The organism is Paenibacillus sp. JCM 9796 (genome assembly GCF_055379675.1).
The window spans coordinates 345,486-458,007 of the sequence record NZ_AP043723.1; the positions used below are offsets into that span (position 1 = coordinate 345,486).

Sequence of the window (112,522 nt, forward strand, 5' to 3'; positions counted from 1 at the left end):
CCGACAATGCGTTCTGCATATCCAGAATCATCGCCAGCGTATAAGGCTCCTCGCCGGTCGAGCAGGCGGCGCTCCAGCATTTCAGCCTGCGCGTTTTCTTCAGCATCTCCGGCAAGAAGCGCTGCTCGAGCACTTCCCAGCGGTTCGGATTGCGCCAAAACTCCGACACGTTGATCGTCATCCGATCCAAAAACTCGTAAAACAACGCCTTGTCCTTCGTCATAGCATCGAAGAAAGCCGCGAACGTAGGGTAGCCCTTTTTCATCCGCAGGGTAGTGAGACGGCGCTTCATCTGGGCTTCCTTATACTGCGCCAAGTCGATGGATGTATAATCCTTCACTTTTTTGATGAATAAAAGGAAATCTTGGTCTTCCATCCCGTCAACTCCACCTCGTGTTTAAATCCACTTCTGAACGGCTTTCGTATAAGCTACGATTTCATCCGGGCGGAAGAAGTTGCCGATCTCGCGCTCCGCGCTTTCCGGAGAGTCCGAGCCATGAATTAAGTTTAATCGCGTATGTACGGAATAATCGGCGCGAATCGTGCCCGGCGCCGCTTCCAGCGCATCGGTTTTGCCGATCAGGCTGCGGGACAACGCGATCGCGCGGTCGCCCTGCCATACCATCGCAAACACCGGCCCGGACGTGATGAATTGAATTAACGGTTCGTAAAAGTCTTTCCCGCGATGCTCCGCGTAATGCGTCGCCGCTTGCTCCGGGCTCACCTGCAGCAGCTTCGCGGCTATCAGTTGAAGCCCTTTTTGCTCAAAGCGCTTCACAATTTCCCCAATCAATCCGCGCTCGATTCCGTCCGGCTTGATCATCAAAAACGTTCTCTCCATCCTAACCCTCTCCTCTCGATTGTTAAGCTGCGTCCTACCTGAGCTTCGCCCTTCCTTCGGTCCTTTGCTTCAATAGGTGCGGTTTCCTACGAAATGCGCAATGCCGACTAAATCCTTCTTCGCCTGAATGTCGGGCAATTCCTGCAAAACCCCGATCGCTTTATCGATATATTTCGAAGCGAGCGCTTCCGCGCGTGAAATGCCTTCGCTCTGCCGAATCATATCGAGAAAACGGCTGACATCCGTCTGACCGTCGCAAGCTTGAATTCTCGCCAACTCCTGCAGAAGATCAGGCCGGAGCTCCGGATTTTGCAGCGCGAAAATGACCGGGATCGTAATGTTGCCCTGCTTAATGTCGCTGCCCGGCGGCTTGCCGAGTTCTTTCTCGGTGCCGCACAAATCGAGCAGATCGTCGCGCACCTGGTAGGCCATGCCGGTGAAATAGCCGAACTTGTACAACAGTTTCGCCGTACGATCGGGCGCTTCCGCAGCCATCGCGCCAAGCTGGCAGCTGATCGCCAGCAATAAGGCCGTCTTCCGCTTGATGCGCAGCAAATAGTCGCGTACCGTCTGCTCGGTGTGATAGAAAAAACGGATTTGTTCCATTTCGCCGATGCTCATCTCGACAAGCGCCTTGGACATAATCTGATGGATAGCCGGATTGGCCAGCTTCGTCACGATGCTGAGCGCTTTGGCGAATATATAGTCGCCGGTGTACATTGCAATCCGGTTGTCCCATTTGGAACGAACGGTCAATTGACCGCGCCGCGTGCTGGCGTCGTCGATCACATCGTCATGGACGAGCGAAGCCATATGAATCAGCTCAAGCGGGACTGCGACTTGCTTGATCCGTTCCAGATCGTACGTGCCGAACTTGCCGCCGAGAAGCACGAAGACGGGCCGTATCCGCTTTCCGCCCGCTTTGAGCAAGTGCAGCGAAGCGTCGCGCAGCAGCGGATGATCGACGTCGATACTTCGTTCCAGCTCTTTTTCGATAACGTTGATATCTTTTTTTAATTTAGCGTATAAATCCAACAGTTTCATTCCGTCACCCGTGCTACCGAAGTATCTTCCCATAATTGCAGCGGAACTTCGTGATCCAGAAATCCGAGCTCCGCCGCATATTGAAAGTAAAGCTGCAGCCCGGCCCACTGCTTGGGTCCGAACTCATAACTAAGATTGGAGAAATAGTGATGCCAGTACTCGGAAGTGCCCCCGATCGCAAGCTGGGCTTCCCGAACGAGCGGAGTTAAGTCGGCGAGCGACTTGCGCTTGCTTTCCAGGAATGCTTCATAGATGGAGCGCACCAGTTCCGGCTGTTCTTCCACCGTCTTCTTACGGATGGCACACACGGCGAACGACATCCATTGTCCCGTAAGGCGAGTCCACTCGGCTCCCAGGTCGGTCACGTAATAGCCGCAGTCTTCCCAACTCGAACGAATCGCATGATCCCCGATCAAGAGGCCCGCGTCGGCCAGTTTCATCATCGTTTCCAAGATCGGAGCCTCATACACGTACACGGGTTCCACTTGATAAAACTTCTTAAGGATGATTTTCAACAAATTCACCGAAGAAGCCGAGGTTGTGGGCAGCGCAACGGTCACGCCGTCCAGCTGTTCGAGCGGCTTGCGGTGGAACAGCAGGATCGAATGCACGTGGCTGTACGCGCTGACCGACATGTCCGGAAACAGCAAACAATCGGCTGCCTGCTGGCCGTAGGCGAACGACGAAATCGGGCCGATGTCGATCTCCCCTCTAGCCATCGCCTGGTTCAGCTGCGTCGGCACCTGCTGCATCACTTCCACTTGATTCCCGAAAGCGTCCAAAGGAAAATAATGAAATAACGGCCAAACGTTCGTGAAATCAATTCGGCCGATCCGGATCGGCCTGCGGTTTATCGTCATGTGGCATACCCCATCTTTTGTACAATTGATGTTCGATCTCCATGCCGTCCAGCACTTTGCCTACAATAAAGTCGACCATATCGTCCATGCTCTGAGGGCCCTGATAAAAAGCGGGCATCGCCGGCAATATGCGTACCCCGAGGCGGGCCAGCTTCAGCATATTTTCCAAGTGAATGGCATGCAGCGGCGTTTCGCGAGGAACCAGAATCAGCTTTCGCCCTTCTTTCAGCATGACGTCTGCCGTCCGTTCCAGCAGGTTGTCCGATGCTCCGCTTGCAATCCCTGCCAAGGTGCCCATCGAGCAGGGGACGACCACCATCCCTTTCGTCAGGAAGGAACCGCTGGCCGTCTTCCCGCCGATATCCTGGTTGGGCGCATATTCAAGCGTTCCGGGCAGCTCCGCGAATTGCCGGTTCAGCGTGTCCAGCCGTTTCGAAGCATCCCAGCCGAGTTCTTCCTTCAATACCCGCCAACCGGCATCGGTTACTATCAAATGCACCGTTTCCCCTTGCGAAAGCAGAAAACGGCATAACCGTACGCCGTAAATCGCACCGCTGGCGCCCGTGATGCCGATAACCCAAGGCTTGCTCATGCCGTATGCACCACCAAATCAATGAACGTAAAGGCGAACATAACCATGCTTAAAGCGCTGTTCATCGTGAAGAATGCCGTGTTCACGCGGGTTAAATCGTTCGGTTTGACAATGAAATGTTCATAGAACAATAACCCGAACGAAACCACGACGCCGAGTAAATAAACCCATGTCAGCTCGGTTAAGAAAAACAGGCTTAACAAGCCTACGGCGGTAATGACATGGAACAAGCGCGCCAAAACCAATGCTTTCGGTATGCCGAACCGGCTCGGAATCGAATGAAGTCCTTCTTTCCGGTCGAACTCCGTGTCCTGGCAAGCGTAGATCACGTCAAATCCGGCCAGCCAAAACATGATGGCGATGTAGAAGACGATAGCCGTCAGCGTGATCTCACCGGTGACCGCCACCCAGCCCCCGAGCGGCGCCAGCGCAATCGCCATGCCCAGAAACAAGTGACAAGCCCACGTAAAGCGCTTCGTATACGAATAAAACACCAGGAAGAATACGGCAATCGGAAGCAGCTTCATACAAATCGGGTTTAACTGTGCGGCCGCTATGAACAACAGGACGAACGAGAGAATAATAAAAATGATGGCTTCTTTCGAAGAGATCAGTCCTGCCGGAATGGCCCGCATGGCCGTACGCGGGTTGCGTGCGTCAAACACTTTGTCGATCACTCGGTTTAATCCCATCGCAGCGCTTCGCGCTCCGACCATCGCCAGCAAAATCCAGCCGATTTGGCCCCACGACGGAAGCTGCTGAAATTTCACGACCGAGCCGAGCAGCGCGCCCATGAATGCAAAGGGCAGTGCGAACAGCGTATGCTCGATCTTGATCATATCCATAAATATTCGGGTCTTTCTCCACATGTTGTTCAATCTCCCTCGGATCGTGCTGCCCCCTGCGGTTTCAGGCCGATATGCAGAGCCGCAATTCCCCCCGTAAGGGGATAGGCTTGAACGTCGGTTAACCCGGTTGAGCGGAAAATTTCCGCGAGCCGCTTATGATCCGGAAAGTGGATAAGCGATTCGGGCAGCCACTTGTATTGGTCGTAACGCTTGGCAATCAGCTTGCCGAGCAGGGGGAGAACCTGCTGAAAGTAAAAATAATAAATCGATTTAAACGGTTGCCATGTCGGCTTGGACAGCTCCAAAGAAACGACCATACCGCCCGGCTTGACGACCCGCTGCATCTCCTCGATCACTTTCACCAGATCAGGTACGTTGCGCAGCGCAAAGCCGATCGTCGCATAATCGAACGTATTGTCCTTGAAAGGCAGCTCCATGGCATTGCCCCGAACCAAGCGAATTTGCTTGTCCAAACCGATCCGCTTGATCTTGTCCGCGCCGACGTCGAGCATATTTTGACTGAAGTCGAGTCCGACTATCGAGCCGGTACCGCTCGCTTCCGCCAGACTGATCGTCCAGTCGCATGTCCCGCAGCATAAGTCGATCGCCGTGCTTCCCGGCTTTACGTTCATCTTGCGCATCGTAAAATTCCGCCAAGCCTTATGCCGGCGAAAGCTTAAGATGTCGTTCATCAAATCGTACTTGGGCGCAATGCTTTCAAATACGGAATGAACGAATTGTTCTTTCGTTTTGCCTTCCATCCTTGTCACCTCAAACTTCTTGTGTCGCCCTAGGCGCGTTCAAGAACGAACGGAATGTCTCGCCGATCGCTTGCAATTCCTTGCCCCACTTGTCGGTTTCTACCGTTTGCAGTTTGTCCTGCAGCTCCTTCATACAGCCTTCCAGCAGTTGATAGAGCTGTGGCGTCACCTTGTATTTGATCCAAATCGATCGCAGCTTCGCGGGATCCGGCTCGTCCGTCTGCAGCAATTTCTTCTCTTCCTTCGTCCCCCATTGCAGCACATGCCAAAAACCCCAGCTCTCCCGGTATTGCTGGGATGATTCGGAACGAATAATTTCCTGAAGCAGCACTTCGCAGCGCGTAAACAATCGCAGCAGATCGGCCCACATCGGATAGACGCCTTCGGCAAATAAAGCCTTGAACGATAAGAACAACTGGGTCTTCACATCGACCGATTGCTCGATGTAATCGTCGGCCGACAATTTAAACTGCTTCATAAGCAGGTAGGAATTCATCTTTAACCGGTTCGCTTCGCAGATCGCGCGCGAGATGATGCCGATTAAATCAATATGCCCCGCGTGAGAAAGCAAGTAATAAAAACGGCTGCTGAAATAGTCGCCGGCCAGCACCTTCAATTGACGCGACCTGGCCGACTTTATTTCTTTGTCGTCGTTGGTGATACTGACCGTATCGTGAGTGTCCAAGCCTAGCTGCACGAGACTTGTCACTAGCGTATAGAGCTCGCTGTAACCGGCAAGCGAGCTATGATTGTTCAAGAATGCGTACAACAGCCGCGCGCGCAATTCCGGAAAAACCGGCAAATCCGTATGCTGCCGGATCATGTCGTGCTCGATGTATGGTTTGGCGATTTCCGGTATCCGGTATGAATTCATATGTAAGCCTCCGAACCTTGCGTTAAATCCAGTTCCTTTAATCCAAATTATTATAGCATAAACGGAATCGTTTCGCATATTCACAACCGGCCGAAAAAATGACGGCTTCAGCTCTTCTGAAAAACGCGTTCCTGCCACTTCGGCGTATAGGTCATCCGGTAATGCGAATCGAGATAAGACTGAATCTCCTCGGCTCCCCTCGGGACGATTCTCGGCTCGCCTGCCAGCCATTTATCGCGGCGCGCGTCCGTGGCGACCAGCAGCTGCGGACTTCCCTGCGTTATCGATCCGTCGAGGACGCGGACAAGCACCTGATTGACGTTGTTCGAAGCCGAGAACATTGTTCTTGGAATTTCATATAAATCCTGCATCAAATCGGCGGAAGCCGTCGACTTCACGGCGAGCAGATCGATCGATACGATGCTGTGGCTCACTTCAACACGCCGAATACGCAAGTGCAGCGGCATCTTGGCGACGACATCTACGATATTCGACTCCGAGACGTTCACCGGTTTCTCCGTACGAAATACGCCAGCGCTTTCGTCCAGCTTCATGACGTATGATAAACCGACGGCAACAGCTGCAGCAACGATAGTCATCATAACAAAACGGGGGATCCATTTCATCACGGCTCGTTCCTCCTTAGGAAGGTAGACGACCGGCTGACGCTGCGCGCCTATAGGACGCTTGCAACGGAGTCCAGCTGCCGCTTGACCCATGGCCTGTCTGTTATCATTGTACAACGAAAAAAAGCAGGCTATGCCTGCGCCTTCGAAGAAAAATTATTCCTGCGTGTCGATCGTGCCGTATTTCGTGAGAACGACCGCCTTGCCGCGGATCTTGACGGCTGACGTATGATCGGTAAATTGGGCGATCATCACCTCGCCTTTGTCCAGCTTTTCCGTATGATGAAACCGGGTATCCTGCCCGCGTGTCAACCCGATCACCTGCACACCGTTCTCTTTCGCTTTCACGATGAAATAGTCGTTTTGGTTCGTTTCCATCCCGCACGCTCCTTCAGCCCCACTATAGATAAGTTTAATCATGCAAAAAAAAAGCGGCGCTGTCAACCGCCGTTGTCCGCGGCCCGCTATGAGAACCGCCCGATCAGGCGGCTGCGGACTCGCTCACGTACGCTTTGGCTTTACGGTTGTAAGATCGCTTGATTCGCTCCGGCACGAGCTTAATCGCGAGCTTGATGAAGAAGTCGGCCAGCTTCACGGTGCCGTAAGCAAACGCCATCCCGGCGAGAACGTCAAGCACCCAATGAATTTGCAGGTACATCGTCGAGAAGATGATGGCGGAGCAGTACGTCACCATCATATATTTGAAGATGCGATCCTTCTCCCGAAGCGCAAGCAGGAGCATCGCAAACGAGATCGATGTGTGCATGCTCGGAAAGCAGTTCATAACATTGACCAGCAGATCGTTTTCGGTTGCGAACTGGCGGCCCAGCAAATCCGGTTGTCCCTTCACCCACCATACCTCGCGAAGCAAGATCAGGTTGTAGAACGGCAGGATCAGCGGGAACTGCAGCAGATGGCCCGATAATGCGTACGACATCATCTTCTTCACGCTCTTGGTCCAGTAGCTGCGAACGATGCAGATCCATAGCGACAGCACAAACCCGTAATTATAAACCCATACCATCGCCCGATCCAACAACGGATGGGTGAACGTGCGGGCCCAGCCTCCGCTGTTCAGCGGTATCGCGTTCATCTCGTCGTCCCAATTCCAGGGATGACGGTTATTCTCGAACATCCAGTTGGCGATTTTCCACCACAATCCGTTTCCGGAGCCGTAAAAGTAATATAAGATGCCAAGCAGCGGAATGCCGATCACGAAAAATCGTTTCCAATCGACATCGATTTGGTCTTTGCGCACCCCCATCAAACAAATGAGAAGCAGGATCCAGCATTCCGTGGTCCAATTGCCGACGACACCGATCCGCCAGACAAGAAAGATGGAAGCTAATATCCCGTACATCGTCCAATCGTTGGACCGGAGCCATCTTGTCCATAGATTCGTCTCTTTCAACTCTATAACCCCTTTTCCGTGAACAAATCCAGATCAGTATAGCAAATCTGCTGCGGGAATGCGTCATCAAATTATTGCATCATAAAAAACAGTTAAAGAAGACCGCCAGCCCCGGCGTATGCGCTCATACGTCAAAGCTGGCGGTCTTCTTTCGCTTGCTTTATCGGAGTAGCGGGATTCGAACCCACGGCCTCACCCACCCCAAGGGTGCGCGCTACCAGGCTGCGCCATACCCCGTTCTACACACAGCACGCACGTTCCACTCGTGCATCACGATTATACTATGACCATAGCCATTCTTGCAACACTTTACCATCGATTCAGGCGGTCCCGTTATTCGCCGATTTTCAGCAAAAAGGCGCTCGAATCGATTCGATTCAAACGCCTCGGGCATTGTGTTACGATGATGACTGAGGGTCGTCTTATGTAGAAGACGCAAGCTTTCGTCCGGAACTCTTATTGAATACCGTCACGAAGCGCCTTGCCTGGCTTGAATGCCGGGATTTTGCTCGAAGGAATATCGATTTCTTCACCGGTTTGCGGGTTGCGGCCTTTACGGGCGGAACGCTCACGAACTTCGAAGTTGCCGAAACCTACGAGTTGTACTTTGTCACCGTTTTGCAGCGCTTCGGAGATAGCTTCGAATACCGCTTCAACAGCTTTGGTAGCGTCCTTCTTGGACAACTCGCTGGATTCAGACACTTTATTGATCAAATCGGATTTATTCATGCGATTCACCTCCCCCCAAAAATAAGCGATCATCCTTTATTTCCTTTGTTAACCGTTTACCCGAAAAATATACATCAGATGTTAGTTTCTCCCTAACAAATCAACCTTATAGTAATACAGGAGTAGCGCTTTTTCAAGTAAAATTGCAAAAAATGCACCGTGAGGGTGCATTTTCGCTAGTTTTTTATGCGTTTTCGTTACAAAATGATGGCGATCAAGCCGCCGGAACCTTCATTGATGATGCGCCCAAGCGTTTCTTGCAGCTTGTAGCGGGCATTATCCGGCATCATCGCCAATTTGCCCTGAATTCCTTCGCGTACGATGGAATGCAGCGAACGACCGAAGATGTCCGACTCCCAAATTTTAAGCGGATTGTCTTCGAAATCCTGCATCAAATAACGAACAAGCTCCTCGCTTTGCTTCTCCGTGCCGATAATCGGGGAGAACTCGGACTCCACGTCGACCCGAATCATATGAATCGAAGGCGCCGTCGCTTTCAGGCGAACGCCGAAGCGCGAGCCTTGACGGATCAGCTCTGGCTCGTCGAGCGCCATCTCGGCTAGCGTCGGCGGCGCTATACCGTATCCGGTCGTCTTGACCATCTCAAGCGCTTCGGCAAAGTGATCGTACTCGCGTTTCGCATGCGTGAACTCCTGCATCAGCTGCAGCAGGTGGTCTTTGCCGCGAATTTCGACGCCAACCACCTCCTGCAAAATTCGATCGTACAGCTCATCCGGCGCATAGAGATCGATCTCCGCCACGCCCTGACCCATATTCATGCCGGCTAACGCCGCTTTATCGATAAATTCGTACGCTTCGAAGTGCCCGACTACCCGGTCGACATCGCGTAATCGGCGTATGTCCTGCACCGTGTCGCGAACGGAATTTTCGAAGTTGGAACGGAGCCAGTGATTTTCCTCCAGCACCATGACCCAGCTCGGCAGATTCACGTTCACCTCATGAACCGGGAACTCGTATAACACCTCGCGCAGCACGGATGTAAAGTCGTCCTCTTGCATACTTGCGACGCTGACCGTTACGACGGGAACGTCGTGCTTGGCCTGCAGATCGCTGCGGAGCTGCAAAGCGCTGTCGCTTTGCGGTTTCGTCGAGTTTACAATGACGATGAACGGCTTGCCGACTTCCTTCAGTTCGTTGATGATGCGGTCTTCCGCGTCGATGTACGACGAGCGCGGTATTTCCGCGATTGTACCGTCGGTGGTAATCACTACGCCTAACGTGGCGTGCTCTTGGATAACTTTGCGCGTACCGATTTCCGCAGCTTCCTGGAACGGAATCGCTTCATCGAACCAAGGCGTGTTGATCATGCGCGGTCCGCTCTCATCCTCATACCCTTTGGCGCCCTCAACGACATATCCGACGCAGTCAACCAAGCGCACGTTGACGTTCAGCCCCTCCGCGACGTGAAGCTGCACCGCATTATTCGGTACGAATTTCGGCTCCGTCGTCATAATGGTACGTCCCGCTGCGCTTTGCGGCAGCTCGTCGGTCGCCCGAATACGGTCGGCTTCGTTCTGTATGTTCGGAAGCACGATCGATTCCATAAAGCGTTTAATGAACGTTGATTTTCCCGTACGGACCGCTCCAACGACCCCCAGGTAAATATCCCCGCCAGTACGCTCTGCAATGTCCTTAAAGATATCCACTTTTTCCAATGAGAATCCCTCCTACAGGTTGTTTAAGACGAAACTCGTACACGATTCGGACTAGTACAACTATATGTTTGGCAGCTAAAAATATGATGACAGGCTCTATAAAATATTTCGATCACTCCCTGCTGTCCTTTAAATTCGCCCGCATATGCGGCTTATGGTTCATCCCTGACAAATATATGTTCAGTTTCAGACCGTTATTCTAGCTCCGCGAAAAAGAAAAACCCCTATCACCCGAATGTCAGGTTAATAGAGGTTTGCGATTTACGGCGCCGTAATCGGCGTCGGTTGTCCGTTTATCCAGCGGTAGGCGAGCGATCGTGCCGGCACGAAGTAAGATTCCTGAACGAGCAGGGCCCTGAGGTCTTCCTCCTTGGTCAGCTTCGTCTGCAGCTGCTTTTTGTCGATCAGACGCATGATTTCCGGGGCATAGTCGATCGTCACCGTACCGGAATCGTGCAGCAAGTACGAAAGTCGCACATTCGGCGAATAGACGCTGTGCACATCGGCAGGCTTACGATTCAACTTAGCGAAATCGATCGAATGGAAGCCCGGGGCCACCGCATCGCCAAGAGGCAGTTCGCCCCCGTTTTTCGCTTTGTAATCGTCGACAGCCTTTTGCAGCTCGACCGTTTGCTGGAACGATATCAAGTCCATCATTTTCACAGTAGGTTTCGTTTCCACATCGACGAGCACGTACAAGGCGGTCCCCCCGTTCTCGAACGCATTCGCCGGAACCGAGCTTAAGTACGGACCTTTCAGCTTCTTGAAGTCGATCGGATATTTCTCATACAGCGGCGTCGTTTCTTCGCTGTTTTTGATCGGAAGCACGCCGGTCTTCGCTTTATATTGATCGATGGCATTTTGCACGACGAGCACGTACTCCCCGCTGGCCAATTGATTTTCTTTCCGCAATTCGTTCGGGTACATACAGCCGCTGATCCATAGCAGCAAGAACAGCAAGCCGCCGGCCCGCATCCAACCTTTCATCACCAGTCCTCCTCTTGTTGCTGATCCAGCAGCTTGCGGACCGCACTCTTCAACGGATCTTCCGGCACGGTCACGATCACCGGCGCTTGTCCATTCGCTTTCGCTTGGCAGGCGAGGCGGTATCCTTGCTCCTGAAGGCCGCCGAGTTTGTTGCGCTCGTTCGCATTCATCGGCTGCAGCCCGGTTTGCGCATCCGGATCAATGCAGACCTTGCACATCAAACAGGCCGCTTTGCCTGCGCAGCGTGTCCGTATGTGGACTTTCGCTCGCCGGGCCGCTTCGAGCAGCGTTGTGCCGGCCCTGGCAGGCGTCGACTTGCCGTCCGGCATAAACTTGATTTCAACGCTCACGGGTCCAGCCTCCTTCCCACTATCAAGATTCAAGCAGCGCAAATAGACGCCGGCGAAGCCGCTCGTCGAACCGATTGCGGTTCATCAAATCCGCCAACCCTGCAAGCTGCGCCTCGCGGCCCTCCCTGCGGCATGCCGCCGCAATCGCTTCATAGCGATCCGGACGTTCGCGGAGCACGTTGAATATAAGTTCGTGCACGAGGGGCATTAACCGCACGATGCGTCCGTTCCCAAGCGTATAGGTCCGTTCGAAGCGAGACGCCAAGTATTGCGCCTCGACCCGGTATTCGCTATCGTACGCGCGCACTTCAAACCCGCCGACAAGCTCGACATGAACGCCGTCCATGTCGTAGTGACTTAAGACGGAACGATAGATCGCCGTTTCGCTTTCTGCCTGCTCGTCCTTCGCATAAGCCGTCAACGCGCTGTGAACACCGCACACGTCGTTGCGGTCGACGTATATGTCGAGGTCGCGCGGTTGCGCCGAGAGCGCAACACCCTGCAGCAGCAGCCCTGTACTGCCTCCAACGAGCCAAAGCGCGTCAAGCGGCCGAAGCGCGGCTTCCAGCGCTTCCAGCGCCGGTATCAACGGCCTGGCCATTACTTTCGGTTGTTCCCCATTTGATTTCAACGTCTCATCATCTTCCTGCTTAAAAATAAGGTTTGTGCGTGACGACAACCGTTCCGGCCTGCTTCAACTTTGCCTGGCAGCCGAGCCGGTACCCTTCCTCGAACTCCTCTGGCTCGAGATTATCAAGTTCTTCATCTGTCGGTGCGTTCAGCTGGTCCAGCCCCTCGCTTACGAGACAACGGCAGCGCGAGCATGTTCCGCGCACGCAAGAGAAGCCCCAATCGACTTCGTGCTTCAGGGCCATATCCAGTATCGTATAGCCAAGCTCAGGCTCAACCGTTTTTTTCACGCGACGTCCGTTCAGCGTAATCATCCCGTTCTCCTCCTATAACATCGATGCCATCATATAAACGAGGATCGGAATAAACAGCAAAAAGGAGATTACGGAAAGGATCACCCGCAATGCCCCGGTCGTTCGGGTGCGCGCATACGTAATCAGCAGCGAAGCGACGATCATCAACCCGATGGCGATGAAAGAAGCCCACATTTTGTCCAAAGAAGACATAACGTCAATTCTACCTCCAACCCAACAGCAGTAATATAGTTTCATCATATCATAAAAAAGGCACGAGCGCTCCGCATTCGCCGCTCATGCCATGAATCTGTAAAATATTCCGCTATTTTTTCATGATCATTTTCATCAGCTGTTCCATGTTGCTCTCGTTCATTTTGCTGCTTTTGATCGCCTGGATCAATTCATTCATCGTTTGTTCGGACACCGGCACGTTCACCAAATTGGAAACTTGCTGGATCAACTGCTTCAGCTGGGCATCGCTTTGCATCGTAGACGGCTTCACGCCGCTTGCCAGCTTGTAAATATCTTTCTCCGAAACGTTTTTGCCGGTTTTTTTCTTCACAACGCCGAGCACTTCTTTCGACATGTTTTTATTGGCCACGGTACAACCTCCTCAGACTGGAATAACGCCTTAGCCCTTATACACGCTAAAGAGAAAGTCTGAGTTATTATATGTTGGCGCGCTTCGGTCGGTGTAGGCGGAAGTCCTACCTGAACCAGGGCGTTTGCGAAGAATCGGCCACTTCTTCGATTTCGTGCGTCCGTCCGCGCCCCATCAAATCCTCGACGGCGGCACGCGGTTCCTTGCCGTCGAACAATACGTGATGCAGCTCCGTCGTGATCGGCATCGCAATGCCAAACCGCTCCGACAATCGGTAAGCCGCCTGTGTCGTCTTGACGCCTTCCACGACCATCCCCATGCTCTGCAGCACTTCGTCCAGGCTTAAGCCCTGAGCGAGCAGCGAGCCGGCGCGCCAGTTGCGGCTGTGCTTGCTGGTGCAGGTTACGACCAGGTCGCCGATGCCGGCAAGCCCTGCGAACGTAAGCGGATTCGCTCCCATAGCGGTGCCAAGCCGGGCAATTTCCGCAAGACCGCGTGTCATCAGCGCAGCCTTGGCGTTGTCGCCGAAGCCGAGACCGTCGGACAACCCGGCCCCGAGAGCGATAATGTTTTTTAGAGCGCCGCCAACTTCGACTCCGACAACATCCGGATTCGTATAGACGCGGAAATAAGAATTAATGAGAACGTCCTGCGCCTGTTCCGCCGCTTCCTTATCGATCGATGCGACAACCACCGTCGTCGGACATTGCTTGATGACTTCTTCGGCATGGCTCGGGCCGGACAAGACTACGATCCGGTTCGCATCGTAGTGCGGAAGCTCGTCGGCGAGTACCTCGCTCATCCGCTTCAACGAGCCGGCTTCGAACCCTTTCGTCGCATGGACGAGCAGCGTATCCGGTTGGAGAAACGGATTCAACTGCTTGGCGATTTCTCTCATCGCCGACGAGGGCGAAACGATGATAACCGCTTCCGTACCGGTCACCGCCTCTTCCATGGATTCGGTTGCGCAAATGTTCGGCGACAAAGCCGCATCGCTCAGAAAGCGGCGGTTCCGATGGTTCGTATTGATCTCGCGCACTTGTTCCGTGTTCCGAGACCATAACACGACGTCACGTCCGTTCTCCGCCAGTACGGAAGCGATTGCGGTTCCCCAGCTGCCGGCTACCAGAACGGCCGTTTTCGATGCTTGAGCCATCATTTATGCACCTCCGGTGTTGAGATTAGAGCTGTCTTCGGCCGCCGAGCTTGTTTTCTTGACCTTTTAACAGCTTCACAATATTGCTGCGGTGCCGGAACCAAGCAAATGCAAATAACAGCAGACTGAGCGCCAAAATTTCAACCGGTTTTCCCATCACGGCTAATAAAATCGGTAATAGTGCGGTAAACAGAAGCGAACCGAGTGAAACGTAACGTGTGATTGCGATAGCCGCTATCGCGGCAATGCCGGCGTACAGCGACGGCAGGAACGCAAGCGTTGCCATAACGCCGATCGTCGTTGCAATTCCTTTGCCGCCGCGGAAGCCGAAAAATACCGGCCAATTGTGACCGACGATGACGCTCATACCCGCAAGCACTTGCACAAGCGGATCTCCGCCGCCAAGCGCGTATCCGATCCAAACGGCGGCGATTCCCTTCAGCATATCGAGCAGCAGCACCGCGATGCCCGGACCTTTGCCGAGAACCCGCAGCGTATTCGTCGCCCCGGCGTTCCCGCTGCCGTGCTGCCGGATATCGATGCCCTTCAACCATTTGCCTGCCAAGAAGCTAAAGCTGATCGACCCGAGCAAATAACCGATCACTATCGAAACCCATCCCCACACTGGAGTCACTCCCGTCAATCCTCCTCTGACTTGCGTCTGCTGAAGATGCGCAGAGGCGTGCCCTCAAAGCCGAACGCGGCACGGATCTTATTCTCCAGGTAACGCTCGTAAGAGAAATGCATCAGCTCCGGATCGTTGACGAACAAAATGATTGTCGGAGGCTTGACGGACACCTGCGTCGCATAGTTGATGCGCAAACGTCTGCCCTTATCCGTCGGAGGCGAGTTGATGGCCACCGCATCCGATATAACGTCGTTTAACACATGGGTCGGGATGCGCAGAGCGTGCTGCTCGGCGACCTGATCAACGACCGGAAGCAGCTTGTGCAGCTTTTGCTTCGTTTTGGCGGACAAATAAACGACCGGCGCATAGGTCATAAAGAGGAAATGATCGCGAATTTTTTGCGTGAATTGGTGCATCGTCTTATCGTCCTTCTCCACGACATCCCATTTGTTCACGACGAAAATCGCCGCTTTGCCCGCTTCATGCGCATAACCGGCAATATGCTTATCCTGTTCGATAATTCCTTCTTCGCCATTGAACACGACAAGCACGACATCGGCTCTTTCGATCGCCTTCATCGCCCGCATGACGCTGTATTTCTCCGTCGTTTCGTACACCTTGCCGCGCTTGCGCATACCGGCCGTGTCGATAATGACGTACTTTTGACCGTCTTTCTCGAACGGGGTGTCGATCGCGTCACGGGTCGTGCCGGCGACATCGCTGACGATAACCCGTTCTTCGCCAAGAATCGCATTCACGAGCGACGATTTACCGACATTCGGGCGGCCGATCAGCGCAACCTTAATAACGTCTTCCCCGTATTCCTCGTCTTGCGAATCCGGAAAGTGTTTGGTCACAGCCTCCAGCAAGTCGCCGATCCCGGTGCCGTGAGAGCCGGAGATCCCGATGATTTCACCGAAGCCGAGGCTGTAAAACTCATAAATATCGTCGACGCGCTGCAAATTGTCCACTTTGTTGACGGCGACGACAACGGGTTTCTTCGCCCGGTACAACAGTTCGGCCACCTCGCTGTCAGCCGCTGTCATACCCGTTTTGGCGTCTACCATAAAGACGATGACGTCCGCTTCCTCGATCGCCAGCTCCGCTTGCATCCGGACGGACCGCAGAATCTCGTCCTCGCCTTCGATCTCGATCCCCCCGGTATCAATGATGCTGAACTCTTTATCTAACCATTCCCCGCGTCCGTACAAACGGTCGCGTGTGACACCCGGCTTATCTTCTACGATAGCTATTTTGTCTCCGATAATCCGATTGAAGATCGTCGATTTGCCGACATTCGGTCGGCCGACGATCGCAACGACTGGCCTTGCCATGAACTTCATTCCCTTCGTAACCACACACTGAATATGTCTAAAGCGATGCAAATCTGCCGTTTTCGCGCACGCAATTGAGCATTTTGGGCTTTGATATTATATCAAAATATAGGATACAAGTAAAACATGGAAAGGACGGGCTATTCCTTCCCTCCGCTATGCTTGACGATAATCATCGTGCCGTTCTGTAGATCGTGCGCCGATGCATCCAATATTTTTTCCAGCTTAAATGCCGTTTGCTGCTGATCCTGTTCATTCTCGGCTACGAAAATCGGAGCGCCCCCGCCGACTTTCTCCTTATGCAGCGTGACAACCGCCATGATTTGCCCCATCACACCCCCGCCTTTCCGTTATGTTCCTGCACATCCGCTTCGCTCGGCATGCGAACCGCGCTTTCCAGAATCGGAGAGCGCAATGCGACGCGGCGGGCTTTCTCGGCATCTTGCTCCTGCGGCAATATGAGCACCGCCAGCCTGCCGTCCTTCATGTCCAGCTTGGCGAGAGGTACCAAAGAAGGTTCGCCTTCGTCTCGATATACGCCCATAATCGTGGAGACGTCATGCAATATCGCCTGCCTTTGCCCCGGATTGGCGAGCGTCACTCGCGCATTTTTGTTTTTCGGCGTAAATACGAGTCCAAGCGCGCGTTCGCGTATGACGTTCTGGGTGTCTTGGAGCCCAACGTTCATGATGTAGATGTCGTCGACGAATAAATTCGGGCCGTCCAAACGCACATGACCTAGCGACACATCCGCGATGTGTGCAAGATTTTTACCCGTCTTGAAATATTGGGTGATCGTCATGGCGGCTGCACCCGCGACAAATCCCCAATACCAGGGCACGATGATGCTGAAGAACGCGGTCGTAAACGCCGTGAAGATCACTAAATAGTTGCGCCCCTCGAACACCATTGCGATCCCTTCAATATAAGTGGATCCGCGGGGGACAAGCTCCATGCTGTCGATTTTGCTGAGGGTTTGCCGTTCCATGTTGCGGACGTCGCGGAATTGCTGTGCCGCCATGGCCAGGAACGTGATGGCCGTGTAGTTTTTTTCAAGCAGCGAGGGAACGGCCACAGCTCCCAGCCCGGCGGCAATGACGCCAAGCGAGAGGTGAATGATTTTGCCGTGCGGGTAAGTCGGATATTGCCGGTAATCGGTTCGCAGCATCGTCAACCGGGCCGCTATGCCGAATACCACCCCCATCACGATCCCCACCGTAAACTTCTGGTCTGCAATCCATGTCCACATGTCGCTGCCTCCTGCGCTCTAGCGATGATGTTGGTGTCGGCTCCCCCGTCTCAAGGCCGTCTGTCATTCCCGGCTAAGGCTTGCGGGTTCGCAACGTATCCGTGACGAGCCGCAACGTTTTTTTGCCTGCGGCGAGCAGCGACTCCAGGCCCAGGGAATAACCGCGGGCCGCAAACGCCGTTAACCACCAAAAGTCTAACAATGACGGCGTTCCGAACACCAGCTCTCCCTGATCCCGATGTGCGTACAAGTACATGCCTTCGCCGATCAGCAGCGCGGCTGCGAGCGCCGCCAGCTGCAAGGCCGCCGACCGAAGCAAAACCGCGTCGATGATCCCGATGAACAGCGCCATCGTCGCCTGGACGTTCCAGACAATCAGCGAAGGCATTAAGTGAAGCGTCTCCCTAAGAAAAAAGTAAACGGAGCCCATCAGCAGGGCCACCGAAAACACGTGGAGCTTCAGCATCATTCCCTTCGTACGCAGCACCGTCACCACCCCTGTCAAGATCAGGACGCCGATCGCGCCATTCACGGTGACAGGGCCCCAAGCGAAGCTTACCCTGGAAGCCAGGATCCATGAAACAAAAAAAAGAAGTAGACTCGTAGGAGTAATACCTCTTAATATGATGTCCTTCCACCCACTGGCGAATAAAATCAAAGAAACGACAACGAGCAATAAGGACAAATAACCCGCATTCATTCGCGTTCACCCGCAGAAAAAGCTTATTCCTCTCTTTTTCCTTAGTATGGCTGGTTGTATGAAATTTTATCAATGCTGGAAGTAGCCTTGCCGTGAAGCGTACTGGCGAATATCGATGTCTCTCGCTTGACACCATACGGCGTTTTCGCCCGTTATGACGACCGGCACGCGATGCAGCGCCGTTACAGTTCCGGCCCCAAGCGCCGTCATCAATAACCGCAGGTCGTCATGAAGCGTCTCGATGTGTCGGATCAAGGCTTCGGTGCCCTGCGTACGAAGCGTCCTGAGCAGAGCACCCGCCATCCCTACGCCGGAAGCCCCCAATACAAGCGCTTTGCAGACGTCAAGCGCGTTAGAGATGCCTCCGGTTGCGATCACATCCACGCGGTCTGTCCCTGTTCGGCGCGCCGCCTCCAGCACTTCTAGAAGGGCTATGCTCGTTTTCATACCCCAGTCGTTCAGCCAGTCAAGTGCCGAATCCCGCCGGGCGTTCTCAATCGCAGCAAAATTTGTGCCGCCCGTTCCTCCAATGTCAATCATCTGAACGCCGGCTGCGATTAACGCTTCCGCACTTTCCCGTGCCATGCCAAAGCCGACTTCCTTCACCATAACGGGAACGCCGACTTCGCTCACGATCCGACTGATCCGCTCCAGCATACCGGTAAATACGCGGTCCCCCTCCGGCATAATCAGCTCCTGCATGACATTCAGATGAATTTGCAGCCCATCCGCCCGCAGCATGTCGACCGCCTGCAGCGCTTGCTCGAGCGTCGCCTCGCTGCCCAAATTGCCAAACACGATACCATTGGGGTTCATCTCTCGTACAATGCGGTAACTGGCAGCGACCTCCGGGTTTTTGATCGCTGCCATTTGCGAGCCGACGGCCATGGCAAGTCCCTGTTCCCTGGCCGCAATAGCGAGCTCGCGGTTGATTTCTTCCGTTTCCCGTGCTCCACCGGTCATCGCATTAATAATAATCGGCGAACTCAAGGAGAGTTCGCCGATCCGTGTTTGCAATGCGATGCGTTCAAGCGAAGTATCCGGGAGACAATTGTGGATCAGCTTGATGTCGTCAAAGCCGTTCAATCCGCTTTGACCAAGCTGCAAAGCATGATGGACATGCTCCATTTTCCGCGGTATGCGCACCCTAGACTCCTCTTTTCCATCAATCGCTAGCTTATTTAAATTTGCTCAGTTTGTCGCCGAAACGCTCGCCGAGCGTCAAGTTCAAACCGTTCATTTCTTCATGGGAGACCGATTCTCTTTCGCGTTTCGGTCCGCGCTCGCCGCGTTCGCGCTCCGGTTTCGCCTCACGGGCCGGCGCCTCTTCCGTTTCCTTGATGCTTAAGGAGATGCGCTTATCGTCCGGGTTCATGTCAAGCACCTTAACCTGAACCTGCTGGCCTTCTTTCAATACTTCATGAGGAGTCCCGATATGACGGTGCGAGATTTGAGAAATGTGAACCAAACCTTCAACGCCTGGTGCCACTTCGATGAATGCGCCGAATTGTACGAGTCGTTTCACGGTACCGGTCACGATGTCGCCGATCTTGATGGTGTTCTTCACTTGCTGCCAAGGGCCAGGCTGCGTGGCCTTGATACTGAGGGAAATCCGCTCGTTCTCAGGATCGACCTTCAGCACCTGTACTTTGACCTGATCGCCTTCTTTCACAACTTCGGAAGGTGTCTCGACGTGATGCCAAGCCATTTCGGAAATATGAACCAGGCCGTCAACGCCGCCGATATCCACGAATGCGCCAAACTGCGTCAAGCGTTGTACGGTTCCGTTCAATTCTTGTCCGACCGTAAGCTTAGACAGCGTTTCTTTCTTCACCGCTTCGAATTCTTCATCCAACACGTCTTTTTGCGAAAGGATGACCTTGTTTTTCTCACGGTCCATCTCTTTGACGCGCAGGCGCAAAGAACGTCCTTTGTAGTCGCTGAAGTCTTCGACGAAGTTGCGCTCCACCATGGATGCCGGTACGAAGCCGCGCAAACCGACGTCTACGACCAGACCGCCCTTGACCACTTCCGCGACCTTCGCTTCAAGGATCGTTTTGTTCTCCATGTCGGCAGCAAGCTTCTCCCAAGCTTTCTCCCCTTCGATCGCGCGTTTGGACAGCACAAGCGTTTCCTTATTATCGTTAATCGTGATGACTTTCAATTCAATTTCCTGACCCACTTCAACGACTTGCGTCGCGTCGTCCACTTGTACGGACGACAATTCGCGTACGGGAACGATGCCGTCGTACTTATAGCCGACATCTACAACCGCTTGCTCGGAATCGACTTTAATGACTTTGCCTGTGACGATATCGCCCTTCTTCAGAATGTTGACGTTCGCCATCGATTCCTCTTGGGATACCTCGGCAGCTTGCACTTCTTGATCAACTTTGGTTTCTTCAGACATGATCAAATACCCTCCTTAACAACCTAACGACATGTAATGGTTTATTTTTAGAAAAAATTACTTCTTTTATCATTTCTTAAGTATGCCACGAATTCTCATTTCGATTCGTGACGACGAACCATCTCGCGAATGACCGTCATAATTTTGTCGGTTGCTTGCTCCAAACCTTCGGAACCCGCATCCGCAAACTCATTGATATCGACCGCTGGGCCGTACACCACTTTCATCGGACGAAATAACGAATAATTGCCGATAATGGCCGCCGGAATAACGGTAGCGCCCGATTTAAGCGCCAGGCTTGCCGCTCCCTTCTTGCCCATGCCTCCCGCATTGCTTCGAGTCCCTTCCGGGAATACGCCGATAATCTCGCCATTCTTCAACAATTGCAGCGACAATCGGATCGAATCCTTACTGACTCCGCCACGCTTAACCGGAAACGCTCCGATGCGCGGCAGCACCTGCTTGAGCACGGGAAGCTCGAACAGTTCGGCTTTCGCCATGTAGTGCACCTTACGTTCAAGCAGGCTCCCAAGAACGGGGGGGTCCCAATTGCTCGTATGATTGGCGCACAATACGACGGCGCCTTCCTTCGGAATGTTCTCTCTCCCTTCCGCCTTCAAACGGAACATGACCGAGAACATCAAGCGAAACACACCGCGTAAAAAACGATACAGCATCCTACTTCCCTCCACCGATACGGCTCTTGCACAGCTCCAAAATGCGATCCACCACTTCCGGAATCGTCATCTCGGTAGTATCGATCAACACGGCATCCGGCGCCCTCTTCAAGGGCGAAACTTCGCGCTGCTCGTCCATTCGATCCCTTTCGGCAATATCCTGCATCAGCTGCTCCAGCGAAACGTCCGGCTGCGTATCGGCGATTTCTCTCAATCGACGCTCCGCTCGAATCCGCACGCTTGCCGTCAAAAACACTTTTACTTCCGCATTCGGCAGTACATGGCTTCCGATGTCCCGGCCGTCCATGACGACTCCCTTGCCCGCCGCCATTTCCTTCTGCTTACGTGTCAGCACCTCTCGGATTTCCCCAATGGAGGAAACTCTCGAAACATTGCCCGTCACTTCTGCGGATCGAATGAGGCCCGTTACATCCCGTCCGTCTACAAAGACGGTCTGGCCGTTCTCACCCGGAGTCAAGCGGATATCGGTTCGCTTCGTAAGGGCGATCATCTCCGCCGTTTGTTCGTCACCCAGGCCTTCATCTAGAATCTTCCATGTCACAGCGCGGTACATCGCACCGGTATCGACATAAACAAAACCTAGGTTACCCGCCACCAGCCTTGCAATGGTGCTTTTGCCAGCGCCGGCCGGACCGTCGATTGCGATGTTAAACTTCTCCAAGTTGCGGCCTCCTAACCCGTTAAAGCGGACGAGCGATCTGAAAAAAAAACAGGCCGAAGCCTCGAACGTAGAAAATTATACCATAGTTTTCTTCAGAAATGCAAAACAGGGCCTCCATGCCTACCCCTTATCGAATTATTTCGTCCGGGAAGATACGTACGGATTCCCCTCCAGCCGTTCCACTTTCACGAGCAAATGCCGAAAGTACGGGATTTGCAGAATGGCCTGAGCACATATGGTAGCGGAGAGCAGCACGATCAGCACGATCGCCAAAACTCTCTCCACCCGTTTTGAGAACAACAAGAAAAGGTCTTCGTACCTACGGCTTGCAAGTTTATCATGCTTTCGGCTCATTCGAATCACTCCGCCTCTGGGATGCGGCTAGTTTCCCCGGCGTTTGGAAAATTATGCATTTATTTTTTGCGGCAATCGAGCTGCCGCTCAAAGCAATAACGAATGACTTTCTGACGATCGCGGTCCGAAATCTCCGAGTATCGCATCATGACTTGCTGCCTGCCGGTTTCGAGCTTTTTCACGCGAACAATCTCGCTTTTGAATGGGACGTGTTCAGTTTGACCGTTCTTGAACGGCACCAGCAGCCAGCAGCTCACCATCTGTCCCGACCCGACCGGAATATAACCGTCGCACAAGAATGAAATCCCGCCGCCGCCGACATCGTCCGTCATCGAGACGAATTGAAACTGATCGGAGTACTTAACAGCGATCTCAAGCTCGGCCGGCACGCGCAGAAAGTTGCGGCGCTGCACCTTCGTGATCGATTCCGGCTCGGGCTTCTTAATGTGCACAAGACGTATGACGTCATCGGAGAAACCGAGCACCGATGAGTTGAAATAATTTTTCACCCCGCCGTCCGTCAAGTAATAAATCGACATCTCGTCTCCTGAATACAACCGCTTCAACCGTCCTGACTGCTCGCTGATCGGCACTTCCATGCTAATATAGGCGTCCGTGATGTCGGCGATTCTGGATTTATATTCCTGCTTCGCCTCTTCTTCGTCGATGGAATTGACTTGTATATGTAAAATCTGATTGACTTTCGGAAGCAACGTTGCACACCTCCTGAAGGATGATTGGCGGTTCTTTGGAACTAGTACCACCTTACTATTATATCACGCCAGGAAAATATGGGAAGCATGAATATCCAGGGACTTGTACCCTGGCGGCAGCGCTCGTGGCGCTTGGCTTGCATAAAGAAAACCCGGATTGGATTCCGGGTTTTCTTCCCTGTTATTGCCGGGCTACCTGCGCTTCTTCAGCGCGAATTTGATCGATCTTCTCTTCGACGCCCGAGTCCGCATTTATGTAGATCCGGTATAAGCCTCCGTTGACCCGACCGATGAATTGGTAGCATAGCACTTCTTCGTCGAGCTCGTTACGAATGAGCGCCTGGCGGACGCTTTCCGCCTTAAAGCTCGGACTTAACGTCTTCCTCGCTTCCTCTGGAGTCAGTTTCGGGGCGGCGAGCTGGCGTTCTTTCTTGCCAAACACGTAATCGGTCGCCTCAAGTCCCGTCACATCTCCATTGTCGAGCGCCACTTTAACGGCAACCTTCTCCAGATAATTGATAACGTCACCGTTGCGCGAAGCGAAGGTGATGTTGGCCAGATTGCCGTACTCGTCATAACTGACCGCGGTCATATTCCCATAGCCGTGCTCGTCCAGAAATTGCGCCGCGATATCGCGGGCTTGCCGAAGGTCCAGGCTCTTGGTCGCCACGTCGCGCGAAGCGTTATACCATAGCAGCTGCCCTCCGATTTTGGAATAGTCCATGTGTACGCCGTCGTTTGTGCCCGGCTTGGCTACAGAGGCGCTGAACGATTCGTATTCGGTTCCTGTCCCGTTCTCCACCACCTGAACGGCGTTCGGGTCCTGCACGCCCACAAATTGTGCAGCCTTCCGTTTGATATCTTCAGCCGTCACGACCGAACCGGACAACATCTTCATATCCCGCTTCTGATACATGCTCATGACGGCGGGACTCCAATTGATCTCCGGGTACTCGCTCACTTTTTTGTCCATGGTGGCGAAACCGTCGATAATCGCATTATCTTGCGGTTCTTTCTCCGAGGCCAGCGCCAGCTCAACATCCATCCAGCGCAGGTTTTTCGCCATAACGGTCGACTGCACCTCGCGAAGATCCTTGGAGATTTGCGTCGCATGCTCGTAGAGCGTATTCAGCGTTTTCAGCTCGTCATCCGTCAAAGGCTGCTTGCTTAAGTCGCGAACCGCCGCACGATAGGAGAAATTGGACATCTTAGCCAGAAAATCCTCGGTTTTGTTGAAAGGAAGCAGGGTAAGCGGCAGCTGGCTGATCTCGTTTTGCGCCTGGCTCGTAATGCGCCATACGTTGATCAACCCTTTTTTATACGCGTCCTGAGAGGTGGAATTAACGGCCAACGTATTGCCGATCTCCGTATGCAGCTTATCCACATGGAACGAAAGATCGTGAAACGCACGCTGATATTGATTTTCCGCCTTGATCAGGACGGAGTTTTTCTCCTGATGCTCCAAGTACCCCCAGAAACCCGTTCCGATAAGAGCCACGAGCAAAATCGGAAACATCACGATGCTTAGCCTTTTGTACATGTGCGAACAATCTCCCTTCTTCAGCCAAACTTGGGCTTAGTTTTCGCCTGAAGGCAGTTGCTTTATGCAAGATGCGGTGCATGCAAAAAAACCGGCCATCGCGGCCGGCTTTTTCTACCGATTAAAAATCGTTCATTTCGATTTCGAAATCATGATCGTTGCTGCAAATGCACTGTTTGAAACCCGTATCGATTTTCCCTTTTTCTTTACGGCCTCTCAAAATAAATTTCTCGCCGCACAAATTGCAGCGAATAATGACTTTAACACGCGAATTTAGGGCGTTCATGGGGCGTCCTCCGGGTCTCTTTATATAATAGGCTACTACCTATTATTGACAATCGACCTAAATTTTAACCCGCTCCTCACGCGTCGCCATCCGCAGCGGCGATTTGGCGTTGGCTCGTTTCACCTTCAACAAGCTGCGCAGCCATAAGAACGTCATTAACGGGATCATGAACCAGACCCAGTAATTTTTGGAGACGAATAACGTATAGTCAAACACGCCGTGCCAGAAGAACGGCAGCCATAATGCCATCGCCAAATGCCTGCTCGTTCGGTCGGAAGAAAATTTGGCTCTGCCGAAATGATACCCCATCATCACGCCGAACATGGCGTGTCCCGATACCGGCAGGAAGGCGCGCATCAGAAGCGCCGTGAAGTCGTAATCATTCAAAAAAGCGTACAATACGTTCTCCAAGGTGGCAAACCCTAAAGATACGGCGACCGCATACACGATACCGTCATACGGCTCATCGAAATTCGTATGTTTATAAATAATAAAATAGACGATAAACCACTTGAAAAATTCCTCAGGCAGCGATGAGGTAAGGAACGAAAACACGAACGGATGATCGCCTAAGCCTTGCACCAGGGTGCGCTGCAGCACCATAACCGGAAAGACGAGCAGCACGCCGAAGAAAAACAGCTTCAGCACGAACGAGATCGGCTCCGGATCGTACCGGTCCTTCAAATAAAAATAGGACAGCAGGGCGACACCCGGCGCAACGGCTGCAATCAGAAGTGACAGTATGCTCAGGTGCGATCCCTCCTATCCTCGGTTTCCTTCATGAGTTCATTATAGTCATTTTCGTTGTATAATGCCATCACCTCTTAGCGGATCGAAAGCCTTTACGCACCCTCCGGTGCGACGGGGCCAGCCTTACCGGCCTCCGTTACGGCTTCAAACCTCGCCTCTCGCTGGTTAAAGCGAAGCGGTACCCGGGCAAGCGGGCCGTTGCGATGCTTAAGCAGCTCCAGCGCGCAATTTACGACGCAGCCGTCCGTTTCTTCCGGCTCGCCGTGCTTCAAGCCGAGGATGACATCCGCAGATGCTTCTACGCCTTCCGGCAGCTTCTCGGAGCCCAGGTTGGACGGAATCGCGGCCAGCACCGGCCCTCCCCACTCCCTGGACCATTGCTTCAGCACATAGGCCAGCATCGTTTGATGCTCCGCGACCGATTGCGGCTGCCGCTGCAAGCCGGTCGTAGGCACGCGGTTCAAGTGGTCGATGAAGACGACAGGCGTCCGGCCGGCGATGCTTGCGATCCTCTCGATCGTAGCGAACACCCGGTCCATCGATGTTTCCAGCGAACACTCGATCGTCCACATCCATTTGCTGATGAATGCGTACTTCTTGTTCGCACGGCTCACTTCGTCCGGCGAAGCTTTGCCGCTCAGCACGCGATGCGGCTCTGTACCGATAATCCGGGCGATGCTGCGGGCCCACAGCTCGAACGCAGTCATGTCCCATGACACGTACACGACAGGGATTTGCGAGAAAGCGATCTCGTCGGCAATTTGCTTCATCAGCATCGTTTTGCCGGAAGACGCCCCTCCTGCGATAAAATACAGCCCGGCACGAAGTCCGCCGATCAAGGCTTCATCCAGATTCGCGATTCCCGTCGTAATACCGGACACTTGGCCGCGGTAACGTTTCATATATTCTTCCGTATAGGCGGTAATGTTCTTCACATCGGGCGCAATCGGCAGCAGCAGCGCTTCCTCCATCGTTTCGTTCAGCAACTGCATGAAGGTGTCGAGCGGATTTTGCACCCGTACAAAGAAATCGTTCACATCCCGAATGGACTCGGGCAAATTGACGATAAACGTTTGCTTGCTGATCCCTTGCAGCTGACCTTCGATTTTCGCGCTTTCCCTTCGCCCCAGCTCGTCGTTGCCCAAGCAAATAAAAACCCGCTTATCCCGCAGCTTCTCCAGATGAGCATCCTTGAAGCTCATCCATGCCGAAGCGCAGACGGCCGGCAGTCGGGACTGCGCCAAGCTCAGCACATCGAAGATGCCACCGCATAATATGACATCTTCCGCCTGCTCGAGCACCGGTTCATTAAACAAATAATCTTCGATCCCGAGCAGCGTCTTATATTTGGGTTCGCGGTTATCGATCGTACGTCCGATCAAATCGACGGGAACGCCTTCTTTATTCACGATCGGGATAATGATCCGATTCTCAAAGTAATCGCCCAGTTTCCCGGATTGGACGTAAAATCCGATCTTGCCCGGCTCGAAGCCGATTCGGTACTGCTCGACGGTTTCATTCTCGATGCCTCTGCGCCGCAAATAATGGTTCGCATCATCGCGAAGCTGTTTTTGATAATGGGACACCAGCTCTTCCAAGTCGAAAGTTGGCTTCGCCGCGCTCATGTTCGTTCCGCTCACCTGTCTAGTTCCTCCCCGCAAAAAAAGCATTCCTCAAAAACAGATCGTTTTTGCGAATGCTTTACCATGTATCTTATGCATGGAAACGGTAATTCCCGATAAAGCTTTATTGAAATTTAGCGCAAAGCGTTCCGACGGCGTCCTCGGCGATAACCGTCTTGCCGTATTCTTCCAGCACCGCTTGCGTAACTGAAGTCGCTTCCCCGTATTCCGACAACACGGCCACGACGGACTGCAGCTTCTTCTCGTCCATCGGTTCTGCATCAAGCAGCAGGATCCACTTGTTCTTGTAAGCGTACAACGTTCCTCCGTCAGTCAGCATCGGTCCGATGACTTTGGCGAGCCTCAACAAATCTTCGAAGTCATGAAACGCATACGTTACTTGATCCGTCTCATCCAACGTTAATTCCAGCTCGTACACTTCTTCTTCAAGTTCGTCTTCCAGCGTATCGTCAGATGAATTGAAGTTCATTTTCCCCCGCGTTACGATGACCATCATTCCTTGCGCCGGCATAGCGAGAACTTCCACGGCAAGCGGCCCGGTTGCGTCAAATCCTAGCTCCATATAAGCTTGATCCATCATTTCGCTGAACAGCTCATGAACCTTCGGGATTTCTCGCCACATGTCATCCTTCTGAATGCCGCGCTCCGTTAAGTCATCGAATGTGAGGAATATCCGTATCTTGTCCTGACTTAAACGCTCCATTTTCATACTGGATTCCTCCCTTGCCGACTTTAATAACAGCTTATGAAGTTTAGTTTATAAAGGTGTGCCGTGGGTCGTACGACAACCGCATCTGAATTAGGGCAGGCCCGATTTCTGCGGTCCTTGGACATGGATAAGAAAAGCTTGTATTCCATGCTACGACTATTATATCACAAACCCGCAAGAAAAGAACGGTTACCCTCTGAAAAATAGGCAAAAACATAAAAAGACACGGAGCACGTCCCGCTTGGGAACGACTCCGCGTCGATTGCAATCGAAAATGTGTGAGTGATTACCGTATTAGTGCGCGCGCTGCTCGCTTTTCTGCGAATTGCCCGCCATAATTTCGTCTACCGCCGCTCTCAGCTTCGGATCCTGGTTGACGATATCTCCGACCTTGTTCAGGCCGTCGGCCTTGAACAAATCTTCATCGATCGCCGTCTCTTTTTTATTCGATTTTTCCGCACTCGCGGTAGTCGTCGAAGCTTGTTTGAAAGAAGGCTGCGCTTCTGCCGTATTCTTCTTGGAGTTGCCCGATTGATTGCCGGTCGCGTTCAAGAAGCTGCTGGCCAAATCGCTGCCAGTCCATGCCGACCACGCAAAAGGTTTCGTCTTGTTCGCCACATAAATCGCCGCAGCAGCCCCAACGAGCCCGCCGAACAAAAATGCTCCCAGTCTCATAGCCATCCCTCCATTGTTGTGGTGTACGATTATATTTTCCGCTAGGAGCAGGGTAACCATGCATGATAAAATCAGGAAGTCAGTTAACTATTACGAAGACGGGAGTTTGAAAACGACAATGACTCACAAGATCCGGTTCACCTTCTCAGCAGCGGTCGCGCTGAGCGCCCTGCTCGTCGTGTCCTGCTCGAATTCGCAGCCGGCAGCGGCGCCTGTGCAAACTCCAGCCCCGGCGGCTACGGACTCTAAGCGGAACGCTGATTTGACCGCGCCGACAACCCCGGCCGCTTCCGACACACCGAACGTCCCGGGCGGCAGCCGCTCCGGGGAGACTGCCGCAACGAGCAACCTCGACAAGCCGGACCCTGCCGCCCCTCAGCCCGCGGCTAAAACTTACAGAATGAACCCGAAAACGTACGATATCGTTCCGATAGACGCGGCCGCGCACACGAAACAAGTCGTGCTTCTTACGTTCGATGACGGGCCCAAAGATTTGGAGCTTAACCGCTCGCTGCTGGATACGCTCGACAAGCATAAAGCGAAAGCGATTTTTTTCCTGAACGGGTACCGGATTAAACAGCATCCGGATATTGTCAAGCTCCTTGACGAGCGCGGACAAACGATAGGCAATCACTCTTGGGATCATATCGACCTGAAGAAGGAAAGCAAAGAGAAGGTCGATCGGCAAATCGGAGATGTGCAGCAAGCGGTAAAAGCGATTACGGGGAAAGCCCCGGCTTTCTTCCGTCCGCCGTTCGGCTCGGGAAGCGAGGAAGTCAGGGCTAAAGCCAAAGAGGAGGGGCTGCTGTACATGACGTGGTCCAACGGCTCCAAGGACTGGGAAATGACGGTAAAAAATAACAGTCCCGAGCAGGTTGTCGCAAACGTTCTCGAGCAGCTTCGACCCGGCAGCAATATTTTGATGCACGAGCTGCCCTGGACCGCGGAAGCGCTGGATACGCTATTAACCCGCTTGGAAGAACGCGGATACGCATTCGTCGATCCGCAGTCCATCGATACGGCTATGCATTGATCCGCTGCCAGCCCCACACCAGCAGTCCGGCGACAAGCAGTACAAAAATCCAGAGCAGCGACCGATAAAAGAAACGCAGCCATTTTTCTTTCTCTGTCGGATGGACCACTTTGCGCGGCGGCAAATAATGATCCTCGGGAACATCGGACCCCGCCCTTGTTCCCGATTCCGGCTGTGTATGAGGCCGGTCGGCTAGGATGCGTTTGACGCTCATTTATGACTCTCTCCTGTACCTTAGAATGCACCCCATCGTGAAATCGATGAGAAAATGGGCGACGATCGGCGTCCAAAGCGATCCGGTTTGGATATAAATCCAGCCAAGTCCGTAACTGATGCTGAAGACGAGACCCGTCATCAGCCAGTGCTGCAAGTATCGGACGTGTATGGCCGCGAACAGAATGCTTGTCCAGTAAGGACCCCAGGAAGCCTGAATGGCGCCGCGAAACAGCAGTTCTTCACAAAGCGATACGACGAGCGATATGAGGGCGATGTGCCACAACGGCCGGTTGCGGAACAGCATCTCGTTAATGCCCCCGTCGTCCGTAACTTCCGGCGGCACCCATTGTGACACGAACAAATCGACGGCGAGCACGGCCAAGGCGAATAACACGCCCCACACGGCGATGCTCACCCCCGGAGCGGTGGAGAACATCGATAGCAGGTCCGGCTTCTGAAAAAACATGACGATAGCCGCGATCAGCAAAACGATCAATTGGGTAATATACAAATTGATCAGCAGCAGACGGTCGTTCATCTCCTGGATGTTGACCCGGTGAAACTTTAGTTGCTTAAAGTTGAATTTTTTCATGATGATTCCCTTTTTCGACAAATTATCCTATACTATTCAGCAGAGGAAAAGATTAGAGGTGCATATGATATGGAAAAACGGTTGAACCGAACGGACTACTTATTCGCCATCACCTTCATCTTTATGCTGGTCGTGGCTCTCGGGGCGTTTTTTTACGGGATGAAAATGGGACAAGATCGCGCCACGACCCAATATGAACAATTCATCGCGAAGCAAAATGAAGAAAAAAACGGATTCACCGCGTACCATCAGCAATACTTGGTGTCCTTCTATCATACCATTTATCAGCCTTACAGGGAATTTCATAAAACGTGGTTTGAAAAAATGGATGATTTGCAGACCAATCAATCCGCGGACGCTTCGCTGATCCTTAAAGATTTAGCTAAACAAGCGCAAGCCGCCTACGACGGGCTCGGCTCCAAGTCGTCGCCGGACTCCTCTCCTCTGCTGAAGGAAGCGCATACCGATTACATGAAAAGCTTGAAGCTGTTCAGTGAAGCGCTGCGCAATTATACGTCCAAGGCCAACGCCGTGTCCGGGCCGGACCTGGTCGCCCAGCTGCAGGCCGACGCCTACCTCGGCGAAGCGAAAAACTTCGCGCTTAAAGCCGAGAAGGAATATTACGACGCGATCGTCAAGTGGAACGAAACCGTGAACCCGCAGTTTAAAGCGATTGACGTGACGAAGCCGTTGAACGTCAAAGAATGGGGGGCGTTATCGCTCAATGTGAAGAACGATTATTTGGCCGGCTTCATGATGAGCGGCAAACAATTTCGTGCGTTTACGCCTCAAGATTTGAGCGCAAGAATCGACGATATGATCGCTTCCGGGCAAGCCAATAAAATGAACTTGACTGAAGTCTCCCAAATCGTCGACATGCTGCTTGCCACAGACGCCGTTCGGGCCGGCGACTACCTACGCTTACGCAACAAATATTACGGAAATGAAACGCTGCCGCAGCTTCCGTTCTTTACAACAAATTAAACGTGTCCGAACCATAAACAACCTGCTGCAAGCTTATGAGCAGGTTGTTTTTTTGTCGTATTCAATCGTATTGAAACCCTTTCAATGCAGCGAGCGCAGCCATTCCGCCTTCCACATTGATCATATGCTCGAATCCCCGCTCGCTCAAATAATGACAAACGTTCGCACTGCGCACGCCATGCGCGCAAACGACGTAAATCGGACGATCCTTCGGCAAACTTTCCACCTGCTCCGGGATCGACATCATCGGCATCAATTGCAGCTCATCCCAATGATAAAACTCCCATTCCATCGGCTCGCGGACATCGATGGCAAGCGCACCTTCCAGCTCACCGCGCTCCAGCTTCCGTTTAAACGCGTCCGGACCAATTCTATCGAACGACATGTCAGCGCTCCTCCTCTGCTCTTTTGCTTAGGTACAGCTAACATTTTACTTCGGAATACGGATCGCGGCAACCGCAGCCCAGTTGCCGGCAATGGATGTGGACAACAATTTTTTCACAAAATTTTCGAAATTACAAATCGGTCTCCCTCCTATTGACAAGGCTAAAAATGACATGGTAAGGTAGGATTAACTTTAAGAGACATATTTCAACAAACGATGACGGAGCCAAGCATAAAGCGGAACGTACAGAGAGCCGGTGGTCGGTGCAAACCGGACGTTAACGATATGCGGAGCACTCCTGAGTTGCTGCCTCGAACGATCAGTAGTTGCAGCCGGTTAGAAGCCGTTACCATTCTCGGTCTGTTGCATGATAGACCTATGAAGGTCGCGCGTGTGAACGTGCGGCGAAATAGGGTGGTACCACGAGAATCAGCTCCTCGTCCCTTGTATACGCTAGACGTATCGGGATGAGGAGTTTTTGGTTTTTACAGAAAAGGAAAAACGGAGGGAAATGTAATGTTTAAAGTATTAGTCATGGATGGAATCAGCGACATGGGGATTCAACTGCTGTACGATGCGCCGGATGTGGAAGTAGATAAGAAGGTCGGGCTGTCCGAGGACGAGCTTGTCGCCATTATCCCGGATTACGATGCGATTCTCGTGCGCAGCGCCACGAAGGTGACCGAACGCATCATGAACGCAAGCAGCCGGTTGAAAGTCGTCGGCCGTGCCGGCGTCGGCGTCGACAACATCGACCTCGAAGCCGCTACGAAACGCGGGATTGTCGTCATCAACGCACCGGACGGCAACACGATCGCCACTTGCGAACTCACCTTCGCCATGATGATGTCGGTCGCCCGTTCCATTCCGCAAGCGTACAAGAAAACCGTCAGCGGCGAATGGGACCGCAAAACGTTCGTCGGCGTCGAGCTTCGCAATAAAGTGCTGGGCGTGCTCGGTATGGGCCGAATCGGAAGCGAAGTAGCGAAACGCGCGAAAGCATTCGGAATGGAAGTGCTCGGCTACGACCCGTTCCTGACCGAAGAGCGCGCGGAGAAAATCGGCGTGAAGCTCGGTTCGGTCAACGACATTTGCGCCAAAGCCGACTTCATCACGGTACACACGCCGTTGACGAACGAAACCCGCCACATGATCAGCCGCCCGCAATTTGAAATTATGAAAAAAGGCGCGCGCATCATCAACTGCGCACGCGGCGGCATCATCGACGAAATGGCGCTTATCGAAGCGATCGAGACCGGCATCGTAGCCGGCGCCGCCTTCGACGTATTCGAATCGGAGCCGCCAGCCGCCGATCACCCGTTCCTGAATAATCCGAAAGTCATCGTAACTCCGCACCTTGGTGCCTCCACTGTAGAAGCACAAGAGAACGTGGCGATCGACGTATCCGAAGAAGTGCTGCACATCCTGCGTGACGAGCCGTTCAAAAACGCGGTGAACATGCCGCCGGTACCGGCAAACGTGCTGAACGCCCTGCAGCCTTACTTCAATCTGGGCGAGAAGCTCGGCGTGTTCCTCGGTCAGACGATCGACGGAGCCGTCAGCGAAATTACGGTCAACTTCGCGGGCGATTTAACGGACGTCGATACGTCCCCGCTCACCCGCTATATTGTAAAAGGCGTGCTCCAGAACCAGCTGGAAGGCGTCAATATCGTCAATGCGATGCATTTGGCCAAGACGCGCGACATCAGCATCGTCGTTCAAAAATCGTCCTCGTCCAAAACGTTTACGAATCTCTTGTCCGTCACGTTAAAAACGAAAAACGAACAACGCACGGTGGCCGGTACGCTCCTGTCCGGTTACGGCGAACGGATCGTGCAAATCGGCCAATATCCGGTCGATATCGCGCCGGAAGGCAACCTGCTGTTGATCTACCATAACGACAAGCCGGGAATTATCGGTAAAGTCGGTACGCTGCTCGGCAACAACGACGTGAATATCGCTACCATGCAGGTCGGCCGTAAAGTGATCGGCGGATCGGCGATCATGGTCTTGACGACGGATAAGCAAACACCGCCGGACGTACTCGAACAGCTGGCGAAGCTGCCGGAATTAACCCATATTCACGAGCTTTCCCTGTAAGTCCCGATTGTTCCACGAACAACAAGAATATGTACGGTTTTTCAACAATAACAAAAACCCCTCCGGAAGCGAACCGGAGGGGTTTTTGTTATGTTTTACCGCTTTTGCAAGGTAAGATGATAGAAAATGTCGTTCCCTGGCCTGGCTGACTCTTCGCTTGTACCGTGCCCTGATGGGCTTCTACGATGTTTTTGACGATCGACAAGCCCAGACCCGTTCCGCCCGATGCGCCGCGTGTACGGGCTTTGTCCGCCTTGTAGAAGCGTTCGAAAATAAAAGGCAGATCCTCGGCCGGAATGCCGATGCCCTGGTCGGATACCTCGATGAGCACCGCTTCTTCCCCGCGCAGCTGTGTCTCCGAAGCGCGGATTTGAATCTCCGCCCGGGATGGCGTATGGCGCAGCGCGTTGTCGAGCAAGTTCGTCAGCACCTGCTCCAGGCGATCCTCGTCGGCTTGTGCCAGGGTCAGCGGCCGCTCGGGCAGCGCATACGTCATGGAGACGCCCTTTTCTTTGGACAAAGCGGCAAATTTGCGATGCACCCGCTTGATGAAGGCATGCACATCGAGCTCCCGGAGATGCAGCTCCATGTTGCCGGTTTCCATCTTCGCCAAGTCGAGCAAATCGCGTACGAGCCGACCCATCCGGAGCGATTCGTCATAGATCACCTGAGCGAGCTCCTGACGCTCCTCCGGCGTGGCCGCGATGTCGTCAAGCAGCGCTTCGCTGTAGCCCTGCAGCATCGACAACGGCGTCCGCAGCTCATGCGACACGTTGGCCACGAAGTCCTTGCGCAGCTTGTCGAGCCGGTGCTCCTCCGTGACGTCGCGCATGACGGCCACGACGCCGCGCACGAGATCCTGCGAATACAGCGGCGCCATGACGACCGACCACACTTCGCTCTTCACGAGCAGCTTCGAAGTCATCTCACCAGGCTGCGCGATGACCCGCTTGAACAGCGGCTGCATCGGGCCCGGGATCCGGTTCCATTCGCCGCGGGGATACGACTGGGCTCCCGAGGTTTCCCCGCCGTCATCCAGCCAATCGATCTCGTTCCACTCCCGGATGATCCTCTCTCCCTGCGGATTCGTCAGGATGACGCGTCCCTCCGCATCGAAGGTGACGACGGCGTCGGCCATACTGCGCAGAACGCTTGCCAGATGCTCCTTCTCGTGGCTCAACGCTTTGATCGTATCCTGAAGCTGCTCGCCCATATGGTTGAAGGTCTTGCCCAGTTCGCCGATCTCGTCGGACGACGTGATCGGGACCCGGCTGCCGTATTCGCCCTCGGAGATCAGGTCGGCCGCTTTCTTCAAATTCAAGAGCGGCCGCGTAATGCGCGTCAGAAGGAAGAAAGCGAAGAACGTCGTCATGAGAAAACCGGCGACCCCGACCACGACGAACAGCCTCTTCACATAGGCCTGGGTTTCTTCGGAAGACTGTGTCAGCTGGTACATGATCAGCGCGCCGGCCACGTTCGTTTGCGATTCATCCATGAACGGAACGGCGACCGCCGTATACGTGCTGCTCAGCGGAGTACGGGCCGCCACGTTTGATTTCCGGTTGTCGACCACTTCGCCGGCAAACACTTTTTGCAAATCGCTTTTGGTGAAAAAGTCGTCATACCGAACCAGCCTGTTGTTCGGCTGGCCGACCGGCGTCTCTTCCTGCACAAAATCTTTGGACACGACCAGCACGCTGGCCTCCTGCGCGTTCAGCAGCTCGTTCACGACTTGCAAATAGCGGCGTTCCTCTTTATGCAGCGATATTTCGCTCGCCACTTTAACGGCCAGCCGGTTTAACGTCTCCACCTGATCCTTCGACTTCGGGAACGACGTTTCAATAAATTTGAACAAAAAGACGCTGAGCGTCAACAGCACGACGACAACGAGTCCGATGATGGTCAACCACAGTTTGCCGACAACGCTTTTGAATATAAACACGTTACTTCGGCACCTCGAGCTTGTAGCCTACGCCCCAAACGGTCGTAATCATGGAGGCGGCCTCCGGCGACACTTTGTTCAGCTTCTCGCGAAGCCGCTTCACATGGGTATCGACCGTGCGCAAATCGCCGAAAAACTCGTAATTCCATACGTCCTTCAGCAATTCCTCGCGCGAGAACACTTTATCCGGCGAGACGGCGAGGTAATGAAGCAGCTCGTATTCCTTAGGCGTCAACGCCACCTCCTGCCCGCCTGCAGTAACCCGGTGCGCATCGTGCTCGATCACCAAATTCGGGAATACGATGTTGTTGCTGGAATTGACTTCCTTCGATAAATAGGCCGTTACCGACGAGCGCCGCAAAATGGCCTTCACCCGGTAAATGACCTCCCGCGGACTGAACGGCTTGACGACGTAATCGTCCGCGCCCGATTCGAACCCCTGGACGCGGTTCGTCTCTTCGCCCTTCGCGGTTAACATAATGACCGGCGTCGATTTGACCTGCCGGAGACGGGCGCATACTTCGTTGCCGTCCATGCCGGGGAGCATCACGTCCAGCAGAATGAGATCGTAGTCGGATTCAACCGCTTTGCGCAGTGCCGTCTCCCCGTCCTCCGCCTCGTCGATGCGGTAGTTTTCTTTTTCCAAGTACATCCGCAGCAGCCGCCGAATCCGTTCTTCATCGTCAACGACCAGGATGTGCGTTTTCATATCCGTCATGGCCTATCTCCTCTTCAACTGGAATTAAAGGCAAACCCGTTTAAACGCCGGAATAGGAATGTAAACCGGCAATGACCAGATTGACGCCGATCAACGTAAACATGACGACGAGGAATCCGATCACCGAGAGCCAGGCCGAACGTTTCCCCTGCCAGCCTCGGGATAGCCGGAAGTGCAGGTAGGCTGCGTAGAACAGCCAGACGATGAGCGCCCACACTTCTTTCGGGTCCCAGCCCCAAAAGCGCCCCCATGCCTCATGCGCCCAAATCATGGCGAATATCAAGGCGCCCAGCGTAAAGATCGGATAACCGATGGCAATCGAGCGGTAGCCGATTTCATCGATATCGTCCGCATCGATCCCTTTCATCATCGGATGAAGCGCGGCGCCCAGCGGCTTACGAGCGATAAGCCGGAGCAGCCCGTACAGAATCGCTCCGCTTAGCAGCGACCAGATCACCGTGTTCAGCTTCCTGCCTGCGTTCGCGCCCTTCATCCAGGACGGCGCTTCGAACAGCGGCTCCGACATCCCGAAGAACGGTGTCATCTGCACCGTTTCGGCTTGATGAGGTCCGACCAGCGGCGGCAGCACGTACGTCGTTTCCTGTTTCACGGTTTGTTCCACGTTGTTTACGTCCGTCACGATGACGTTGCTGGAGAACACCGCCTTGTAGCCGGAGCCGTTAAAGCTGAAGATAGCCGCGACGAAGGCGATGACTACCACCAAGATGAACAGCGTGAATTCCACACCGCGCTGCTCACGCCTGTCCTTTCGCTCCGAGCTGCTGAAATTGACGTTCTGGACCAGATACATCAGTCCGGCGGCAAAACCGACGGCGAAGAACGCTTCGCCCAGCGCCGCCGTCGTCACGTGGATTTTCAGCCAGTAGCTTTGCAGCGCCGGAATAAGCGGCTGCACCTCGTGCGGAAATACCGACGCATAGGCGATGATTATGATGGCAACCGGCAGGGCGAACACGCCGAGTACCGTAGTCCGATAAATCAGGAATACGACGATGAACGCCAGTACGACCATCATGCCTAGAAACGTCATAAACTCATACATGTTGCTCGTCGGAATATGTCCGGCCTCGGCCCAACGGGTAAAGAAAAACGTGGCATGACACAGAAAACCGACGATTGTAAGCGTCAGTCCGATGCTGCCCCATTTCTTGACGTACGTTTCCGGGTCCGTCACTTGAACCGATTTTTTACCTGTAATGCCGATGACGAATCCCAGCAATGCAAGCGAATACACTATGAAAGCTATCAGCAATGATGCGCTGCTCACGCTTGTTCCACCCTTCTTTCGAGCGCATTCGGATCGACCTCGATCCCCGTTTTGGCGAGGACCTGCGAAACTTCCTTGCGCAACCCGTACCAGTTTTTATTCGTATGCGCGCCGAGCGCCAGCTTGCCGTCGTCAATGCGCAGCCAAACCCGGCGATGATTCCAATAAAAGCCCATAATCAAACCAATCATCGAAATGGCGGTGCCGATCCAAATGTACGGCATCGCCCGGTCAACCCGGATATTCAAGTAGCTGATGTACTCGGATATTTTAACGTTCTCCATCGAACCGACCGCAAGCTCCAGCTTCGCGCCGAGCGCTCCGTTAATTTCATCCTGCCGGAAATTGACTTTGTCGACTTGACGCGGGAAGTACATGTAAGGCTCCCCTTGCGGCTGCAGTCCAGGACCTGTTATCGTGAAGACGAAAGCCGGCATCAGCGGGTCTTTCGATTTCGTTATCGGCATGCCTTTGCTATCCAGCGCGAATTCCGGAAAATACGCTTTGAGCTTTAATTCGTACGGGCCGACCTTGTACTGTTCCTTCGGATTGTCCATCGAGAGTTCAAAGCTGCCATACGTTTCGCCGGTTTCTTTATTCTTCAACGATGGCTTGACCGAGATCAGCATCGGCGATGGCTTGAAGTCGAATTGATAAGCGAGCAGACCTTGATACTCAAGCGGCTTGTTCACGATGATGTCTTGCTTATGCACTTCCTTGAGCACCGGTTCCTTCGTCGGATCGTCGCAATCCGCCAGACAGGCGTATAACGTCGCTTTCGTTTCGTATACTTTCGGGACATCGAGTCCCTTGGAACGAAACTCGGCTGACATTTCCTCCGGCTTGTAATACTCCAGAGTAAACTTCTCGTTCTTCAAATAATAATTCGTCTCGGGAATTTTCACCAGCTTGCCTTCGGGAAACCCGATGTGCTGATCCATATGCCAGCCTGGAATGCTTCGCATCAGCACCGCACCAAGAAAGATAATAAGTCCGATATGATTGATGTAGGGCCCCCACCGGCTGAACCGGTATTTCTCCGCAAGCAGCGCCGTACCGTCGGTATACACGCGGTAACGGGCTTTCCGAAGCGCCTTGGCGGCCGTTTCCGTCCATACCTGCTCCGGCGCTGCTTCAGGCTGTCCGCCCGGTACCGCGCCAACAGGAATCGAGCCGGAATACGTCAATTTCTGACGGGTAATGAAGCTCAGATGCTTGCGGATTTGCTGCTTGCTTAACGCGCGATACAGCGGCAGCACACGGTCGAGGCTGCACACGATAAGCGACGTGCCAATCATGAGAAGCAATGTGATGAACCACCACGACTCGAACGTATGCGATAACCCGAGTAAATAATAAATGTAGCCCAATGTCCCGTAGGTTTGCTCGTAATAAACGGACGGGTCGATGTTGAGGAACGTGTTTTCCTGCGGATAAATGGTACCGAGCGCAGAGCCCAGCAGCGTGATGACAATTAAATAAATGGCGATTTTAACCGAGGAAAAAAAGTTCCATACCCGGTCCAACAGCCCGGGATTCGCCCGCTGCGAGCGTCTGGCCATGCCGTCGTATTTCATCTCGAGCGGCTCGGCCCCTCCTTCGTCCTCCAGCGGCTTGCCGCACGATTCGCATAGCAGCGTGGCGACGGGATTTTGGTGTCCGCATTCGCATTTGGTGTTGTGAATCATGTGTCCTCCTCGATTTATTGGAATGGGAGGCCGCTGCGGTTAGGATGGGCCTGCGGATTTTGTTGAAATCGATGTTCTTGGAATCATCAACCCAAGCAGGGTAGAACGTCGATTTCAAAGGCAGCACGTAAACTCTCCGGCCTCACCCTAACCTTCGCTAAACCCGTTCAAATAAATCGCTCGTTATGAATAGTAAAAATAATCGTGCTTGCTTCGCTCCGGATCCGGTTAGCGGTGTAGCCTTACCTAAGACGGAAGCAAGGAAGAGATCGTTTGATCGATAAAGGCTTCGTCCATTTGCCCAACCCGGATGACTCCGATTTTGCCGTCGGGCTTAATGAAGAACGTCGTCGGATATTGCGATACGCCGTAACGCTTTCGTGTTTCTTCATTTTTGTCGAGCAAGATCGGGAAGGTCACCTTATATTGGTTAACAAAGTTCTCGACGGCCACCCGCGGCTCATTCAGGTTCAGGCCGAGAATTTCCACATTTTTTCCGGCCCATTTCTCCTTCTGACGTTCAAGCGCCGGCATTTCGTCCCGGCACGGCTCGCAGAACGTCCCCCAAAAATTAACGACTACGACTTTTCCCTTGAGCTCCGCAAGCTCCTTCGTATTCCCGTCCAGGCCGACCAGCTTAAAGTTCGGGGCCGATGCGCCTTCCGTCGGCTTCTTGTCGCTGAAGAACAAATTGTTCGTCAACGTCCAACCGCCCACGAGAATGACAACGGCAAAAATGGCAATTTGTATCCAAGTTCTATGTTTCCCCATCATCCCACACCTTCAAACCCGACTGTTTGTCCGTTCCTAACTTTATTATAGCGAAAATTGTCAAGCGTCGGATTCACCTTTTTGAATATTATGTGACTTGCCTTTCCCCATTTCGAGCGCTGCGGTGCGCAATTCGTCCACTTCGTGCGGCGTTAAGCTCCGCGACTTGCCCCGGGGCACGCCGGTAAGCTGAAGCGGTCCGAACTGCACCCGTTTCAGCTTGACGACCGGATGATGAATGGCCTCGAACATGCGCCGCACCTGGCGGTTGCGGCCCTCGTAAATCGTAATCTTGACGACCGTTTCATTCTTCTCCGGATTCACGTCCTGATATTCCAGTTCGGCCGGAGAAGTCATCCCGTCCTCTAACTTGATGCCGTCCCTCAGCTTGTCCAGCAATGAACCGTGCGGCACCCCTTTGACCGTCGCCAAGTACGTGCGGGGCACGTGATGCTTGGGGTGGGTCAACAGATGCGCAAACTCTCCGTCGTTCGTCAGCAAGAGCAATCCCTCGGTGTCGTAATCGAGCCGTCCGATCGGGTAAATCCGCTCCTTCAAATGTTTAAAGAAATCCGTCACCGTCTTCCGGCCTTCCGGATCCTCGGCACTCGTGATAACGCCCTTCGGTTTGTTGAACATCACGTAAACCTTGGACTGCTTGCGGATCGGCCTTCCGTCTACTTTAATCAAGTCTTGGCTCGCATCCACTTTGACCCCCAAGGTTGTTACCACTTGATCGTTCACCTGCACCCGGCCGGCGGTTATTAATTCCTCACATTTTCTTCTCGATGCAATGCCGGCTTCGGCAAGCACTTTTTGCAAACGTTCCATTTCTCTAGTCACCTCAAGCTAATGATACCTATCCTCGGGTGAAATCACAAGCTGAGACCAAGGAAAAGCAGCTCCGGGGCACGAGACGGAGTGCGGAAAGAGATCTTTCGGCCCAAAACCGTACGTTTCGGATAAACGCAAAACAAGCTTGTTCAGCACAAACCATTGCTCTTTCTCTTCGGGCGTCCGGATGCTGCGCGGTTCCGTATAGTCGCCTTCCAAGCAAATATGAATGTACAGCGGGTCCGTTTGGGCGGAAGAAGGGATGATGACGCCGTTCCTGGCGATAAACAGGTCATACCCTTTTCCGTTAATGGCGGGACAAGCGGAATGATGAATGATAATGCCGTAATACACCATACAGGTCACCTCTTCCGGGATCGCTAACCTTAGTATATGTACGGACAAAGGAGGGGGTGAAACGAAGGAAGCCATTACGCGGTAAACACCAAATAACAAATGACGATCGAGGCGATAAAGCCGACGGCGTCGGAGATCAGGCCGACCTTCAGGGCGTATCCCGCTTTACGGATGCCGATCGCGCCGAAATATACGGTAATGACGTACAGCGTCGTATCCGTACTGCCTTGAATCGTGGAGGCGATGCGCCCGACCATCGAATCCGGCCCGAACTGCGAGATGAGATCGGTCGTGAAAGCGAGCGATCCTGCGCCGGTAATCGGACGCAAGAAAGCAAGCGGGATGATTTCGCTCGGCACCCCGAATCGTTCACAAATCGGCTTCAGCCAGCCGATGAATAAATCCATCGCGCCGGACGCGCGAAATACGCTGATCGCCACCATCATGCCGACGAGGTGAGGAATGATGCGGATCGCCGTATCGAAGCCGTCTTTCGCCCCGTCCACGAACGATTCGTAGACGGGGATTTTCCGGTAAGCGGCATATAAAGGGATAAACACGATGATAACGGGAATCGCCCAGGCGGATATTAAGTTGACCCATTCATACACGGCGCCTCATCCTTTCCTCAAATCGATCGGCGAATTTCGACTTCTGTACCATCGGTCGACCACGATCGCCGCCAGCGTCGAAATGAAGGTGGCCATTAAGGTCGTGCCGACGATTTCCGCGGGATTGGCCGAGTTGTAGCTCATGCGAATGGCGATCAGCGTCGTCGGGATCAAGGTAATGCTCGCCGTGTTCAGCGCAAGCAAGGTACACATGGCGGGACTTGCGATTTCCTTGTGCGGATTCAGCTTCTGCAGCTCCTGCATCGCTTTGATGCCCATCGGCGTAGCCGCATTCCCGAGTCCGAAAATGTTCGCGCTCATGTTCGACATGATGTATCCGAGCGCCGGATGATCCTTCGGGACACCGGGAAACAGCATGCGGACGACGGGGCTGAGCAGTCTGGCCATCGTTCGCAGCAGGCCTGCATCCTCGGCGATCCGCATCATCCCGAGCCAGAACACCATGATGCTGATCAGGCCGAAACAAACGGTGACGCCGCTTTTCGCGCCTTCAAAAACGGCCTCGGTCACCAAATCGATTCTTCCCTGAAATGCGGCGACGATGAATCCGGCAACGATAAAGAACAACCAAATAAAGTTGACCATAACTAGTTGCTCCTGAAAAAGTCCAATTTTAAAAATGGTCTCGGGGAGCCGAGTGGTTTTGTGGATGTCGGTTCCCCCGGATTTCTATTTCTACCTTAGTTTTGAAGCATTTTTGCTGCTCTTTGCAGATTGTGGGTCAGGATTCCGAAGCCGACCCAGCATTTTGAGCCAGCAAAGCCCCGGTACCTGCTGCGGTTCAAACCGTACTTGCGCTTGAGAAGACTAATCTTCGCTTCTCCGGCTGCACGGTAACGCTGCAAGTCCTTAAACCATTTTTCGTTTTCGTACTCCGTGCGGGCAATGCCTTTCTTGCCCTTTCGCGGCAAGCTGGCTCGCTTTACACCAAGTTCAGTAATGGCTGCTTCATTCTTCTTGCTTGAGAAGCCGCGGTCGGTGGCTACGGCCTGCGGTGCTTTGCCGAACTGCTTGATATGTGCTTCTATGGCGGGAACAAGCAATTCGTCATCAGAGGGATTTCCCTCATAGACGGCGTAACCGGTGACGAAGCCGCTTTCCGTCTCGTCGATTCGCACCTTGTATCCGAACTCCGTGCCTTTGGCTAGCTTGCCCTTCTTGATCGGCCTGGCTTCGGGGTCAAAGAAGCTGACGATACGATCGGCGATGATACGATTGCCGGAGACGACCTGTCTGGCTTGTTCCAGCAGTTTCCCGGTAAGCTCGACCGCCGCCGACAGTTTTGCTTTGCTTTGCTGAACGGCCGTTTTGCCCTTGTCTTGCAGTTTTTCTACGACGCTTTGTGCACCCTTTACGACGCTGTCGGTTACTTCGATTACGCTTTGCGTAATCTTGTCAACTTCTTCCCACGATTCCCGTGTGCGACGCCGCAGTACTTTGGCGATGGACAGAATCTTTTCTTTAACTTCAGCCGTACGATCTTCAAAGCCTTGAACGGCGTGGGAAGCGACCTTGCGGATTTTCTGAATCATTCGCGTGATGACCTTCACACCATCCTGCAATAGCGTAGCATCTGTCGGGTGATGAATGTCGGATTCCACGACAGTCGTGTCTGTACGGAATTTACGGGTTTTCAGAATCGCTTTTTCTTCACACTGTTTGATAAGCGCAGCGTTGATGTCCTGGGCGATTTTATCGCCGTAGCGTTTGCGGGCATAGATGAGCGTGGACGGATCCGGCATCTTCTCATCGATGGCAATACGGCAGAACATTCGCCAGGTGATGCTGTCGCCAACTTCCTTCACGAGCGACTCGTAGCCCAAATTATATTTGTGTTTCAAGACCATAAGACGGATGTACTTCTCGATCGCCAGCGTAGGGCGACCGCTCTTCTTGCCTTTCGGATGCAGCTTCGCGAATGGTTGAAGAAATTTTTCGTCGTCCAGCAAGCGATCGATGATGGCAAGTTCGGCCGGCAGCGTTCTAACAGCTTCCGGAAGAATCGCATCCCACATCGTTATTTGCTCGTCACGAAGTTTCAACATTTTCATCACCTCAAGGAAGGATTCCCGAGGCTCTGCGTTGAACTCCTTAAACAAAGGAATTCTTCCCTCGGGGATGGATGGATTGTTATCTGGACAATAACAATTTCCATTTTGAGGTGCCGAATTCCTTTTTATTTTGTCAAAATAGCCCGACTTTTTCAGGGGTAACTAACTAGGCATGCCCCTTCCCTCCCATGATCGGACTGGAACCCTTGTCGTACGATTAATCGGTTTGGCCTGTGAACATCACCCGGGTAAATGCGCTTAAAATGTATAACCATCTATCCGAAAGCCGCCAACCGTCCGCATCCGACTCGGAGAATGCGAACGTTGACCGGTCCGTTGCGGAAAGCCGGGGACTATCCTTGGCTACAAGCGGTACGTTACCGATGGATCTGCCGTTCAACGTAAACTCGATCCGTCCCTTCAAGCCCAGCTTGTAATCAGTGGAAGTGACGTCGTTCAATATCAGCTTGCGCTCGAATTTTCCGTTCTCCGCCTGCTCGGCCGGATATCGGAAAGGTGCCCCAGCCACGAATTCCGTGCCTTCAACCGGCTCCGCTTTGCCGATCAGCGTCGTGAGCGGGTAGTGCTCGAAGCCGTAATCGAGCAGCTGCGTATGATCGATCCAGTCATTCGGATCGTTCAGCGTGACAACGGCTAATTGTTGTCCGCCCCGCGTCGCGGAAGAGACCAGGCAGCGCTTGGCCAGCTTCGTGTACCCGGTCTTCACGCCGTCCGCCCCGTCGTACAGCGACAGCATTTTATTTTTATTGACCCAAGAGTAATCCCAGGATTCATTCGGATTCGGCACTTTTTTGACTTTCGTTTTGACGATTTCCTGGAAGACCGGGTTTTTCAATGCATAAGCAGTCAGTTTGGCCATATCGCTCGCCGTAGAGTAATGGCCTTCTTCATCCAAGCCGGACGGGTTTTTGAAGCTGGAGCGCGTCATTCCGATCATTCTCGCCTTCTCATTCATCATATAGGCGAAGCCCTCGACGCTGCCCCCCACATGCTCCGCTATCGTGGTTGCGGCGTCGTTGCCGGAACGAAGCATAAGTCCGTACAGCAAGTCTTTCAAATTCATCTCTTCATTCAGCTTTAAATAAATCGAGGAGCCTTCTTTGCCGAAGGCGTTCTTGCTGACTTTCGCCAAATCCGTCAGCTTGCCGTTCTCGATGGCCACGATCGCCGTCATGATCTTCGTCAAGCTGGCGATACGCATCTGTTTGTCCCCTTTGACGCTGTACAGCAGCCTGCCTGAGGTGACGTCGATCAGCGCCGCGCCTTCCGCGCTGGTGCTTATTCCCGGAGCCGCCTGCGCGGTCGGAATACCGCCGAAGCCGGCGGCGACAAGCCATAAGGCCAACAACAGAAACCATAGTCTTCTCATCATGATCCTCCCACCAAAACGTTCCTGTATCACCGGCGGACGAATTGCCCCGACACAAACAAACGATCGAAGGACAAGTTCGGCCTACTTGTACATGTATATGCGAATCGGGCCTGGTTATGTATGCATGCGGACGGTACACAAAAAACCGGCAAGGCGCAAATTCACCTTGACGGTCTTCGTTCTTGCAAGCTTTTAGGCTAATGGCCGGATGCAGTCCGGCTCGTCATAGGCAACGCGCCCGACTTCGGGCCGCACCTCGTAATAATCCATCCGCTCCGCCGGGAACGGTTCGAGCAGCGGCAGCAGCTCCGCCTGTTCGCGGACGCTGCGGTCGAGCCACACCTTCTCCCGCTCCCGGGTCAAAATGACCGGCATCCGTTCGTGCACTTCCGCAACTAATCCGTTGGCCGCAGTCGTCACAATCGTGCACGTATGCAGCTTGTCGCCGTCCTCCCCGACCCACGTATCGTAAAGCGCCGCCATCCCGAATAAGCCTCCGTCTTTCAGCACGAATCGCACCGGCTGTTTCCCTCCGCCGGTCTTCTTCCATTCGTAGAAGCCATCGGCAGGAATGAGGCAGCGCTTACGCGACAGCAGCGTTCGGAACGACGGCTTCTCCGCAACCGTTTCGGCTCTTGCGTTCATCATGCGCGCACCCGACTTGGCGTCTTGCGCCCATGAAGGTACAAGCCCCCAGCGGAGCTCCCCGAGACGGTTCGCCGCACGTTCGCCAAAGCCCGGTTCGCCGCCGAGAATCGCGGGGATCCACTGGCCGGGGGCGGCATTGTACCGCGGCTGGTATTTACCCGGTCTTCCATCCAGCAAAAAGCGCATCATCAGCTCATCCCACGAAACCGTAATCGTATACCGTCCGCACACGAGGCATAACTCCTTACTTATTGTTCCATTCGTCGCCTTTGCCGCAAAGCAAGCAAAAGCAGTCTACATCAACTATATTCCTTAGACCCGGAAAGAGCAATACCGCTTGATGGAACATGCAGCGGGGGTTATCCTTTCTCGAGCGGACAGCGGAATCGCATAAAGAAAGCTGCCCTGGACCGGGCAGCTTCTCGATAAAGTTAAACGATGAAATTTGGGTTCTCGATGTTGTTCGTTACGGATGTCGACTCTGTCTCCATAGTGGAGCCGGCTTTGCCGCCGCTTTTGATCATCGATTGAATGCGGTCGACCACTTGCGGCGCTGAATCGATAATTCGTTCCAGCAAGTGCGTTTGATTGTCGAGCGGCACGATCTTGACCCCTTGTTTGCCGACAACCAAAAATGCGATCGGGGTAATCGACACCCCGCCGCCGCTGCCCCCGCCGAACGGAAGCGCAACCGAAGCGTTCATCGCATCATGGCGGTTACCGCCATTCCCATTCGCATGCTCTTCCGCCGTGACGAACTCGCTGCCCCCTGCCGCGAAGCCAAAACCGACTTTGCTGATCGGCATAATGATGCTGCCGTCCGGCGTTTCGACCGGGTCGCCTACAATCGTATTGACGTCGACCATTTCTTTAATATTTTCCATGGCCGTCTTCATTAACCCTTGAATCGGATGTTCGGTCATCAAGTACTGCCTCCTTATCAAATTAGTTCGTTTGTTCGTTTCTTGCTTTATATAACTTGCTCATTAGCAAATGTAAATATGTATAGTCAAACATCACTCAAAACAATTCAGGAAATTTAATGTATTGCAAGGATATGGTTATGATAAGATAAAGAGAACTACTGTAACTTCGAGGAGTGAAGAACATTGATCGAAAAACTAACTTCACAGTTAAATGAACAAAAACACAAAGTTGATTTTGATACATATGACTTTAGTGTTAAGGAATTAATAAACATGGTTTCTGACAAGATTATTAACATTGCTCCCGAATATCAGCGACAATTTAGATGGGACACAGAACGTCAATCCGTATTAATTGAGTCCATCTTTTTGGGGATTCCTGTTCCTAGTTTATATATGGCTACAAATTCAGATGGAACTTGGGAAGTTATTGACGGGGTTCAAAGATTAAGCTCAATGATTCATTTTGCTGGCGATGATAAGGCACTAGAAAAAATAAATACCAAGGAATCACTGGTCATACATGGACTAGAGAAACTAACAGAATTAAATGGAATGACCTTTAATGATTTACCAAGTACCTTAAAGCTTAATTTTCTTCTTAAACCATTGAAGATTACAACATTAAGTGATAAAAGTGATATGAATGTTAGGTTTGATTTGTTCGAAAGGTTAAATACCGGTGGTATTAAATTAACTGATCAAGAAATCAGAAGCTGTATATTTAGAGGCCCTTTTAATGATTTTCTTAGAGAGCTAGCAGAAAATAAAAATTTTCTTTCTGTTGCAAAATTACCATCTGGAAAGGAAAACGATGGCACTAGAGAGGAGCTTGTTTTACGTTTTTTTGCTTTTTATTACAAATATCAAGAATTTGATCATAGTGTTGTGGATTTCCTCAATAACTATATGAAAGAATCCACGATCAAATTTGATTACAATGAGAACAGAAAATTGTTTGAAAAAGTATTCGCCTTACTTTCCGACGCCCTACCGGACGGTATCACACGTAGATTTAAATCAACTCCAATTAATTTATATGAAGCAGTTACTGTAGGAGCTGCAATTGCATATACTCGACACAATGAAATCAAAGTTGAAAATATCAATGAGTGGATTAAGTCTAATGAATTAAAATCCATTACATCAGGTGCGACAAATTCTAATCCTAAAGTAAGAAAGAGGATTGAATATTGTTTGAATAAATTCGAGGGTAAATAAATGTATTCTGACATTAAAGCTGAATCAACAAGAAGATTGATTGAAATTAGAGAAATTATCAGACACATTAAAAGTAATGAACCTAAAAGAGTAACCTCGACCCCACGAACAGGAAGTATAACCTCACTAAAAGGACTTTTTTTTGTTCATATTTATGGGGTCTATGAGTTTGTTATCTCATCTTGTGTATCTAAAACAATCGGTATAATAAATTCATCAAATATTAAAATTGTCGACTGTAAACCTGTTTTTTTAAGTATCGCTTTGAATAACAACCTAGATTCATTTTATTCGGCAGGGAACCCTACAAAATGGCAAAAAAGATGGGATTTCTTCGAAAATTTTCGTGATACTACCATAGTTAATATACGTGACGAGATTATGCCAACAGATGGCCAAAATTTCCGTTACAGGCAATTGGAAAGCATCTGGAAAACATTCTGTATTCAGGATCCGATTTTGCCACATGGAAGCACCGGTGGTAGGATTCAGGAGATGGTTGATCTTAGAAACAGTATTGCACATGGAAATGAATCTCCTGTCGAGATTGGTAAGAGATTCACAGCCGATGATTTACAAATTCGCTTTGATGTAATTGACGAATACTGCAATTATGTAATAATTACATTCGAGAATTATATTAATAATAAACATTATCTGAAGTAAGTACATATTAGGGCATGTTACTGGTAATTTAAGTAACGTGCCCATTATTTATTTTGTATTTAAACTCGAACTCTTTGGTACTTAACTCTTTGTAATCCTTCACAAAAACATCAAGTGCACTGGATGCTACAAGTAGTCCAGGAAGTACAACCACATCCTCATTATTTTGCGATTCTTTAATTTTTCTTTCTATAGCCAACTTAAAATACATTCTTGCTTTGTCGAGAATTTCCACTAGCTAAGTCTTATCCATTATTGGGGTTTAAAACCGCTTTATTGGCTCTTTTGGAGATGTCACACCCGTCCGGCGTTTCGACCGGGTCGCCTACAATCGTATTGACGTCGACCATTTCTTTAATATTTTCCATGGCCGTCTTCATTAACCCTTGAATCGGATGCTCTGCCAACGTGGAAACCTCCTGTCTGAAGTCGGATTAAAGAACAGTTTTAGCTTAACCGGAGTACCTCCAGACTATGTAGGGGAAACAGAATCCGAAGTCGCGTCGCTTCGTTATTCAGGACGTCGGCATCAGCACACGGCGCCAAGCTTGCAGGCCGCCTTCCGTCTTGCGGATGCGCATCAGGAGCTGAACGCCTCCGGAAAGCAAATGCCAGATCCGGATACGAATCGTACAATTCCCTTCGGTCAAGAACATCATTTGATTAAAAACCGGCATCACCTGCAGCTGCGGCTGGGTTTCCAAACGAATGTACCGGCATACAAACCCGAGCAGCGACGACTTCACCCCCCAGAGCGTCCCGACCAGGAAGGCTGTCTCAGGCGCATCCCCAATGCCGACCGACGTTTTCCAATGCAGCTTCGTACAATCGACATGCCGAAGCATCCGGCTCAGCCACTCGTTGAAATCGAAACAATGCGTCAGCAGTATCCGTACATCCTCGAACTTCTGCTTGATTTTATCCGCGTTGATCGTTTCTTTCCGATCGGCAATCAAGCGCCCTGCCCCGGCGTTGACTTGTTCGGATTTCACTTCCAGCCCGGCGCGAAGACCCTTGAAACGGAGGGTCGGCACTTCATAGCGAAAACGGACGAGACCTAACAGCGCCCTGACTTCAACGGAAATCTCGTCGTTCTTATCCTGATGGGTGAAGGCGAGTCGAATGTTCACCCGGCTTCCCAAGAGGAGAAGCAGCACGAAGAGCAGTCCCGCGGCCATCCAAACCCAAACCATGCTAATCTCCTCCCGCACGGCAAAATTCTGGGGAAAACACAAAAAACTCCCGGTACCGGAAGCTTGCCGCTTCATTTCCTCAGGAGTTAGTATGGCTTTACCTTGGTAAAACATGCACGTTTCAGAAGTCGTTCGACTTCGAAGACACGTCTTCGAACGTCATTTGCTCCCCTTCCAGCTTCTCGAACAACAAGCGCGTTTCCTCTTCCAGGTTGTCGTCGTTCTCGAACAAACTCGTTTCCGGCAAATCGGTCAAACTGCCCAATCCAAAATAGTCGAGAAACGATTTGGTCGTCCCGTATAAAATCGGTCTTCCCGGCGCATCCGCCCGGTCCACCTCTTGAATCAAATCCTTGGCCACCAGCGTCTGCAGCGCCCGGTCCGCCTTCACGCCGCGGATTTCCTCGATCTCGATACGCGTAATCGGCTGCCGATACGCAACAATCGCGAGCGTCTCCAGAGCCGCTTGCGAAAGCGACGTTCGAGAAGGGGAATACGCCAAGCGTTCGAAGAACGGCGCATGCTCCGGCACCGTGGACAACTGATACGTCCCCGCCAGCTCCACGATTTGAATGCCCCGCCCTTGCCGCTTCAATTCGCTTTGCAGGTCCAGCACGAGGTCGGTGACAAAAGCGGCATCTTGCTCCAGCACTTCGGCCAGCTGCTTGGCATCGAGCCCTTCGTCTCCCGCCACGAACAGCAAACCCTCAATAACTGATTTCATCTGCCCAGAATCCATCTGCCGTTCCATCCTCCCGCACCTTTATCACGATATCGTCGAATAATTGATGTTGAAAACATACGATCTTCTTCACCTTCATCAGTTCCAGCAATGCAAGGAAGGTGACCACGATTGAATCCCTTGTCCGCTCCTGATCCAGGAGTTTGGAGAACAGGAGCTTCCCTCCGTGCTGCTCGAGCGCGCCAATGACCTGAAACATCCGATCCTTGACGGAAATTTCGTCTTTGCGGATTTTGGCAACCGCATTGCGGCTCTGCATCCGGCGCATCGCTTTGCGGAACGCCTGAACCAGATCGGAGACATGCAGACCTTTGACCGGATTATCCGGAACGACGGGGACATAAGGCGTCAAGTCCTCGGGTTCGCGCGTATAAATCAAGCTGCGCTCCACTTCCTTGTCACGCAGATGATCGGCGATCGCTTTGTATTTGCGGTATTCGATCAGTTTGGCCACAAGCTCGGCACGCGGATCGTATTCTTCGTCCATCAAATAATCGTCGAAATCCAGATCAAGGACCGGAGGTTTCGGCAGCAGCATCTTGCTTTTGATCGAAAGCAGCGTCGCCGCCATCACCAAAAACTCGCTCGTGAATTCGAGCTCCAGCTCCGTCATGGCGTCCAGGTATTCCATGTATTGATCCGTAATGTCTTTAATCGGAATATCATAGATATCGACTTCCGCTTTATCGATCAAGTGAAGCAGCAAATCAAGGGGGCCTTCAAACGTTTCGAGCTTTACCGTGACCTTCATGTCGCTTGTTCCCCCTTGTTCCCCACTTCCCGCTAGTTTCTGCCCGCCCGCTGTAGATCTTAGCTGTATGGTTCGTTATTGTTTATTTAAACTGCTTAACCAGATTGGCCATCTCGATCGCTGTAACCGCGGCTTCCCAGCCTTTGTTGCCCGCCTTCGTGCCTGCCCGCTCGACCGCTTGCTCGATCGAATCGGTCGTCAGAACGCCGAACACCGTCGGCACGCCCGTTTTCAGCCCGACTGCAGCCACTCCTTTGGCCGCTTCGTTGCACACGTAGTCGAAATGCGGCGTTGATCCGCGGATGACCGCCCCCAGCGTAATGACTGCATCGTAACGGCCGCTCTCTGCCATTTTCTGGGCGATCAATGAAATTTCAAAAGCGCCCGGCACCCAAGCCAGCTCGATCTCGTCTTCTTCCACGCCGTGACGTTTCAACGCATCCAGTGCGCCTCCGACCAGCTTGCTCGTAATAAATTCATTAAAACGGCCTGCTACGATCCCGTATTTCAGACCTTTCGACACTAAATGACCTTCGTATACTTTCGCCATAATCTCACAACTTCCTTCCGAATTCAATATTTTTTTTGATGCGGCCAAGCCCGCCATGCTTAATCTTGTGCAAAATTGAGCAAATGACCGAGCTTCGCTTGTTTCGTATGCAAATAGTGGGTGTTGTCTTCGTTCTCATCCATCTGAATCGGTATGCGTTCGATGACCTCCAGCCCGTAGCCTTCGAGTCCGCGAATTTTACGCGGATTGTTCGTGAGCAAACGGATTTTCCTGATGCCGAGATCCTTCAATATTTGCGCTCCAATGCCGTAGTCGCGCAGATCCGCGTCGAAGCCGAGCTTCAGGTTCGCATCGACCGTATCGAATCCCTCTTCCTGCAGCTTATACGCCTTCAGCTTGTTGATCAAGCCGATGCCGCGGCCTTCCTGACGCATATAGAGCAGCACGCCGGAGCCCGCTTCATCGATCTGCTTCAGCGCCGCGGCGAGCTGCGGACCGCAATCGCAGCGGTGCGAATGAAACACGTCGCCGGTCAAGCATTCCGAGTGAACGCGCACCAGCGTCGGCGTGTCGGTGTCGATGTTCCCTTTGACAAGCGCCACATGCTCCTTCTGGTCGACGACATTCGAATACGCAATGGCCGTGAAGCTGCCGAAGTCGGTCGGCATCCGCACTTCCACTTCGCGGTTAATGAGTTTTTCTTTATAATTGCGGTATTTGATCATATCTTGAATCGTGATAATTTTCAAATCATGCTTTTGCGCGATTTCCATCAGGTCCGGCACACGCGCCATTTCCCCGTCTTCCTTAATGACCTCGCAGATGACGGCAGCCGGATACGCGCCGCACATCCGGGCTAAATCGACGGCCGCTTCCGTATGGCCCGCTCTGCGGAGCACGCCGCCTTTTTTCGCGATCAACGGAAAAATGTGGCCCGGCCGGCGGAAATGATGCGCCCTCGTCTTCGGATCAATCAACGCCTGAACCGTGCGGGAGCGCTCCGAAGCCGAGATGCCGGTCGTCGTTTCCGCATGATCGACGGAAACCGTGAAGGCCGTGCCGTGATAATCGGTGTTGCGCACGACCATCGGCGGTAAATCGAGCTCCTGAGCTCGCTCCTCGGTAATCGGTACGCATACGAGTCCGCGCCCTTCCTTGATCATGAAATTGATGATCTCCGGCGTCGCTTTCTCCGCCAAGGCAATGAAGTCGCCTTCGTTCTCCCGGTCCTCGTCATCAACGGCGATGATCACTTTGCCCAGCATCAGGTCGTAAATCGCCTCTTCGATCGAATGAAATTGAATCGGTGCCGTCATGTTCTCTCGCCTCCCACTAGTTTGGGTTACATAAACCCGTGCTCCGTCAAAAATGAAGCTGTCAGCCGGCTCTGCGGCTTGCCTTGTCCTTCCGGACCCGCGCCGCGGAAGCCCAGCAATCGCTCGATATATTTACCCAGCACATCGGCCTCGAGGTTTACTTCGTCTCCGGCCTTCTTGTGCTCCAGTATCGTCTCTGCCAGCGTATGCGGAATGATCGAAACGGTAAAATGCGCTTCCCCCGACTCGACGACCGTTAAGCTGATGCCGTCGATCGTAATCGAGCCGTGCGGAATGACGTATTTCATCATCCCCGCATCTCTCGGCTCCACCCGGAACACGACGGCGTTCTCTTCCGGCGTTCGACTCGTGATGATGCCCGTCGAGTCGACATGACCTTGTACGATATGACCGCCGAAGCGGCCGTTCGCCGCCATCGCCCGCTCCAGATTCACCCGAGCGCCGGTTTGCAGCCGTTCCAGGTTCGTTCGGCGGAAGGTCTCCGGCATCACATCGACGGTAAAACTTGACTCGTCGTAAGCGACGACGGTTAAGCACACGCCGTTCACCGAAATGCTGTCCCCCAGCTTCACGTCTTCCAGTATACGTTTCGCGCCGATGGTGAGCACCATGGCTTGGCCTTGTTTGGCGATGCGGCGCATCGTGCCGATTTCTTCGATAATGCCCGTAAACATCTTGTCATTCCTCGCTTTCGTACCGCGGATAACCGGACAAGCACACGTCCTCGCCGCAGCGTTCCACCTGAAGCCGTTCGAGCTTGATCGCCCGGCTCATCGTCTCGAAGCCGGGAAAATCGAAGTTGCCGGGTGCCAATGCTCCGCCGCCGATGATTTTCGGCGCCAGGAACAGCACCAGCTTATCGACGAGCCCGGCCGCCAGCAGGGCTCCGCTCAGCTTGCCACCGCCTTCGACGAGCAGCGAGCCGATCTCGAGCTCGCCGAGCCGCCTCATGGCGGCGTTCAGGTCGACGGTCGGCCCCGGGCCGCAGTCGACCATGCGCACGCCGCGCGCTTCGAGAGCGCGGCGGCGTTCCTGCGGCGCCCGCTCCGTCGTCAGCACGACGACGGGCGCCGCCCCGTCCCGCACGAGCCGGGCGTCGGGCGGCAGCCTCAGCGTCGAGTCGGCGACGACGCGAATCGGGTTCAGACCCGGCACCTCGAGCCGGGTCGTCAGGGCGGGGTCATCGGCCAGCACGGTGCCGATGCCGACCAGGATCGCCTGGTGACGGTGGCGCAGCAGGTGGCCCTGGGCACGCGAAGCGTCGCCCGTAATCCACTTGCTGTCGCCCGTCTTCGCGGCGACTTTGCCGTCCAGCGTGCTGGCGCTCTTGACGGTTACGAAGGGCCGGCCCGTCGCGATGTATTTGTTGAACGCCTCGTTCAACGCCCGCGCCTCTGCGGCAAGCACGCCGGTCGTCACCTCGATGCCGTGCGCGGCCAAGCGCGCAAGCCCCGAGCCCGCGACGAGCGGGTTATCGTCGGTCGCGGCGACCACGACGCGCTTCACCTTATCGCGGATGAGCCGGTCGCTGCAGGGCGGCGTCTTGCCGTGATGGCTGCACGGCTCCAGCGTCACGTATGCGGTCGCGCCCTCGGCTTCCGCCCCGGCCATGTTAAGCGCGTGCACCTCGGCGTGGGCTTCGCCCCGTTTCAGATGGGCGCCCATGCCGACGATGCGTCCGTCTTTGACGAGCACGCAGCCGACGACCGGATTAATGCCGGTCTGGCCGGAAGCGGCCCCCGCCAGCTGCAGCGCCAGCCGCATATAGTATTCGTCATTCAATAGCGCGGCCGTCATCGCAGATCTCCTTTCCTGACTTGCAAAGGCCGAACATGCAAAAAAGCCTCTTTTTGCATGGCAAAAAGGGGCTTGTGAGAAGCGGATTGCTAAGTTTGGACACGGGAACTTGATTCGGATATCCACCCTGCGACTTCAAACCGCCGCAATGAGGTTATACGCTACAGCCTGCGTTTCAGCCGGATGTGCAAATGCAACGAAGCGCGCCGCGTACGCGAACAAGGCCAAGTTTATCGCAGGCCGAATGCAGCGTACGTACAAGGTCTGAAACGCTCTCGCATCCATCGTGAATAAATGTTCGCATCCCGCGCATGTGAAAGAAAGCGCATGGCAAACGCAGCATCGAATGATTCCCCGCTATCCCCTTCTCCCATCCAGACTATACTGTCGGTCTCGGAATTACACCGAGTCCACCGGCTCTTCAGACGAAGAGCACGGGTCACGGACTGAGGCAGCGGCCGAAGCCGCCGCACATCACCGCCGGTAGGGAATTTCACCCTGCCCCGAAGGTTCAGCTATGCAGTTTTAGTTTTAAGTGTCAGTATAACCGTTGAAGCAGGATTTGTCTAGACTTGGTTGGACAAGAGCCTATATCTCGACAACTTGGACGCTTTCCATTTTCTCGCGGCCTTTAAAGCTGTCCACATGCTCCATACCGGAAACCACTTTACCGAAGACGGTATGCTGGCCGTCCAAATGCGGCTGCGGCTGGTAGCAAATGTAGAACTGGCTGCCTCCGGTGTTGCGTCCCGCATGCGCCATTGCGAGCGTTCCGCGCTCATGTTTGTTCGGGTTAATCTCACAATTGATGGTGTAACCAGGGCCGCCGGTGCCTGTTCCGTTCGGGCAACCGCCTTGCGCGACGAAGCCGGGGATCACGCGGTGAAACACCGTGCCGTTATAAAAGCCGGAATTGGCCAGTTTCTCAAAGTTAGCTACCGTATTCGGGGCGTCCTTGTCGAAAAGATCGAGTACTATTTCGTTACCATCGGTTAATTTAATGATTGCTTGTTTAGCCATGAGAAGTTCGCTCCTTTGTTTGCTGTATCGTTTCATGCCGAATGATCGATACCCGCCTACACCGCGCGGGCACGAGTCTCCACTATTTTACTACATCGACATGCGAAAGGAAAATGTCTGCATATAATCTGCATATAAATCGAGGATGCCTATTCGAGCTTTCCCGGATATCGCCGGCATCAAACGATAATTCGACAAAAAAACTACCGGAGTTCCACCGTTTGCTTCGAGCCGTCCTAAAACCGGCAAATGACGCGCCGACGCTCGTCGATAGCTGTTCACTGCATCGCAAAAAGCCGCTCGGCCGCAACGCCGAACGGCCCCTTCTTATCTTGTCTTCGTGACCGGCTTCATGCGGGACGGCACGACGTCGTTCTGAATCAGATGGTCGTACGATTCGCGCTCCACGACAACGTCCGCTTGACCGTCCTTCACGAACACGACCGCCGGACGGCGGATGCGGTTGTAATTGCTGGCCATCGCGTAGTTGTAGGCGCCCGTGCAGGCAACGGCCAGCAAGTCGCCGGTGCGCACTTGCGGCAAGCGGACGTCCCAGATGAGCATATCGCCGCTTTCGCAGCATTTGCCCGCGATCGATACGACTTCCTCGCTCGCTTCATTCCCGCGGTTGGCGAGCATCGCTTCGTATTCCGCCTGATACAACGCCGGACGAGGATTGTCCGTCATACCGCCGTCTACGGCCACATATTTGCGCACGCCCGGAATGTCCTTGTACGTGCCCACTGTGTACAGCGTAGTCCCCGCATCGCCAACGATGCTCCGGCCCGGCTCCGTCCAAATTTCCGGCAGCGGATAGCCGTGCTTGCCGAACTCGTCGCGTACCGTTTCGGTGATCGCCCGCACGTACTCCGCCACCGGCAGGGGCGTATCGCCTTCCATGTAGCGAATACCGAAGCCGCCGCCCAAATTGAGCACGCTGAAAACAACGCCCAGCTCGTCGCGCATTTGGACGGCGAAGCCGGTCATTTTCTCCACGGCCAGCTTGAAGCCCCCGACCTCGAAAATTTGCGAACCGATATGCGAATGAACGCCCAGCAGCTCGACGTTCGGCAATGCGGCCGCTTCCTTCACCGCCTGCTTGGCGGAACCGTTCTGCAAGTCGAAGCCGAATTTCGAATCTGTTTGACCGGTAGAAATGTACTCGTGCGTATGCGCGTCGACCCCCGGTGTGATGCGGAGCAAAATGTTCGCCTTATGACGCTTCTCGCCGGCAATCGCATTGAGCATATGCAGCTCGACGAAGTTATCGACGACAAAGCAGCCGATGCCTGCATCGATCGCCATCTCGATTTCATGCGGCGTCTTGTTGTTGCCGTGAAAATGTATACGATGAGCCGGGAAACCCGCTTGTAGCGCCGTATATAATTCGCCGTCCGAAACGACGTCCAAAGACATGCCCTCTTCTTCCACAATCCGGCACATGGCCATCACGCAGAACGCTTTGCTTGCGTAGGCCACTTGAAACGGCAGTCCCGAAGCCCGGAACGCCTCGACAAATTCGCGGCAGCGCTTGCGGATAAGCGTCTCGTCCATGACGTACAGCGGCGTACCGAACTTGCCGGCCAGGTCGACCGTATCGCAGCCTCCTATTTCGAGATGACCTTGTCCGTTAATCGTACTCGTGCCGTGTAAATACATCGCGTATGACTCCCTCTTTCCCCAGATAAACGGCTGCGCCGTCCTTGCTTCCTACCTTTAAAGTATCATAATACGCTCTAAATAGACAACATGCAAAAAAAGCCCGCCGCGGGCTTCTGCCCGGGCGAGCCTGAATAACGCGTTTCATCCCTTCGAATGCATCACACTTCAAGATTGCGGCTGCCGCGTGCCGTCCTTCGTTTTCGTCAGGCTCATCCTCGTTCTCATAGAGAGGAAGGGCCGGCGCACCATGATGTCGTACATCGCTTTGCCGTTAAACGGCAAGAACGGCCATAAATACGGCGTGTTGTAGGAACGCTGCATCGCGAGCATGGCGATCAGCAGGGTCGAAGCGATGACGAGCCCCGGCACCTTGAAGATGGCGGCGGAGACGAGCAGCACGAGACGAGCCAGCCGATTCGCAAGACTTAGCTCATAGCTCGGCGTCGCGAACGTCCCGACGGCCGCTACCGCCAGATACAAGATGACCTCGTTCACGAACAGCCCGGTTTTGACAGCGATGTCGCCGATCAGGATCGCGGCCACCAGCCCCATCGCCGTAGCCAGCGGCGTCGGCGTATGGACAGCGGCCATCCGCATCAGATCGATCCCGAGTTCGGCAATGAGAAACTGCAGGATCAACGGGATTTTTGCCGTTTCTTGCGGTCCGATGAAATCCAATCCGGCCGGCTTCAGCTGCGGCGAGGTGACGATCAGGAACCAGAGCGGAAGCAGGAACAAGGATGCGGCGATTCCCATGAAACGCACCCAGCGCAAGTAGGAGCCGACGAGCGGAGTCTGCCGGTATTCTTCCGCGTGCTGCACGTGATGGAAGAAGGTCGTCGGCAAGATCATAACCGACGGCGACGTATCCACGAAGACGACCATGTGCCCTTCCAGCATATGCGCGGCGACGACGTCCGGACGCTCGGAGTATCGCACCATCGGATACGGATTCCAGCCTTTGCCGATAATCGCTTCCTCCAGCTGTTTTTCCGCAAGCGGCAAGCCGTCCACATTCACGGATTTGATCTTGTCGCGAACCGACTCCACCAAATCCATATCGCATATATCCTGAATATATCCGATACAAACATCGGTTTGCGTCCGATTGCCGACTTGCGTAATCTCCAGCTTCAGACGCGGGTCGCGCAGCCTTCTCCGCACCAGCGTCACGTTCGTCAGCAGCGTCTCGACAAACCCGTCCCGCGACCCGCGTACGACGCGTTCCAGGTCCGGTTCCTCCGTGGAGCGGACCGGAAAGTTCTTCGCATCGACGAGCACCGCTTCGTTCTCCCCTTCGAAGAAAAACGCCGTGCCGCCCATCATGACATTGTCGACGGCTTCTTTCAGGTCCAAGGTCTTCTTGACCTGAATATGCGGAATTAGCGCATGATCGAACAGTTCGATGACGTTCAGTTTCTCCGGGCCGCCGCGCTCATCCTTCTGGGCATCCGTTTCCGGCGCATCGTCGCGGCGCGTGCTCCGTTTCTCGTGCTTCCCCGCTTCGCCCTCCCGGTGAGATTCGCCGGCATAAGACAAACGCGTCAAAATGTCTGTTAACACCGTGTCCTTGGCGAAGCCGTTGTAGTAAAAAATGCCCGTCTTCTGGCCGCCGAATACCATCTCTCGAAACACCACGTCGAAGCTTTTGTTTAAGCCGACCCGCTCTTCAAGCTGCCGCTTCAAGCGGTCGAAATCTTGGGAGATGTTCGTATCCTCTTTCAGCTCGCGTTCTTCATCGGACATCTTGATTTCCGCCTCGTACCCGCCGTCCGTTCCGGACGAGCCCGGTTTTCCAGCGGATGGCCCCGATTCTTGTACATATCCGATGATGCTGCCTTCTTCATCGATCACCAGCTTCGGATCGCGCGCATCCGTTTTTTTGTCGTCCTGTTCCGGCCGATTCGAGCCGGTCGGGCTTCCCTTCATCAATCTCGCTCTTTTGAATCCCTTGTGACGAACCATAGCGGCTTCACCCTCCTGTTTCCACATGAATACGTTGCGGAACCGGCCTGTCGGCCGTTTCTTCTAATTCAGTACGCCGATCCAATCGATGATCGAACCGAGCACTTTCCCGAAAATCATCGCCATCAGCAGCCATATCATATAGGCTTCCATCCCGATGCGTTTTGCCAAAATCGGGAGCACATTAATGACTTCCGTCAAAGCGGCGGCCAGCATACCGACGAAACAACCGGCGAACAAGCCGAAGAAGGCTGCGGCCATCGGGAACAACCCATAGGTCCATTCGAAGAAATCCGTGAATGTAAAAAACAAGGAACCGATCACAACCGCTCCTTCATATCGCCTCATATGCCGATAGGAACGCGTAATTTGGGCCAGTCGCGGAATGATGTCGAGCACAACGAGAAACGCGACCATCCCGCTTCCGACGGCAAGTCCCCCGGCTAAGCCGATGAAAGCAAGTACAAGCCCCCCTGCCCATTCGCTCATGGCTTATCCGCCTTGGATACGTCATCCTTCGCCTCACGATTCAGCTTGGCGTATTCTTCCGTGATGATGTATTGGTTGACGTTCTCCTGATACATGAACATCTCTACTTCAAGCGGACTCGGTTCTTCGTTGAATTTTTTTTTGAACAAATGATTAAAAAACACGATCATCCCGATCCCGATCCCAATGGAATATGGAATTTGCAGCAGCAGCGGGTGAACGTTCTCTTTGCCCGTCAGCAGCTTGTAAATATGGCGGTGAACTTCCGCCATGCTGACGTCCGCATGAAAATTCATAATCGCCAACCCCGATCCGATGAACAGCAGCAGCCATACCAAAATAATAAGCAGCATGCTTGGAGCTTTCGTTTTGTCGCGCACCTCCACTAACGTATGAGGCTCGCCGAAATGCTCGACTTGCATCCAGGGATATAACTCCTTCACTTTCCTGACGATTAGCATCATATCGATCAGCACAAGGCTTCCGTCGTACTCTTTCGGTCGATACAGTTCCAATTTCAGCAGCTGTTGTTCGTATTCGGGAGGCGCCAACAGCTGAGCGACCTGCCCGAGCAGAACCGACTGCTCCCTGCTGATGCGCAGCGATCGGCGCAGCCGGATATAGAGAGATGGCGGAGAAGTACGCTGTAGCATCGCATTTGGACCTCCCTTGGACCACATACGGATAGTATGAATAGGAAATCCTTCCGGTAATCACCTCTCCGATTGGAAAAAAATCCCTCGCCTCTTGATGTATACCTAGCCGGATTCCTAGGAAAAGTAAGATCAGAAGCTAGCTACAGCACACACATGACTTCACTAAGGATGGTGTTGAATATGACAAAAACGGCACTGACACTCGTCATTATCGGAGCGTTGAACTGGCTGTTGGTAGGATTATTCGAATGGGATCTGGTAACGGCCCTGCTGGGGGGAGACGTTCATCGCGAGTCTTCCGGCTTGAGCCGAATCGTGTATACGCTTGTCGGATTGTCGGGGTTGTACTGCATCGGACTGCTGTTCCGCGACGACATTCGATCCCGGGCATAGAAAGTCGAAGTTTCTTTGAAGAACGTCCATACCGGGCGAATAAACGAAGAAGGACCTGACGGTTTTCCGCCAGGTCCTTCATTGTGCAAACTAAGATAAGTCCGGGCAAGTATGGCACCCTGCAAGATACAGTTGGAATGAGCTTCGATACATGCTGAATTCCGGTCGCCTTGTATCGTTATTTCCGTCTTGGCATGTTCGGTTTGAAGCTAAATAATCCCCTCGCCGCCAGTCCAATCAGGTCGGAATGCGAACGGAAGTTTCAATACGCCCTTTGTTCCCGCCACTTCAAAGTTCATTTCGCATCGCCATTTCGGAGCTGCAGTCCACGGACGATTTGACTTCGCCAATCAAGCCGTCTCGAATCAGTGGTTTGGCTTTGACATGCTGGGGATGTAACTTACTTTGCTCATCGTCATAGGTTTTCTCCTTGCGAGGAACCATGGTTCAGATCCCGACCGAGTTTTCGATAAATGGTGCTTCGGTGAATGCCTAGCTTTGCCGCTGTTTTCGATACGTTTCCATTGAACTCTTCAAGCGTTGAACGAATAAGCTCTATTTCCTGATTTCTCCCGATACGCCTTAAATTCGAAACGCCTTGTTTACCTGAAGTCAGGTTCATCCTGCCTCCGATAACTTCCTCCGGTAAATGCGACACATGCACGACGCTGCCTGCCGATCGGGCAGCTATCCGGTAAGCTACATTTCGCAATTCGCGAACGTTGCCGGGCCATGGGTAATTCTCCAAAGCCCGCATCGCCTCCTCATCGACCTGAACCGGCAATTGCCCGATCTCCTGACAGGCCTTGTGCAGGAAATGTTTCAAGAGCGTCGATATATCCCCCTCCCTTTCACGTAAAGGAGGCACCCGCAGCGACAAGACATGTAAACGATAGTACAGATCCCGGCGGAACTTGCCGCTCTCAACATCCGCATATAGATTTCGATTCGTGGCGGCAATAATTCGCACATTGACTTGAATCGGCTGCTTACCGCCCAAGCGGACAATTTCCCGCTCCTCTAAAACCCGCAGCAAAAGAGTCTGTAAATCGAGCGGCAATTCCCCTATCTCATCGAGAAAAATCGTGCCGCCGCCGGCTTGTTCGAATTTCCCCGCCCGCCCTTCTTTGGCTGCTCCGGTAAACGTACCGCTCTCATAACCAAAAAACTCGCTGGCGGCCAGCTCTTTAGGGATAGCGCCGCAATTCACAGCAACGAAGGGCCCTTCTGCCCGATAGCTCCCCCCATGGATGGACTGCGCCAATAATTCTTTGCCTGTTCCGCTTTCTCCTTCAATTAACACCGGAAAATCGCTTCTTGCAGCATTCTTCGCTTCCATTACGGCAGCAAGAAATTTAGGCGAAGAGCCGATGATGGAATGAAATGAATATTTGGTTGAAATGGCCTTGGCGGCACGCCCTTTATGGCTTGGCGGTACAGCCTGAACGATGGCTCCGATAGTTCGGCCTTGATGGATACAGGGACGAAGCGTAAAAAGCCAATTTCCGTCTTTTCCTTCGGCTTCCCAGCTCCATTCCGAAGCCAGCCTGTTTAAGGATTTGACCGGACTGCCCACCATACGATTGCCGGAGTCAATCCAACCGCACTCAACCATTTTGGGAGATGCTTTAATCACGTTCCCCCCTCGATCCAGAGCAACGATATACGTATTGCGGCTGTGAGATATCACATCCAGGCCGTATTCCATGACTTTAGCCCGTTCGGATTCCAGCTTGTGCCGCAACCGTTCTTCAACGACCCGCGAGGCTGCAACAACCGCAGAAAGCGTATGAGGATTGGCAAACTGCCACGGACCTGTCAAATCGAGAATCGCAAGAATTTGCCGGGAGGCCGGATCGCGGATCGGCGCTGCGGAGCAAGTCCACCGATGCACATCGCTGCAGTAATGCTCGGCGGCAAATATTTGTACAGGGCTCTGACTTATGAGGGATACGCCGATAGCGCAAGTGCCCGCACTATCCTCCGCCCAAGACGATCCGATAACGAAATTCATTTTTTCAGCTTCATCTCTTAATTGCGCGTCCCCGTCAATTTTTACAATCGTTCCTTGCGGGTCGGTCAACACCACTAAATGTCCACAATCGTTCGCCAGTTCCTTTAATTCGCTCAATATGGGATCGATTTCGAAGATCAGCGGATCATTTAACAAATATTGTTGAATATGACCCTCAGATAAACGAATGGATGATTTGGATTGGAAAGGATGGAGACCCTTGGTATGGCACCGGCGCCATGAATCGATAACCAAAGGACGAATATCCAGGTTCAAAGGCTCCTGGATCATAAAACTGTTCCATGCCGACTCCAGTTTCGATCTTGTGAAATCCGGAGAAGACCATGCATTTAAAGAAAGATGGGGATTCATGATAGCAAACACCTCCAGAGCCATGGAATAAAGTTTCCTCAGATGGATGTCGTACAGCGGCGGGGGATTTTATTGTAATCGCTTTCTTATTTACCTAAAAAATAACGAATACCAGCCAATGGGCAAAACAGCACAAGAGCCTGCCCATGATTTAGACAAAGTATAAATATAAAATAAACCAGCTGCAGCGTATATGTCAATCTGTCCGGGCGCATGACCAGGAAACCGCTGAACGCACTGTCGCAATACTGTCGCTTTCTTGCAACAGTCGCATTTCTTTGCGACATTTGCGACTGGCCGAAGCTCTCGATCAACCTGTGGATGACCCCTGATTCGATGGATAAAAAACGTATACGTCCCCTCTTTTTATTTAGAAATTATTAAAAATTGAGGAGTGGACTTTGTTTTGGCATGATTTTTGCTAAGAATATCGATGTCGGATCGTACCATCCTCAACAGAGGCTCGTCCGAACCAAATAAGATTGATTCATGTGAAAAGGGAGGATTTAAGAAGTGGCGAAGAACGTGTTGATTCTCACAGGAGATATGGCAGAAGCGTTAGAGGTGCTGTATCCGCTGCATCGTCTTAAGGAGGAAGGCTACACTGTTGACATTGCGGCACCAACCCAAAAATTGATCCAAACCGTCGTCCATGATTTTGAACCCGGCATCGATACATTTACGGAAAAATACGGGTACCGGGTGCAGGCTGATTTTGCGTTTAGTGAAATCGACCCTTCGCGCTACGATGGTGCCGTTATACCCGGCGGACGCGCACCTGAGCATATCCGAAATGACAGCGCATTCATTCCGTTGGTGAATCATTTTGTGGAAACCCGTAAACCGTTAGCGTTTGAATGTCATGCCGCCTTGGCCCTCCTTCCGCTCGGTCACTTGAAAGGGCGTCGATGCGCTGCCTTTTGGTCATTGAAGCCTGATCTGATCGCGGCCGGAGCTACATTTGTAGATGAAGAGGTTGTCGTGGACGGCAATTTCGTAACGTCCCGCGCCTGGATCGATCATCCTGGTTATATGAGGGAATTTATTCGTTTGCTTCGAGGGTAAACCGATAGCCGGCTCTTGTTTAATCATTTCATTCCTGGAGGTTGATAAGCATGATTAAAGCAGCAAACGGTGAAGAAATTTTCGTTATTGACAGTCACATTGCGCTGTGGAACGGAAGTACGGAAAACCAGCGGAACAGACACGGCGCTGAGTTTATCAATTGCTTTTATGACTACCACAAGAAACATAGTCCGGTCGAGTATCGATGGCCGAAGGAAAAATTCCAGAAATACGATGCCGATACGCTGATTCAGGATATGTTTGTGAAAGGTCATGTAGACATGGCGATTTTTCAGCCGGTTTATTTAACCGATTTTTATAAAGAACCATTCGGCGATATTGAGAAAAACGCGTTGCTCGCCAAGCAATACGACGGGCGCTTTATCAGCAACGGCTCTTTTGACCCGCGCGATGGGGAACGGGGACTTGAGTATCTTGATTATTTAGTTGAAACCCACGGCATCATTGGAGCGAAATTATATACAGCCGAATGGCGGGGTACTTCCAAAGGCTACAAACTAACGGATCCCTGGACAGAACGGTACCTGGAAAAATGCGAGAAGCTTGGCATTGTCAATATTCACATTCACAAAGGGCCTACGATTACCCCGCTTAACAAAGACGCGTTTGATGTGGCGGATATCGATGAAGCGGCTTCTAACTTCCAAGGTTTAAATTTTATCGTAGAACACTGCGGTCTTCCGCGAATCGAGGATTTTTGTTGGATCGCCACACAAGAATCCAATGTTTACGCGGGTTTAGCCGTCATCATGCCATTCCTTCATTCCCGCCCCCGGTATTTTGCGGAAATCATCAGTGAACTGCTCTTCTGGGTTGGTGAGGACAGAATCTTATTTGGAAGCGACTATGCGCTTTGGGAACCGGGCTGGCTCGTTGAGAAATTCATGGACTTTGAACTTCCGGAAGATCTTCAGAAAGAAACCGGTGCTCAGTTAAGTCTTGCGGTCAAAAAGAAAATTTTGGCCGAGAACACCGCCCGATTATACGGTATCGATATTGAAGCTATGAAAGCCAAACTATCGAATGACCAGTTCGCTGTGCACAGCTCATCGTGATGAGGAGGAGCAGTTATGCAGCAGAAGGAAGAAGTCTTTGCCAAGTTAGCCTTAGTCATTGACCCGGAACTTGATCAATCGCTGCCCGAGCTAGGCTTTATCAACGAAGTAATCATTGAGGAATCTCATGTCAAAGTGTCATTCTGTCTGCCCACCTATTGGTGTTCGACGAACTTCGCTTATATGATGGCGGAAGACATCCGCGACCGGGTCGGAGAGCTTCCTTGGGTCAAATCCATCATCGTCAGCCTTGAAGACCATTGCGCCTCGGCCGAAGTCAACGACGGGGTGAATACGGGCAAATCGTTCGCTGAAGCGTTCCCGGATATGGCAACGGGAGAACTGGACGGACTGCGCAGAACGTTTCGCGTTAAAGCTTTCATCGTCCGTCAAGAAAAGCTGCTCCAGCACTTCATTCGAGAAGGATTCGATCATCAAGCGATTCTGAATTTGACCCTTCGCGATGTAGCAGACCATCTTGCTTTGAAGTCGGATAAGAAGGCGCTGGCCGAACGTTATTTAAGCATTCGTGAGGAATTCGGGTATGTCAACGAGCCGGAGGACTCTACCATTGAAAGCAGCGCGGTATCCGTATCGTCGGCAGCCTGGTCGGAAACTACAACGAGCTGTATCCGTTAAGGGAGCTCCATGCCCGCGGGAAAGTCATCCTCCACTCCATGACGTACTCAAACTGCTTCATCAAGGAAAGATCACCGGACGCGCCATCTTGGTTCCCCAAACGAAAGGAGCGGCTCAGCCGCTCCTTTTTTGCTGCGTGCTTCGCTACTGGGCGATCTGATTTTTGATCGATTGCAATATTTTCTTCTCCAGGCGCGATACCTGCACCTGCGAGATGCCAAGCCTGCTTGCCACTTCCGATTGGGTTTGATCGCGGAAATAGCGCAAATATACAATCAACCGTTCCCGCTCGCTCAACAGCCCGATCGCTTCGTTCAAGGCCAGCTTGTCGAACCACTTCTCCTGGCCCTCGTCGGCGATCTGATCCATCAGCGTAATCGGATCCCCGTCGTTCTCGAACACCGTTTCATGAATCGAAGAAAGCGGCTTGTTGGCCTCTTGTGCGAACACGACGTCCTCCGGCGAAATGCCCAGCTCTTCGGCGACTTCCTTGATCGTCGGCAGACGGCCGTTGCGCTTGGCCAATTCATCCTTCGTCTTGCGGATTTTGTTCGCCAGTTCCTTCAGCGAGCGGCTTACCTTCAATGTGCCGTCGTCGCGCAAGAACCGTTGAATTTCGCCGATGATCATCGGCACCGCGTAGGTAGAAAATTTCACGTCATACGATAAATCAAATTTGTCGACCGACTTCAACAATCCGATGCAGCCGATTTGAAACAGATCTTCGGCTTCATAACCCCGGTTCAAGAAGCGTTGAACGACGGACCAGACGAGCCTAATGTTGCAATTGACAAGCGTCTCCCGCGCGAGCGCATCGCCGGATTGACTCAACGCGATCAGACGCTTGACTTCGGAATCGTCCAAATAGCTGTGGGAGGCATGCTTCAAATCTACATCCATATCATCAGACCCCTAATTGAACAATGCTTTTTTCGACTCGATTCGCTTCTTCATCCGGATAGACGTGCCGGCGCCTAGCTCGCTTGTGATCTCGACTTCGTCCATAAAGTTTTCCATTATCGTGAATCCCATGCCCGAGCGCTCGAGCTCCGGCTTGGATGTATATAACGGCTGCTTGGCCAAATCCAAATCTTCAATGCCGGCCCCTTGGTCTTCGACGGAGATGAACACCGTGTCACCGTCGATCTGGGCTGTAATCGTTACCGTTCCGTCCGGGCGATTGTCATATCCGTGAATAATCGAATTCGTCACCGCTTCGGAGATGACGGTTTTAATATCGGTCAGCTCCTCCAGAGTCGGATCCAACTGGGAGACGAAAGCGGCGACTGTGACGCGGGCGAACGATTCGTTCTCAGAGCGGCTGGCAAACTGCAGTTTCATGAAATTGCGTTCACTCATGATACGACCTCCAAACTTTGGATCGCTTGTCTTTCATTTTCCTGGATGGACAAAATTTTGAAAAGACCCGACATTTCAAACAAACGATACACCGACGCATTGACGTCGCAGACGACCATCTTGCCGCCCCGGCCCGTAATCTGCTTGTACCGTCCCAAGATGACCCCAAGTCCGGAGCTGTCCATGAATGTCAAGTTCTTCAGGCTAAGGATGATATGGGCGCTGTGACCTCTTAGAATCGCTTCCTCCATCCTCGCTTTTACCGTATCGGCGGTGTGATGATCCAGTTCACCGGTAAGCCGGACAATCAAAGCGTTGCGGTAATGCTCCAGTTCGATTTGTAAGCTCACGCTGTTCACTCCTTCCCGTTCATAACCTCTCTTTTCTACGCGGAGGAAACCATTTCCTTCCCCCCCGACAAAACTAGAAGAAATACGTCAGAACTAGTAGTAAAGCGACAGAAAGTGCACCGATGTAAACAAAATCCCCGCCGGCATATATCTGCTCCTTGTGCGGGGATTCTCGTTGAAGGTTTCGTTAATCGTTAATCGAAGAAAAACAATCGTTTGGCCGTACGTTTAGTCAGCGTCCACCATCCCGCTTTATTGACCGCGACCGGTGATTCGAGCTCAAATTCTTTCAGGATCCGGTCGCCTTTGTACACGACCAGCTTGCCGATCGGTTGTCCGACGGTAATCGGCGCCTTCAGCTGCGGGAGCAGCTGCACTTCATGACGGATGCCGTCCGCCGCCTCGCCCTTCTTCAGCAGCAGGGAGTACGAATGCTTGGCCGTCAGCGGGATCACCGGCGTTTCGCCTTTGGCGATTTTCATTTCGCCGATCGTATCGCCCGTTTTGTAAATCGGCAGATTCGTATACTGCGAGAACGCAAAGTCGAACAGCTTCGTGACTTCCGCATTCCGCGTTTTCGTGTTCGGCTCGCCCATGACGACCGATATGACGCGCAGATTGTCTCTTTTGGCCGTAGCCGACAAACAAAATTTCGCCTCGCTCGTATACCCGGTTTTCAAACCGTCCGCCCCGGAATAAAATCGGACGAGCTTGTTTGTATTTACGAGCCAGAACGGCTTCGGCGTCTCTTTGCGCAAGTAATCCTGATACTGACCGGTAAATTGCGTGATTTCCTCATGCTTCAGCAGCTCTTGCGACATTAAGGCAATGTCGTAAGCCGAGGAGTAATGATTATCCGCAGGCAATCCGTTCGGATTGACGAAGTGCGTGTTGTTCATGCCGAGCTCTTTCGCCCTGGCATTCATCATCTGTACGAACGCTTCTTCGGAACCGCCGATTTTCTCGGCCATGGCCACGGAGGCGTCATTGCCGGAAGCCATCGCGATCCCCTTGAGCATGTCCTGAACGGTCATCTCTTCGCCCGGCTCGAGGAAAATTTGCGATCCGCCCATGGAGGCCGCATATTCACTCGTCCGTACTTTTTCGTCCATTTTAATTTTTCCTTGATCCAGCGCTTCCATGATGAGCAGCATCGTCATAATTTTCGTAATGCTGGCCGGGGGAAGCTTGGCGTCTTTGTTTTTATCGAATATAACCGTACCCGTATCGACGTCGATCAGAACGGCGGAAGCAGCGTTCGGCGCCAAGTCCACCGGCTTCTCGGCAGGTTTCTCTTCGGCCCATGCCGTCGGCACAGCCAGCATCAGCATCAACAAGGTGCTGATGACCATTTTGAACCATTTGCTCGTCATAACCTGTTCTACCCCTCCTGAAGGAAGCAAATTTTGAAAGTGCTGGTAATTATTGTTGACTTTATTTCGGAGAAATATTCCATGAACGAACAAAAAAGCCCGGCAAAATCAGCCCGGACTCTTAAAGAACCCATTTTCTGTTGTGGAATCGGTATGTACCCTGCCGATGAGCCGGAACCGGCCCCGGAGTTTCCCCTTACAAATAACGCACGCCATCCTTCGTAACCACGGCATAAATCAGCTTCAAGCGGTCTACCGGCGCTTCCGAGAAGGCGAACGCCGATACGGTGCGCTCGGACATCCGCCGCGTCTCCTCCGGCTCGCTGCGGTTCATATACAGCTCGGCGATAGGCTCGCCCGCTTTCACCCGGTCGCCGACGCGCTTGAACAGCTTTATGCCGACGGCCAAGTCGATCCGGTCCTCCTTGGTGGCACGACCGGCGCCGAGCATCATCGCCGTCACGCCGAGCGATTCAGCATCGATTCGCGCCACATAGCCGTCCTGCGGGGCCGGCACCGCGACGCGGTAAGCCGCTTGCGGCAGCCGCTGCGGCTCATCCACCACGGCAGCGTCCCCGCCTTGAACGGCAATGAACTGCCGCAGCTTCTCCAAGGCGGCGCCGCTGTGCAGCAGCCGCTCCACCGTGTCCTTCGCTTCCGCGAACGAAGACGCTTGGACTCCAAGCACAATCATATGCGCGGCCAGCACTAAACACAGCTCCGTTAATTCCGCAGGACCTTCGCCGCGCAGCGTCTCGATCGCTTCCAGCACTTCAAGCGCATTGCCGATCGACGGTCCGAGCGGTTCGTCCATATTCGTAATGACAGCCAAGGTATCCCGCCCGATTTCCGTGCCGATATCGACCATCGCCTGTGCCAGGACGATCGAATCGTCCAACGTTTTCATGAATGCCCCCCGGCCCGTTTTCACGTCCAGTACGATGCGATCGGCGCCGGAGGCAATTTTTTTGCTCATGATGGAGCTTGCAATCAAGGGGACCGAATCTACCGTCGCCGTCACGTCCCGCAGTCCGTACAGCTTCTTATCCGCCGGGGTCATATTGCCGGATTGACCGACGACCGCAAGGCCGATGTCGCGCACCTGCTGCAGAAACTGCTCCTTCGTCCGCTCGACCGCAAAGCCCGGGATCGCCTCCAGCTTATCGACCGTCCCGCCCGTATGCCCGAGGCCGCGGCCCGACATCTTCGCCACCGGCACGCCGGCCGCAGCCACTAGCGGGGCTACGATTAAGGTCGTCGTGTCGCCCACACCGCCTGTGCTGTGCTTGTCGACTTTAAGGCCCGGTATGCCGCTCAGATCGACCTGATCGCCCGAACGGGTCATCGCCATCGTTAAATCCGCCGTTTCCCGCGCGCTCATCCCTTGAAAATATACCGCCATCGCCCAAGCCGATACCTGATAATCCGGGATGTCGCCTTGCACATACCCGGCAATCAGAAAATCGATTTCTTCACGCGACAAGGCTTCCCCGTTTCTTTTCTTATGTATGATATCGACTGTCCTCATTGACCAGCACCCCTTCGCCAAATCGAATCGTTTTCCCTGTATTATAGGCCGCGCGGCAAAAAAAGAAAAGGAAGCCCGGCCGTGGCCGCAAGCTTCCTCTTTCCTGATAAGCGGTTGATCGTAAGCGGATTACTCCACGATCAATTTGGTTTTCATGTCGGCGTGACCCGGACCGCACGGCAGCGTGCAGTGTACTTCGTACTCGCCTGGCTTGTCGAACGTGAATTCCATCGACTTGGTGTTGTTATCGAGCTTCACGCTTGTACCCACGACTTCCATCGCGTGCAGACCTTCCTTATTCAACAAGGAGACAGTCACTTTCTCGCCGGCTTTCACTTTGTATTCCGCTTGGTCGAACTTGTAGTTCGTAGCCACGAATTTCAAAGTAGGACCGGCTGCTTCTTCCTTCGCCATCTCCGCTTGACGCACCGAAATATTTTGGAACAATACTCCCGTACCGAGGAGACAGGCGACGATGAACAGTGAAAACATGATCCACTTTTGCATAGGTATTCCCCCCTTACTTTAAGACCGTTATGACATATAGGCTTATTGTACATAATCCGTACCGCTTTACACATGCCTTTTGACGACCTTCAGGTGAAAAATTTGTGACAAAATTATTCCTGTTGGACGCTCATCCGGCTCCTTAGACATTTTAGCACATCTTGCACAAAACGACAAAGTGCTCCGAACAGCAACAAAAAACTCTGTCCGGGGACAGAGCGTGTTCGATTGTTATTCAGCTAGACCCGGGAAAATCGTTCGCGAATTTGGAACCCGGCACCCCTGTCTCTGGCTCTTGCCTCCCGATTCTCCAAATCCTTCACGTCGGAGATGATCCGAACCCGGCACGGCGTGCACATCTTCTGCTGACGAATCGGCGAACCGCAAGATTTGCAAGGATAGGTCAGGCCCGGGTAAAAAGAAACCGGCAGCCGGTTGTCTTGAATAAACGTGTAAATACGCTGCACGGGAACGCCTGTCGCTTCGCTGAGCGCCTCTGTCGAAGCTTTCCGGTTATCCCGCAGGTAGGCGCTGCATTGATCAAACTCGCTGTCTAATTCGCGCTGGCAGCCTTGGCAGAGGCTTCGCAAATTCATTTGAAACACTTTACCGCATTTGGGGCAGTTCGCAACTTTTAACATGGTCATATCCCGGCATCCTTCCCCTGGTTGGCGTCACACTTCCGTACTAAGATCAATATATACAATAATAGTTCTTTATTCCTAATAATAGCACATACGACCTAATTTAAATAGAGATTTTTTCCCGTTTAAATAGAAAAAAAAACGCTCTTTTCGAATAAAACGGCAAGCGAAACGCATAATACGAATGCTGCTGAACCAGCACATCGCCTGAGGAGGTGTTTTCCCGATGTCCGACAAGCAACAAGGTCACGCCAATCAGAACACGACGACCCGCACCAGCGATAAAGGCTCCAAAAAATCAAAGTAACGGCGAACGCGCCGCACGACAAACACCCGATTCCCGCAGTATCGCAGGAATCGGGTGTTTTTTTGTCCTTTGTGCTGAATTCGTTAGCGCGGCCTAAGACAGCTCGACTTCTTTCACAAACCGCTTCACCAGTTCAATGAACACCGGCTTCGTCCGATTGGCCACGGCTACTACCTGCTCATGCGTTAACGGCTCCAGCTCCTCGCCGATCGCCATGTCGGTGATGCACGAGATGCCGAGCACGCGCAACCCCGCGTGACTGGCCGCGATCACTTCGCCGACGGTCGACATGCCGATCGCGTCGCCTCCGAGCTTCGCGAGCATCGTTAACTCGGCAGGGGGCAAATAGTTCGGTCCGCTGATGCCGGCGTATACGCCTTCCTGCAGCCGTATCGGCTCGCCCCGCTCCGCGCTCAACTGCTCGCCGATACGTTTAGCGAGCTGGCGGTATTCGCGGTTGTAGGCTTGCGACATGTCGGGGAAGCGAACCCCCAGCTCCGGGTGATGGATGCCGATTAACGGATTATCACCCGTCATATTTAAGTGATCGGAAATCAGCATCAAATCCCCCGCCGCGAACTCACGGTTCATTCCCCCCGCCGCATTCGTGATAATCAGCGATCGCACGCCGAGCTGCTTCATCACATAGATCGGGAAAACGACCTTCTTCATCGAATAGCCTTCGTAATAATGAAAACGGCCCTGCATGACGATGACCGATTTTCCTTCCAATTGACCGATCACGAATTGACCGGCATGACCTTCCACGGTCGATACCGGGAAATGCGGAATCCGGTCATACGGAATCGTCACCGGATGCTCGACCTGATGCGCCAAATCCCCTAGCCCGGAACCTAACACCATCCCGATATCAAGCGGACGCCGATCGATTTGATCGCTGATCCATTGTGCGGCTTCCTGAATGTGCTGAACATAATCCGAGTCCATGCTCTCCACTCCTTTTCGAATTTTGTCGCGAGCCTAACCGGAACTCACATCTTCGGGATAATGCCCATGATCAGCTTCAAAAAGGTTTGCTTTACGCGTTCCGTCGTTTCGATTACTTCTTCGTGCGACAGCGGCTGGTCGAGAATGCCTGCGGCCATGTTGCTGATGCATGAGAAACCCAGCACCTCAATGCCTGCATGACGCGCCACCAGCACTTCCGACACCGTCGACATGCCGACGGCGTCTCCGCCGAGCGTCCGGATCATGCGAATTTCAGCCGGCGTCTCATAGGAAGGGCCAAGCAGGCCGAGGTATACGCCCTCCTGCAGCGTAAGCCCCTGCTCGGCGGCAACGCTCTTCGCCACTTCGCGAAGTCTGCGGCTGTACGCCTCGGACATATCCGGGAACCGAACGCCAAGCTCCCCGAAGTTCGGTCCGATCAGCGGGTTGCGGAACGTGAAGTTGATATGATCGCGAATGATCATCAAGTCGCCCGGGCTATAAGACGTGTTCACGCCCCCCGCCGCATTCGTGACAAGCAGCTTCTGCACGCCGAGCTCCTTCATGACGCGCACCGGGAACGATACGGTGTCCACGCCGTATCCTTCGTACATATGAAACCGGCCCTTCATGAGCAGTACATGCCGTCCGCCGATCGTGCCCAGCAGCAGCTCCCCGGCATGTCCTTCCACCGTAGACACCGGAAAATTCGGGATTTCTTCATACGGGATCGTAACCGCATCCTCGACAAGATCGGCCAATACGCCGAGACCCGAACCGAGAATAAGGGCGACCTCGGGCGTCACCGGGTATTTCTCGCGGATGTAAGCCGCGGCCTCTTTAATATTTTGCAGCAAAGGTATTTGTTGCACGATGAATCGGCTCCCTTCATAAATAACCCTGAATAACCCTGTTTTTGAATCAACGCAGCTGTTGCAAGAAGCTTTGTCCGTTCCCTGTCGGCGGTACCCCGAAGTTATCGGCGACCGTTGCGCCGACATCGGCGAACGTAGCGCGCACGCCGAGCGAATCCGGCTGCTTGAACGCCGGACTGTACACCAGCAACGGCACGTATTCCCGCGTATGATCCGTACCGGGATGAATTGGATCGTTCCCGTGATCCGCCGTCAGGATGAGCAGATCCTCTTCCCCGATTTGCTCCATAATCCTGGGCAGCCATTCGTCGAATTCGTTCAGCGCGCTCGCATAACCGATCGGATCGCGCCGGTGTCCGTACAACGAATCGAAATCGACCAGGTTCGTAAATAACAAGCCTCGGAACGGCTCCAGCAAACGTTCGATCGTCTTCTGGATGCCGTCGAGATTGCTCTTCGTCGACTGCGCGGACGTCACGCCCTCACCCGAGTATATATCGTTGATTTTACCGACGGCGATCACGTCGAGCCCGGCTTCCTTCAGCCGGTTCATAACCGTCGGCGCCGGCGGCTTCACCGCATAGTCGTGCCGGTTCGGCGTACGTTTGAACGCGCCGGGCTCGCCGATGTACGGACGGGCGATGACGCGTCCGACGGCATATGGATCTTCCAGCGTAAGGCGGCGGGCGATCTCGCAAGCGCGATACAGCTCGTCCAGCGGGATAACCTCTTCGTGAGCGGCAAGCTGGAAGACGCTGTCCGCCGACGTGTAAACGATCCAAGCGCCGGTTTCCATTTGCTCGGCGCCAAGCTCGTCCAATATTTCCGTGCCGGAGGCCGGCTTGTTGCCGATCACCTTACGGCCGGTTTCCTGCTCGAATCGTTCGATCAATTCGGGAGGGAATCCGTCCGGAAAGACGTTGAACGGAATGTCGACTTTCAATCCCATAATTTCCCAATGACCGGTCATCGTATCTTTGCCGACGGACACCTCGGCCATTTTGCCGAAATAGCCTTGCGGCGTATGGGTTGGCTCTATGCCGGTAAGTTCGGCGATATTGCCGAGTCCGAGCTTGCGCATATGCGGCAGGTGTAACGTGGGAACCCGCTCCGCGATATGGCCGAGCGTATGTGCACCGCTATCTTGAAACCGCGGCGCATCAGGCAGTTCTCCTATGCCGACGCTGTCGAGTACGATTAGGCAAATCCGTTTGAATGTCAATGGCAGCACCTCCCAGTATCGCTACAAGCCTACGGCTATTATCGCAAAACGCTGCTGCTTTTGCAAAGCGCGAAACCGACAAGAAACCCGTTCTTCGGTCTGAGAGAACGGGTGACGATCAGGATTCGATTTTCGCTCTGGGATGCGTCCGGTCGTAAACTTCTTTCATCTTCCCCCGCGTCACTTGCGCGTAAATTTGGGTGGACGAGATGTCGGCGTGCCCGAGCATTTCTTGCACGGAGCGAAGATCGGCCCCGTTCTCCAGCAGATGGGTTGCAAAGGAATGACGCAGCGTATGAGGCGTTATTTCCTGCTCGATCCCCGCTTCCTGCGCGTAACGCTTCATAATTTTCCAGAACCCTTGCCGGGTCATACGGCTTCCGAGGTGACTGATGAACAGCGCCTCTTCGACTTTGGACGGCTTCAGCAGCTTCGGCCGCATCGAGTCGATATAAGCCTGAACATAATCGGAGGCGATGCGGCCGAGCGGAACGATCCGTTCCTTGCTTGTACCGACGCAGCGGATGAAACCCAAGCCCGGATTCACGCTGGCCACATCCAGCGAAATCAGCTCGGAAACGCGGATTCCCGTCGCATACAGCACCTCCAGCATCGCCTTATCGCGCATCCCGCTCGGGGAGCCCGTTTGCGGAGCATCGAGCAGCCTGCCGATCTCCTGCACCGTCAACACTTTAGGCACCCTTTTCTCCAGCTTCGGCGTCTCCAGATGGAGCGAAGGATCGTGGTCGATGCGCCGTTCCCGCACCAAAAATTGATAGAAGGCGCGAATCGAAATGATGCTGCGGGTTTGCGTTGCGGCGGCTCTCCCTTTTTGCTTTAAGCGCAGCATATAGCCGGATAAGTTCGTCTTGCCGGTTTCGGCAAGCGAACCGACCCCGGACTCTTCCAAATAGTCCAGGTACTGCATAATGTCGCGCTCGTATGAATCCAGCGTGTTGGGCGCCAGTCCCCGCTCGTCGCACAAAAAACGAATGAATGACTGCAATTGCTCTCTCATGCCTGCAAATCCCCTTTTATGTGTTGACAAGGACGCATAAGTACGGGCTTATACGGCGTATCAACCTTGACAAACGCTTTGTCCTTATTCATACAAGGACGGCGTGGCCGTTTATCCTCGTGCGCCAATGGCGATTGTTACTAATTTCAACGCAAAAGGGGCGTTTTCCTGCCTTTATTCACCGATCCAATAAAAAAGCTTCAATCTGTCCCCCATGCCCTCCGGCTTGACGGCAACCGCGGAGTCGCTTTGAAACACCTTGACCGCTCGTCCTACGGGCTCCTTGTATTTCGGCATAGGCTCCATCACCTGCGTGACGATCAGCAGCAGATGATACAGCGCAAACGTAAACACGACAAAAAGCAGCCCGAAGCGCAGCCGCTCGATCCACTTGCCGATACGAAAATGAAAGATCACAGCGTTCCCTCCTTCTGAAGACGGTTGTCCGGCTTCGCAAGCCGAAAGACGCCTCCTAAGAGTAGGCTATGATCTTTCGTCGTCATTTATGTCGAACCGGCGGCCGAAACGGGCCACTCGCTTAACTGATCGGCAGCAGCGCGTCCAGCCCGGTATAAGGCAGGCCTACGGCTTCGGCCACCGCCGCATAGGTCACATGCCCCTGATAGGTGTTTACGCCATGCTTAAGCGGCGGATTGGCGTAGAGGGCGCGCATGACGCCTTTGGTGGCGATCTCCATCGCATAGGCAATCGTCACGTTGGTCAGCGCCAGCGTCGACGTCCGCGGCACCGCTCCCGGCATATTCGCGACTGCGTAGTGGATCACGCCGTGCTTCTCGTAGGTCGGCTCGCTATGAGTCGTCACCCGGTCCACCGTCGCGATCGATCCGCCCTGATCGACAGCCACATCGACGATAACAGCGCCGGGCTTCATCGTTCTGACCATGTCTTCCGTCACAAGCTTCGGCGCCTTCGCGCCAGGTATCAAGACGGCGCCGATCAACAAATCGGCTTTCTGGACGGCATTGGCAATATTGTAAGGGTTCGACATCAGCGTCCGGATGCGGCCGTGGAAGACGTCATCCAAGTAGCGCAGACGTTCCGCGCTCCGTTCGATCACAACGACGTTCGCTCCCATCCCGAGCGCAATTTTGGCGGCGTTCGTGCCGACGATGCCGCCACCCAGTATGATCACATCCGCCGGCGGCACGCCCGGCACGCCGCCGAGCAGGATGCCCCTGCCGCCGTAAAACTGCTCCAAAAATTGCGCGCCGACCTGCACCGACATGCGTCCGGCCACTTCGCTCATCGGGGTCAGCAGCGGTAAGCCGCCGTTCGGCAGTTGGATGGTTTCGTAAGCGATCGACGTCATTTTGCTTTGGACGAGCGCCTCCGTCAAGCGAGGCTCGGCCGCCAAATGCAAGTACGTGAACAGCGTTAAGCCTTCGCGGAAATACCCGAACTCACTCGGAAGCGGTTCCTTGACCTTCATGATCATATCGGCGCGACCCCAGACGTCCGCCGTCTCCGGAACGATCTCGGCTCCTTCCTTGGCGTAATCGTCGTCCGTGAAGCCGCTCCCTGCGCCTGCGCCCGCTTCTATCAACACTTGATGGCCGTTTGCCGTCAGCATCGCCGCCCCTCCGGGCGTCAGGGCGACCCGGTTTTCGTTATTTTTTATCTCTTTCGGAACTCCGATGATCATCTCCATCGCCTCCCGCATTAGTCTATCCCAGGTTTAGCGTGTGCCAAAGATCGCATATTCATGAAACAAGCATGCAAAAAAACCTCCGCTTGCTGATAATCAAGCCGAAGGTTTGTTTGTTTACGATTTGTTTTTGCCCTTGCACCGGTGACAAATACCTTGAAAGTCAAGCCGGTGATCCAGCACCTGGAAGCCGTAATCCCGCTCAAGCCGCTCTTCCAGCTCCCCGAGCCAGTCTTCCATAATCTCGTCCACCGTTCCGCATTGCACGCAAATCAAATGGTGATGATGATGATGAGTGCTTTCATTGCGCAGATCGTAACGGGCAACTCCGTCCCCGAAGTTCATTTTCTCCACGACATGCAATTCGCTGAGCAACTCCAACGTGCGGTAAACGGTGGCAAGACCGATCTCGGGAGCTTTATCTTTGACGAGCATAAAGACATCCTCGGCGCTTAGATGATCCTCTTCGTTCTCAAGTAAAACCCGTACCGTCGCTTCGCGTTGAGGTGTCAATTTATAGCCCTGCGATTGCAGTTGTTGTTTGATTTTTTCAATGCGAGATTCCATGCTCCTCCCCCTACGGCTGCCATCAATCCGCTTAGGCTGCCTTCCAATGGCGCGGATTCGCTAATGATAACGTTATGCTTACATTATAGGAGGAGAAATACAGGAAAGTCAAACGTCTTTTAGCCCGCACCCACCGTCACGAGCATCGGAGTGACCCACTGCATCATAGCCGGTGACAGATAGGCCTCGAACAGTGCAACGCCGACCATCAGCACCCCGGATGCCGCAGCAACGCTGGTGAAGCGCAGCAGCGGCTCGAACAGCGCCCCTTTTTTCTGAATGAACCGGTTCTTCACCAGACGAACGGAGAACGCGATCGCGGTTACGCTGCATACGATAAGGACCGGAATGACGATCAGGTTTTGCGGAACGACGGAGACGAGCGCGAACAGCAGTCCGTGCCACGACAGGGTACCGACCATATACCCGACGGTGAAGCCGATCAATACGCCCTTCAGGAAGTCCAGGATGAGGATCAGCGGCAGCCCGATGACCGACATGCCCAGCAGCCAGATGATCAGCACCCACTTCATATGCAAAGACAGTGTCTCTCTGAACGAGTTCGGCGCTTCGCCGACCAGCATCCCTTGATCCACGATCGAGAAAAAGTTGCTTAAATATCGCGTAATCTCCTGCTTCTGCTCCAGCGACAGCGCGTTCACCATAACGGCGCCGAACACAACCCCGGTTACAAATATGACGCCAACGAAAATGTAGAGCGACAAATGTTCCTTCATATAGTGCTCGAGCGAGCGATTCCGCGTCATGCTGCCAAGCCCCCCTTGTCCGAATAGTACAACCTATGCGCAAAGGAAGGGCTTTATGCCGTTCATTCGGTTTTTACTTTGCCGTATTTCCCGCCGCCGCCCGTCTCGAGCTCAAGCTCTCCGGTCCGGGCCGCAAGCAAATAGCCGGCGATCGATTCGCCGGCCGCTTCGGCCAGCTCTTGGTAGGAGGTGCGGTGCAGCATGTTCATCTCCGTCCCGAACCGGTCAAGAAGCTTGGCGAGCGTCTTGGGACCGAGTCCAGGGATGTATTCAAGCGGCACTTGGTAGATATAGGGCGGACGGCCGGACGGTGCAAGGGGCGTTTCACGGTCCGCGATCGCAAGTATTCGGTCCATAACGCCGCGAACGATCTTCGTGCTGCCGCAATAGATGCAGCGCTCGACCACAGACTCACCCCACTCGATGATCGACTCGCAGCTGCCGCAGTAAGTCCGGTGATATTTCCCGAGCCGGGGATTCAGCCCGTAATTGGCCAGCACCCGGCGGCCGTTCAAGCCTTCAAGAGCCTGCCGAAACTCCGTGAACGTAGGCTCCGCAAGCTGAAGCTTGTTGTACTCCCGGCCGATCTTGGGTAAGGAATGCGCGTCCGAGTTCGTCAGGAACGTGTACCGGTCGAGTTCCCCGATGTGAGCCGCCATCGTCGTGTCGGCGCTCAGCCCAAGCTCGACGGCGGCAATGCCGTCCGGGTCGAGCAGCTCGTTCAGACGCGCGCAGCAGCTGCCGTAGACGCTTTTGTGCGGGGTGAAAATGTGTGCCGGCACGAGCAGCCCGCCGCGGTCGATCACTTCCCGCTGCAGCTCCCGGGCGGGAACGTAGAGGCGCTGCGAGCTGAGCTGCACGTTCTTCATATGCTTGCGCAGCCAGGCGGTGAACGCCTGCATGTCCGACAGGGCGGGAAAGTAAGCGATCAGATGAGCGGCTTTCATCCCGGGATCCCGCACCTCCAGCTCGCAGCCCAGCAGAATCGTCGTCTGATGGTAACGAATGCCGCCTTCCTTCAGCTCTTCCATATCCCCTTTGTCCAGATAATGCAGCATCTCCGCCTGCACCCCCGGCGAGTGGCAATCGATAATGCCGACCACATCCATGCCTTTGCGAGCCGACGCCTCGCGTGCGATGTTATAGAAAGTCAGGTTGTTCGCCGCGCTGATCTTCACCGCTTGACCGGCTTCCGTCCTGCCGATGTGAATATGAAGATCGGCGTAGTACGCGTTCAGGCTCATCTTATTGAAACTTCCCGGTCAGCTTGTACAAATGCCAAGCGTAAACGGCCAATATCGTCTTGGCGTCGCTGATTCGCCCCTCGCGGATATATTGCTGTGCTTCCTCCAGCGTAATCGCCTCCATCTCAAGGAACTCGTCCTCGTCCGGCTTGGCTTCTCCGGTCACGAGCTGCTCCGCCACGTACAGATGCAGGATTTCGTCGGCAAAACCGGGCGACGTGTAGAAGGATGCTACATGTCGAAGCGAGCCTGCGGTATAACCCGTTTCTTCCTCCAGTTCGCGTCCCGCCGCCGTCAGCGGGTCCTCGCCGCCGTCCAGCTTGCCGGCCGGTATTTCCACCTGGCTCTTCTCCAGCGGCTTGCGGTACTGCTCAACGACGACCATGCGATCGTCCGGCGTAATGGCGAGTACGGCTACCGCCCCGGGGTGCCTGACGATTTCACGCGTCGATTCGCCGCCGTCCGGCAGCCGTACCGTATCGACCTGCAGCGAGATGATTTTTCCTTGGAAAATCGGCTTGGTGGACAGGGTGACTTCTTCAAATTTTTTGGGGAAGGATGATGTCATCGGATCGATTCCTCTCTTTTCATTCAGGGTAATGATTCGCATACGTCCAATGTACCCCATGTTAGCTCCTCCGGTCAAAAAAGACCCGGTCATATTCGCTGAAAGCTTCGCATAGGTTGTACTATAAAACTATGAAAGCCAGGTGAATCTCTATGAAAATATATGCGGCAGACGGGCACCTTCGACTTGTGGGTAAAGGCTGGGAAATTCGGCGTTACTTGAAAGCGTTGCTGGAACGCTCCGGCACATCGGCGACGCTGCACGAATTTCTCGGCGGGAACGTCGTGAAGACGGGTCGTAAACGGAGCCTGAAAGCCCGCCGATGGTCCAATCTGTCTACGAACCTCACGCTCGTTGGCAAAGCGCGATAATCTCATCCCATCGGCCTGTTCACCGGCTGCAAAAAAAATCGCCGTCATACCGAGGTATGCGGCGATTTCATGTACTTTCATTTACTGAACGAGCAGTCCGTTCCAGGCTTCCCATATCCCTGCTAACCGCGGCCGGCCACTTCCCGTACGATGGCGACGACCGCCTCGGTCGTTTTGACCAAATCGCTGATCGCGATGCGTTCCTTCGTCGTATGAATGTCCAGGTAGCCGACGGCCAGGTTCACGGTCGGAATGCCGAAGCCGTTGAACACGTTGGCGTCGCTGCCGCCGCCGGAATGAAACGTTCTCGGCGTGCAGCCGACTTTGGACAACGCCGACATGGCAAGCTTCACGACCGGCGCCGTTTCGTCATACTTGTACGCGGGATAGATGACCTCGCTCTGGAAATCGAGCTTCGCGCCCATCTCGTCGGCGGCGCTTTGGCAGGCGGCGCGCATGCTCTCGACCTGCTCGTTCATCCGCTCCTGCGTTAAGCTTCGCGCTTCCGCCTCCAGCTTCACCCGCTCAACGACGATATTCGTTGCGCCCTCAACACCGCCCTCGAAACGGCCGATGTTCGCGGTCGTTTCTTTATCGATACGGCCGAGCTTCATACGCGAAATGGCTTTGCTTGCGACCGTAATCGCGCTCACCCCGTCCTCCGGGTTCACGCCCGCATGCGCCGAACGGCCCCAAAAGGTGATGTTAATTTTCGCCTGCGTCGGCGCCGCTACCGCGATATCGCCGATCGTCCCGTTCGAATCCAGCGCGTAGCCGAAATCCGCATCCAGGTACTTCGGATCCATAGCGCGCGAGCCTTTAAGCCCCGCCTCTTCGCCCGCCGTAATAGCAAACTGGATTTGCCCGTGCTCGATGCTGTTCTCTTGCAGCACGCGAATCGTCTCCAGCATTGCGGCCAGTCCGGCTTTATCGTCGGCTCCGAGGATCGTCGTCCCGTCGCTCCGGATGTAGCCGTCTTCCCCGATTTGCGGCTTAATGCCCCGACCTGGCGTCACTGTATCCATATGAGAAGTGAAGAACAGCTTCGGCAGAGGCTTGCTCGAAGTCGCAGCCAGTGTAAAGAACAAGTTATTCGAGCCGTGGCCGGTCTTGGCCGCCGAGTCGTCTTCCTTCACGGTCAACCCGTAAGAGGTAAACTTTTGCTTCAGCACCTTGCTGATTTCCTGCTCATGCCGCGTCTCGCTGTCGATTTGCACCAATTCCAAAAACTCCGCAACCAACCGGTTTTGCTGTATCATATCTTTCCTCCATTGTGCGAAATGAGTTAAAATGGTTAGGATGAGTATTCCCATAAAGAGGAGCTGAGACGCTTGCAGAATAAGTTAATTTTCAAAATCGTCATTTATGTAACCTTGATCACTATGGTATTGTCCACCGTGCTCCTGACGATCAGCAGCTTTCTTTAAATCCTAATACACTTTCGTGTCCTGGTTGTAGCCTTCCAGGTTCTCTTTCACGCGCTGCAGGAAACGGCCGCAAATGATGCCGTCCAAAATACGGTGGTCGAGCGACAAGCATAAGTTCACCATCGAACGGACGGCGATCATGTCTTGAATAACCACGGGCCTCTTGACGATCGATTCGAACGATAGGATAGCCGCTTGCGGATAATTGATAACCGGATACGACATGATCGAACCGAACGAGCCCGTATTGTTCACCGTAAACGTACCGCCTTGCATTTCGTCGAGCGACAGCTTGCCGGTTCTCGCCCGGCGGGTCAGCCCGTCGATCTCGCGGGCGAGGCCGGCGATGTTCATCTGATCGGCCTTCTTGATGACCGGCGTCACGAGGAAATCTTCGGTACCGACGGCAAGCGAAATGTTGATGTCGCGTTTGACGATGATTTTATCGGTCGCCCACACGGAGTTGATAATCGGATAGTCCTTAATCGCATTGACGACAGCTTTTATCAGGAAGGCCAGGTACGTCAGGTTGATGCCTTCCTGTTTCATGAACTCATCCTTCAGCTTGTTGCGCAGCAGGACGAGATTCGTCACGTCTACCTCGATCATCATCCAGGCGTGCGGAATTTCCGTCTTGCTTTGCCGCATCTTGCTCGCGATAGCGCTGCGAATCGGCGTCACGTCGATTAAATATTCGCCGCGGCCTTTCAGCTTCTGGCCTTCGACCTCGATGTTCGGCAGCGGCGGATTTTCCGATAAATGCAGGCCCGAAGAGCGGACCGAAACCTTCGGAGGCGTTGCCATGAAGACGCCGTCCATCGCCGCGGCCGCAGCCGCAGCCCGGTTCACTTCGGCCTCTGTCGCTGGAGGCGCCGGGGTTCTTTCGTTCTGCCTCGGCGCGCCTTGTGCGCCGCCGGCCGCTGCGAAAGCTTGGACGTCCTTACGGGTAATACGGCCGCCAAGGCCGGTTCCCTGCACTTGCGTCAGGTCAATCCGGTGTTCGCCTGCCAGCTTCAGCACTGCAGGGGAGTAACGACCACTCATCCCCGAGCCGGTCGGACCGCTCGCGCTTGCCGCGCTCACAGCCGCTTGACCTTGCGAAGGTGCTGCGCTTCCCGCTGCGCCGGCTGCCGCTGGCTCCTCAATAATGCAAATCGGCGCACCGACAGCCGCCGTGGCGCCATTGTCCACAAGCAGCCGGACGAGTGTCCCTTCGACCGGAGACGGCATCTCCACCGTTACCTTCTCCGTAATCAATTCGCACAACACATCGTATTGCTCGATATAATCGCCCGGTTTTTTCAACCATTTGCCGACCGTCGCCGAGACCAGGCTTTCCGCCAAATGGGGAACGGTCACTTCGGTCCCCTTCCGATTTTCTTGCATGCTGCTTCCCCCCAAAGCTTCGGCGGCCGTTGGCTTCGAAGCCCGGCCGCCCGTCATTTCGGCCATTCCGCGCTAGAACAAGGCCAATTTTCGCATAGCGTCTTTGATTTTATCCGTATTGAGCAAGAAAAACTTCTCCATCGGCGGGTTCATGCCAACCGCCGGCACATCCGGGCCGCATAACCGCATGATCGGCGCATCGAGCTCGAACAACAGCTCTTCGGCGATCAACGCGGATACTTCCGCTCCGACGCCGCCGGTCTTGTTGTCTTCGTGCACAATCAGCACCTTGCCCGTACGGCTTGCCGCCTGCAGCACCGCTTCCTTATCGAGCGGCTGCAGCGTCCGCAGATCGAGCACGTGCGCGCTGATCCCCTCTTTCGCCAGCTCCTCGGCGGCCCGCAGCGCATACTGCACGGTAATCCCGTACGAAATGACCGTAATATCGGTCCCTTCGCGCTTCACCTTCGCTTTGCCGATCGGCACGATATAATCGTCCTCCGGCACTTCACCCGTAATGCCCAGGTAACACTTCTTATGTTCAAAATATAAGACCGGATCGGCATCGCGGATCGCCGCTTTCAATAAACCCTTCGCATCGTACGGATCGGACGGGGCAACGATTTTCAACCCCGGTATGCCGAAGAACACGCCCTCGGGACATTGCGAGTGATACAGCGCGCCCCCGCCCGTAGCCCCGTAGGGTGCCCGGATCACGACCGGACAGTTCCAATCGTTGTTCGAACGGTAACGAATAAGCGCCGCCTCGCTAATAATCTGGTTCGTAGCCGGGAAGATGAAGTCGGCGTACTGCATCTCCGCAACCGGCTTCATGCCGTACATGGCCGCGCCGATCGCCACGCCCGCTATCGCCGATTCGGCCAGCGGGGTATCCATCACCCGCTCTTCGCCGAATTGATCGCGGAGCCCTTTGGTCGCGTTCATAACACCGCCCTTGCCGACGTCTTCGCCGAGCACGAACACGTTGTCGTCGCGCTCCATCTCTTCCTTCATCGCCGTCCGGATCGCTTCCAGATAAGTAATAACCGCCATTATGCTTCGCCTCCCTGTTCGCCGTATACGTGCCGCAGCGTATCTTCGGGTTGCGGATAAGGCGCCTGCTCGGCATAGTTCGTCGCTTCGACCAGCTCTTTCTTAATCTCTTCCGCAAGCGCGGCTTCCTGCTCTTCGGACCACACGCCGCAATTGACCAAGTATTGCCGGAATCTCGGCAAACCGTCCTGCGCCCGGTTCATATCCACTTCTTCCTGGGTACGGTACAGCAGATCGTTATCCGACGTCGAATGCGGCGGGATGCGGTACATGACCGCTTCGATCAAGGTCGGCCCTTCGCCGCGCAGCGCCCGCTCCCTCGCTTCTTTCACGACGCGGTACACCTCAAGCGCATCCCGGCCGTCCACCTTGACGCCGGGGAATCCGTAGCCCGCGGCACGTTCCGCAATGCTGCCTGCGGTTTGCTTGTGCAGCGGCACGGAAATCGCATATTGGTTGTTCTCGCACATGAAGATGACCGGCAGCTTGTTAACGCCCGCAAAGTTGCAGCCTTCATGGAAGTCGCCCTGATTGCTCGATCCGTCTCCGAATGTCACGAACGAGACGAACGATTTGCGTTTCATCTTCGCCGCCAAGGCAAACCCGACCGCGTGCGGCACTTGCGTCGTCACGGGACTGGACCCGGTCACGATGTTCAGCTTCTTATGGCTGAAGTGCCCCGGCATTTGCCGGCCGCCGCTGTTCGGGTCCTCGGCTTTGGCGAAGACGGACAGCAGCAGCTCCCGCAGCGTCATGCCCGCCGTTAACACGAAGCCGTAATCGCGGTAATACGGGAGGAAATAATCCGTCCCCCGCTCCAAGGCGTAAGCAGCCGCCACCTGCGCCGTCTCTTGACCGATGCCGGAAACGTGGAACGCGATTTTCCCGGAGCGCTGCAGCAGAAACCCGCGCTCGTCGAACATGCGCGCTTTCAGCATGTATGTATACATCTCGATGACTTGTTGATCCGTCAAGCCGAGCTGTCGGTGTTTCGTCATTTGTCCGATGGACATGGGGCAAACGCCTCCTCCGTTATCGAATGCATATAGGCGTCATCAACTGCGATCAGCAGCTATTATCATAACCAGGTGCTAATACTTGACCCTATATTTATATTATAAACGGATTGGAATATGAACACAATTTTTCCGCGTTAAAAACTGATCGATTTGCCGTCAACGGCAAGCATCGCTTCCCCTAAAATTTCGGACAATGTCGGATGCGGATGAATCGTCTGCCCCACTTCCCAAGGCGTTGCATTCAGCAATTGCGCCAGCGCCGCCTCCGCGATGTAATCGGTCACGTGGGCGCCAATCATATGCACGCCGACGATATCGCCGCTTTCCTCGTCGGCCACGACCTTCACGAATCCGTCCGTTTCGCCGAGCACCCGTGCCTTGCCGAGCCCTTGAAAATACAGCTTCGCCGTCTTCACCTGACGCCCCTGCTCTCGCGCTTCCCGTTCGGTATAGCCGATGCTGGCGATCTCCGGACGCGAATACACACAGCGCGGCACTTGATGCGGGGCGTAAGCATGCGTGGGCAGTCCTGCCCCGTGCTCCGCTGCGGCAATGCCTTCGTGCGCAGCGGCATGGGCCAGCTGCAGCCCGCCGATACAATCGCCGACGGCGTAAATATGAAGTTCGGCCGTTTGCATGTCTTCATTGACTTTAATGAAGCCGTTCTCTACCTTGACATCCGTATTCTGAAGTCCGATGCCTTCGATATTCGCCTGCCGGCCTACGCATACGAGCGCCAACTGTGCCGTCAGCTCCTGCGTAGTTTCCCGCTGCTCGATGCTGATGGTCACCTGCTTGGCTCCTCGAACGACCGATTCCGTCTGCACCTTCGCACCCGTATAGATCGTAACGCCGCGCTTCTTCAAAAGCTTCTCCAGTTCGCGCGACACGTCTTCATCCTCGGAAGGCAGCAATCTCGGCGCGTATTCGACAATCGTCACCTCGACCCCGAAGTCGCTCAGCATCGATGCCCATTCTACGCCGATGACTCCTCCGCCGATAATGATCGCCGAGGCCGGCAGCGCTTCGAGCTGCAGCGCTTCGTCGCTGTTCAGCACGGTAACGCCGTCCGTTTCGAGTCCCGGCAGCGTACGCGGTCGTGAGCCCGTGGCGATGATCAGCTTATCCGGAACAAGATTCAAAATCTCGCCATCTTCCTGCTCCACGGAAACGGTGCCGCTGCGCGGAGAGAAAATGGAAGGTCCGATAATGCGGCCTTTCCCATTAAAAACCGTAATCTTATTTTTTTTCATTAAAAATTGCAGACCTTGATACAGTTGATCCACAATTGAATTTTTTCTATCGGATATTTTCGCATAATCGAGCCGGACGGCTTCGGCTTGAATGCCGAAACGATCGCTTTCCTTCATGAGCGCGTATACTTCCGCGCTGCGCAGCAGCGCTTTGCTTGGGATGCAGCCGCGGTGCAAGCACGTTCCCCCCAGCTTGTCCTGCTCAACGATCGCCACCGTCTTTCCCAGTTGAGACGCCCGAATGGCCGCGGAGTACCCGCCGATCCCGCCACCGAGAACGATCGTATCAAAAACTTGCGACATCTCGATACCTCCCAAATCTATGATTCTTATATTTTAACCTTATTTTACCGAAGAAATATAGTCCAATTTGTGAATTGACATGAATTGTTGCACGAAATGTGATAACGTAAGGGTAAACGCGTATTACCGATTGAAGGAGCTGCAAATGAACGCCGTATTTCAACGATTTATTGCCATTCTCTTGCTTGTCATTCCCGGGTTCATGGCAACGTACGGATTTTTGGCCATGAAAGACGCTTGGTTCGCTCAATTCGACGTCAATGACGGCGATGCGGGTATCCTGTGGTGGAAATTGGCCCTCGGGTTTGTTTTATTCGGTCTGGGCGTCGCTTTTATCGGCGGTTGGATTTTTTTCCGCGATCGTAAACGCAATTATGTCGCCCCCCGTTTCCGGCAAAAACGCAAAAAGAGATAGGCGCGCGCCTATCTACACCGGATAAAGCTCTCCGTTCTTGGGAGAGCTTTATTTATTTACCTTCAGCTCCTGGCCTACCGGACAACAGCCGGCGAATGGCTTGAACAGCTCACGCCTTCTCGCCGGAGCAAATTTATTGCGTACCCGCCGTTAACGTCTCCAGCGCCTGCTGTACCCTTGTCGCGCCCTGCGATAGCGTATGACCGCTGCCCACCGCCGAAGCGACCGCCATCGCCTCCATAACTTCTTGCTGTGAAGCTCCCGAGGCAATCGCTTCCTGCACATGATAATACGTGCATACTTCGTTGTTGGCGAACAGGCTGATGCCCAGTGCTATCAATTGTTTATGCTTCGCTTCAAGCGCGCCCGGATCGAAACAGATCCCGGTGAAATTATGGTATGCCTCGACCATCGTCGGCATCAGTTCCTGTATGCGGCCTACTCCGATTTTATACGAATCCACTTTTGGGTCTGAATGGGCTTGCTCCATTGTGCTCGTCAGCCTCCCTACCTCGCATACTTGCGCCGAGTCCGTTCGACGCCAATTGTCATAAACACCACTTTTGTTACATTGCCCAGGTTAAAAGGCCCGTATACCCTCTGAATGAATGGATAAAAAAGAAAATACTTACAAAATTGTACACCTTTCGAGCAATTCCGTATGGTATAATGAAATTTATTCCAGCTCAAGGAGTAGATTCAATGCAAAAGATATGCCAAAAAATTGTTCGTGTTCAGAACGGTCTGATTACGGAAATTTATGATGGCTTGATCTACCGCGACTTCAACGATAATGATCGCGCAATCAAGGAACTGTTGATGGAAGATGTCGGCATGGATTTCGATGCGATGTTACAAACTTATGAGAAGTTGATTTATGACTTAGCTTCTTCCAACATAGACAACCCAGATATGCAAGCAATGATCAAGAACCGTTTGCCCGAAGGCTGGTTGGACTGGGCCGAAACCATCTACCGGGAAGAAGGAAGACAAGAGCAATCGCTTCAGCAGAAGAGTCAGCCGATCCTGTAATTGCCTGCGCTTCGCAGGCATAGCCGGCCTCGCGCTGTTCCATACTAAAGTCGTCACTTACGATGTTCGAGGATGGAGGTTGCTATCTGTATGTTGAATCAGCTTGAGAGCTCCTACAATTGTGCCAATGCCGGTCAAGATCTTCACGAGCTTCAGCAGGAACTTGAATCGCTTCAGCAAACTTCCGGTAACCCGGATCAAGAGACAACCGATACGATCAACAGGCTGGAAAATCAAATTCGCTTTATCAAAAATAAATGCGAAATTCGCCCGTAATTCGTTAACGAAAGCCTACGCTCCAGATATCGAGAAAGCATACTTTTCATCCCTCTCGCTTCTTTAATAGAAAGAAGCCGGGAGGGCTTATTTGTATGCCGAGACATTTCCCAACAACCGGGCCACTAAGCGAGCTGGTCACCGGTCCCATTAAATAAAGCATGTCATCAAGCCCTTCTTGACCACCCGATATACAGCGTCAGCCGTTGTTCAGGACGTCTCTCTTAAGATCCCTTGCTCGGCGTACACGAAAAAGACATGGAGAGTTTATTCCTCCATGTCTTTCGTAAATATTTATGGCGTCGTCGTCGTTCCGCCTGGCGTTGTCGTCGTGCCTCCCGGCGTCGTCGTCGTCCCGCCCGGCGTCGTCGTCGTCCCGCCCGGTGTTGTCCCAGATGGAATAACGATATAGCCCTTATCTGCTAAAGACTTAATAACTTTGATGACTTCCGCTCTTGTCATTGATTTGTCAGGTTGAAAAGTTCCATCCGGATACCCGTCGATGATTCCCAAATTAGAGCTCCATTGAACGCTTTCTGCGTACCATTCTCCACTCGGAACATCGCTAAACTTGTGTTGTGCCGTATCTGTTGGCGTAGTGGTTGTATTTCCTGGCGTAGTTGCTGCATCTAGAGGTCGAACAAGCCCTCTATTTTGGTTAACCATGTTATGATGGCGGTAATTCGTCGATTGCGACCTTACATTATTCGTGCCATTCGCACTGCAACCCGCCAATAAAGATACGGAAACCACAACCGCAGTTAAAGATAAACTGACTTTGTTCACGTCTTATCACTCCTTTCGTGGATTCGCCCTTATGATTTACAGAACCGAATAAAAATAAATCACTCAAGTGAAGCGAAAGTATGGGAGTACAGACAAAATAATCACGCCCTCGAACGTGCAAAATCACATTTTCACCCGTAACCGTAGGACCAACTTTTTCGTCAATGGTTAACCATGCCATAAGATTATACATGTGAGCATAAAATAAAATAGATCAAGGACGGAGGATGAACCGCAATGGAACATTGGTATATTTGGCAGCCGAAAGTCACTAATGCTCTGAAAACCATAAATGACCAATTATATCATAAATTAGCTGCAGATTTCTCTTTAATTATGGGAGCGGAAGTTTCCGTATCGATCCTTAAGCATGAGGATAGTTGGAAGATTTGCTATCAAGCGCCGCATAGTGAAAGTGACTTGTTTACGTTTATTTTCAGCTTATATGATCCGGCTAAGAAGGAATACTTGTACAGCGGATTTGAAATCGAGGAACCGACCATCGATATTCACAAGCTGCTCGTACTTCCTCAGGGACAAGGTCTGGCCACACAGATCATGTATAAGTTTTTGGAGAAAATGACCGAAATGCAATCGTTCTCGAGAATTGTTCTTCGAGCGGAGAGCAAGGACGAGGCAAAATTTTGGCAGCGTTTCGGGTTTCAATTCAAAGCAAGAACAAGTCCCTATTTGCCTGCGATGAGTTTAGATCTAAAACCGGATATCGGCAAATCCAAAAGCTTGCATGTAAATATCCGGTATAAATCGATATAAATGAGCGTACGGGGAATCATTAAGGAACCCTATGGGTGATAAGACTACAGGGATTACAAAGGGATACTCTCTGGTATTTGAATATTTCAATGCCAGAGAGCCATTAGGTTAATGAGTTAGAGCCACCGTGTTAATAAAATGGAGCCATCATGTTATTGTACAGAGCCAGTTTGGGACTAAACTAACGGGCAGGATAGTCGAATGGCAATCGCATGTTTTATGGTATATTAAAGGAAGTTTAAACCGTGAAGTGATTCAGTTGAACATAATTTTGGGAGGGAACAACATGGAAGTTTTTGCAGAATATTTAGCGCGTATTGATAATCCCGACCACCGCGATCGAGCAGAGGAAGTTTTGGTGTGGGTTGCTAATAATTTCCCAAATTTGGAACCACAAATCAAGTGGAATACGCCAATGTTTTCCTATCACGGCACATTTATCATCGGCTTTTCCACAGCAAAGTATCATTTGAGCGTTTCACCCGAAGAAGTAGGCATTACGCACTTTGCCGATGACATTGCACAAGCTGGTTACAGCGCTACCAAAGGCTTGTTTAGAATTCCGTGGAATGAGCCGGTAAATTACGAATTACTTGAGAAAATGATTGAGTTTAATATTTTGGATAAGGCAGACTGTTCAACTTTTTGGCGGAAATAAAAAATAGGATGGACCTTAGAGACTAAGGGCTTTTGGGTTCGTTTTTACATCCCCAACACTCTTGTTGGGGATGCCTTGACATGGCTAATGTCAAAGTTTGGGCTGCGCCCTTTTAAAGAGGTGTGGTTTGAGCATGTTTTCTAATGCAGATTTATTGTTTTACTTTTGGGTATTGCACTTGGACAAGCGTTAGCAGAGCAGCAACGTCGCAAATATCAAAGGAGGCAAAAACATAATGAAAATCATTGTTACCAGTATATTCGTTCAAGATCAAGACAAGGCATTGGAGTTTTATACAGAAACGCTTGGCTTTGTAAAAAAGCATGACGTTCCCGTCGGAGAATTTAGGTGGATAACGCTTGTTTCTCCCGATGAGCAAGACGGTACCGAGCTTTTACTCGAACCGAATGACCATCCTGCCGCTAAAGAGTATCAAAAGAAGATATTTGCCGATGGCATCCCAGCAACAATGTTTGGCGTTGCAGATATTAATAAAGAGTACAAACGATTATTGGAAAACGGCGTGAATTTTACTATGGAACCGACAAAAATGGGCGAACTCACAATAGCGGTCTTCGACGATACATGCGGCAACCTTATTCAGATTGTGCAGAAGTAACTTTATGACGAAATCTCGGTACTTAAAAGAAAAAAGGAGTAGAAGTAACCGATATTTCAGATGGTGGCCATGGTAGTTTTGAATTTTGGGATCCCGAGGGTTACAAGCTGCTCACAATGGCGATATAAGTTGGTTAAACTAACGAGGAACGAGAGTGGAGGAGCGGCTATGGCTGGTTCTCTTTTTTATTGAAGTAACTGGCAGGATAGTTGAATCTCATCGACGAACTATTAGGGAATGTTTGAAAGGATAGAAGATGATCAGTCTGCCTTCGGTCGGGCCAGGACTGTGCACATTAGCAATCCATGAGAAACCGGCCATGCTGTTGTATGATAAAATGTAGACATAAAGGAGGCTGCATATGGGACGTGTAATCCTGATGATGAATGTGTGAGAAAACCAGGGAGGAGAGTCAGTCGAATGGCAAAGATCGTTTTCGCATTGAACCAGTCTCTGGACGGGTTCGTCGACCACGACCACACGGCATTCCAGCCCGACCCCGTGCTATTCCGTCATTTCATCGACGACGTGCGTGGCCTGGCGGGCAGCCTGTACGGGCGCCGCATGTACGAGACCATGCGGTATTGGGACGGAGACCATATTGAATGGGATGCGCCGGAACGGGAATACGCAGCGGCGTGGCAAAGCAAACCGAAGTGGGTGGTGTCGAGGACGTTAAAGTCCGTCGGTCCGAACGCTTCTCTGATCGAGGGCGACCTCGCAGCGGCCATACGTGGGCTGAAGGCTCAGCATGAAGGGGAGATTGAAGTTGCCGGGCCGGAGTTGGCGCACAGTCTAACGGAGCTCGGTCTCGTTGATGAGTATCGACTCTATCTCCATCCAGTCGTGCTGGGTCACGGCAAACCGTTCTTCGCCGGTCCACGGCCGCCGCTGCGCCTCGTGGCAAGCGATCGAATTGGCGAGCAGGTGATCAGGTTGACCTACGTTCCAGCTTAGTTGTGCGGTTGACCCTGCGACCTTAAGTATACAATAGTACGATAGTTAAATATTGTAAACAGGGGAGCCATCATTTTCCGATGGCTCTCCTCATTAACATAGTGGCTCTATTTGATTAACAACGTGGCTCTCACTCATTAACCAAGCGGCTCTGCCGCACCAAAATATTCAGTATTAACAAAAAAAACCAGAGAGCATTTCCATAACGTTCACCCTCCAAATGTAATAGATAGTTATATTTCCCTCCTTCCCTTCCCCATCGACTATTCCCTTCAGTCTTTTAATACGATCTTCTATTGGATACCCGCTTGACTGCAACAAAAAAAACGGCATCACCTAGATACCGCTTCGAACGAATATTGTATCTTCTAATTGGAAATAATGATTCAACGACGCTTTTTGCCTTACTCATTTTTTTGAGGTCATATGCCTAAAACCCCCGAGTCAATTTCGGAGGTAATCGTAGCATCAAAGCTCACCGTTAGGGCGGGCTTCCGGTTATAATCTTCTTTTGCCCATAAAAAAGGTTTTATTTACTTTCTTAACGGCAAGCGGTACAAGCTTATAACTTTGTACCATCGGACTTTTACATAAAGGACAGCCAGGCGATTCTTCGTGTACAAATTCTTCGCGTACCCATGCATTGCAATTCGTATCTTCGCACTTCCAGATCCGTAATTCCTGTTTCTGTTCTGCCAACGTCGGCGTTTCCAATCGATTTCCCCCCTGCATTATCATGACAATTTATTATAATACGGTTGAGGAAAATTATGCAGCCTTTATCCGCTCAAAATTTAAAATTTTTTATGAGGGCTTTCAAGCCTGCGAAAATAGCTTCAAAGATCGTAATATAGCAATAATCACGGGGCTTGAATGATTAAGCAATAATTAGACCATATTAACTTTGCTGTAAAGCACAAAACTCATTTAGGAGGTGTATTCGATGGCTGACCAACAATCCGGCCAACAAAATCAGGATGCCGAGATCCAAGCCCATAATGCCGTGAAACATGCACTAAGTGAATTGAATCAAGCCCAGGATAATAACACGGATCGACGACATGACATTCAGGCTGCCCAAGAACAGCTTGATCAAGCCCACTTACAATTAGCACAAGCACGAAATGCGGATTCCGATAACCCGAGCACATCCTCGTAATTGAAGCTGCCCCTCCATTTATGGAGGGGTTCTCTTTTTATACAAAATACAAAACCCAATAAATCAAATTCGATTTATCGGGTAGATGAGGTAAGTTTATCGGTTCCAAAGCGGTTTATCGGCTTTCATAAACAGACTGCACACAGTTTCCATCCTCCGAAACCCGCATCATTGCGCCACTAATTATCCTTTCACGACACCTTATGCTCGATCCGAAGCTTATCCGCCACCATCGCGATGAATTCGCTGTTTGTCGGCTTGGACTTACTTATATTGATCGTATAACCGAACAGGTGGCTGATGCTGTCGATGTTGCCGCGCGTCCAGGCGACTTCAATCGCGTGGCGGATGGCACGTTCGACGCGGCTCGGCGTCGTTTTGTATTTTTCGGCGATAGCCGGATAGAGCGTTTTCGTAATGGCGCCCAGAATCTCGATATTATTGTAAACCATCGTAATCGCTTCACGCAAATATTGATAGCCTTTAATATGCGCCGGAACGCCGATCTCATGGATGATCGATGTAATGTTGGCGTCCAGATTCTTGCCCTTTGGCAGTTGGACGACATTCGCTTTCATCGGCGATGGCGACGACATCATCGGCATCGACTGTGAACTATTCACCAGCTGGCGTATGCGATTCGTAAGAATTTCCATATCGAACGGTTTCAAAATATAATAGGAAGCGCCCAATTGAACCGCTTTCTGCGTTATATTCTCTTGACCGAATGCGGTGAGCATGATGATCTTGGGCTGCGGGTTCAAATCCATTTCGCGAAGTTTCTCAAGAACGCCCAAACCGTCCAGGTGCGGCATAATAATATCCAGAATTAATACATCGGGCACCTGACCGCTTTGCTCAATTAAACGAAGTACATCATTCCCGTTATAGGCAACGCCGGAAACGCGCATATCCTCTTGCTCGTCAATAAATTCGGATAATAAGTTCGTAAATTCACGGTTATCATCTGCTAAAAGAACTTCAATAGTTTGCAACGTTATACTCCTCCTTCATTTGCGGCAATTAACTTTAGCATTATTTACCTAAGTATATTATTTCGACAGATAGCCTAAAATTCCTTCTGTCGAATATTATTTTTCTGGATTTTTTTTCTGATATCTATTATAATTAAAAATTTAATTCATTAAAATACAATTATCGACAAAAGCAGAGGGAATCCCCTCTATTTTCTCTAGGTTAGACGGGTTGCACGCGAAATTTGTTTCAATCAACATCAAGACAAAAAAACTGAAGACCGTTAACTGGCCTTCAGTTGTTGTTCGGGCTTCGACTCCGATTCCGTTATCGTACCGGGCGCTCTTAGCATGATGCCTGCATCCTGCAGCATCCATTCGATAAAACAACCGTATCCGCTCGTCGGATCGTTCACGAAGACATGGGTGACGGCGCCGACGACTTTACCGCTCTGAATGATCGGGCTGCCGCTCATGCCCTGCACGATGCCGCCTGTCTTATCCAACAACCGGGGGTCGGTAATCTTGATGACCATCCCTTTCGTTGCCGGGAACTCCTGTTTCGCGACGTGGACGACTTCGATATCGAATTTCTCGACTTTCTGACCGTTCACCACCGTATAAATTTGCGCTGGCCCTTCGCGCACTTCTTCGGCAAAAGCGACAGGCATTGCTTTATCATATAAACTGTGATCCGGGGCATTGAACATTTTACCGAAAATGCCGAACTGCGTATTTTTCTCAATGTTGCCAATCGACTTGCTTTCCTTCGAAAACTGAGCCCGCTTCTCCCCCGGTTCCCCATTCTGACTTTTCGAGATGGAGGTGACGTTGGAGTGCACGATATCGCCCCCGCCGACTACAATTGGCGTTTGTGTATCCATATCGGTAATTACATGTCCAAGGGCGCCGTATACGCCCTGATCCGGCGCATAGAACGTCAATGTGCCCACACCTGCCGCCGAATCCCGAATATAGAGGCCGAGCCGATAAGCTTTATCGACCGCATCGTATGCAGGCGTTATCGGGATCTCTAAGGTTTCGTTGTTTCGCACAATCGTAAGCACAATCGGTTTCTTGCTTTCGCCGGCCGCTTTGACAAGCTCAGCCACTTTACTTACGTCCTGGATCGGCTTACCGTTCATTTTGACAATGAGATCGCCCAGCTGTACCTTCGCTTCCTCACCGGGAGACGACCTTTTATCCTCGGCAACCGAGACGAGATGATGGCCTACGACCATGATACCCGCCGATTTCAGCTTAACGCCGATCGTCTGGCCGCCGGGAATTACTTTCAAATCCGGAACAACGTTTACTTTCACGGTTTTGAGCGGAATCGCACCGAATAATTTCAGTTTCATTTCCGCTTTTCCTGCCCGGTAGGACTCTAAGGAGATCGGCTGATGAAGATCAACGCGGAAGGAATGCTCCGTGGAACCATTAACTTTAATGATTTCGGGATGATTGACCGTTACTTGTGCGCTGACCGGCATGACCAAATTCAAATGAGCCTCTTGACCAGAAAATAATCGAAGTTCCTCGGGGAATGAGGCAAAGCTGCGGAATGGGGTGGTCAAGCTACCCAAACAAACGAAGAGGACGAGCAGTAATCCAATCAATCTTTTTCTCTGGTTGGAACTCAATTCGCTCACGCTCCCTTGCTTCCTTTGCTTAGCGGCACCAAGCTCTACGATGGCTTCAAAAAGCTGGCGTCACACCTGCAATCCATGACCTTACTTGCACTTAGATCACTTGGCAGCACCGCCGTTTGTGTACCTTTAAGGTAACCCCGCGCTCCCGCTTTTATAACTCCAAAATGCTCCCACCCCGTCAGAGCATCTTTGCTTTTTTATCATTGGCTAAGGCTAACATTTCCTGCGCATGCTCGATCGTTTTGTCCGTTACTTCAACCCCGCCGAGCATCCGCGCAAGCTCATGCGCCCGGTCGCTTCCGTGTAAATCCTCGATCCGCGTGTACGTCCGATCTTCATCGGTCGTCTTGCGGATAAGATAATGCACGTCGGCCATGCAGGCCACCTGCGGCAGGTGGGTGATCGAGAAAACCTGGCAGCTTCGCGACAGCTTGGACATGCGTTCGGCGATCGCTTGCGCGGCGCGCCCGCTTACCCCGGTATCCACCTCATCGAACACGAGTACGGGAATACGGTCAACGCGGGCGAATATTGATTTCAGCGCCAGCATCACGCGCGAAATTTCCCCGCCTGAGGCAATTTTGCTTAACGAGCGGAGCGGTTCTCCGGGGTTTGCCGAAATAAGAAACTCCACTTGATCCGCACCCTCGGGCGTAAACTTGCGCTCGCCTTCCGCCGCGAAGTGCACTTTAAATTGCGTTCGTTCCATATGTAATTCGCGAAGCTCAACCACGATCTCCCCGGACAGCCGTTCCGCGACAGCCATCCGTTTCAGCGTCAAGTCGGAAGCTAAGCGCCCGAGCAGCTCGACAGCCTGCCGTTCCTCCCGCTGCAGCTCCTGCAGCCGTTCGTCCTTATGTTCGATGAGGTGGAGCTCCGCCTCGATTTTGTCCGCATAGGTCAGAATATCTGCTACGTTATCTCCATATTTTCTCCGAAGTGTGGAAATCGTATCCAGTCTTTGTTCGATAAAATCGAGCCGCGCCGGGTTGAATTCGATCTCGTCGCGATAATCGCGAATTTGATACGCGGCGTCCTCCAGCTGATAGAACGCCGATTGAACTTGCTCTGCTAACGGCTGCAGCCTGACCGTATCGTAAGACGCAATGTCTTGCAGCTTCTGGACGGCTCGTCCGATCGCATCAAGCCCCTTGCTGCCGCCGTATATAAGCTCGTAGGCGTCCGCCGCGTTCTGATACAGCTTCTCGGCGTTGGACAGCTTCCGCTTCTCTTCCTGCAGCGCCTCGTCTTCGCCCGGCTTCAGCTTGGCCGAACGGATTTCTTCCACATGGAATTTGTATAAGTCGGCCATCTGAAGGGCCTGCTGGCTCGTTTCCTGAAGCTCGCGCACCTGCTTGCGGATCGATTGGTAAGCGGCATAAGCCTTGCGGTATTCCCGTTTGACCGGACCGATCTCCGCTTCACCGAACATATCCAGCAGGCGGATGTGCTCCTCCGTCTTAAAGAGCGACTGATGCTCATGCTGTCCGTGAATGTTAACGAGCCATTCCCCGATCTCTTTCAGCATCGCCAAATTCACCAGCTGACCGTTCACCCGGCTCGTGCTTTTGCCCTGTGCCGAAATTTCTCTGCGTATAATAAGATGCTCTTCTGAAACGCCTTCTATGCCTAACCGGGATAACGCTTCCCGTACCGGATGATCGGCCCCGACTTGGAACAAAGCTTCGATCGAAGCTTTATCGCTCCCGTACCTCACCAAATCGGAGGAGCTCCTGCCGCCCGCAATCAAGCTTAAGGCGTCGATAATAATCGATTTGCCGGCTCCGGTTTCCCCGGTCAGAACGTGAAAGCCGGATTTGCAATGGAGCTCCACATGCTCGATCACGGCTAAATGACGAATGGACAATTCCAACAGCATAAGCGCACCTCTTCCCCTGCGATTAACTTAGCATTCCGAGAATTTGATTGACCACATGGACGCTCTGATCCTTCGTCCGGCAAATGATCAAGATCGTATCGTCGCCGCAAATAGTCCCCATAATCTCATTCCATTCCAGACTGTCGATCAGGGCGCCGATCGCATTCGCCGTGCCGGGCAAGCTCTTCAGCACGACCAGATTCTCCGAGTAATCGATATGGACGAAGTGGTCGTTCAGCGCGCGGCGGAGCCGCTGCAGCGGATTGTATCTTTGATCCGCCGGCATCGAATATTTATATCGTCCGTCGTCGAGCGGTACTTTGATCAGATGCATTTCTTTGATATCCCGCGAAATGGTCGCCTGGGTGACGTGAAAACCGCCGTTGCGCAGCTGCTCCACCAGTTCATCCTGCGTTTCGATTTCGTTGTTCGTAATAATTTCGCGAATTTTCACATGTCGTTGACCCTTCATAGGTTCCTCCCTGAGGTATGTGATCGGCTATATGTGAACATTAAAGTTCCTCTTCATCCGGTTCGGTTAAGCTGAACCGGTAACAATCGATAAGCTTGTCCTGCAGATGCACGTAAAGGACGCCGGCGGTTTGCGCATCCAACAGTTGGTAGACGAACAACCGGTCGCGGACCGCGCTGCCTGTTTTCTCAAGCGGCTTACGATCCTTGGCCAGCTTAACGGCGTAATATTCCCCGTCCCGCTCCGCCATATAATCGATAAACAACCGGCTTTGCAGCGACTCCGAATCGTTCACCAAAATATATACGGGCACGCGCCGTTTGCCGCTCAACACCCGGTATCCGTATTCCCCGAGTAATAGTGTCGCTTCATCCTCGGGAACGGCTTCTTCCGTTAACCACTCCAAGGGCGGCACTTGCTCCACCGTTTCGCGCATTTTTCCCCGAAGGTACTTATACAGCCAGAAAATGAGCACGACGATGAGGAGAATCACAATGAAACCGTCTCCGCTTTGCATGGCATCACCTCGGGTAGTACTATTCGAGGAAAATGCGCCAATCTCCTCTATAATTGGCAAAAAAACTCATCCCGGTTACGTCGGACAGACGTTGCCGTCCGTCCTCCAATAACGCGCAGGCCAAGCGAAATTACCGCTTCAACCCTGGGATGAGTCCTGCATGCTTTGCGACTCCTGCACGACAGCCCGAATGAGAGCATCCAGCTCCGGCTCCGGGATGACGCCTTGTATGGATTTTTGTAAATAAGCTAAAAATTCGATGTTCCCTTCGCCGCCCTTGATCGGAGAGAACGTTAACCCGCGCAGGGCGAAACCGTTCTGCTGGGCGAAGCGCAGCACCGTCTCCAGCACTTCCCGGTGTACGGCCGGCTCGCGGACGACGCCCGTCTTCGGCACCTTCTCCCGGCCAGCCTCAAACTGAGGCTTTACGAGCGCCACAACCGTCCCATCGTCGGCTAACAAGCCGTGGAGGGCCGGCAATATAAGCTTCAGCGAGATGAACGACACGTCGATCGACGCGAAAGTCGGCTGAGGCCCTTGAAGATCCCCGGGCTGCATGAAACGGAAATTTGTGCGTTCCATCACGCACACCCGCGGATCCTTACGCAGCGACCAATCCAATTGATTGTATCCGACGTCGACGGCGTAAACGTAGGCCGCGCCATGCTGCAAGGCGCAGTCCGTGAAGCCGCCGGTCGACGCCCCGATATCGAGCATCGTCACACCGCTCACGTCGATCTCGAACTTGCGGAGCGCCTTCTCCAGCTTCAATCCCCCACGGCTGACGTAGGGGTGCAGCGCGCCCTTGACGACAATCGCTGCGGCTTTGGGCACTTTCGTGCCCGCCTTGTCGACCGGTTCGCCCGCTACGGAGACGAGCCCCGCCATAATGGCGGATTTCGCCTTCTCGCGCGTTTCGAACAGTCCGCGTTCGACAAGAAGAACGTCCAGCCGTTCCTTTTCCGTTTTATCCGATGCCATGAACCTCTCCTACTCTGAACGTTACGCCCTTTGTCGTTTGCGGGGCACGAGCGCCGTCAATTCGGACACGAGACGTTCGGCGGTCAAACCGACTTCCTCCCGCTGTTGTCCGACCGAACCGTGCTCCACGAAGTAATCGGGAACGCCGATCGTCTTCACCCTCATACCGTAATGGTTATGGAGCGAATAATACTCAAGAACCCCGCTGCCGAAGCCGCCCATCACGGCACCTTCCTCGAGCGTAAGGACCGGGATATCTTCCTTGGCCAGCTGGTTCAGCATCGCTTCGTCCATCGGCTTGATAAACCGCGCGTTGACGACACGCACCTGTACGCCTTCCTTCGCCAGCGTCTCCGCCGCTTCGAGGGCGATCGGAATCATGGGGCCGACGGCTAAAATCGCCGCATCCTGCCCATGACGGAGCGTTTCCCATGTACCGATTGGAATCGCCGTCAACTGCTCGTCGAGCGGTACGCCCAGTCCGTTAATGCGCGGATACCGGTATGCGATCGGGCCGTCTTCATAATCGAGCGCCGTCTTCATCATATGACGGAGCTCGTTCTCATCCTTCGGCATCATCACGACCATATTCGGGATGCTGCGCAAGTAAGCAATATCATACACCCCTTGATGCGTTTCGCCGTCGGGTCCGACGAAGCCGGCGCGATCTATGGCGAAAGTTACGTTCAGGTTGGCGCGGCATATATCGTGTACAACCTGGTCATAGGCCCGCTGCAGGAACGTGGAGTATACGGCAAACACCGGCTTCAAGCCTTCGGACGCCAAACCGGCGGAGAAGGTCGCCGCGTGCTGCTCGGCAATCCCTACGTCGAACATCCGTTCCGGGTAGGCCTTGGCAAACCCGAGCAGCCCGGAGCCGCCCGGCATCGCCGGGGTAATGGCTACGACGCGCTTATCCTGCGCGGCGAGCTCGATCAGCGTACTGCCGAACACTTCCGTATACATCGGCGGACCGACCGGCTTCAAGACCTGACCGGATTCGATCTTGTAAGGACTGATGCCATGCCACTTGTGCGAATCGGCTTCCGCGGGCGAGTAGCCCTTGCCTTTCAGCGTGATGACATGGACGACGACCGGACCGTTCACCTTATCCGCTTGCTTCAGCGTTTCCATCAGCAGAGACAGATTGTGGCCGTCCACCGGACCGAAATACGTAAATCCGAGCTCTTCGAACCATACCCCCGGTACGACCAAATATTTGAAGGAGTCTTTCAACCGCTCGACCGTCTTGGCAAGCGTCCCGCCGATGGCCGGAATTTTCTTGAGCAATTGCTCGACCTCTTCCTTGGCCTTTACATAATGACGGTCGGAGCGGATGCGCGCCAAATAGTTGCTGAGCGCGCCAACGTTCGGAGCGATCGACATTTCGTTATCGTTAAGCACGACCATCAGCTTACGGCGCTCGTGTCCGATATGATTGAGCGCTTCGAGCGCCATGCCGCCCGTTAAGGCGCCGTCGCCGATCATAGCGATGACGCGGTTTGATTTCCCTTGCAGGTCGCGCGATACCGCCATACCCATCGCCGCGGATAACGACGTGCTGCTGTGTCCGGCTTCCCAGACGTCATGTTCACTCTCGGACCGTTTCACAAATCCGCAAAGCCCTTTATATTTACGCAAAGTGTCGAATTGATTCATCCGGCCGGTTAAAATTTTATGAACGTAAGACTGATGCCCGACATCAAAAATAAATTTGTCTCTCGGACTGTCAAACAAGTAATGCAGCGCTAACGTTAACTCGACAACCCCAAGATTCGGCGCGAGGTGACCGCCGGTAACCGAAAGCTTCTCGACAAGAAACTGTCTGATTTCAGCCGCCAACGGCTCAAGTTGTTCGAAAGCGAGGCGCTTTAAGTCGTCTGGCTGTTGAATTTGTTCGAGCAGCATGCTTGTTCCCCCCGCTTTCCTTAGTGGATTTGTCGTGTGTTTCTATGTTGATGTCATTATAGCACAGCCGCTTTAGCCCACTCAATCGAACCGGACTCAATGATCCCTCTTCATGAGATAATCGGCCAGCTGCAAAAGCCGTTCCGGATAAGGAATCCCCGCCCCCGTTACCGCATCCCGCGCTTCACGGGTCAGCTGCTCGATCTTCGCTTGCGAAGCTTCGATCCCAATAAAGTACGGATAGGTTACCTTCTGCTGCTTCACGTCGCTTTGCACCGGTTTGCCGAGCTTCTGCTCGTCGCCGACAAGATCCAGAATATCGTCCTGAATTTGAAAAGCAAGCCCGATGCATGTGCCGAACCGATCCAGCGCAGCCAGCTGCTCCGCCGTAGCGCCCGCGATACGGGCGCCCGCCTTCAGCGAGAATACGATCAGATCGCTCGTCTTGTGCAGATGAATGTAATCAAGCTCTTCGAGCTTGGTTACGCCTTGTTCGCCCTGCATATCGGCCGCTTGTCCGCCGACCATGCCCGGCGCGCCGGAAAGCCTGGCCAGATCTTCGACGATATCGGCGATCGTGCCGCCGCTTACGCCTTGCTTCCGGGCTGCTTGAACGATCGTATAGAACGCGTGCGTGAGCAGCGCGTCTCCGGCCAAAATGGCCATCGCTTCCCCGTATACTTTATGATTGGTCGGTTTGCCGCGACGGAAATCGTCGTTGTCCATTGCCGGCAAATCGTCATGAATGAGTGAATACGTGTGGATCATCTCCACCGCAAGCGCGACCGGCATCGCGTCCTCGGCCCGGCCGCCCAGCGCCTCGGCCGAGGCGAGCACAAGAATCGGACGAATCCGTTTGCCGCCGGCCATCAGCGAATACATCATCGATTCTCGCAGTGCGGCCGGAATGCTCCACTCCTGCGGAATGGAGCGCTCCAATTCATGCTCGACCCGCAGGGCCTGTGTTTGGATATAATCGCGAATGCTGCTTACGGCGCTCATCGGCTTTCTCCTTTATCGGCTTCGCCCGGATTGAAAGGCTTCCGCGTCAAGCCGCCTTCCTGCTCGAGCAGCACCTCGATCTTCCGTTCCACCTGTTCCAGCTTCTGGCCGCACAGCTGAGACAGCTTCATCCCTTCCTGAAACAGCTCGATCGCTTGCTCGAGCGGAACGTCGCCGCTTTCAAGCTTCGCGACAATACGTTCCAGCTGCTCCATCGCCTGTTCAAAGCTAGGCGTTGTTTGTTCCTGATTCGTCATCTCGTTTCTCCTCCATGGACCATACGTGACAATCAATCCGGCCGTCGGCCAGCCGCAGCTTAATAATATCTCCCAGCTGCACCTGCTGCACCGACTTGATCAGCTGCTTCTCCTTCTCGTCGTAAACGAGGCTGTAACCGCGCTGCATGACTTTCAGCGGACTAAGCGCATCGAGCTGACGGAGCGTCGACACCAGCTCCCGCTGCTTCGTCTTGAGCGCGGCCTGCATCGATTGCCGGAGCAGCCGGTCCGCTGCATCGAGCCGCTTACGGGAGTATACAACCTGTTCCTTCGGATTAAAAGCCGCGATTTTCCGATCCGACCGCATCAATCGCTCCTGCGATTTATTGACCCGGCCGCGCATTTTGTAGATGAGCTGCTCTTTCATCCGGTCCAGTCGCTCCGCCGGCTGCAGCATGAGCTGTCGGCGCGGATTCGTCAAATACGGCGAGCGCTGCAGCCGCTTCAATCGTTCGCGGCCGCCTTCCAGACGCGAGGTTAAGCCGCCGTACAGCCGCTGCTTCAGATGCGCGATCCGCTGCGCCAGCTCCAGATGATGCGGCACCGCAAGCTCGGCTGCCGCCGTCGGCGTAGCCGCCCGCAGATCCGCGACGAAGTCGGCTATCGTGAAATCCGTCTCGTGCCCGACCGCCGAAATAACCGGCAGGACCGAAGCGTATATCGCACGCGCGACGATTTCTTCGTTGAACGCCCAAAGTTCTTCCAAGGAGCCGCCCCCGCGTCCGACGATCAATACGTCCACTTCGTTTAATCGGTTCATCTCTTCGACCGCCCTTACGATCGAAGGAGCCGCCTGCTTCCCTTGCACAAGCACGGGATAGAGCAGCACCGGCACGGACGGATAACGCCGCTGCAGCGTAATGATAATGTCGCGCACCGCAGCACCGGTCGGCGACGTGATGACCCCGATCGCGCGCGGAAAAGCCGGGATCGGCTTTTTTCGTTCCGGTGCGAACAAGCCTTCGGCTTCCAGCTTCTTCTTGAGCTGCTCGTAGGCCAGATACAGGCTGCCGATGCCGTCGGGCTGCATCTGCGTCACGTAGAACTGATAAGCCCCGTCCCGTTCATATACGGATATATTACCGCAGGCGAGCACCTTCGTGCCTTCCTTGGGGATGAACCCGAGACGCTGGTTATACGACGCGAACATGATGCTCTTCAAGCGGCTGTCCGCATCCTTCAGCGTGAAGTACATGTGTCCGCTCGAATGATGCGTAAAATTGGAGATTTCCCCGCGCACCCATACGTTTTGCAGCGCGTCGTCGGCCTCCAATTTATTTTTAATAACCCGGTTAAGCTCCTTGATCGAGTAAATCGTTCGTCCGCTCATGGCTAATGCGCTGCGCGCAAACCGGCCGCCCGCTGCGCCGCTTCCAGCGTATTGCGCAGAAGGATGGTGATCGTCATCGGTCCGACGACGCCCGGCACCGGCGTAATCACGCTTGCCGTATCGACCACATCGTCAAAGTCGACGTCTCCGGACAGCTTGCCCGTATCGAGCCGGTTCACACCTACGTCGATGACCACGGCGCCCGGCTTCACATGCCGGCGTTTGATCACCTTCGGCTTGCCGATAGCGGCAATCAGAATATCCGCTTGGCTCGTAATCTCTTCCAGGTTGCTCGTGCGGGAATGGCAGGTGGTAACCGTCGCATGCTCGCGAAGCAGCAGAATACCCATCGGCTTGCCGACAATGTTGCTGCGGCCGATGACGACCGCATGCTTACCGGCGATGTCCACGCCGACCTTCTTCAAGATCTCGATCACGCCTGCGGGCGTACAAGGCGCCGGTCCCGGCTTACCGATCATCAGGTTGCCGACGTTGACCGGATGGAAGCAGTCGACGTCCTTCTCGGGGGCAATCGCCTCAACTACCCGTTCTTCGTTGATTTGCTTCGGCAGCGGCGATTGCACCAGGATGCCGTGAATCGCCTTATCCGCATTCAGCTTGGCGATCAGTGCGAGCAGCTCGCTCTCTGACGTTGCTTCCGGCAGCTTGTACACTTCAGAGTGAATGCCCGCCTCTTCGCATGCGCGGTTCTTGTTGCGCACATAGACGTGAGAAGCCGGGTCTTCGCCGACGATGACGACGGCAAGACCGGGCTTCACCCCTTGGGCGATCAACCGGTCGACCTGATCTTTAATTTCGGTTCGGTAGGCGCCGACGAGCTCCTTACCGTTAATCACATGTGCAGACATCGCTTACGTTCCCCTTTCGTCTTCTCCGAACTTTCTTTACGATGAAGGCTTCGCTCTGAGTTGGCTCGAATCATATCAAGCTTCTGGCGATGACGATTGACCGCGAAGCGTATCCAAATCTTTGATCATTTTGCCCAGCACGCCGTTGACAAACTTCCCCGACTCTTCCGTTCCGAAATTTTTGGACATCTCGATCGCTTCGTTCACGACAACCTTCGGCGGCACATCGTCGCGGAACACCATCTCATAGGTGGCCAAGCGTAAAATTTCGCGGTCCACCTTCGACAGCCTGTCCATTTGCCAGCCTTTTAAATAGTCCACAAGCAGATGGTCGATTTGCGACTTGTGACTAAGCGTCCCTTCGACCAGCTCCTTGACGTCTTGCTCGGAGATTCGATCCTTCTCCCGCGTCAGCTGTCCTTCGTCCTCGCCTCTCGCTTCCTCCACGACGTGATCGACGGCATCGCCTGTGCTCACTTCGTTCATGGCCATCTGGTATAAGCTTTGTAGGGCAAGTTCCCTTGCCAGTCTTCGTCTCATGTAATGAAAATCCTCCTGTTGGGTCGCTTGTCCCGGCTACAATCCTTCGCCCGACAAAAAATCCTTGGGCGTCTCCCAAGGATTTTAGCGGAACAGTCTCCATTTGTCCATTAGCCTACGCCAAGTGTCTTCTGCGGGAAACACCGGCTCGTTCCGGTCCAACTTTTTCCCTATGTAATATCCAGTATATACGATCAAGACAAAGATTAACATATGAAACAAGCCGAAGATCAAATAAATGATGCCCAGCACCACCCCGGCGATGACGCCGAAGGTCTTCCCTCTGTGCTGTTCGAGAAGCCGCTCCCAGATTTGCACCCACATGCGGGACACTCCCCTCTACTCCACCCGGCTTTTGAACGTGGGGGACGATTGCTGAATGTTCGCGATAAACACGGACACGAACGCCACGGGAATGCCGGTGATGTCTTCGATATGCCGTTTCACGTTCGCCTGCATTTCTTCCGTCAACGCCGGAATCGGGGTTTCTCCGTCCACAATCGCCCGAATGACGATCTCAAGGCCCGCTTGGTTCACTTTGACACGGGCACGCAGGTCTCGAACGCCGCGAGAGCGGGAAGCCGCCTTCAGGGACAAATTCTCAACCGTATCGAGCGAGATGCGAATATCCCCGAACTCCGTCCGCTGATCGATCGAAGGCACGGACGATTTGCCGCGCCGCGCCGACAAGTACAGAAAGCGAACGGCGAGCAGCAGAACGACCGCCGTGACAATAATGAAAGGAACGGCGACGTTAATCTCGTTGTATACGTCATGAACAAAATTTTGCGCATCGTTCAAAGGAATCAGCCCGAATGCCGCAATGAGCAGGACGAATGATGCAAGGAGTACGACGATACTAAAAATAAACAACAGCAGTTTGTCGAGTACTTTGGCCACGGGATCGGGCTCCTTTCGCAGGTATGGAGGAAACCCCCAGACGTGAACGTAAGGGGGTTCAACCTGACTATGATCGTTTATTTAACGCGCTGCGTGTTCGTTTCCGGCTCTTCCGGCGGCTTCTCCGCACCTTTAAAAATAACGTCATGGATATGCACGTTCACCTGAACGACACTTAAGCCGGTCATCGATTCGATCGCGTGTTTGACGTTCTGCTGCACGCCGCTCGCCACCTCCGGGATCCGGGTGCCGAATTCGATAACGACGGAAACATCGATCGCCGCTTCGCGCTGTCCGACTTCAACCTTTACGCCTTTGGACAAATTTTTGCGACCGAGCAGCTCCGCGATCCCGCCGGCGAAACCGCCGCTCATACCGGCAACGCCGGGAACCTCGATGGTCGCCATGCCGGCAATGATCTCAATCACTTCAGGAGCAATTTGAATCGTACCCATGTCGGTCTTTTCGTAATCGGCAGCAACTATACTCATGGTTAGGTCCTCCTCCAAGTTTTTGCTGAGGCAAAAACGGCTTCATTCACAACAATTTACATACGATCGTCGGTAGTCCTTCACTTTTGCCCGAATTAGCGACTGGTTCTGATGCCAGCCCGACCCTTGTCTGTATTGTATACTATACCATTTGGACAAAAATATGACAATGAACCGGCAATATTACGAGTTGGGGTCGTTCACGTCGTGCTCTTCCAGGAACTTAATGTCAAAATCGCCCGCCAAAAACTTCTTATGCTCCAGAAGCTTCAGGTGGAATGGAATTGTCGTATGTACGCCCTCAACGGCAAATTCGGCAAGCGCGCGCTTCATTCGCTGGATCGCCTCATCGCGATTTTTGCCCCAGACGATGAGCTTCGCGATCATCGAATCGTAGTGCGGCGGAATCGTGTAGCCCGGATAAGCGGCGCTGTCCACTCGAACGCCGAAGCCGCCCGGCGGCAAGTAAAACTTGATTTGCCCGGCCGACGGCATGAAATTGCGTTCCGAATCCTCCGCGTTAATGCGGCATTCGATCGCCCAACCGTCGATCTTCACGTCTTCCTGCGTAAACGAAAGCGGCTCGCCTTCGGCGACGCGGATCATTTCTTTTATAATATCGATTCCGGTGATAAGCTCCGTTACGGGATGCTCCACTTGAATCCGGGTGTTCATTTCCATGAAATAAAATTGGCCGTCCGCGCCGAGCAAAAACTCAAGCGTTCCTGCGCCGGAATAGTTAACCGCTTTCGCCGCACGCACCGCCGCTTCACCCATCGCCTCGCGAATTTCCGGCGTCAGGATCGGGCATGGCGCTTCCTCGACGAGCTTCTGGCGGCGTCGCTGCACCGAGCAGTCGCGCTCGCCCAAGTGGACAACGTTGCCGTGTTTATCGGCAAGCACTTGAATCTCGACGTGCTTCATGCCGGTCAAATATTTCTCCAAATAAACGCCGGCGTTGCCGAACGCCTTCTGCGCTTCCTGCTGGGCGGCCGTAATTTGCTGAATGAGCATTTCTTCATTGTCGGCTAAACGTATGCCCTTGCCCCCGCCGCCTGCGGTCGCTTTAATGATGATCGGGTATCCGATTTCCCGGCCGAGACGAATTGCTTCTTCCACATCCTCGACCAACCCGTCGGAGCCCGGAATGACCGGTACGCCGGCTTCTTTCATCGTTTGCTTGGCGACGGATTTGTCGCCCATCTTGCTGATCGCTTCCGGGGAAGGACCGATGAACGTTATATTGCAGCTTTCGCATATTTCTGCGAAATCGGCGTTCTCCGCGAGAAATCCGTAGCCCGGATGGATCGCGTCGGTTTCCGTCAGCGTCGCCACGCTCATGATGTTCGTGTAATTCAAATAGCTGTCCTTGGACAGCGTGGGTCCGATGCAATAGGCCTCGTCCGCCAAGCGGACGTGCAGCGCGTCGCGGTCGGCTTCCGAGTAGACCGCAACCGACGTAATGCCGAGCTCGCGGCAAGCGCGAATGATGCGTACCGCAATTTCACCGCGGTTGGCAATCAAAATTTTATGAAACTTCAATGCGGCTCTCCTCCTACTTACTCCGGTTTCACCAGGAACAACGGCTGCCCGTACTCCACAAGCTGTCCGTTCTCCACGAGCACTTCTACGATCTCGCCCTTCACTTCGGCTTCGATCTCATTCATCAGCTTCATCGCTTCGATGATGCAAACGACGGTTTTCTCTTTCACCGCACTGCCCTTGGATACGAACGAAGCGGCGCCCGGCGATGGAGCGGCATAGAACGTGCCGACCATCGGGGACACGATTGTATGTAGACCTAAGTCGGCTGCCGCCGGTTTGGACGCGCTTGGCGCTTCCGCTGCAGGGGCTTGTACCGCCGCTTGAGGGGCAGGCACTTGCGCATACACAGGAGCGGCCGGAGCCGCGGTCACGACAACCTGTTCGGTTTTATTCGGTTTACGGATGAAAAGGCGCGAGCCTTCGCTTTCAATTTCCAGTTCTTGCAAAGAGCTTTGATCCACAAGCTTGATCAATTCTTTGATTTCGCTTAACTTAAACAAGTGCATTCACTCCTTTGGGCATCTGGCGCGCAGCAGGCGATCCATGGAAGGCAATCTTCGCCGCTGGCGATGTGAAACAAACGACGTTGTTATTATATCACAATATAATTTGAAGGGAAGAACTTATTAGTACTTGGTTCTACTTCATATTTTCAACTGTCGAAATTCCTGATCCCTTTGCAATATCTACCATTTGTTTATGATTTATACTAAATATGGTCTTCCATCCAAAAAACATTAGATACATGATGTGTCATTTCAAAAGGATTAGCCATCCCCCTGCACCATATCAGTTAGATATACGCACGCACTCTTAACTTGTACTTCATTCTGTTACTCCAAATAAATAAGAGTCCGCGGGAGCGGACTCTGTCACCGATGATTTAAGGCTTCATGACGACGGAAATTTGATCCGCCTGAACGCCGAGCTCCTGCATGGCTTTATCGACAATGCTGACGGCTTGGCTGCGTTCCAGTTTATTCGACTGCACCGTAACTTTCCATTTGTTCGCGTCTTGCGTGACGACGACCTGCGGGAAGTCGCCGCCGAGGATATCTTCCAGACTGGTTACTTTCGCTTCCATATCCTGGATCTTGTTGTATTCTTCCTGAGCTTTGGCCGCGGCTTCCGCCGTTTGTTTCGGATCGGTGATAATCGTCATCAAGCTTTCCACCTTCTTCGTCAGCTCTTCATTGCGCTTCATTTGGGCGCTGAGGAAGAAATCGGTGCCGGATGTCGCAGTCGCTTGCATTTTTTGTAAGATTTTAGCTTCTTCGCTCGAAGCGTCCGTTCCCGTATTCGACACGGGCTGCGCCGCTTTGTCGTCCGTTTTCGCAGTGTCGGAGGAAGGCGTATCGGTTTTCGTGCTGCTCTCTTTAGGATCGCCGGCTTTGGCGTTATCCGTTTTGGCGGCGTCCGCTTTCGTATCGGCGGCGGGAGCTGCGTCCGTTTTTGCATCGGCCGCTTCCGGCTGCTTCACATCCAATTGACCCGTGTTCACGACGATCTCGTTCGTTTTAACCCCGGTTGACGCCACTTCCAGCTCGTTCACGTCTTCCGTGAATAAATAGTAGGCGGAGAGGACGACCATCAAGCTCAGCATCGATACCAACCAAATCGTTTGTCTTCTGGAATTCATTTGTTCATTCCTCCTTGAGTTCATCGTTCGTATTTGAAAGACGTTTATTTATTGCTTGCGCGGCAGGATTGAGATCCGGTGCGCGGGAACATCGAGTCCACGCTCCACCGCTTCGACGATCATCTTTTTGACCGTAAGATTTTCCGCCCCCTTGGCAACGACGAGCACGCCTCGGATTTTCGGTTTAATCGTCTTGACGATCAGCGGCTGCTTGCCCCCGGATACTTCGTATAACACCACTTCGCCGTTCCGGGACACATTCGTGATATGCCGGGTTGCCCCATGCTGGTCTTTCTCGTTCGTTACCTGCTGCGTTTCGTTCGTGTTGCGCTCTACCTGGATCTCTTCGCTCGAG

At 53.2% G+C, this 112,522-nt stretch carries 130 protein-coding genes, 1 tRNA gene, 1 pseudogene, 1 riboswitch and 1 other annotated feature (2 of these 134 only partly in view); of the genes and pseudogenes, 21 read left to right on the plus strand and 111 right to left on the minus strand.

Annotated features, from left to right (window positions below; genetic code table 11):
• From ACZ439_RS01665 to ypeB, 33 genes are all read right to left on the minus strand, one after another.
• Nucleotides 1-376 carry the 5' portion of a CheR family methyltransferase gene (locus ACZ439_RS01665; protein WP_127607962.1) on the minus strand. It extends 401 nt beyond the left edge of the window, so 376 of the gene's 777 nt are visible here — the first part of the coding sequence; the start codon lies at nt 374-376; its stop codon lies beyond the left edge, outside the window.
• A 21-nt stretch (nt 377-397) separates the two neighbouring features.
• Nucleotides 398-841, minus strand: a complete 444-nt coding sequence (ndk, locus tag ACZ439_RS01670) for a nucleoside-diphosphate kinase (protein WP_054797271.1) — start codon at nt 839-841, stop codon at nt 398-400.
• Nucleotides 842-910: 69 nt separating this feature from the next.
• Nucleotides 911-1,885, minus strand: coding sequence for a polyprenyl synthetase family protein (locus tag ACZ439_RS01675; protein WP_464620550.1), 975 nt, complete (start codon nt 1,883-1,885; stop codon nt 911-913).
• Nucleotides 1,882-2,745 carry a menaquinone biosynthesis protein gene (locus ACZ439_RS01680; RefSeq protein WP_054799573.1) on the minus strand — a complete coding sequence of 288 codons (864 nt, stop codon included), beginning with the start codon at nt 2,743-2,745 and terminating at the stop codon, nt 1,882-1,884. Before ACZ439_RS01680 ends, ACZ439_RS01675 begins: the two co-directional genes overlap by 4 nt.
• Nucleotides 2,705-3,337, minus strand: coding sequence for a UbiX family flavin prenyltransferase (locus ACZ439_RS01685; RefSeq protein ID WP_054799574.1), 633 nt, complete (start codon nt 3,335-3,337; stop codon nt 2,705-2,707). Before ACZ439_RS01685 ends, ACZ439_RS01680 begins: the two co-directional genes overlap by 41 nt.
• Nucleotides 3,334-4,206: a UbiA-like polyprenyltransferase gene (locus tag ACZ439_RS01690; protein ID WP_155614849.1), complete on the minus strand. Its 873-nt coding sequence runs from the start codon at nt 4,204-4,206 to the stop codon at nt 3,334-3,336. The genes ACZ439_RS01685 and ACZ439_RS01690 overlap by 4 nt, the downstream gene beginning before the upstream one ends.
• Nucleotides 4,207-4,211: 5 nt before the next feature.
• On the minus strand, nt 4,212-4,946 hold the full coding sequence (locus tag ACZ439_RS01695) for a demethylmenaquinone methyltransferase (protein WP_464620551.1): 735 nt from the start codon (nt 4,944-4,946) through the stop codon (nt 4,212-4,214).
• Nucleotides 4,947-4,956: 10 nt separating this feature from the next.
• Nucleotides 4,957-5,820 (minus strand): heptaprenyl diphosphate synthase component 1, encoded by an 864-nt coding sequence (locus tag ACZ439_RS01700; RefSeq protein WP_464620552.1) that lies wholly within the window; start codon nt 5,818-5,820, stop codon nt 4,957-4,959.
• A gap of 107 nt (nt 5,821-5,927) precedes the next feature.
• A complete protein-coding gene (locus ACZ439_RS01705) occupies nt 5,928-6,446 on the minus strand; it encodes a hypothetical protein (protein WP_127607998.1) in 519 nt (172 codons plus the stop codon).
• Nucleotides 6,447-6,602: 156 nt separating this feature from the next.
• A complete protein-coding gene (mtrB, locus tag ACZ439_RS01710) occupies nt 6,603-6,824 on the minus strand; it encodes a trp RNA-binding attenuation protein MtrB (RefSeq protein ID WP_054799575.1) in 222 nt (73 codons plus the stop codon).
• A 103-nt stretch (nt 6,825-6,927) separates the two neighbouring features.
• Complete coding sequence (locus tag ACZ439_RS01715; RefSeq protein WP_054799576.1) at nt 6,928-7,857, minus strand: phosphatase PAP2 family protein; 930 nt, start codon at nt 7,855-7,857, stop codon at nt 6,928-6,930.
• A 163-nt stretch (nt 7,858-8,020) separates the two neighbouring features.
• Nucleotides 8,021-8,094, minus strand: a tRNA-Pro gene (locus ACZ439_RS01720).
• A 219-nt stretch (nt 8,095-8,313) separates the two neighbouring features.
• Nucleotides 8,314-8,586: an HU family DNA-binding protein gene (locus tag ACZ439_RS01725; protein ID WP_054797290.1), complete on the minus strand. Its 273-nt coding sequence runs from the start codon at nt 8,584-8,586 to the stop codon at nt 8,314-8,316.
• A gap of 197 nt (nt 8,587-8,783) precedes the next feature.
• Entirely contained in the window at nt 8,784-10,262 is a 1,479-nt protein-coding gene (gene spoIVA / locus ACZ439_RS01730) for a stage IV sporulation protein A (protein ID WP_054799577.1), read from the minus strand.
• 261 nt (nt 10,263-10,523) lie between these two features.
• Complete coding sequence (locus ACZ439_RS01735; RefSeq protein WP_054799578.1) at nt 10,524-11,249, minus strand: hypothetical protein; 726 nt, start codon at nt 11,247-11,249, stop codon at nt 10,524-10,526.
• On the minus strand, nt 11,249-11,599 hold the full coding sequence (locus ACZ439_RS01740) for a 2Fe-2S iron-sulfur cluster-binding protein (RefSeq protein WP_244932946.1): 351 nt from the start codon (nt 11,597-11,599) through the stop codon (nt 11,249-11,251). Before ACZ439_RS01740 ends, ACZ439_RS01735 begins: the two co-directional genes overlap by 1 nt.
• Before the next feature lie 22 nt (nt 11,600-11,621).
• Nucleotides 11,622-12,230 carry a nucleotidyltransferase family protein gene (locus ACZ439_RS01745; RefSeq protein WP_464620553.1) on the minus strand — a complete coding sequence of 203 codons (609 nt, stop codon included), beginning with the start codon at nt 12,228-12,230 and terminating at the stop codon, nt 11,622-11,624.
• Between the two features lie 19 nt (nt 12,231-12,249).
• On the minus strand, nt 12,250-12,543 hold the full coding sequence (locus ACZ439_RS01750) for a 2Fe-2S iron-sulfur cluster-binding protein (RefSeq protein WP_127607955.1): 294 nt from the start codon (nt 12,541-12,543) through the stop codon (nt 12,250-12,252).
• 12 nt (nt 12,544-12,555) lie between these two features.
• Complete coding sequence (locus ACZ439_RS01755; RefSeq protein WP_127607954.1) at nt 12,556-12,735, minus strand: DUF2768 family protein; 180 nt, start codon at nt 12,733-12,735, stop codon at nt 12,556-12,558.
• A 112-nt stretch (nt 12,736-12,847) separates the two neighbouring features.
• A complete protein-coding gene (locus tag ACZ439_RS01760) occupies nt 12,848-13,111 on the minus strand; it encodes a stage VI sporulation protein F (RefSeq protein WP_127607995.1) in 264 nt (87 codons plus the stop codon).
• A gap of 121 nt (nt 13,112-13,232) precedes the next feature.
• The gene (locus ACZ439_RS01765; protein WP_464621181.1) at nt 13,233-14,282 is read right to left on the minus strand and encodes an NAD(P)H-dependent glycerol-3-phosphate dehydrogenase; all 1,050 of its coding nucleotides are present in this window, start codon (nt 14,280-14,282) and stop codon (nt 13,233-13,235) included.
• A 25-nt stretch (nt 14,283-14,307) separates the two neighbouring features.
• On the minus strand, nt 14,308-14,916 hold the full coding sequence (gene plsY, locus ACZ439_RS01770; protein WP_372812979.1) for a glycerol-3-phosphate 1-O-acyltransferase PlsY: 609 nt from the start codon (nt 14,914-14,916) through the stop codon (nt 14,308-14,310).
• A 5-nt stretch (nt 14,917-14,921) separates the two neighbouring features.
• Nucleotides 14,922-16,244, minus strand: a complete 1,323-nt coding sequence (gene der, locus ACZ439_RS01775; protein WP_141335499.1) for a ribosome biogenesis GTPase Der — start codon at nt 16,242-16,244, stop codon at nt 14,922-14,924.
• Between the two features lie 140 nt (nt 16,245-16,384).
• Nucleotides 16,385-16,576, minus strand: a complete 192-nt coding sequence (locus tag ACZ439_RS01780) for a capping complex subunit for YIEGIA (protein ID WP_127607952.1) — start codon at nt 16,574-16,576, stop codon at nt 16,385-16,387.
• The gene (locus ACZ439_RS01785; RefSeq protein WP_127607951.1) at nt 16,576-17,493 is read right to left on the minus strand and encodes a YIEGIA family protein; all 918 of its coding nucleotides are present in this window, start codon (nt 17,491-17,493) and stop codon (nt 16,576-16,578) included. The genes ACZ439_RS01780 and ACZ439_RS01785 overlap by 1 nt, the downstream gene beginning before the upstream one ends.
• Before the next feature lie 73 nt (nt 17,494-17,566).
• The gene (locus ACZ439_RS01790; protein WP_155614845.1) at nt 17,567-18,193 is read right to left on the minus strand and encodes a YphA family membrane protein; all 627 of its coding nucleotides are present in this window, start codon (nt 18,191-18,193) and stop codon (nt 17,567-17,569) included.
• A gap of 69 nt (nt 18,194-18,262) precedes the next feature.
• A complete protein-coding gene (gene fni / locus ACZ439_RS01795) occupies nt 18,263-19,339 on the minus strand; it encodes a type 2 isopentenyl-diphosphate Delta-isomerase (protein WP_054797277.1) in 1,077 nt (358 codons plus the stop codon).
• A 31-nt stretch (nt 19,340-19,370) separates the two neighbouring features.
• The gene (gene rpsA / locus ACZ439_RS01800; RefSeq protein ID WP_054799580.1) at nt 19,371-20,603 is read right to left on the minus strand and encodes a 30S ribosomal protein S1; all 1,233 of its coding nucleotides are present in this window, start codon (nt 20,601-20,603) and stop codon (nt 19,371-19,373) included.
• 95 nt (nt 20,604-20,698) lie between these two features.
• A complete protein-coding gene (locus ACZ439_RS01805) occupies nt 20,699-21,280 on the minus strand; it encodes a lysophospholipid acyltransferase family protein (RefSeq protein ID WP_464620554.1) in 582 nt (193 codons plus the stop codon).
• 1 nt (nt 21,281) lies between these two features.
• Entirely contained in the window at nt 21,282-21,962 is a 681-nt protein-coding gene (gene cmk, locus ACZ439_RS01810) for a (d)CMP kinase (RefSeq protein WP_054797278.1), read from the minus strand.
• A gap of 135 nt (nt 21,963-22,097) precedes the next feature.
• Entirely contained in the window at nt 22,098-22,316 is a 219-nt protein-coding gene (locus ACZ439_RS01815) for a hypothetical protein (protein ID WP_054797279.1), read from the minus strand.
• Between the two features lie 59 nt (nt 22,317-22,375).
• A complete protein-coding gene (locus ACZ439_RS01820; protein ID WP_464620555.1) occupies nt 22,376-23,029 on the minus strand; it encodes a flagellar brake protein in 654 nt (217 codons plus the stop codon).
• 181 nt (nt 23,030-23,210) lie between these two features.
• Nucleotides 23,211-24,569, minus strand: a complete 1,359-nt coding sequence (gene ypeB, locus ACZ439_RS01825) for a germination protein YpeB (RefSeq protein ID WP_464620556.1) — start codon at nt 24,567-24,569, stop codon at nt 23,211-23,213.
• A 64-nt stretch (nt 24,570-24,633) separates the two neighbouring features.
• Here ypeB and ACZ439_RS01830 point away from each other — a divergent pair, with 64 nt between their 5' ends.
• Nucleotides 24,634-24,846, plus strand: coding sequence for a hypothetical protein (locus ACZ439_RS01830; RefSeq protein WP_155614842.1), 213 nt, complete (start codon nt 24,634-24,636; stop codon nt 24,844-24,846).
• Nucleotides 24,847-24,912: 66 nt separating this feature from the next.
• On the opposite strand, the gene prsW is transcribed toward ACZ439_RS01830, so the two are convergent.
• The 4 genes from prsW to ACZ439_RS01850 all read right to left on the minus strand — a co-directional run bounded on the left by prsW (nt 24,913) and on the right by ACZ439_RS01850 (nt 28,632).
• Nucleotides 24,913-25,605 (minus strand): glutamic-type intramembrane protease PrsW, encoded by a 693-nt coding sequence (prsW, locus tag ACZ439_RS01835; protein ID WP_464621182.1) that lies wholly within the window; start codon nt 25,603-25,605, stop codon nt 24,913-24,915.
• A gap of 92 nt (nt 25,606-25,697) precedes the next feature.
• Entirely contained in the window at nt 25,698-27,245 is a 1,548-nt protein-coding gene (locus tag ACZ439_RS01840) for a DnaB-like helicase C-terminal domain-containing protein (protein WP_236595932.1), read from the minus strand.
• Nucleotides 27,246-27,351: 106 nt separating this feature from the next.
• Nucleotides 27,352-27,957: a genetic competence negative regulator gene (locus tag ACZ439_RS01845; RefSeq protein ID WP_054797281.1), complete on the minus strand. Its 606-nt coding sequence runs from the start codon at nt 27,955-27,957 to the stop codon at nt 27,352-27,354.
• Between the two features lie 294 nt (nt 27,958-28,251).
• Entirely contained in the window at nt 28,252-28,632 is a 381-nt protein-coding gene (locus tag ACZ439_RS01850) for a hypothetical protein (protein WP_464620557.1), read from the minus strand.
• Nucleotides 28,633-28,750: 118 nt separating this feature from the next.
• Between ACZ439_RS01850 and ACZ439_RS01855 the strand changes: the two genes are divergently transcribed.
• Nucleotides 28,751-29,665, plus strand: coding sequence for a polysaccharide deacetylase family protein (locus tag ACZ439_RS01855; RefSeq protein ID WP_127607993.1), 915 nt, complete (start codon nt 28,751-28,753; stop codon nt 29,663-29,665).
• Here the strand turns inward: ACZ439_RS01855 and ACZ439_RS01860 are convergent.
• Both ACZ439_RS01860 and ACZ439_RS01865 read right to left on the minus strand, forming a co-directional pair.
• Nucleotides 29,655-29,879, minus strand: a complete 225-nt coding sequence (locus tag ACZ439_RS01860) for a hypothetical protein (protein WP_127607942.1) — start codon at nt 29,877-29,879, stop codon at nt 29,655-29,657. The two genes, ACZ439_RS01855 and ACZ439_RS01860, sit on opposite strands and share 11 nt — an antisense overlap.
• A complete protein-coding gene (locus tag ACZ439_RS01865) occupies nt 29,880-30,473 on the minus strand; it encodes a type II CAAX endopeptidase family protein (protein ID WP_127607941.1) in 594 nt (197 codons plus the stop codon).
• 69 nt (nt 30,474-30,542) lie between these two features.
• Here ACZ439_RS01865 and ACZ439_RS01870 point away from each other — a divergent pair, with 69 nt between their 5' ends.
• A complete protein-coding gene (locus ACZ439_RS01870; protein WP_464620558.1) occupies nt 30,543-31,457 on the plus strand; it encodes a hypothetical protein in 915 nt (304 codons plus the stop codon).
• 61 nt (nt 31,458-31,518) lie between these two features.
• Here ACZ439_RS01870 and ACZ439_RS01875 read toward each other — a convergent pair whose 3' ends face one another.
• Nucleotides 31,519-31,842: a rhodanese-like domain-containing protein gene (locus ACZ439_RS01875; RefSeq protein WP_054797283.1), complete on the minus strand. Its 324-nt coding sequence runs from the start codon at nt 31,840-31,842 to the stop codon at nt 31,519-31,521.
• A 207-nt stretch (nt 31,843-32,049) separates the two neighbouring features.
• Nucleotides 32,050-32,290 (plus strand) — a binding site (T-box leader).
• A 68-nt stretch (nt 32,291-32,358) separates the two neighbouring features.
• Between ACZ439_RS01875 and serA the strand changes: the two genes are divergently transcribed.
• Nucleotides 32,359-33,942, plus strand: coding sequence for a phosphoglycerate dehydrogenase (gene serA, locus ACZ439_RS01880; RefSeq protein WP_464620559.1), 1,584 nt, complete (start codon nt 32,359-32,361; stop codon nt 33,940-33,942).
• Between the two features lie 88 nt (nt 33,943-34,030).
• On the opposite strand, the gene ACZ439_RS01885 is transcribed toward serA, so the two are convergent.
• The 13 genes from ACZ439_RS01885 to ytfJ all read right to left on the minus strand — a co-directional run bounded on the left by ACZ439_RS01885 (nt 34,031) and on the right by ytfJ (nt 47,187).
• Complete coding sequence (locus ACZ439_RS01885) at nt 34,031-35,884, minus strand: HAMP domain-containing sensor histidine kinase (protein WP_330164533.1); 1,854 nt, start codon at nt 35,882-35,884, stop codon at nt 34,031-34,033.
• A gap of 1 nt (nt 35,885) precedes the next feature.
• Nucleotides 35,886-36,602 (minus strand): response regulator transcription factor, encoded by a 717-nt coding sequence (locus ACZ439_RS01890; RefSeq protein WP_054797284.1) that lies wholly within the window; start codon nt 36,600-36,602, stop codon nt 35,886-35,888.
• 40 nt (nt 36,603-36,642) lie between these two features.
• Nucleotides 36,643-37,890, minus strand: a complete 1,248-nt coding sequence (ccsA, locus tag ACZ439_RS01895) for a cytochrome c biogenesis protein CcsA (protein WP_127607937.1) — start codon at nt 37,888-37,890, stop codon at nt 36,643-36,645.
• A complete protein-coding gene (resB, locus tag ACZ439_RS01900) occupies nt 37,887-39,578 on the minus strand; it encodes a cytochrome c biogenesis protein ResB (RefSeq protein ID WP_464620560.1) in 1,692 nt (563 codons plus the stop codon). Before resB ends, ccsA begins: the two co-directional genes overlap by 4 nt.
• A gap of 246 nt (nt 39,579-39,824) precedes the next feature.
• A complete protein-coding gene (gene resA / locus ACZ439_RS01905) occupies nt 39,825-40,349 on the minus strand; it encodes a thiol-disulfide oxidoreductase ResA (RefSeq protein ID WP_464620561.1) in 525 nt (174 codons plus the stop codon).
• A gap of 60 nt (nt 40,350-40,409) precedes the next feature.
• Nucleotides 40,410-41,180 (minus strand): pseudouridine synthase, encoded by a 771-nt coding sequence (locus tag ACZ439_RS01910; protein ID WP_054799582.1) that lies wholly within the window; start codon nt 41,178-41,180, stop codon nt 40,410-40,412.
• Nucleotides 41,181-41,198: 18 nt separating this feature from the next.
• Nucleotides 41,199-41,540, minus strand: coding sequence for an N-acetylmuramoyl-L-alanine amidase (locus ACZ439_RS01915; RefSeq protein WP_054797286.1), 342 nt, complete (start codon nt 41,538-41,540; stop codon nt 41,199-41,201).
• Between the two features lie 74 nt (nt 41,541-41,614).
• Complete coding sequence (locus tag ACZ439_RS01920) at nt 41,615-42,151, minus strand: spore maturation protein (RefSeq protein ID WP_054797287.1); 537 nt, start codon at nt 42,149-42,151, stop codon at nt 41,615-41,617.
• Nucleotides 42,152-42,157: 6 nt separating this feature from the next.
• Nucleotides 42,158-42,757 (minus strand): nucleoside recognition domain-containing protein, encoded by a 600-nt coding sequence (locus tag ACZ439_RS01925; RefSeq protein ID WP_155614833.1) that lies wholly within the window; start codon nt 42,755-42,757, stop codon nt 42,158-42,160.
• A gap of 95 nt (nt 42,758-42,852) precedes the next feature.
• Nucleotides 42,853-44,217, minus strand: coding sequence for an ISNCY family transposase (locus tag ACZ439_RS01930; protein WP_074730150.1), 1,365 nt, complete (start codon nt 44,215-44,217; stop codon nt 42,853-42,855).
• Nucleotides 44,218-44,440: 223 nt separating this feature from the next.
• Nucleotides 44,441-45,616, minus strand: a complete 1,176-nt coding sequence (locus tag ACZ439_RS01935; protein ID WP_464620562.1) for a D-alanyl-D-alanine carboxypeptidase family protein — start codon at nt 45,614-45,616, stop codon at nt 44,441-44,443.
• Nucleotides 45,617-45,808: 192 nt separating this feature from the next.
• Nucleotides 45,809-46,495: an SOS response-associated peptidase gene (locus ACZ439_RS01940; protein ID WP_054798541.1), complete on the minus strand. Its 687-nt coding sequence runs from the start codon at nt 46,493-46,495 to the stop codon at nt 45,809-45,811.
• Nucleotides 46,496-46,695: 200 nt separating this feature from the next.
• The gene (gene ytfJ, locus ACZ439_RS01945; protein ID WP_054798540.1) at nt 46,696-47,187 is read right to left on the minus strand and encodes a GerW family sporulation protein; all 492 of its coding nucleotides are present in this window, start codon (nt 47,185-47,187) and stop codon (nt 46,696-46,698) included.
• Nucleotides 47,188-47,373: 186 nt separating this feature from the next.
• Between ytfJ and ACZ439_RS01950 the strand changes: the two genes are divergently transcribed.
• A complete protein-coding gene (locus ACZ439_RS01950) occupies nt 47,374-48,411 on the plus strand; it encodes a GmrSD restriction endonuclease domain-containing protein (protein WP_464620563.1) in 1,038 nt (345 codons plus the stop codon).
• Entirely contained in the window at nt 48,412-49,077 is a 666-nt protein-coding gene (locus ACZ439_RS01955; RefSeq protein ID WP_464620564.1) for an MAE_28990/MAE_18760 family HEPN-like nuclease, read from the plus strand.
• A gap of 299 nt (nt 49,078-49,376) precedes the next feature.
• Here the strand turns inward: ACZ439_RS01955 and ACZ439_RS01960 are convergent.
• The 13 genes and pseudogenes from ACZ439_RS01960 to ACZ439_RS02020 form a co-directional block, all read right to left on the minus strand.
• Nucleotides 49,377-49,484, minus strand: a pseudogene (locus tag ACZ439_RS01960) (sporulation protein YtfJ); the annotation flags it as partial.
• A 108-nt stretch (nt 49,485-49,592) separates the two neighbouring features.
• A complete protein-coding gene (locus ACZ439_RS01965; protein ID WP_464620565.1) occupies nt 49,593-50,270 on the minus strand; it encodes a DUF2953 domain-containing protein in 678 nt (225 codons plus the stop codon).
• Between the two features lie 121 nt (nt 50,271-50,391).
• Nucleotides 50,392-51,009 carry an SMC-Scp complex subunit ScpB gene (gene scpB, locus ACZ439_RS01970; RefSeq protein ID WP_054798543.1) on the minus strand — a complete coding sequence of 206 codons (618 nt, stop codon included), beginning with the start codon at nt 51,007-51,009 and terminating at the stop codon, nt 50,392-50,394.
• Nucleotides 50,978-51,763 carry a segregation and condensation protein A gene (locus ACZ439_RS01975; RefSeq protein WP_054798542.1) on the minus strand — a complete coding sequence of 262 codons (786 nt, stop codon included), beginning with the start codon at nt 51,761-51,763 and terminating at the stop codon, nt 50,978-50,980. Before ACZ439_RS01975 ends, scpB begins: the two co-directional genes overlap by 32 nt.
• Nucleotides 51,764-51,845: 82 nt before the next feature.
• Nucleotides 51,846-52,313 carry a 6,7-dimethyl-8-ribityllumazine synthase gene (gene ribH / locus ACZ439_RS01980; protein ID WP_054798535.1) on the minus strand — a complete coding sequence of 156 codons (468 nt, stop codon included), beginning with the start codon at nt 52,311-52,313 and terminating at the stop codon, nt 51,846-51,848.
• Nucleotides 52,314-52,372: 59 nt separating this feature from the next.
• Complete coding sequence (locus ACZ439_RS01985; RefSeq protein ID WP_464620566.1) at nt 52,373-53,590, minus strand: bifunctional 3,4-dihydroxy-2-butanone-4-phosphate synthase/GTP cyclohydrolase II; 1,218 nt, start codon at nt 53,588-53,590, stop codon at nt 52,373-52,375.
• Nucleotides 53,591-53,616: 26 nt separating this feature from the next.
• On the minus strand, nt 53,617-54,285 hold the full coding sequence (gene ribE, locus ACZ439_RS01990) for a riboflavin synthase (RefSeq protein WP_054798534.1): 669 nt from the start codon (nt 54,283-54,285) through the stop codon (nt 53,617-53,619).
• Nucleotides 54,286-54,289: 4 nt separating this feature from the next.
• Nucleotides 54,290-55,408 (minus strand): bifunctional diaminohydroxyphosphoribosylaminopyrimidine deaminase/5-amino-6-(5-phosphoribosylamino)uracil reductase RibD, encoded by a 1,119-nt coding sequence (gene ribD / locus ACZ439_RS01995; protein ID WP_464620567.1) that lies wholly within the window; start codon nt 55,406-55,408, stop codon nt 54,290-54,292.
• A 358-nt stretch (nt 55,409-55,766) separates the two neighbouring features.
• Nucleotides 55,767-55,923, minus strand: a riboswitch (FMN riboswitch).
• A gap of 73 nt (nt 55,924-55,996) precedes the next feature.
• Nucleotides 55,997-56,428, minus strand: a complete 432-nt coding sequence (locus tag ACZ439_RS02000; RefSeq protein ID WP_054795164.1) for a peptidylprolyl isomerase — start codon at nt 56,426-56,428, stop codon at nt 55,997-55,999.
• Nucleotides 56,429-56,755: 327 nt separating this feature from the next.
• Nucleotides 56,756-58,087 carry a diaminopimelate decarboxylase gene (gene lysA / locus ACZ439_RS02005; protein WP_054795165.1) on the minus strand — a complete coding sequence of 444 codons (1,332 nt, stop codon included), beginning with the start codon at nt 58,085-58,087 and terminating at the stop codon, nt 56,756-56,758.
• Between the two features lie 168 nt (nt 58,088-58,255).
• The gene (locus ACZ439_RS02010) at nt 58,256-60,055 is read right to left on the minus strand and encodes a spore germination protein (RefSeq protein ID WP_464620568.1); all 1,800 of its coding nucleotides are present in this window, start codon (nt 60,053-60,055) and stop codon (nt 58,256-58,258) included.
• Between the two features lie 63 nt (nt 60,056-60,118).
• Nucleotides 60,119-60,544, minus strand: a complete 426-nt coding sequence (locus tag ACZ439_RS02015; protein WP_127605417.1) for a stage V sporulation protein AB — start codon at nt 60,542-60,544, stop codon at nt 60,119-60,121.
• On the minus strand, nt 60,541-61,197 hold the full coding sequence (locus tag ACZ439_RS02020) for a stage V sporulation protein AA (protein ID WP_127605418.1): 657 nt from the start codon (nt 61,195-61,197) through the stop codon (nt 60,541-60,543). The genes ACZ439_RS02015 and ACZ439_RS02020 overlap by 4 nt, the downstream gene beginning before the upstream one ends.
• A 183-nt stretch (nt 61,198-61,380) precedes the next feature.
• Here ACZ439_RS02020 and ACZ439_RS02025 point away from each other — a divergent pair, with 183 nt between their 5' ends.
• The gene (locus tag ACZ439_RS02025) at nt 61,381-61,593 is read left to right on the plus strand and encodes a DUF378 domain-containing protein (protein WP_054795166.1); all 213 of its coding nucleotides are present in this window, start codon (nt 61,381-61,383) and stop codon (nt 61,591-61,593) included.
• Nucleotides 61,594-62,008: 415 nt separating this feature from the next.
• Here the strand turns inward: ACZ439_RS02025 and ACZ439_RS02030 are convergent, their stop codons facing one another.
• On the minus strand, nt 62,009-63,979 hold the full coding sequence (locus tag ACZ439_RS02030; protein ID WP_464620569.1) for a sigma-54-dependent Fis family transcriptional regulator: 1,971 nt from the start codon (nt 63,977-63,979) through the stop codon (nt 62,009-62,011).
• Between the two features lie 513 nt (nt 63,980-64,492).
• Between ACZ439_RS02030 and ACZ439_RS02035 the strand changes: the two genes are divergently transcribed.
• Genes ACZ439_RS02035 through ACZ439_RS02045 form a run of 3 tightly spaced genes read left to right on the plus strand, consistent with a single transcriptional unit; the run spans nt 64,493 to nt 66,759 of the window.
• Nucleotides 64,493-65,044: a DJ-1/PfpI family protein gene (locus tag ACZ439_RS02035; protein ID WP_127605422.1), complete on the plus strand. Its 552-nt coding sequence runs from the start codon at nt 64,493-64,495 to the stop codon at nt 65,042-65,044.
• A 50-nt stretch (nt 65,045-65,094) separates the two neighbouring features.
• Nucleotides 65,095-66,120: an amidohydrolase family protein gene (locus ACZ439_RS02040; protein WP_127605424.1), complete on the plus strand. Its 1,026-nt coding sequence runs from the start codon at nt 65,095-65,097 to the stop codon at nt 66,118-66,120.
• A 15-nt stretch (nt 66,121-66,135) separates the two neighbouring features.
• A complete protein-coding gene (locus ACZ439_RS02045) occupies nt 66,136-66,759 on the plus strand; it encodes an iron-sulfur cluster assembly protein (protein WP_054795170.1) in 624 nt (207 codons plus the stop codon).
• Between the two features lie 144 nt (nt 66,760-66,903).
• Here the strand turns inward: ACZ439_RS02045 and sigF are convergent, their stop codons facing one another.
• The 4 genes from sigF to ACZ439_RS02065 form a co-directional block, all read right to left on the minus strand.
• Nucleotides 66,904-67,659 carry an RNA polymerase sporulation sigma factor SigF gene (sigF, locus tag ACZ439_RS02050; RefSeq protein ID WP_054795171.1) on the minus strand — a complete coding sequence of 252 codons (756 nt, stop codon included), beginning with the start codon at nt 67,657-67,659 and terminating at the stop codon, nt 66,904-66,906.
• A gap of 12 nt (nt 67,660-67,671) precedes the next feature.
• Nucleotides 67,672-68,118, minus strand: a complete 447-nt coding sequence (gene spoIIAB, locus ACZ439_RS02055; RefSeq protein WP_127605428.1) for an anti-sigma F factor — start codon at nt 68,116-68,118, stop codon at nt 67,672-67,674.
• Nucleotides 68,115-68,468, minus strand: coding sequence for an anti-sigma F factor antagonist (gene spoIIAA / locus ACZ439_RS02060; RefSeq protein WP_054795173.1), 354 nt, complete (start codon nt 68,466-68,468; stop codon nt 68,115-68,117). Before spoIIAA ends, spoIIAB begins: the two co-directional genes overlap by 4 nt.
• Before the next feature lie 194 nt (nt 68,469-68,662).
• Nucleotides 68,663-69,841, minus strand: coding sequence for a D-alanyl-D-alanine carboxypeptidase family protein (locus ACZ439_RS02065; RefSeq protein ID WP_155614825.1), 1,179 nt, complete (start codon nt 69,839-69,841; stop codon nt 68,663-68,665).
• Nucleotides 69,842-69,874: 33 nt separating this feature from the next.
• On the opposite strand from ACZ439_RS02065, the gene ACZ439_RS02070 reads away from it, so the two are divergent.
• Complete coding sequence (locus ACZ439_RS02070; protein ID WP_155614824.1) at nt 69,875-70,066, plus strand: hypothetical protein; 192 nt, start codon at nt 69,875-69,877, stop codon at nt 70,064-70,066.
• Here the strand turns inward: ACZ439_RS02070 and ACZ439_RS02075 are convergent.
• The 13 genes from ACZ439_RS02075 to ACZ439_RS02135 form a co-directional block, all read right to left on the minus strand.
• Entirely contained in the window at nt 70,038-71,369 is a 1,332-nt protein-coding gene (locus ACZ439_RS02075; RefSeq protein WP_464620570.1) for a pyrimidine-nucleoside phosphorylase, read from the minus strand. The two genes, ACZ439_RS02070 and ACZ439_RS02075, sit on opposite strands and share 29 nt — an antisense overlap.
• A 129-nt stretch (nt 71,370-71,498) precedes the next feature.
• On the minus strand, nt 71,499-71,876 hold the full coding sequence (locus ACZ439_RS02080; protein ID WP_054795174.1) for a cupredoxin domain-containing protein: 378 nt from the start codon (nt 71,874-71,876) through the stop codon (nt 71,499-71,501).
• 239 nt (nt 71,877-72,115) lie between these two features.
• Entirely contained in the window at nt 72,116-72,523 is a 408-nt protein-coding gene (locus ACZ439_RS02085; RefSeq protein WP_127605434.1) for a flagellar protein, read from the minus strand.
• 397 nt (nt 72,524-72,920) lie between these two features.
• Nucleotides 72,921-73,775 carry a purine-nucleoside phosphorylase gene (locus ACZ439_RS02090; RefSeq protein WP_054795176.1) on the minus strand — a complete coding sequence of 285 codons (855 nt, stop codon included), beginning with the start codon at nt 73,773-73,775 and terminating at the stop codon, nt 72,921-72,923.
• 44 nt (nt 73,776-73,819) lie between these two features.
• Complete coding sequence (locus tag ACZ439_RS02095) at nt 73,820-74,647, minus strand: purine-nucleoside phosphorylase (protein ID WP_127605438.1); 828 nt, start codon at nt 74,645-74,647, stop codon at nt 73,820-73,822.
• Nucleotides 74,648-74,696: 49 nt separating this feature from the next.
• A complete protein-coding gene (gene deoB, locus ACZ439_RS02100) occupies nt 74,697-75,872 on the minus strand; it encodes a phosphopentomutase (protein WP_054795177.1) in 1,176 nt (391 codons plus the stop codon).
• A gap of 118 nt (nt 75,873-75,990) precedes the next feature.
• A complete protein-coding gene (gene xerD / locus ACZ439_RS02105) occupies nt 75,991-76,890 on the minus strand; it encodes a site-specific tyrosine recombinase XerD (RefSeq protein ID WP_201318797.1) in 900 nt (299 codons plus the stop codon).
• A gap of 174 nt (nt 76,891-77,064) precedes the next feature.
• Nucleotides 77,065-77,307 (minus strand): DUF4227 family protein, encoded by a 243-nt coding sequence (locus tag ACZ439_RS02110; RefSeq protein ID WP_127605444.1) that lies wholly within the window; start codon nt 77,305-77,307, stop codon nt 77,065-77,067.
• 121 nt (nt 77,308-77,428) lie between these two features.
• Nucleotides 77,429-78,553 carry an alanine dehydrogenase gene (gene ald, locus ACZ439_RS02115; protein ID WP_372812959.1) on the minus strand — a complete coding sequence of 375 codons (1,125 nt, stop codon included), beginning with the start codon at nt 78,551-78,553 and terminating at the stop codon, nt 77,429-77,431.
• Between the two features lie 120 nt (nt 78,554-78,673).
• Complete coding sequence (gene fur / locus ACZ439_RS02120) at nt 78,674-79,123, minus strand: ferric iron uptake transcriptional regulator (RefSeq protein ID WP_127605449.1); 450 nt, start codon at nt 79,121-79,123, stop codon at nt 78,674-78,676.
• 119 nt (nt 79,124-79,242) lie between these two features.
• Nucleotides 79,243-79,890, minus strand: coding sequence for a stage II sporulation protein M (gene spoIIM / locus ACZ439_RS02125; protein ID WP_127605451.1), 648 nt, complete (start codon nt 79,888-79,890; stop codon nt 79,243-79,245).
• Nucleotides 79,891-79,952: 62 nt separating this feature from the next.
• The gene (locus ACZ439_RS02130) at nt 79,953-81,134 is read right to left on the minus strand and encodes an endonuclease Q family protein (RefSeq protein WP_464620571.1); all 1,182 of its coding nucleotides are present in this window, start codon (nt 81,132-81,134) and stop codon (nt 79,953-79,955) included.
• A gap of 1 nt (nt 81,135) precedes the next feature.
• Entirely contained in the window at nt 81,136-81,702 is a 567-nt protein-coding gene (locus ACZ439_RS02135; protein WP_127605709.1) for an NUDIX hydrolase, read from the minus strand.
• Nucleotides 81,703-81,854: 152 nt separating this feature from the next.
• Between ACZ439_RS02135 and mciZ the strand changes: the two genes are divergently transcribed.
• Nucleotides 81,855-82,073 carry a Z-ring formation inhibitor MciZ gene (gene mciZ, locus ACZ439_RS02140; protein WP_054795179.1) on the plus strand — a complete coding sequence of 73 codons (219 nt, stop codon included), beginning with the start codon at nt 81,855-81,857 and terminating at the stop codon, nt 82,071-82,073.
• 122 nt (nt 82,074-82,195) lie between these two features.
• Here the strand turns inward: mciZ and ACZ439_RS02145 are convergent, their stop codons facing one another.
• Nucleotides 82,196-83,332, minus strand: a complete 1,137-nt coding sequence (locus tag ACZ439_RS02145; protein WP_054795180.1) for a M20/M25/M40 family metallo-hydrolase — start codon at nt 83,330-83,332, stop codon at nt 82,196-82,198.
• Nucleotides 83,333-83,404: 72 nt separating this feature from the next.
• Here ACZ439_RS02145 and prli42 point away from each other — a divergent pair, with 72 nt between their 5' ends.
• Entirely contained in the window at nt 83,405-83,500 is a 96-nt protein-coding gene (gene prli42 / locus ACZ439_RS02150) for a stressosome-associated protein Prli42 (RefSeq protein ID WP_155614814.1), read from the plus strand.
• A 3-nt stretch (nt 83,501-83,503) separates the two neighbouring features.
• Here the strand turns inward: prli42 and ACZ439_RS02155 are convergent, their stop codons facing one another.
• From ACZ439_RS02155 to lpdA, 4 genes are all read right to left on the minus strand, one after another.
• The gene (locus tag ACZ439_RS02155; protein WP_464620572.1) at nt 83,504-84,886 is read right to left on the minus strand and encodes a dihydrolipoamide acetyltransferase family protein; all 1,383 of its coding nucleotides are present in this window, start codon (nt 84,884-84,886) and stop codon (nt 83,504-83,506) included.
• Between the two features lie 72 nt (nt 84,887-84,958).
• Entirely contained in the window at nt 84,959-85,939 is a 981-nt protein-coding gene (locus tag ACZ439_RS02160; RefSeq protein WP_054795181.1) for an alpha-ketoacid dehydrogenase subunit beta, read from the minus strand.
• A complete protein-coding gene (locus tag ACZ439_RS02165) occupies nt 85,939-86,952 on the minus strand; it encodes a thiamine pyrophosphate-dependent dehydrogenase E1 component subunit alpha (RefSeq protein ID WP_054795182.1) in 1,014 nt (337 codons plus the stop codon). The genes ACZ439_RS02160 and ACZ439_RS02165 overlap by 1 nt, the downstream gene beginning before the upstream one ends.
• Nucleotides 86,953-87,092: 140 nt before the next feature.
• The gene (gene lpdA, locus ACZ439_RS02170; protein WP_155614812.1) at nt 87,093-88,514 is read right to left on the minus strand and encodes a dihydrolipoyl dehydrogenase; all 1,422 of its coding nucleotides are present in this window, start codon (nt 88,512-88,514) and stop codon (nt 87,093-87,095) included.
• A 145-nt stretch (nt 88,515-88,659) separates the two neighbouring features.
• Here lpdA and ACZ439_RS02175 point away from each other — a divergent pair, with 145 nt between their 5' ends.
• Nucleotides 88,660-88,929, plus strand: a complete 270-nt coding sequence (locus tag ACZ439_RS02175) for a DUF2627 domain-containing protein (protein ID WP_464620573.1) — start codon at nt 88,660-88,662, stop codon at nt 88,927-88,929.
• A 133-nt stretch (nt 88,930-89,062) separates the two neighbouring features.
• Here the strand turns inward: ACZ439_RS02175 and ACZ439_RS02180 are convergent, their stop codons facing one another.
• Entirely contained in the window at nt 89,063-89,419 is a 357-nt protein-coding gene (locus tag ACZ439_RS02180) for a carboxymuconolactone decarboxylase family protein (RefSeq protein WP_054795183.1), read from the minus strand.
• Between the two features lie 212 nt (nt 89,420-89,631).
• Between ACZ439_RS02180 and ACZ439_RS02185 the strand changes: the two genes are divergently transcribed.
• A complete protein-coding gene (locus ACZ439_RS02185) occupies nt 89,632-89,961 on the plus strand; it encodes a hypothetical protein (protein WP_464620574.1) in 330 nt (109 codons plus the stop codon).
• Between the two features lie 90 nt (nt 89,962-90,051).
• The gene (locus tag ACZ439_RS02190) at nt 90,052-90,237 is read left to right on the plus strand and encodes a hypothetical protein (RefSeq protein WP_054799655.1); all 186 of its coding nucleotides are present in this window, start codon (nt 90,052-90,054) and stop codon (nt 90,235-90,237) included.
• Between the two features lie 294 nt (nt 90,238-90,531).
• On the opposite strand, the gene ACZ439_RS02195 is transcribed toward ACZ439_RS02190, so the two are convergent.
• Nucleotides 90,532-90,750: an S-layer homology domain-containing protein gene (locus ACZ439_RS02195; protein WP_054799654.1), complete on the minus strand. Its 219-nt coding sequence runs from the start codon at nt 90,748-90,750 to the stop codon at nt 90,532-90,534.
• Nucleotides 90,751-91,260: 510 nt separating this feature from the next.
• On the opposite strand from ACZ439_RS02195, the gene ACZ439_RS02200 reads away from it, so the two are divergent.
• From ACZ439_RS02200 to ACZ439_RS02215, 4 genes are all read left to right on the plus strand, one after another.
• Entirely contained in the window at nt 91,261-91,797 is a 537-nt protein-coding gene (locus tag ACZ439_RS02200; RefSeq protein ID WP_054795185.1) for a GNAT family N-acetyltransferase, read from the plus strand.
• Nucleotides 91,798-92,083: 286 nt separating this feature from the next.
• Nucleotides 92,084-92,455, plus strand: a complete 372-nt coding sequence (locus tag ACZ439_RS02205; protein ID WP_054799652.1) for an iron chaperone — start codon at nt 92,084-92,086, stop codon at nt 92,453-92,455.
• A gap of 235 nt (nt 92,456-92,690) precedes the next feature.
• Entirely contained in the window at nt 92,691-93,074 is a 384-nt protein-coding gene (locus ACZ439_RS02210) for a VOC family protein (protein ID WP_062495003.1), read from the plus strand.
• Nucleotides 93,075-93,494: 420 nt separating this feature from the next.
• Nucleotides 93,495-94,031 (plus strand): dihydrofolate reductase family protein, encoded by a 537-nt coding sequence (locus tag ACZ439_RS02215; protein ID WP_054795186.1) that lies wholly within the window; start codon nt 93,495-93,497, stop codon nt 94,029-94,031.
• A 498-nt stretch (nt 94,032-94,529) separates the two neighbouring features.
• Here ACZ439_RS02215 and ACZ439_RS02220 read toward each other — a convergent pair whose 3' ends face one another.
• Nucleotides 94,530-94,745, minus strand: a complete 216-nt coding sequence (locus ACZ439_RS02220) for a cold-inducible protein YdjO-related protein (protein ID WP_230876144.1) — start codon at nt 94,743-94,745, stop codon at nt 94,530-94,532.
• 229 nt (nt 94,746-94,974) lie between these two features.
• On the opposite strand from ACZ439_RS02220, the gene ACZ439_RS02225 reads away from it, so the two are divergent.
• Entirely contained in the window at nt 94,975-95,190 is a 216-nt protein-coding gene (locus tag ACZ439_RS02225; RefSeq protein ID WP_054795189.1) for a hypothetical protein, read from the plus strand.
• Nucleotides 95,191-95,381: 191 nt separating this feature from the next.
• Here ACZ439_RS02225 and spo0A read toward each other — a convergent pair whose 3' ends face one another.
• From spo0A to spoIIIAG, 19 genes are all read right to left on the minus strand, one after another.
• The gene (gene spo0A / locus ACZ439_RS02230; protein ID WP_054795190.1) at nt 95,382-96,185 is read right to left on the minus strand and encodes a sporulation transcription factor Spo0A; all 804 of its coding nucleotides are present in this window, start codon (nt 96,183-96,185) and stop codon (nt 95,382-95,384) included.
• A 263-nt stretch (nt 96,186-96,448) separates the two neighbouring features.
• Entirely contained in the window at nt 96,449-97,807 is a 1,359-nt protein-coding gene (gene spoIVB / locus ACZ439_RS02235; RefSeq protein WP_155614863.1) for a SpoIVB peptidase, read from the minus strand.
• A 187-nt stretch (nt 97,808-97,994) separates the two neighbouring features.
• Nucleotides 97,995-99,695 (minus strand): DNA repair protein RecN, encoded by a 1,701-nt coding sequence (recN, locus tag ACZ439_RS02240; RefSeq protein WP_464620575.1) that lies wholly within the window; start codon nt 99,693-99,695, stop codon nt 97,995-97,997.
• 22 nt (nt 99,696-99,717) lie between these two features.
• Nucleotides 99,718-100,167 carry a transcriptional regulator AhrC/ArgR gene (ahrC, locus tag ACZ439_RS02245; RefSeq protein WP_054795192.1) on the minus strand — a complete coding sequence of 150 codons (450 nt, stop codon included), beginning with the start codon at nt 100,165-100,167 and terminating at the stop codon, nt 99,718-99,720.
• Nucleotides 100,168-100,207: 40 nt separating this feature from the next.
• Nucleotides 100,208-100,684, minus strand: a complete 477-nt coding sequence (locus ACZ439_RS02250; RefSeq protein ID WP_054795193.1) for a hypothetical protein — start codon at nt 100,682-100,684, stop codon at nt 100,208-100,210.
• A gap of 138 nt (nt 100,685-100,822) precedes the next feature.
• On the minus strand, nt 100,823-101,665 hold the full coding sequence (locus ACZ439_RS02255; RefSeq protein ID WP_127605491.1) for a TlyA family RNA methyltransferase: 843 nt from the start codon (nt 101,663-101,665) through the stop codon (nt 100,823-100,825).
• Between the two features lie 21 nt (nt 101,666-101,686).
• On the minus strand, nt 101,687-103,573 hold the full coding sequence (gene dxs / locus ACZ439_RS02260; RefSeq protein ID WP_127605493.1) for a 1-deoxy-D-xylulose-5-phosphate synthase: 1,887 nt from the start codon (nt 103,571-103,573) through the stop codon (nt 101,687-101,689).
• Between the two features lie 96 nt (nt 103,574-103,669).
• On the minus strand, nt 103,670-104,575 hold the full coding sequence (locus ACZ439_RS02265) for a polyprenyl synthetase family protein (protein ID WP_054795194.1): 906 nt from the start codon (nt 104,573-104,575) through the stop codon (nt 103,670-103,672).
• Nucleotides 104,572-104,832, minus strand: coding sequence for an exodeoxyribonuclease VII small subunit (gene xseB, locus ACZ439_RS02270; protein ID WP_054795195.1), 261 nt, complete (start codon nt 104,830-104,832; stop codon nt 104,572-104,574). The genes ACZ439_RS02265 and xseB overlap by 4 nt, the downstream gene beginning before the upstream one ends.
• Nucleotides 104,804-106,183: an exodeoxyribonuclease VII large subunit gene (xseA, locus tag ACZ439_RS02275; RefSeq protein ID WP_141333985.1), complete on the minus strand. Its 1,380-nt coding sequence runs from the start codon at nt 106,181-106,183 to the stop codon at nt 104,804-104,806. The genes xseB and xseA overlap by 29 nt, the downstream gene beginning before the upstream one ends.
• Before the next feature lie 2 nt (nt 106,184-106,185).
• Nucleotides 106,186-107,052, minus strand: coding sequence for a bifunctional methylenetetrahydrofolate dehydrogenase/methenyltetrahydrofolate cyclohydrolase FolD (gene folD / locus ACZ439_RS02280; protein ID WP_054795196.1), 867 nt, complete (start codon nt 107,050-107,052; stop codon nt 106,186-106,188).
• Between the two features lie 75 nt (nt 107,053-107,127).
• On the minus strand, nt 107,128-107,592 hold the full coding sequence (gene nusB, locus ACZ439_RS02285) for a transcription antitermination factor NusB (protein ID WP_054795197.1): 465 nt from the start codon (nt 107,590-107,592) through the stop codon (nt 107,128-107,130).
• An 84-nt stretch (nt 107,593-107,676) separates the two neighbouring features.
• Nucleotides 107,677-107,916: a DUF2273 domain-containing protein gene (locus ACZ439_RS02290; protein ID WP_054795198.1), complete on the minus strand. Its 240-nt coding sequence runs from the start codon at nt 107,914-107,916 to the stop codon at nt 107,677-107,679.
• Nucleotides 107,917-107,931: 15 nt separating this feature from the next.
• Complete coding sequence (amaP, locus tag ACZ439_RS02295; protein WP_054795199.1) at nt 107,932-108,492, minus strand: alkaline shock response membrane anchor protein AmaP; 561 nt, start codon at nt 108,490-108,492, stop codon at nt 107,932-107,934.
• A 77-nt stretch (nt 108,493-108,569) separates the two neighbouring features.
• Nucleotides 108,570-108,983 carry an Asp23/Gls24 family envelope stress response protein gene (locus ACZ439_RS02300; protein WP_127605501.1) on the minus strand — a complete coding sequence of 138 codons (414 nt, stop codon included), beginning with the start codon at nt 108,981-108,983 and terminating at the stop codon, nt 108,570-108,572.
• 183 nt (nt 108,984-109,166) lie between these two features.
• On the minus strand, nt 109,167-110,525 hold the full coding sequence (gene accC / locus ACZ439_RS02305) for an acetyl-CoA carboxylase biotin carboxylase subunit (protein ID WP_141333986.1): 1,359 nt from the start codon (nt 110,523-110,525) through the stop codon (nt 109,167-109,169).
• A gap of 17 nt (nt 110,526-110,542) precedes the next feature.
• Nucleotides 110,543-111,028 (minus strand): acetyl-CoA carboxylase biotin carboxyl carrier protein, encoded by a 486-nt coding sequence (gene accB, locus ACZ439_RS02310; protein WP_054799649.1) that lies wholly within the window; start codon nt 111,026-111,028, stop codon nt 110,543-110,545.
• 383 nt (nt 111,029-111,411) lie between these two features.
• Complete coding sequence (locus ACZ439_RS02315; protein ID WP_141333987.1) at nt 111,412-112,167, minus strand: SpoIIIAH-like family protein; 756 nt, start codon at nt 112,165-112,167, stop codon at nt 111,412-111,414.
• A 48-nt stretch (nt 112,168-112,215) separates the two neighbouring features.
• Nucleotides 112,216-112,522, minus strand: partial view of a stage III sporulation protein AG gene (gene spoIIIAG / locus ACZ439_RS02320; RefSeq protein WP_054795202.1) — the final stretch only. 326 nt of this gene lie beyond the right edge of the window; the window shows 307 of its 633 coding nt (coding positions 327-633); the start codon falls outside the window, past its right edge — the gene reads right to left on this strand; its stop codon occupies nt 112,216-112,218.

Coding starts and splice junctions, on each gene's coding strand:
- nusB (WP_054795197.1), bottom strand. CDS start 107,592: ATGAGACGAAGACTGGCAAGGGAACTTGCCCTACAAAGCTTATACCAG.
- ACZ439_RS01875 (WP_054797283.1), bottom strand. CDS start 31,842: ATGTCGTTCGATAGAATTGGTCCGGACGCGTTTAAACGGAAGCTGGAG.
- ACZ439_RS01925 (WP_155614833.1), bottom strand. CDS start 42,757: ATGGTCAACTTTATTTGGTTGTTCTTTATCGTTGCCGGATTCATCGTC.
- ndk (WP_054797271.1), bottom strand. CDS start 841: ATGGAGAGAACGTTTTTGATGATCAAGCCGGACGGAATCGAGCGCGGA.
- ACZ439_RS01955 (WP_464620564.1), top strand. CDS start 48,412: ATGTATTCTGACATTAAAGCTGAATCAACAAGAAGATTGATTGAAATT.
- ACZ439_RS01830 (WP_155614842.1), top strand. CDS start 24,634: ATGCAAGATGCGGTGCATGCAAAAAAACCGGCCATCGCGGCCGGCTTT.
- ACZ439_RS01785 (WP_127607951.1), bottom strand. CDS start 17,493: ATGTGGACATGGATTGCAGACCAGAAGTTTACGGTGGGGATCGTGATG.
- ahrC (WP_054795192.1), bottom strand. CDS start 100,167: ATGAAGGGTCAACGACATGTGAAAATTCGCGAAATTATTACGAACAAC.
- der (WP_141335499.1), bottom strand. CDS start 16,244: ATGGCAAGGCCAGTCGTTGCGATCGTCGGCCGACCGAATGTCGGCAAA.
- ACZ439_RS01695 (WP_464620551.1), bottom strand. CDS start 4,946: ATGGAAGGCAAAACGAAAGAACAATTCGTTCATTCCGTATTTGAAAGC.
- spoIIM (WP_127605451.1), bottom strand. CDS start 79,890: ATGACGCGGAATCGCTCGCTCGAGCACTATATGAAGGAACATTTGTCG.
- ald (WP_372812959.1), bottom strand. CDS start 78,553: ATGATCATCGGAGTTCCGAAAGAGATAAAAAATAACGAAAACCGGGTC.
- ACZ439_RS02085 (WP_127605434.1), bottom strand. CDS start 72,523: ATGACCATGTTAAAAGTTGCGAACTGCCCCAAATGCGGTAAAGTGTTT.
- fur (WP_127605449.1), bottom strand. CDS start 79,123: ATGGAATCTCGCATTGAAAAAATCAAACAACAACTGCAATCGCAGGGC.
- resA (WP_464620561.1), bottom strand. CDS start 40,349: ATGGGGAAACATAGAACTTGGATACAAATTGCCATTTTTGCCGTTGTC.
- mciZ (WP_054795179.1), top strand. CDS start 81,855: ATGAAAATATATGCGGCAGACGGGCACCTTCGACTTGTGGGTAAAGGC.
- ACZ439_RS02190 (WP_054799655.1), top strand. CDS start 90,052: ATGTTGAATCAGCTTGAGAGCTCCTACAATTGTGCCAATGCCGGTCAA.
- ACZ439_RS02180 (WP_054795183.1), bottom strand. CDS start 89,419: ATGGAGCAAGCCCATTCAGACCCAAAAGTGGATTCGTATAAAATCGGA.
- ACZ439_RS01760 (WP_127607995.1), bottom strand. CDS start 13,111: ATGTCGAAAGAAGTGCTCGGCGTTGTGAAGAAAAAAACCGGCAAAAAC.
- ACZ439_RS02315 (WP_141333987.1), bottom strand. CDS start 112,167: ATGAATTCCAGAAGACAAACGATTTGGTTGGTATCGATGCTGAGCTTG.
- ACZ439_RS01870 (WP_464620558.1), top strand. CDS start 30,543: ATGGAAAAACGGTTGAACCGAACGGACTACTTATTCGCCATCACCTTC.
- ACZ439_RS01680 (WP_054799573.1), bottom strand. CDS start 2,745: ATGACGATAAACCGCAGGCCGATCCGGATCGGCCGAATTGATTTCACG.
- ypeB (WP_464620556.1), bottom strand. CDS start 24,569: ATGTACAAAAGGCTAAGCATCGTGATGTTTCCGATTTTGCTCGTGGCT.
- ACZ439_RS02155 (WP_464620572.1), bottom strand. CDS start 84,886: ATGCAAGAAAATCGGAAGGGGACCGAAGTGACCGTTCCCCATTTGGCG.
- xseA (WP_141333985.1), bottom strand. CDS start 106,183: ATGAGCGGACGAACGATTTACTCGATCAAGGAGCTTAACCGGGTTATT.
- ACZ439_RS02200 (WP_054795185.1), top strand. CDS start 91,261: ATGGAACATTGGTATATTTGGCAGCCGAAAGTCACTAATGCTCTGAAA.
- ACZ439_RS01755 (WP_127607954.1), bottom strand. CDS start 12,735: ATGTCTTCTTTGGACAAAATGTGGGCTTCTTTCATCGCCATCGGGTTG.
- ACZ439_RS02145 (WP_054795180.1), bottom strand. CDS start 83,332: ATGATACAGCAAAACCGGTTGGTTGCGGAGTTTTTGGAATTGGTGCAA.
- ACZ439_RS02075 (WP_464620570.1), bottom strand. CDS start 71,369: ATGAGGACAGTCGATATCATACATAAGAAAAGAAACGGGGAAGCCTTG.
- xerD (WP_201318797.1), bottom strand. CDS start 76,890: ATGAGAGAGCAATTGCAGTCATTCATTCGTTTTTTGTGCGACGAGCGG.
- ACZ439_RS01705 (WP_127607998.1), bottom strand. CDS start 6,446: ATGAAATGGATCCCCCGTTTTGTTATGATGACTATCGTTGCTGCAGCT.
- ACZ439_RS02020 (WP_127605418.1), bottom strand. CDS start 61,197: ATGCTACAGCGTACTTCTCCGCCATCTCTCTATATCCGGCTGCGCCGA.
- ACZ439_RS02040 (WP_127605424.1), top strand. CDS start 65,095: ATGATTAAAGCAGCAAACGGTGAAGAAATTTTCGTTATTGACAGTCAC.
- ACZ439_RS01860 (WP_127607942.1), bottom strand. CDS start 29,879: ATGAGCGTCAAACGCATCCTAGCCGACCGGCCTCATACACAGCCGGAA.
- ACZ439_RS01975 (WP_054798542.1), bottom strand. CDS start 51,763: ATGAAGGTCACGGTAAAGCTCGAAACGTTTGAAGGCCCCCTTGATTTG.
- ACZ439_RS01850 (WP_464620557.1), bottom strand. CDS start 28,632: ATGAGACTGGGAGCATTTTTGTTCGGCGGGCTCGTTGGGGCTGCTGCG.
- sigF (WP_054795171.1), bottom strand. CDS start 67,659: ATGGATGTAGATTTGAAGCATGCCTCCCACAGCTATTTGGACGATTCC.
- ACZ439_RS02130 (WP_464620571.1), bottom strand. CDS start 81,134: ATGAGCCTGAACGCGTACTACGCCGATCTTCATATTCACATCGGCAGG.
- ribE (WP_054798534.1), bottom strand. CDS start 54,285: ATGTTTACGGGCATTATCGAAGAAATCGGCACGATGCGCCGCATCGCC.
- ACZ439_RS01985 (WP_464620566.1), bottom strand. CDS start 53,590: ATGACGGCACCGATTCAATTTCATTCGATCGAAGAGGCGATTTACGAC.
- ACZ439_RS02015 (WP_127605417.1), bottom strand. CDS start 60,544: ATGAGCGAATGGGCAGGGGGGCTTGTACTTGCTTTCATCGGCTTAGCC.
- ACZ439_RS02065 (WP_155614825.1), bottom strand. CDS start 69,841: ATGACGAGCAAATGGTTCAAAATGGTCATCAGCACCTTGTTGATGCTG.
- ACZ439_RS02205 (WP_054799652.1), top strand. CDS start 92,084: ATGGAAGTTTTTGCAGAATATTTAGCGCGTATTGATAATCCCGACCAC.
- ACZ439_RS01700 (WP_464620552.1), bottom strand. CDS start 5,820: ATGAATTCATACCGGATACCGGAAATCGCCAAACCATACATCGAGCAC.
- ACZ439_RS01915 (WP_054797286.1), bottom strand. CDS start 41,540: ATGGTGTATTACGGCATTATCATTCATCATTCCGCTTGTCCCGCCATT.
- ACZ439_RS02255 (WP_127605491.1), bottom strand. CDS start 101,665: ATGGCATCGGATAAAACGGAAAAGGAACGGCTGGACGTTCTTCTTGTC.
- ACZ439_RS01805 (WP_464620554.1), bottom strand. CDS start 21,280: ATGCTGTATCGTTTTTTACGCGGTGTGTTTCGCTTGATGTTCTCGGTC.
- ACZ439_RS02215 (WP_054795186.1), top strand. CDS start 93,495: ATGGCAAAGATCGTTTTCGCATTGAACCAGTCTCTGGACGGGTTCGTC.
- ACZ439_RS02225 (WP_054795189.1), top strand. CDS start 94,975: ATGGCTGACCAACAATCCGGCCAACAAAATCAGGATGCCGAGATCCAA.
- ACZ439_RS02290 (WP_054795198.1), bottom strand. CDS start 107,916: ATGTGGGTGCAAATCTGGGAGCGGCTTCTCGAACAGCACAGAGGGAAG.
- ACZ439_RS01675 (WP_464620550.1), bottom strand. CDS start 1,885: ATGAAACTGTTGGATTTATACGCTAAATTAAAAAAAGATATCAACGTT.
- scpB (WP_054798543.1), bottom strand. CDS start 51,009: ATGGATTCTGGGCAGATGAAATCAGTTATTGAGGGTTTGCTGTTCGTG.
- ACZ439_RS01690 (WP_155614849.1), bottom strand. CDS start 4,206: ATGTGGAGAAAGACCCGAATATTTATGGATATGATCAAGATCGAGCAT.
- serA (WP_464620559.1), top strand. CDS start 32,359: ATGTTTAAAGTATTAGTCATGGATGGAATCAGCGACATGGGGATTCAA.
- ACZ439_RS02165 (WP_054795182.1), bottom strand. CDS start 86,952: ATGTCCATCGGACAAATGACGAAACACCGACAGCTCGGCTTGACGGAT.
- xseB (WP_054795195.1), bottom strand. CDS start 104,832: ATGACGAATCAGGAACAAACAACGCCTAGCTTTGAACAGGCGATGGAG.
- ribH (WP_054798535.1), bottom strand. CDS start 52,313: ATGGCGAAAGTATACGAAGGTCATTTAGTGTCGAAAGGTCTGAAATAC.
- ACZ439_RS01765 (WP_464621181.1), bottom strand. CDS start 14,282: ATGGCTCAAGCATCGAAAACGGCCGTTCTGGTAGCCGGCAGCTGGGGA.
- ACZ439_RS01910 (WP_054799582.1), bottom strand. CDS start 41,180: ATGGAACGTTTGCAAAAAGTGCTTGCCGAAGCCGGCATTGCATCGAGA.
- ACZ439_RS01815 (WP_054797279.1), bottom strand. CDS start 22,316: ATGAGCCGAAAGCATGATAAACTTGCAAGCCGTAGGTACGAAGACCTT.
- ACZ439_RS02135 (WP_127605709.1), bottom strand. CDS start 81,702: ATGACATCATCCTTCCCCAAAAAATTTGAAGAAGTCACCCTGTCCACC.
- ACZ439_RS01890 (WP_054797284.1), bottom strand. CDS start 36,602: ATGACGGATATGAAAACGCACATCCTGGTCGTTGACGATGAAGAACGG.
- ACZ439_RS01930 (WP_074730150.1), bottom strand. CDS start 44,217: ATGTTGAAACTTCGTGACGAGCAAATAACGATGTGGGATGCGATTCTT.
- ACZ439_RS02160 (WP_054795181.1), bottom strand. CDS start 85,939: ATGGCGGTTATTACTTATCTGGAAGCGATCCGGACGGCGATGAAGGAA.
- ytfJ (WP_054798540.1), bottom strand. CDS start 47,187: ATGACCGAACATCCGATTCAAGGGTTAATGAAGACGGCCATGGAAAAT.
- ACZ439_RS01965 (WP_464620565.1), bottom strand. CDS start 50,270: ATGGTTTGGGTTTGGATGGCCGCGGGACTGCTCTTCGTGCTGCTTCTC.
- ACZ439_RS01685 (WP_054799574.1), bottom strand. CDS start 3,337: ATGAGCAAGCCTTGGGTTATCGGCATCACGGGCGCCAGCGGTGCGATT.
- ACZ439_RS02080 (WP_054795174.1), bottom strand. CDS start 71,876: ATGCAAAAGTGGATCATGTTTTCACTGTTCATCGTCGCCTGTCTCCTC.
- ACZ439_RS01935 (WP_464620562.1), bottom strand. CDS start 45,616: ATGATGAGAAGACTATGGTTTCTGTTGTTGGCCTTATGGCTTGTCGCC.
- ACZ439_RS01790 (WP_155614845.1), bottom strand. CDS start 18,193: ATGAATGCGGGTTATTTGTCCTTATTGCTCGTTGTCGTTTCTTTGATT.
- folD (WP_054795196.1), bottom strand. CDS start 107,052: ATGTCTGCACATGTGATTAACGGTAAGGAGCTCGTCGGCGCCTACCGA.
- mtrB (WP_054799575.1), bottom strand. CDS start 6,824: ATGGAAACGAACCAAAACGACTATTTCATCGTGAAAGCGAAAGAGAAC.
- ACZ439_RS01750 (WP_127607955.1), bottom strand. CDS start 12,543: ATGATTACGCTGAACGGACGTCGCGTGAAAAAAACGGTTGAGCCTGAG.
- ACZ439_RS02025 (WP_054795166.1), top strand. CDS start 61,381: ATGACAAAAACGGCACTGACACTCGTCATTATCGGAGCGTTGAACTGG.
- lysA (WP_054795165.1), bottom strand. CDS start 58,087: ATGTATTTACACGGCACGAGTACGATTAACGGACAAGGTCATCTCGAA.
- ACZ439_RS01845 (WP_054797281.1), bottom strand. CDS start 27,957: ATGAAAATGGAGCGTTTAAGTCAGGACAAGATACGGATATTCCTCACA.
- rpsA (WP_054799580.1), bottom strand. CDS start 20,603: ATGTCTGAAGAAACCAAAGTTGATCAAGAAGTGCAAGCTGCCGAGGTA.
- ACZ439_RS02045 (WP_054795170.1), top strand. CDS start 66,136: ATGCAGCAGAAGGAAGAAGTCTTTGCCAAGTTAGCCTTAGTCATTGAC.
- ACZ439_RS02210 (WP_062495003.1), top strand. CDS start 92,691: ATGAAAATCATTGTTACCAGTATATTCGTTCAAGATCAAGACAAGGCA.
- dxs (WP_127605493.1), bottom strand. CDS start 103,573: ATGCTGCTCGAACAAATTCAACAGCCAGACGACTTAAAGCGCCTCGCT.
- ACZ439_RS01735 (WP_054799578.1), bottom strand. CDS start 11,249: ATGAAAGGTTGGATGCGGGCCGGCGGCTTGCTGTTCTTGCTGCTATGG.
- ACZ439_RS02000 (WP_054795164.1), bottom strand. CDS start 56,428: ATGGCTAAACAAGCAATCATTAAATTAACCGATGGTAACGAAATAGTA.
- ACZ439_RS02300 (WP_127605501.1), bottom strand. CDS start 108,983: ATGAGTATAGTTGCTGCCGATTACGAAAAGACCGACATGGGTACGATT.
- ACZ439_RS01865 (WP_127607941.1), bottom strand. CDS start 30,473: ATGAAAAAATTCAACTTTAAGCAACTAAAGTTTCACCGGGTCAACATC.
- ACZ439_RS02030 (WP_464620569.1), bottom strand. CDS start 63,979: ATGAATCCCCATCTTTCTTTAAATGCATGGTCTTCTCCGGATTTCACA.
- ACZ439_RS01725 (WP_054797290.1), bottom strand. CDS start 8,586: ATGAATAAATCCGATTTGATCAATAAAGTGTCTGAATCCAGCGAGTTG.
- ribD (WP_464620567.1), bottom strand. CDS start 55,408: ATGACGGCCGCGCTATTGAATGACGAATACTATATGCGGCTGGCGCTG.
- ACZ439_RS02090 (WP_054795176.1), bottom strand. CDS start 73,775: ATGGACTCGGATTATGTTCAGCACATTCAGGAAGCCGCACAATGGATC.
- ACZ439_RS02185 (WP_464620574.1), top strand. CDS start 89,632: ATGCAAAAGATATGCCAAAAAATTGTTCGTGTTCAGAACGGTCTGATT.
- recN (WP_464620575.1), bottom strand. CDS start 99,695: ATGCTGTTGGAATTGTCCATTCGTCATTTAGCCGTGATCGAGCATGTG.
- ACZ439_RS01780 (WP_127607952.1), bottom strand. CDS start 16,576: ATGGGGCAAATCATGGCGGTTGTCACGCTGCATAAGGAGAAAGTCGGC.
- spoIIAB (WP_127605428.1), bottom strand. CDS start 68,118: ATGAGTGAACGCAATTTCATGAAACTGCAGTTTGCCAGCCGCTCTGAG.
- ACZ439_RS02175 (WP_464620573.1), top strand. CDS start 88,660: ATGAACGCCGTATTTCAACGATTTATTGCCATTCTCTTGCTTGTCATT.
- ACZ439_RS02250 (WP_054795193.1), bottom strand. CDS start 100,684: ATGCAAAGCGGAGACGGTTTCATTGTGATTCTCCTCATCGTCGTGCTC.
- lpdA (WP_155614812.1), bottom strand. CDS start 88,514: ATGTCGCAAGTTTTTGATACGATCGTTCTCGGTGGCGGGATCGGCGGG.
- ACZ439_RS01855 (WP_127607993.1), top strand. CDS start 28,751: ATGACTCACAAGATCCGGTTCACCTTCTCAGCAGCGGTCGCGCTGAGC.
- resB (WP_464620560.1), bottom strand. CDS start 39,578: ATGATTCACAACACCAAATGCGAATGCGGACACCAAAATCCCGTCGCC.
- ACZ439_RS02265 (WP_054795194.1), bottom strand. CDS start 104,575: ATGAGCGCCGTAAGCAGCATTCGCGATTATATCCAAACACAGGCCCTG.
- ACZ439_RS02010 (WP_464620568.1), bottom strand. CDS start 60,055: ATGGTTCGTCACAAGGGATTCAAAAGAGCGAGATTGATGAAGGGAAGC.